Annotated in this window: 81 protein-coding genes and 1 rRNA gene; 56 read left to right on the top strand and 26 right to left on the bottom strand. The window is 50.1% G+C overall.

Features of this window, described 5'->3' with window-relative positions; all coding sequences use genetic code 11:
* The 8 genes from EVJ30_RS07425 to dnaA all read right to left on the bottom strand — a co-directional run.
* A 16S ribosomal RNA gene (locus EVJ30_RS07425) occupies positions 1–111 on the bottom strand; the annotation flags it as partial.
* 225 nt (positions 112–336) lie between these two features.
* The gene (locus EVJ30_RS07420; RefSeq protein ID WP_131457824.1) at positions 337–1,326 is read right to left on the bottom strand and encodes an HD-GYP domain-containing protein; all 990 of its coding nucleotides are present in this window, start codon (positions 1,324–1,326) and stop codon (positions 337–339) included.
* A gap of 61 nt (positions 1,327–1,387) precedes the next feature.
* The gene (gyrA, locus tag EVJ30_RS07415) at positions 1,388–3,973 is read right to left on the bottom strand and encodes a DNA gyrase subunit A (RefSeq protein WP_131468564.1); all 2,586 of its coding nucleotides are present in this window, start codon (positions 3,971–3,973) and stop codon (positions 1,388–1,390) included.
* Positions 3,974–3,995: 22 nt separating this feature from the next.
* Entirely contained in the window at positions 3,996–5,924 is a 1,929-nt protein-coding gene (gene gyrB, locus EVJ30_RS07410) for a DNA topoisomerase (ATP-hydrolyzing) subunit B (RefSeq protein WP_131457822.1), read from the bottom strand.
* 54 nt (positions 5,925–5,978) lie between these two features.
* Positions 5,979–7,097, bottom strand: a complete 1,119-nt coding sequence (gene recF, locus EVJ30_RS07405) for a DNA replication/repair protein RecF (protein WP_070329327.1) — start codon at positions 7,095–7,097, stop codon at positions 5,979–5,981.
* A gap of 1 nt (position 7,098) precedes the next feature.
* Positions 7,099–7,314 carry a S4 domain-containing protein YaaA gene (yaaA, locus tag EVJ30_RS07400; protein WP_070329328.1) on the bottom strand — a complete coding sequence of 72 codons (216 nt, stop codon included), beginning with the start codon at positions 7,312–7,314 and terminating at the stop codon, positions 7,099–7,101.
* A 134-nt stretch (positions 7,315–7,448) separates the two neighbouring features.
* A complete protein-coding gene (gene dnaN, locus EVJ30_RS07395) occupies positions 7,449–8,588 on the bottom strand; it encodes a DNA polymerase III subunit beta (RefSeq protein ID WP_070329329.1) in 1,140 nt (379 codons plus the stop codon).
* A gap of 197 nt (positions 8,589–8,785) precedes the next feature.
* Complete coding sequence (gene dnaA / locus EVJ30_RS07390) at positions 8,786–10,159, bottom strand: chromosomal replication initiator protein DnaA (protein WP_070329330.1); 1,374 nt, start codon at positions 10,157–10,159, stop codon at positions 8,786–8,788.
* 778 nt (positions 10,160–10,937) lie between these two features.
* Between dnaA and rpmH the strand changes: the two genes are divergently transcribed.
* The 4 genes from rpmH to EVJ30_RS07370 all read left to right on the top strand — a co-directional run bounded on the left by rpmH (position 10,938) and on the right by EVJ30_RS07370 (position 13,209).
* Positions 10,938–11,072 (top strand): 50S ribosomal protein L34, encoded by a 135-nt coding sequence (rpmH, locus tag EVJ30_RS07385; protein ID WP_083274156.1) that lies wholly within the window; start codon positions 10,938–10,940, stop codon positions 11,070–11,072.
* A gap of 157 nt (positions 11,073–11,229) precedes the next feature.
* A complete protein-coding gene (rnpA, locus tag EVJ30_RS07380) occupies positions 11,230–11,583 on the top strand; it encodes a ribonuclease P protein component (RefSeq protein ID WP_070329331.1) in 354 nt (117 codons plus the stop codon).
* A gap of 103 nt (positions 11,584–11,686) precedes the next feature.
* Entirely contained in the window at positions 11,687–12,547 is an 861-nt protein-coding gene (gene yidC, locus EVJ30_RS07375) for a membrane protein insertase YidC (protein ID WP_131457821.1), read from the top strand.
* A gap of 119 nt (positions 12,548–12,666) precedes the next feature.
* Positions 12,667–13,209, top strand: a complete 543-nt coding sequence (locus EVJ30_RS07370) for an HdeD family acid-resistance protein (RefSeq protein WP_131468562.1) — start codon at positions 12,667–12,669, stop codon at positions 13,207–13,209.
* Positions 13,210–13,227: 18 nt separating this feature from the next.
* On the opposite strand, the gene EVJ30_RS07365 is transcribed toward EVJ30_RS07370, so the two are convergent.
* The gene (locus EVJ30_RS07365; RefSeq protein WP_131457819.1) at positions 13,228–13,404 is read right to left on the bottom strand and encodes a nucleotidyltransferase domain-containing protein; all 177 of its coding nucleotides are present in this window, start codon (positions 13,402–13,404) and stop codon (positions 13,228–13,230) included.
* 170 nt (positions 13,405–13,574) lie between these two features.
* Between EVJ30_RS07365 and mnmE the strand changes: the two genes are divergently transcribed.
* The 5 genes from mnmE (at position 13,575) to EVJ30_RS07340 (ending at position 19,360) form a co-directional block, all read left to right on the top strand.
* A complete protein-coding gene (gene mnmE, locus EVJ30_RS07360; RefSeq protein WP_070329335.1) occupies positions 13,575–14,954 on the top strand; it encodes a tRNA uridine-5-carboxymethylaminomethyl(34) synthesis GTPase MnmE in 1,380 nt (459 codons plus the stop codon).
* 15 nt (positions 14,955–14,969) lie between these two features.
* Complete coding sequence (gene mnmG / locus EVJ30_RS07355) at positions 14,970–16,856, top strand: tRNA uridine-5-carboxymethylaminomethyl(34) synthesis enzyme MnmG (protein ID WP_131457818.1); 1,887 nt, start codon at positions 14,970–14,972, stop codon at positions 16,854–16,856.
* A gap of 4 nt (positions 16,857–16,860) precedes the next feature.
* Positions 16,861–17,577, top strand: coding sequence for a 16S rRNA (guanine(527)-N(7))-methyltransferase RsmG (rsmG, locus tag EVJ30_RS07350; protein WP_070329336.1), 717 nt, complete (start codon positions 16,861–16,863; stop codon positions 17,575–17,577).
* A gap of 79 nt (positions 17,578–17,656) precedes the next feature.
* Positions 17,657–18,535, top strand: a complete 879-nt coding sequence (gene noc, locus EVJ30_RS07345; RefSeq protein WP_070329337.1) for a nucleoid occlusion protein — start codon at positions 17,657–17,659, stop codon at positions 18,533–18,535.
* 42 nt (positions 18,536–18,577) lie between these two features.
* Positions 18,578–19,360 carry a ParB/RepB/Spo0J family partition protein gene (locus tag EVJ30_RS07340; RefSeq protein WP_131457817.1) on the top strand — a complete coding sequence of 261 codons (783 nt, stop codon included), beginning with the start codon at positions 18,578–18,580 and terminating at the stop codon, positions 19,358–19,360.
* Here EVJ30_RS07340 and yyaC read toward each other — a convergent pair.
* A complete protein-coding gene (yyaC, locus tag EVJ30_RS07335) occupies positions 19,333–19,959 on the bottom strand; it encodes a spore protease YyaC (protein WP_070329339.1) in 627 nt (208 codons plus the stop codon). The genes EVJ30_RS07340 and yyaC overlap by 28 nt on opposite strands.
* A gap of 170 nt (positions 19,960–20,129) precedes the next feature.
* Here yyaC and EVJ30_RS07330 point away from each other — a divergent pair, with 170 nt between their 5' ends.
* The 26 genes from EVJ30_RS07330 (at position 20,130) to EVJ30_RS07205 (ending at position 45,075) form a co-directional block, all read left to right on the top strand.
* Positions 20,130–21,068, top strand: a complete 939-nt coding sequence (locus tag EVJ30_RS07330; RefSeq protein ID WP_131468560.1) for a mechanosensitive ion channel family protein — start codon at positions 20,130–20,132, stop codon at positions 21,066–21,068.
* Positions 21,058–21,261, top strand: a complete 204-nt coding sequence (locus tag EVJ30_RS07325; RefSeq protein ID WP_016509068.1) for a DUF951 domain-containing protein — start codon at positions 21,058–21,060, stop codon at positions 21,259–21,261. Before EVJ30_RS07330 ends, EVJ30_RS07325 begins: the two co-directional genes overlap by 11 nt.
* 153 nt (positions 21,262–21,414) lie before the next feature.
* Positions 21,415–22,515 carry a redox-regulated ATPase YchF gene (gene ychF, locus EVJ30_RS07320; protein ID WP_131457814.1) on the top strand — a complete coding sequence of 367 codons (1,101 nt, stop codon included), beginning with the start codon at positions 21,415–21,417 and terminating at the stop codon, positions 22,513–22,515.
* 130 nt (positions 22,516–22,645) lie between these two features.
* Complete coding sequence (gene rpsF, locus EVJ30_RS07315) at positions 22,646–22,933, top strand: 30S ribosomal protein S6 (RefSeq protein WP_016509090.1); 288 nt, start codon at positions 22,646–22,648, stop codon at positions 22,931–22,933.
* Positions 22,934–22,970: 37 nt separating this feature from the next.
* Positions 22,971–23,498 carry a single-stranded DNA-binding protein gene (gene ssb / locus EVJ30_RS07310; protein ID WP_131468558.1) on the top strand — a complete coding sequence of 176 codons (528 nt, stop codon included), beginning with the start codon at positions 22,971–22,973 and terminating at the stop codon, positions 23,496–23,498.
* A 41-nt stretch (positions 23,499–23,539) separates the two neighbouring features.
* Positions 23,540–23,770 carry a 30S ribosomal protein S18 gene (rpsR, locus tag EVJ30_RS07305; protein ID WP_015880232.1) on the top strand — a complete coding sequence of 77 codons (231 nt, stop codon included), beginning with the start codon at positions 23,540–23,542 and terminating at the stop codon, positions 23,768–23,770.
* A 150-nt stretch (positions 23,771–23,920) separates the two neighbouring features.
* Positions 23,921–25,912 (top strand): DHH family phosphoesterase, encoded by a 1,992-nt coding sequence (locus EVJ30_RS07300; protein ID WP_131457813.1) that lies wholly within the window; start codon positions 23,921–23,923, stop codon positions 25,910–25,912.
* On the top strand, positions 25,909–26,352 hold the full coding sequence (rplI, locus tag EVJ30_RS07295) for a 50S ribosomal protein L9 (RefSeq protein WP_070329344.1): 444 nt from the start codon (positions 25,909–25,911) through the stop codon (positions 26,350–26,352). Before EVJ30_RS07300 ends, rplI begins: the two co-directional genes overlap by 4 nt.
* A 17-nt stretch (positions 26,353–26,369) precedes the next feature.
* The gene (dnaB, locus tag EVJ30_RS07290; protein WP_131457812.1) at positions 26,370–27,722 is read left to right on the top strand and encodes a replicative DNA helicase; all 1,353 of its coding nucleotides are present in this window, start codon (positions 26,370–26,372) and stop codon (positions 27,720–27,722) included.
* A gap of 173 nt (positions 27,723–27,895) precedes the next feature.
* Positions 27,896–29,185 (top strand): adenylosuccinate synthase, encoded by a 1,290-nt coding sequence (locus EVJ30_RS07285; RefSeq protein WP_070329346.1) that lies wholly within the window; start codon positions 27,896–27,898, stop codon positions 29,183–29,185.
* A 118-nt stretch (positions 29,186–29,303) separates the two neighbouring features.
* Positions 29,304–30,014, top strand: coding sequence for a response regulator YycF (gene yycF, locus EVJ30_RS07280; RefSeq protein WP_070329347.1), 711 nt, complete (start codon positions 29,304–29,306; stop codon positions 30,012–30,014).
* A gap of 3 nt (positions 30,015–30,017) precedes the next feature.
* Positions 30,018–31,859, top strand: coding sequence for a cell wall metabolism sensor histidine kinase WalK (walK, locus tag EVJ30_RS07275; protein WP_131457811.1), 1,842 nt, complete (start codon positions 30,018–30,020; stop codon positions 31,857–31,859).
* Entirely contained in the window at positions 31,859–33,244 is a 1,386-nt protein-coding gene (gene yycH / locus EVJ30_RS07270) for a two-component system activity regulator YycH (protein WP_131457810.1), read from the top strand. The genes walK and yycH overlap by 1 nt, the downstream gene beginning before the upstream one ends.
* Positions 33,231–34,055 carry a two-component system regulatory protein YycI gene (locus tag EVJ30_RS07265; RefSeq protein ID WP_131457809.1) on the top strand — a complete coding sequence of 275 codons (825 nt, stop codon included), beginning with the start codon at positions 33,231–33,233 and terminating at the stop codon, positions 34,053–34,055. The genes yycH and EVJ30_RS07265 overlap by 14 nt, the downstream gene beginning before the upstream one ends.
* 13 nt (positions 34,056–34,068) lie before the next feature.
* Entirely contained in the window at positions 34,069–34,860 is a 792-nt protein-coding gene (locus EVJ30_RS07260; protein WP_131457808.1) for an MBL fold metallo-hydrolase, read from the top strand.
* A gap of 49 nt (positions 34,861–34,909) precedes the next feature.
* Positions 34,910–36,178, top strand: a complete 1,269-nt coding sequence (locus tag EVJ30_RS07255; protein WP_131468556.1) for a S1C family serine protease — start codon at positions 34,910–34,912, stop codon at positions 36,176–36,178.
* Between the two features lie 37 nt (positions 36,179–36,215).
* Positions 36,216–36,377: a CxxH/CxxC protein gene (locus tag EVJ30_RS07250; protein WP_131468554.1), complete on the top strand. Its 162-nt coding sequence runs from the start codon at positions 36,216–36,218 to the stop codon at positions 36,375–36,377.
* Between the two features lie 83 nt (positions 36,378–36,460).
* Positions 36,461–36,940 carry a 23S rRNA (pseudouridine(1915)-N(3))-methyltransferase RlmH gene (gene rlmH, locus EVJ30_RS07245; RefSeq protein WP_016509065.1) on the top strand — a complete coding sequence of 160 codons (480 nt, stop codon included), beginning with the start codon at positions 36,461–36,463 and terminating at the stop codon, positions 36,938–36,940.
* Between the two features lie 104 nt (positions 36,941–37,044).
* The gene (locus tag EVJ30_RS07240; protein ID WP_131468552.1) at positions 37,045–37,902 is read left to right on the top strand and encodes a DMT family transporter; all 858 of its coding nucleotides are present in this window, start codon (positions 37,045–37,047) and stop codon (positions 37,900–37,902) included.
* A 146-nt stretch (positions 37,903–38,048) separates the two neighbouring features.
* A complete protein-coding gene (locus EVJ30_RS07235; protein WP_131468550.1) occupies positions 38,049–38,984 on the top strand; it encodes an aldo/keto reductase in 936 nt (311 codons plus the stop codon).
* 217 nt (positions 38,985–39,201) lie between these two features.
* On the top strand, positions 39,202–39,540 hold the full coding sequence (locus tag EVJ30_RS07230) for a hypothetical protein (protein WP_131457803.1): 339 nt from the start codon (positions 39,202–39,204) through the stop codon (positions 39,538–39,540).
* 240 nt (positions 39,541–39,780) lie between these two features.
* Positions 39,781–40,734, top strand: coding sequence for a hypothetical protein (locus tag EVJ30_RS07225; protein ID WP_131468548.1), 954 nt, complete (start codon positions 39,781–39,783; stop codon positions 40,732–40,734).
* A 241-nt stretch (positions 40,735–40,975) separates the two neighbouring features.
* Positions 40,976–41,221, top strand: coding sequence for an acyl carrier protein (locus tag EVJ30_RS07220; RefSeq protein WP_131457801.1), 246 nt, complete (start codon positions 40,976–40,978; stop codon positions 41,219–41,221).
* Positions 41,218–42,624 (top strand): AMP-binding protein, encoded by a 1,407-nt coding sequence (locus tag EVJ30_RS07215; protein ID WP_131457800.1) that lies wholly within the window; start codon positions 41,218–41,220, stop codon positions 42,622–42,624. The genes EVJ30_RS07220 and EVJ30_RS07215 overlap by 4 nt, the downstream gene beginning before the upstream one ends.
* 68 nt (positions 42,625–42,692) lie before the next feature.
* Positions 42,693–44,144 (top strand): MBOAT family O-acyltransferase, encoded by a 1,452-nt coding sequence (locus tag EVJ30_RS07210; protein ID WP_131468546.1) that lies wholly within the window; start codon positions 42,693–42,695, stop codon positions 44,142–44,144.
* 40 nt (positions 44,145–44,184) lie between these two features.
* On the top strand, positions 44,185–45,075 hold the full coding sequence (locus EVJ30_RS07205; RefSeq protein WP_236636036.1) for a hypothetical protein: 891 nt from the start codon (positions 44,185–44,187) through the stop codon (positions 45,073–45,075).
* Between the two features lie 252 nt (positions 45,076–45,327).
* Here EVJ30_RS07205 and EVJ30_RS07195 read toward each other — a convergent pair whose 3' ends face one another.
* Positions 45,328–45,525: a hypothetical protein gene (locus EVJ30_RS07195; protein WP_131457797.1), complete on the bottom strand. Its 198-nt coding sequence runs from the start codon at positions 45,523–45,525 to the stop codon at positions 45,328–45,330.
* Between the two features lies 1 nt (position 45,526).
* Complete coding sequence (locus EVJ30_RS07190) at positions 45,527–46,045, bottom strand: hypothetical protein (protein WP_236636033.1); 519 nt, start codon at positions 46,043–46,045, stop codon at positions 45,527–45,529.
* Positions 46,046–46,150: 105 nt separating this feature from the next.
* On the opposite strand from EVJ30_RS07190, the gene EVJ30_RS07185 reads away from it, so the two are divergent.
* Together EVJ30_RS07185 and EVJ30_RS07180 are read left to right on the top strand one after the other, a co-directional pair.
* A complete protein-coding gene (locus tag EVJ30_RS07185) occupies positions 46,151–46,621 on the top strand; it encodes a peptide-methionine (S)-S-oxide reductase (protein ID WP_131457796.1) in 471 nt (156 codons plus the stop codon).
* Positions 46,622–46,702: 81 nt separating this feature from the next.
* Positions 46,703–48,273 (top strand): IS3 family transposase gene (locus EVJ30_RS07180; RefSeq protein WP_131468544.1). Its coding sequence is split into 2 segments (ribosomal slippage): positions 46,703–47,342 and positions 47,342–48,273, totalling 1,572 coding nucleotides; the frame shifts between segments, so codons are not numbered across the junction.
* 70 nt (positions 48,274–48,343) lie between these two features.
* Here the strand turns inward: EVJ30_RS07180 and EVJ30_RS07175 are convergent.
* Both EVJ30_RS07175 and EVJ30_RS07170 read right to left on the bottom strand, forming a co-directional pair.
* Positions 48,344–48,586: a hypothetical protein gene (locus EVJ30_RS07175; protein WP_131457795.1), complete on the bottom strand. Its 243-nt coding sequence runs from the start codon at positions 48,584–48,586 to the stop codon at positions 48,344–48,346.
* Positions 48,587–48,604: 18 nt separating this feature from the next.
* Complete coding sequence (locus EVJ30_RS07170; RefSeq protein WP_016509106.1) at positions 48,605–49,237, bottom strand: HNH endonuclease family protein; 633 nt, start codon at positions 49,235–49,237, stop codon at positions 48,605–48,607.
* 255 nt (positions 49,238–49,492) lie between these two features.
* Here EVJ30_RS07170 and EVJ30_RS07165 point away from each other — a divergent pair, with 255 nt between their 5' ends.
* Positions 49,493–50,686: a DUF4317 domain-containing protein gene (locus EVJ30_RS07165; protein WP_131457794.1), complete on the top strand. Its 1,194-nt coding sequence runs from the start codon at positions 49,493–49,495 to the stop codon at positions 50,684–50,686.
* Positions 50,687–51,095: 409 nt separating this feature from the next.
* On the opposite strand, the gene EVJ30_RS07160 is transcribed toward EVJ30_RS07165, so the two are convergent.
* Positions 51,096–52,541: a DEAD/DEAH box helicase gene (locus EVJ30_RS07160; RefSeq protein WP_131468542.1), complete on the bottom strand. Its 1,446-nt coding sequence runs from the start codon at positions 52,539–52,541 to the stop codon at positions 51,096–51,098.
* 290 nt (positions 52,542–52,831) lie between these two features.
* Between EVJ30_RS07160 and EVJ30_RS07155 the strand changes: the two genes are divergently transcribed.
* Both EVJ30_RS07155 and EVJ30_RS07150 read left to right on the top strand, forming a co-directional pair.
* Positions 52,832–53,914, top strand: coding sequence for an alpha/beta hydrolase (locus EVJ30_RS07155; RefSeq protein WP_131468540.1), 1,083 nt, complete (start codon positions 52,832–52,834; stop codon positions 53,912–53,914).
* Entirely contained in the window at positions 53,911–56,688 is a 2,778-nt protein-coding gene (locus tag EVJ30_RS07150) for a glycoside hydrolase family 3 C-terminal domain-containing protein (RefSeq protein ID WP_131468538.1), read from the top strand. The genes EVJ30_RS07155 and EVJ30_RS07150 overlap by 4 nt, the downstream gene beginning before the upstream one ends.
* 89 nt (positions 56,689–56,777) lie before the next feature.
* Here EVJ30_RS07150 and hepT read toward each other — a convergent pair whose 3' ends face one another.
* On the bottom strand, positions 56,778–57,185 hold the full coding sequence (hepT, locus tag EVJ30_RS07145) for a type VII toxin-antitoxin system HepT family RNase toxin (RefSeq protein ID WP_131468536.1): 408 nt from the start codon (positions 57,183–57,185) through the stop codon (positions 56,778–56,780).
* Positions 57,178–57,585, bottom strand: a complete 408-nt coding sequence (gene mntA / locus EVJ30_RS07140) for a type VII toxin-antitoxin system MntA family adenylyltransferase antitoxin (RefSeq protein ID WP_131468534.1) — start codon at positions 57,583–57,585, stop codon at positions 57,178–57,180. The genes hepT and mntA overlap by 8 nt, the downstream gene beginning before the upstream one ends.
* A 129-nt stretch (positions 57,586–57,714) precedes the next feature.
* Here mntA and EVJ30_RS07135 point away from each other — a divergent pair, with 129 nt between their 5' ends.
* The 4 genes from EVJ30_RS07135 to EVJ30_RS07120 all read left to right on the top strand — a co-directional run bounded on the left by EVJ30_RS07135 (position 57,715) and on the right by EVJ30_RS07120 (position 61,653).
* Entirely contained in the window at positions 57,715–58,206 is a 492-nt protein-coding gene (locus tag EVJ30_RS07135; protein WP_131457789.1) for an LURP-one-related/scramblase family protein, read from the top strand.
* A gap of 13 nt (positions 58,207–58,219) precedes the next feature.
* Positions 58,220–58,759 (top strand): NUDIX hydrolase, encoded by a 540-nt coding sequence (locus tag EVJ30_RS07130; RefSeq protein WP_131468532.1) that lies wholly within the window; start codon positions 58,220–58,222, stop codon positions 58,757–58,759.
* Positions 58,734–59,042, top strand: a complete 309-nt coding sequence (locus EVJ30_RS07125; protein WP_131457787.1) for a DUF1349 domain-containing protein — start codon at positions 58,734–58,736, stop codon at positions 59,040–59,042. The genes EVJ30_RS07130 and EVJ30_RS07125 overlap by 26 nt, the downstream gene beginning before the upstream one ends.
* A gap of 220 nt (positions 59,043–59,262) precedes the next feature.
* The gene (locus EVJ30_RS07120) at positions 59,263–61,653 is read left to right on the top strand and encodes a carbohydrate binding domain-containing protein (RefSeq protein ID WP_201739065.1); all 2,391 of its coding nucleotides are present in this window, start codon (positions 59,263–59,265) and stop codon (positions 61,651–61,653) included.
* A 47-nt stretch (positions 61,654–61,700) separates the two neighbouring features.
* Here the strand turns inward: EVJ30_RS07120 and mprF are convergent, their stop codons facing one another.
* Positions 61,701–64,199 carry a bifunctional lysylphosphatidylglycerol flippase/synthetase MprF gene (gene mprF, locus EVJ30_RS07115; protein ID WP_236636030.1) on the bottom strand — a complete coding sequence of 833 codons (2,499 nt, stop codon included), beginning with the start codon at positions 64,197–64,199 and terminating at the stop codon, positions 61,701–61,703.
* Between the two features lie 259 nt (positions 64,200–64,458).
* Here mprF and EVJ30_RS07110 point away from each other — a divergent pair, with 259 nt between their 5' ends.
* On the top strand, positions 64,459–65,322 hold the full coding sequence (locus tag EVJ30_RS07110; protein ID WP_131457784.1) for a DegV family protein: 864 nt from the start codon (positions 64,459–64,461) through the stop codon (positions 65,320–65,322).
* Positions 65,323–65,369: 47 nt separating this feature from the next.
* Here the strand turns inward: EVJ30_RS07110 and EVJ30_RS07105 are convergent, their stop codons facing one another.
* Entirely contained in the window at positions 65,370–65,912 is a 543-nt protein-coding gene (locus EVJ30_RS07105) for a histidine phosphatase family protein (protein WP_131457783.1), read from the bottom strand.
* A gap of 112 nt (positions 65,913–66,024) precedes the next feature.
* Between EVJ30_RS07105 and EVJ30_RS07100 the strand changes: the two genes are divergently transcribed.
* Positions 66,025–68,904, top strand: a complete 2,880-nt coding sequence (locus tag EVJ30_RS07100) for a DEAD/DEAH box helicase (RefSeq protein WP_131468526.1) — start codon at positions 66,025–66,027, stop codon at positions 68,902–68,904.
* A 20-nt stretch (positions 68,905–68,924) separates the two neighbouring features.
* On the opposite strand, the gene EVJ30_RS07095 is transcribed toward EVJ30_RS07100, so the two are convergent.
* Positions 68,925–69,338, bottom strand: coding sequence for a (deoxy)nucleoside triphosphate pyrophosphohydrolase (locus EVJ30_RS07095; RefSeq protein WP_131468524.1), 414 nt, complete (start codon positions 69,336–69,338; stop codon positions 68,925–68,927).
* A 242-nt stretch (positions 69,339–69,580) separates the two neighbouring features.
* On the opposite strand from EVJ30_RS07095, the gene mqo reads away from it, so the two are divergent.
* Positions 69,581–71,080: a malate dehydrogenase (quinone) gene (gene mqo, locus EVJ30_RS07090; RefSeq protein WP_131468522.1), complete on the top strand. Its 1,500-nt coding sequence runs from the start codon at positions 69,581–69,583 to the stop codon at positions 71,078–71,080.
* 88 nt (positions 71,081–71,168) lie between these two features.
* Here mqo and EVJ30_RS07085 read toward each other — a convergent pair whose 3' ends face one another.
* The 3 genes from EVJ30_RS07085 to adhP all read right to left on the bottom strand — a co-directional run bounded on the left by EVJ30_RS07085 (position 71,169) and on the right by adhP (position 73,425).
* Positions 71,169–71,693, bottom strand: coding sequence for a CarD family transcriptional regulator (locus tag EVJ30_RS07085; protein ID WP_016510581.1), 525 nt, complete (start codon positions 71,691–71,693; stop codon positions 71,169–71,171).
* 104 nt (positions 71,694–71,797) lie between these two features.
* A complete protein-coding gene (locus EVJ30_RS07080; protein ID WP_070328004.1) occupies positions 71,798–72,232 on the bottom strand; it encodes a MarR family winged helix-turn-helix transcriptional regulator in 435 nt (144 codons plus the stop codon).
* Between the two features lie 161 nt (positions 72,233–72,393).
* On the bottom strand, positions 72,394–73,425 hold the full coding sequence (gene adhP / locus EVJ30_RS07075; protein ID WP_070328005.1) for an alcohol dehydrogenase AdhP: 1,032 nt from the start codon (positions 73,423–73,425) through the stop codon (positions 72,394–72,396).
* Positions 73,426–73,617: 192 nt separating this feature from the next.
* On the opposite strand from adhP, the gene EVJ30_RS07070 reads away from it, so the two are divergent.
* Complete coding sequence (locus tag EVJ30_RS07070) at positions 73,618–74,361, top strand: hypothetical protein (RefSeq protein WP_131457778.1); 744 nt, start codon at positions 73,618–73,620, stop codon at positions 74,359–74,361.
* 48 nt (positions 74,362–74,409) lie between these two features.
* On the opposite strand, the gene EVJ30_RS07065 is transcribed toward EVJ30_RS07070, so the two are convergent.
* Positions 74,410–76,194, bottom strand: a complete 1,785-nt coding sequence (locus EVJ30_RS07065) for an SLC13 family permease (RefSeq protein ID WP_131468520.1) — start codon at positions 76,192–76,194, stop codon at positions 74,410–74,412.
* Between the two features lie 190 nt (positions 76,195–76,384).
* On the opposite strand from EVJ30_RS07065, the gene EVJ30_RS07060 reads away from it, so the two are divergent.
* The 3 genes from EVJ30_RS07060 to EVJ30_RS07050 are packed head-to-tail and all read left to right on the top strand — an operon-like array spanning position 76,385 to position 78,627.
* A complete protein-coding gene (locus tag EVJ30_RS07060; protein ID WP_131457776.1) occupies positions 76,385–77,131 on the top strand; it encodes a methionine ABC transporter ATP-binding protein in 747 nt (248 codons plus the stop codon).
* Entirely contained in the window at positions 77,124–77,786 is a 663-nt protein-coding gene (locus EVJ30_RS07055; protein WP_071398721.1) for a methionine ABC transporter permease, read from the top strand. The genes EVJ30_RS07060 and EVJ30_RS07055 overlap by 8 nt, the downstream gene beginning before the upstream one ends.
* Positions 77,787–77,811: 25 nt before the next feature.
* The gene (locus EVJ30_RS07050; protein ID WP_131468518.1) at positions 77,812–78,627 is read left to right on the top strand and encodes a MetQ/NlpA family ABC transporter substrate-binding protein; all 816 of its coding nucleotides are present in this window, start codon (positions 77,812–77,814) and stop codon (positions 78,625–78,627) included.
* Positions 78,628–78,639: 12 nt separating this feature from the next.
* On the opposite strand, the gene EVJ30_RS07045 is transcribed toward EVJ30_RS07050, so the two are convergent.
* Entirely contained in the window at positions 78,640–79,041 is a 402-nt protein-coding gene (locus EVJ30_RS07045; RefSeq protein WP_161567367.1) for a DUF4304 domain-containing protein, read from the bottom strand.
* Between the two features lie 73 nt (positions 79,042–79,114).
* Positions 79,115–79,951, bottom strand: a complete 837-nt coding sequence (locus tag EVJ30_RS07040; RefSeq protein ID WP_131468514.1) for an aldo/keto reductase — start codon at positions 79,949–79,951, stop codon at positions 79,115–79,117.
* Between the two features lie 137 nt (positions 79,952–80,088).
* Between EVJ30_RS07040 and EVJ30_RS07035 the strand changes: the two genes are divergently transcribed.
* The 5 genes from EVJ30_RS07035 (at position 80,089) to EVJ30_RS07015 (ending at position 84,355) form a co-directional block, all read left to right on the top strand.
* The gene (locus EVJ30_RS07035; RefSeq protein ID WP_131468512.1) at positions 80,089–81,153 is read left to right on the top strand and encodes a FecCD family ABC transporter permease; all 1,065 of its coding nucleotides are present in this window, start codon (positions 80,089–80,091) and stop codon (positions 81,151–81,153) included.
* On the top strand, positions 81,150–82,151 hold the full coding sequence (locus EVJ30_RS07030; protein WP_131468510.1) for a FecCD family ABC transporter permease: 1,002 nt from the start codon (positions 81,150–81,152) through the stop codon (positions 82,149–82,151). The genes EVJ30_RS07035 and EVJ30_RS07030 overlap by 4 nt, the downstream gene beginning before the upstream one ends.
* Before the next feature lie 19 nt (positions 82,152–82,170).
* Positions 82,171–83,124, top strand: a complete 954-nt coding sequence (locus tag EVJ30_RS07025; protein WP_131441310.1) for an ABC transporter substrate-binding protein — start codon at positions 82,171–82,173, stop codon at positions 83,122–83,124.
* Between the two features lie 24 nt (positions 83,125–83,148).
* Complete coding sequence (locus tag EVJ30_RS07020; protein WP_131457772.1) at positions 83,149–83,853, top strand: hypothetical protein; 705 nt, start codon at positions 83,149–83,151, stop codon at positions 83,851–83,853.
* Between the two features lie 100 nt (positions 83,854–83,953).
* A complete protein-coding gene (locus EVJ30_RS07015) occupies positions 83,954–84,355 on the top strand; it encodes a hypothetical protein (protein WP_131457771.1) in 402 nt (133 codons plus the stop codon).
* Positions 84,356–84,655: the final 300 nt, after the last annotated feature.

Here is an 84,655-nt window from a genome sequence, read left to right as displayed (position 1 = left end):
TCATTCCGTCGACTTCCCCCCGAAGGGTTCCGTCGATTTCCTGCGCTCGACTTGCATGTATTAGGCACGCCGCCAGCGTTCGTCCTGAGCCAGGATCAAACTCTCCAAAGAATTTGATATAGCTCTTGAAAATGACGAAGCTTGCGCTTCAATCAAAACTTGTAAAACTTTTTTTGCCTCATCGTTCAGTTTTCAAAGTTCGTCTGCCGCTCTTAGCGACTCATTAATAATAGCATCTGTGATTATATTCGTCAACTATAAAAATAAAATATTTTGAAAGAATAATATCTAGCGTATTCTTTCGACGGCACTATATAGAAGGAACACGCTAGACGGTTACTGAAAAGCGACGATTCGAACCTCATCAAGTTGAGATAAATCGTATGTTTCTTGTGTTGGTTCAGAGATTACGACCGGTTGTTCCACGCTCGGCGTGTAGCATTGAATCGTTCCGCGCACACCGCTACTCAGTAAGACAGTCCGTCCTACTTCGTAAAAGCCAAGCAGTGTAGCTAAGAGCGTCAACGCTTCCCCATCGTATGCCTCATTTTGCCACATATAAAAATAAGCCTCTTCTGGTGTCAACGCTTCTCTGAACGTACGTGGGGCTGTCAATTGGCAGAATCGGTCGGCGACGATGAACAACGGTGATGCAGGATGAAGGGCTCGTTCTTCTAACCGACTCGGAAAACCTGACCCGTCTAAACGCTCATGATGTTCGGCAATCAATTTACCGACCCTGGCTCTAAGTGTCTGATCTTGCGGTAACATCGTAAGCGAGACGAGCGGGTGCTGATACAATAGCTCTCGTTCCATTTTTGTGAAATAGCGCATGTGGGACCATTTTCGTATTTTAGCGTAGCTCGCATCTGCGAAATAAGAAGCAACACCATAATCGAATTGAATGCGGTGTTCGTCTCCTCGGTATTTCGATAGCGTCTTGGCTACTAAAGCTCGATAAATCGCATGATGAATCACATGATTTTTTCGAAGTGGTTGATTCGTAAAGAACGTGACGACGGCCGATAGCGGATATTCACGTTTGAACAGTTGATGGACGAATTCAAGCGCTTCGTAAGGGTTGGGGGCAATCCGTTCTTCCCATTGATTGTAATGCCGTTCGTATTGGAGCACTTTTGCACATAGATCGATTTCCTCGTCGCGGGTAAGATGGCGACATTCGACCGGAGCAACATCAATGGCTCCTACCTTTAAAAAACGGAGCAAGCGTAAATGTTCGTTTGTCAGTTTCGTTCCTGCCTCTAACGAAGAAACTGACGTCAAAAGCGTCATCCCAACGTGAACGTTTGAAATGGCAAGTCGCATGCTCATCCCTCCTGATTATATGAAAAAAGGTCGAACGGAAGCACCGTTCAACCTTTTCGTCTTACTCAGTCTCTTCAGACGATGGGCCAACTTCGGGTGCTTCATCAACAAACCCATTCTCCACATCAACTGTCGATTCCTCTTCTAATTCATCTTCTAATTCATCTTTTTTCAGTTTAGCAATTGTCGCCAAGCGGTCGCCATCTTCGATATTCATGACTTTAACACCGCGCGTGCTACGCCCCATTTGCGAAATTGTTTGGGCATCGATTCGAATCGCGACACCGAGCTCGGTCATGAGCATGATGTCATCATCTTCATCGACTACGCGCATCCCGACGACAGTTCCGCGGTCTGTCTTGATTCCGATAATTCCAGAACCGCCTCGACCTTGTGTCCGGAATTGTTCCATCGCTGTGCGTTTGCCGTATCCTTTTTCCGTGATGATGAGCACGTCTTGTGTCGGGCGTACAATTTCCATCGAAACGACTCGATCATCATCCTTCTTCAATCGAATCGCACGTACACCGCGAGCCGTACGGCCCATCGAACGGACCTCACCTTCGAGCGGGAAGCGAATCGACATCCCGGCGTGTGTCACAATCAACATCTCGTCGTCGCTCTTCGCTAGACGTACAGTAACGAGCTCATCGCTATCGTTCAAGCTGATGGCACGCAATCCGTTTTTGTTGATGCGGGCATAGGCAGAAAGCGGTGACCGTTTGACAAGTCCGTGCTTCGTGATAAACACGAGTGACAATTGCTCATCAGCCACTTCTTCTTCTTCTGAACCTTCACCAGCGTCCTCAACGATGGCTTTGTCCGCCAAATAGCTATTAAAGTCGACCGGGATCATCGTTTCGACCTTCTCACCCTTATCGACTTGGAGTAAGTTGATAATCGGCATCCCTTTCGCGGTTCGGCTCATCTCAGGAATCTCATATCCTTTCAAGCGGAACACGCGACCGAAGTTCGTGAAGAACAAGATCGTATCGTGCGTTGAAGCAGATAAGAGGCGCAATACGAAGTCTTCGTCATTCGTACCCATTCCTTGTTTCCCTCGACCGCCGCGACGTTGTGTGCGATACGAGTCACTCGGAATCGATTTGATGTAGCCTTCGCTCGTCAGTGCGATCATCATGTCCCGAACCGGGATCAAATCCTCATCCTCAAGCTCGATGATGTCGGTACGAATCACCGTACGACGTGCATCGCCGTAACGCTCTTTGATTTCAGTCAACTCATTGCGAATGATTTCGAGAAGGAGTTCCTCATCCCCTAAAATCGCACGCAATTCTTCGATCAACGTACGGATCTCGCGATACTCGCCTTCGATCTTCTCGCGTTCAAGACCGGTCAACCGTTGGAGACGCATATCGAGAATGGCTTGTGTCTGCTCTGTTGATAGTCCGAAGCGAGCAATCAATTTCTCACGGGCCTCGTCACCGGTCCGCGTGCTGCGGATGATGGCGATGACTTCATCGAGGTGGTCGAGCGCGACACGGAGACCTTCGAGAATATGCGCACGCGCTTCTGCCTTATCGAGGTCGAACTGCGTCCGGCGCCGAACGACTTCTTTTTGGTGTTCGATGTAATAATAGATCGCTTGTTTCAAGTTGAGCGTTTTCGGACGTCCTCCGACGAGCGCGAGCATGTTCACCCCAAACGTCGTTTGCATCGGCGTCTGTTTATACAAGTTGTTCAAAATGACGCTTGCGTTCGCATCGCGGCGTACCTCGATGACGACGCGCATTCCGTTTCGGTCCGACTCGTCACGAAGGTCTGTGATGCCCTCGATTTTCTTGTCGCGAACTAGGTCAGCAATCTTTTCAACGAGACGGGCCTTGTTCACTTGATACGGAATTTCATGGATGAGGATGCGTTCACGGCCGTTCTTCAACACTTGGATCTCGGCTTTCGCGCGCATCGTGATCGATCCGCGACCTGTCTCATACGCCCGGCGAATACCGCTGCGTCCTAAAATCTCACCAGACGTCGGAAAGTCCGGACCCGGAATGTACTGCATGAGCTCTGAAATCGTGATGTCCGGATTGTGCGTGAGCGCAAGCACGCCATCGATTACTTCGTTCAAGTTATGTGGTGGTACGTTCGTCGCCATCCCGACCGCGATCCCGCTCGTACCATTGACGAGGAAGTTCGGGAAACGGGCCGGCATAACGACTGGTTCTTTCTCTTCACCATCAAAGTTTGCTTGATAGTCAATCGTGTTTTTACCAATATCGCGCACGAGTTCCATCGCGATTTTCGACATCCGGGCTTCCGTGTAACGCATTGCCGCTGCCGAGTCTCCATCGACGGACCCGAAGTTTCCGTGGCCATCAACGAGTTCGTAGCGATAACTGAAGTCTTGTGCCATCCGAACCATCGTCTCGTAAACAGCTGAATCACCGTGTGGGTGATACTTACCGATGACGTCCCCGACGACACGGGCAGACTTCTTATGGGGCTTGTCGGCACGAATCCCGAGCTCGTTCATCGCGTAAAGGATACGGCGGTGAACCGGCTTGAGACCATCTCGTACGTCCGGGAGGGCACGCGACACGATGACGCTCATCGCGTAGTCCATGAACGACGTCCGCATCTCTTGGCTAATATTTATATCCTTGATATTTTCTTGTTCTGCCATTCGTTATTGCCTACCCTTCTTTTTAAATATCGAGGTTTTTCACGTAGTGTGCGTGTGACTGGATAAAGTCACGGCGCGGCTCGACATTGTCGCCCATGAGCGTCTCAAAGACCTCATCTGCCTCGATGGCGTCTTGAAGGTCGACACGAAGCATCGAGCGAGACTCTGGATTCATCGTCGTGCTCCAAAGTTGTTCCGGGTCCATCTCACCGAGACCCTTGTAGCGCTGTACACTATAGCGCGCGTTCTCAGGAAGTCGTTTGATTGCTTCTTGGAGTTCGCGGTCGTTTTGGACGTAAACAATCTCTTTACCATGTTTTACACCGTAGAGTGGCGGCTGGGCGATGTAGACGTAGCCGCTCTCAATAAGTGGCCGCATGTAACGATAGAAGAACGTCAGCAACAGTGTCCGGATGTGGGCACCATCGACGTCGGCATCGGTCATGATGATCAACTTATGGTAACGCGCCTTGCCGAGATCGAATTCGTCGGCGATCCCGGTCCCAAGTGCCGTGATGATTGTCCGAACTTCTTGGTTGGCTAAGATTTTATCGAGTCTTGCTTTCTCGACGTTGATGATCTTACCTCGGATTGGCAAAATCGCTTGGAAATGACGGTCGCGTCCTGACTTGGCTGATCCACCGGCCGAGTCACCCTCGACGATGTACAGTTCAGATTTCGATGCGTCCTTCGATGAACAGTCGGCCAGCTTACCTGGCAACGAGCTGACTTCAAGGATGCCTTTACGACGTGTCATTTCACGGGCGCGTTTGGCCGCGAGGCGGGCACGGGCTGCCATGAGCCCTTTGTCGACGATGAGTCGGCCGACCGACGGGTTCTCAAGCAAGAACTGTTCGAACGTCTCGCTAAAGAGTGAATCTGTCACCGTACGGGCGTCAGCGTTACCGAGCTTCGTCTTCGTCTGTCCCTCGAACTGCGGTGACGGGTGTTTGACCGAGACGATCGCGGTCATCCCTTCACGCACGTCGTCGCCGGAAAGACTGCCATCAGCCTCTTTCATCAATCCAAAGCGTTTGGCGTAATCGTTGATCGCCCGTGTCAGTGCCGTTTTGAACCCGGTCTCGTGCGTCCCGCCTTCGTGTGTCGGAATGTTGTTTGTGAACGAGTAAATATTGCTAGAGAACCCTTCGTTGTACTGCAGCGCGATTTCTACTTCGATCCCGTCTTTCGTACCGTGTACATAAACCGGCTCATCGTGGATCGAAGACTTCGAACGGTTCAAATGCTCGACGTAAGACTTGATCCCGCCTTCGTAACAATAGTTTCGCTCAATCGTTTCGTCGCCCCGCTCATCTTTTGCGACGATGCGAAGTCCTTTGTTCAAGAAAGCAAGTTCACGCAAGCGCGTTGCTAGAAGATCAAAATCGTATTCGAGTGTTTCGTCGAAGATGTCTCCATCTGGGAAGAAACGAACCGTCGTACCGGTCGTGTCTGTCGTACCGACAATCTCGAGCTCACCTTGAGGGGCGCCGCGTTTGAACGCTTGATAGTAGACGTTACCGTTTCGGCGTACGAATACTTCGAGTTTCTTCGACAAGGCGTTAACGACGGACGCCCCGACTCCGTGCAAACCACCCGACACTTTATATCCACCGCCGCCAAATTTACCTCCGGCGTGGAGAACGGTGAAGATGACTTCAACGGCAGGACGTCCTGTCTTTTTCTGAATGTCAACCGGAATCCCCCGGCCATCATCTTCGACAACGACAGAGTTGCCTGGTTCGATCGTCACGGTAATCGTTTCACAATGACCGGCGAGCGCTTCATCAATCGAGTTGTCGACGACTTCCCACACTAAGTGGTGGAGCCCGCGCGAACCCGTCGAACCGATATACATCCCTGGGCGTTTACGAACGGCTTCTAACCCTTCAAGCACTTGAATCTGATCGGCACCGTAATCTTGCATTTGTTTTTCATTTTCGTTACTCATCGGTTTCATTCACCTACTATACATGAATTGGTGTTCATAAGGATTGGTCGTACGTTAGACAGATTCCGTCTCAACTTTACCTTGTTTCACGTGAAACAACTTGGCTTGTTGAATCGTTTCGTGAGCAATTCCATCGATATTGGTCGTCGTAATAATCGTTTGGACTTTCTGCCCCATCGTATCAAGCAGATGGGTTTGGCGATGATCATCTAATTCAGATAAGACGTCGTCTAACAACAGCAGCGGATACTCCCCGACCTCTTCGTGGATCAGTTCAATCTCCGCTAGTTTTAACGACAAGGCCGCCGTGCGTTGCTGGCCCTGTGAACCGAACGTTTGGACGTTCCGATCATTGACGTACAGTTCGAAGTCGTCGCGATGGGGACCGAACAAGGTCACACCTCTTCTTCGTTCGTTCTCTCTTATTTTATCAAACTTTTGCCGATACGTTTCAAACATCTGTTCTTTCGTGTGACGTTCTTTTTGAAACGTGTCCGAGACGTATTGAATCGTCAACGTTTCTAAGTTCCGAGTGATTCCTGCATGGATCGGTCCGGCCCATTTCTCGAGTTGATCGATAAAATGGTGGCGCCTGGAGACGATTTTGACGGCAAGCTCAATCAGTTGGTCGGTGAGCACTTCGAGCAATGTCTCGTCCCCACCTTTGATCGACAGTTGTTTTAAAAATGCATTCCGTTGCTTCAGTGTTTTCAAATACTGATTCAAGTCATGTAAGTAAATCGGACTGACTTGTCCGATTTCCATATCTAAAAAACGTCTTCTTCCTTGAGGGCTGCCTTTGACGATTGCAAGATCTTCTGGCGCGAACAAGACGACGTTGAACGCTCCGACGTAGTCACTGAGCCGTCGTTGCTCGAGGTGGTTCAGTTTCGCTTTTTTCCCTTTCGGAGAAAAGCTCAGCGACTGTACCGTTTCACCGGTACGTTTATGGATCCGACCCTCGACGATGGCCGTTTCCGCTTCCCACCCGATCAGTTCACGGTCTTGCGTCGTCCGATGCGACTTTGCGAGCGCAAGTACGTAAATCGATTCGAGCAGATTCGTTTTGCCTTGGGCGTTCTCACCGATGAGAACATTCGTCTGTTCTGAAAAATTTAGCTCAAGGGCTTCGTAGTTGCGGTAGTTTTGCAGTCGAATCGACAATAAGTGCACGTTAGTTCCCCTCGATTTGGAAGTCCCCGTAGCCCTCGACTTCAATCTTGTCTCCGTCGCGGAGTTTACGGCCGCGGCGTTGATCGACCTCGCCGTTCACTTTGATCTCAACGTCTTCCAAAAAGAATTTCGCTTGGCCTCCGCTTGAAATAATATCAGCTAATTTTAAAAATTGTCCGAGTGTTACATACTCGGTCGTAATCGACACTTTTTCCATGTCGTCACTTCCTTTCCTTCATACTTTTCACAAAAAATCGCCATACATATTAGTTTATCGAAAAACGTCGAATAAGGCAAAAATAGGGATGATAAGGTGAAACACCTCATCATCCCCGATTCGCTCCATCTTGATTACGATGTGCGGACTGGCAAAATCAACTGAAGGACACTATCTTGTTCGACCGGACGCAAAATGAACGGGCGCATCGAACCTGTGAATTGAACCTCGATTTCCGTCGCATCGAGCGCACGAAGCGCATCCATGACAAATTTCGAGTTGAACGAAATTTTGAGTTCTTCACCTTCGAGCGATAAGATGCTGACCCGCTCGGACACTTTCCCGACTTCAGGCGAGTGTGAAGAGACTTCGACCGTGTTCGCTTCTTCAGCCACGAACTTGATGACATTGTTGCGATCCGAACGTGCCAACAGCGATGCACGATCAATCGCCTGTAAGAAATCTTTCGCATTCAAACGAACTGCAGTCCGATATTCTTCTGGGATCAAGCGAGACGTATCTGGGTACGCTCCATCAAGAAGACGTGAAAAGAACGAAATGTTTTTCAGACGGAATAGAATCTGTTGGTCCGTCAAGACGATTTCAATCGGCAACTCTTCACGGTCGAGTAATTTCGCGAGCTCATTGAGCGAACGACCAGGTACGACGACGTTTTGGAACGTCAAATCGTCATCTGTTTCAAAACGGGCCCGGCGCAGTGCTAACCGATGGCTATCCGTCGCGACGCATGTCAAAAATCCTTTTTCAGCTGAGAAATTCACACCTGTCAGGACTGGCCGTGTCTCTTGCGACGAGACGGCAAAGCTTGTTTGGCGAATGATCGTCTTCAACAAATCGGCCGGAAGATAGAACCGGCGGTCGCTAGCTAGTTCAGGGAGACGTGGATACTCGTCTGGGTCGAGTCCGTTCAGATGGAACTCCGCTTGACCTGATTCGATACGCGTCATGAAGTTTGGTGAGACTTCGAGTGTGACTTCGTTCGTCGGAAGCTTCTTGACGATTTCACCAAGGAAACGGGCGTTCAAGACGACGCTACCGGCACGTTGGATTTGGATGAGTTCGATTCCACCCTCTTCGACCGGGATCAATCGTTCGATCGAAATTTCCGTATCACTTCCTGTGAGCGTCAATCCATCTGCATGGGCTTCAAGTTTTAATCCTGTCAAAATCGGGATCGTCGTTCTAGAAGCAACAGCTTTTGATACATCTTGTACGGCTTGCATGAATACATCGCGCTGAATCGTTAAGTGCATGTGGATAATTCCTCCTAAGTGAAATGAGTCATATAGTTTAATAATAATAGTATTATTTAAGTCATAATAGTAATAAGGGCTGTGGATAGTGGGGATAACTCACTTGAACAACTGGTGTTGAGCCAATCTGCCTGTGAATAACGTGTGGATAACTCGGCTTGTTTATCCACAGGATATCCACAAGAGGAATGAGACGGTTACGACAGCGCCTTCTTCAATGTTTTAATCGTCTCTTGCATCTCCGGATCATGCTTGAGTAACGTGCTAATCTTCTCATGAGCGTGGATAACTGTAGTGTGATCCCGCCCACCGAACTCTTCTCCGATTTTAGGGAGTGAGCTCTCGGTCATCTCGCGTGATAAATACATCGCGATCTGTCTCGGGAAAGCGAGCGTCTTCGTCCGTTTTTTCGCTTTGAGCTCATCGACCTCGATGTTAAAGTGATGACCGACGATCTCTTGGATGTCACGGATGACAATCTTCTTCGCCTCTTGCACCGGCATGATGTTGTGGAGCGCTTCGGCAGCGACATCAGGGTCAATCGGCCGGGCGACCAGCTTCGCATAGGCGACGACGCGGGTAAGTGCGCCTTCAAGCTCACGAATGTTCGTGTCGATTTGATTCGCGATGTAGAGCATGACGTCATTGGCGATATCAAGCCCTTCAGCTGTCGCTTTCTTCCGTAAAATCGCGATCCGCGTCTCGAGGTCAGGCGGCGTGATATCCGTGATCAGTCCCCATTCGAACCGAGATCGGAGACGATCTTCTAACGTCGGAATCTCTTTAGGCGGCCGATCGCTCGAGATGACGATTTGTTTTTGATCGTTATGGAGCGCATTGAACGTGTGGAAGAACTCTTCTTGCGTCTGTTCTTTCCCGGCCAAGAACTGAATGTCATCTATTAATAGAACATCGATGTTCCGGTAACGGTTACGGAACTCCTCTGTCTTATTGTCGCGGATTGAGTTAATGAACTCATTTGTAAACTTTTCCGACGAAACGTAGGCGATTCGTGCGCCTGGCTTCTGCCCTTTCACGTAATGACCGATCGCATGCATCAAGTGTGTCTTTCCAAGTCCGACTCCCCCATAGATGAAGAGCGGGTTGTAAGCTCTCGCAGGCGCTTCGGCCACAGCCAGTGAGGCAGCGTGGGCAAACCGGTTGCCCGAACCGATGACGAACGTTTCAAAGATATACTTATCGTTTAATTGACCGAGGTTCCCTTCCTCTTTTGATCGTACTGGAACCGGCTGCTCTCTCGTTTCTGTAGCGGCAATCGCTTCTTTTGATCCCTCGGCAGGAGCATACTTGTGCGCTTGCGACTCCTCGATAAAATGAATCTCAAGTCGATTGTTCGTCACTTCCTCAACCGTATCTTGCAGTAATGACAAGTACTGACGTTCGAGCCAAGTGACAATGAAACTAGCGGGTGCAGATACGACGAGTGTCGTTCCCATCAATGAAATTCCTTCCGTTGACTTCAACCACATGTCAAAGCTAGCTTTTGGTGTTCGTTCTTCTTCGTCGATTAGAGATAAAACATTTCTCCAAATCTCGCGAGCATTTTTCAATGAAAGACCTCCTTTACTCACATATTGGCGAAACTTATTCACATGATATACACATTCACTATTCTTATAGTAGAAACTAGGCTTATCCCCAGGAAACAAAAACTGTGGATAACGTTATCCACAAGGTGTTAACTATGGGGATAACAGTTATCCACAGGCTGTGTATATCTCGGAATTGATGAAATATCATCCACGAGTTGTGCACATTTAGTTTAGCAAAATAAAATAGACGTGGCAACGGTTTTTGACATTTATCCACAGATTTAAAAAACAATCCACAGGCACTTATCCACATGCTGTGGACAGTGTGGATAAGCTGTGGATATGTTGTGGATAAACTTAAAGTGAACGAGCCGTCATGAAAAAGTTATGCACAAAAGAGGGAGAAAGAAAATAACGTATTGTTTTTGTAAGAGAAGAAAGTGGAATTTTAAGAAACCACACGTTACAATTGTTGAAAAAGACGGAGTTATACACATATAAGTGTGGATAACTAGGTGGATATGTGGATAAAATGGCTTTATCAAGCTATTTGTAAAGGAATGACGGCTCAAATGTAAAGGTTGCGTCTCGTTTAGTCCCCTATTTTATCGATGTCTAGCCTGATCCGTCTAGCTGGGGAGATCAAGTCCATCGCTGCCAACTATTCGTGCCCGATTAGAAAACCTCTTGAAATGCCATTGACAATCGGTAGAACAGTTTATATAATCTTAAAGACTGCCTTAAATGAAACTATAACTTGCTAATAGAGCGTTAACCTTGAGGAGGTGCTTTAACCATGAAACCAACTTTTAATCCTAACAACCGTAAGCGTAAAAAAGTTCACGGATTCCGTTCGCGTATGGCGACTAAAAACGGCCGCAACATTCTTGCAGCTCGTCGTCGTAAAGGCCGCAAAGCCTTGACTGTCTAATAAAGATCAAAAGATTGCCCGGGGAACTGATCCTCGGGCAATCTTTTTTTATCGTCACAGAATCGAACGGAAAAAATTGATTCTCACTCGTTGAAATGAATGGGATATGATATGATGTTAGGTGACGATTTTTGAAGCGAAGGATGGAGTGAGAATTTTGAAAAAAGAATACCGCCTCCAAAAGAATGAAGAGTTCCAAGCGGTGTTTCGCGAAGGACGCTCCGTGGCTAATCGTCAGTTTGTCGTCTACACGCAGAAGGCGGATCAAGCGCATTTCCGGGTTGGACTTTCTGTCAGCAAAAAGTTAGGGAACGCAGTGGAACGAAACCGAATGAAACGATTGATGCGTGAATCGCTTCGCTTGCTCGAACCGAACGTAGCTCCGCATAATTATGTCATCATCGCTCGTAAACCGGCGACGTCGCTCTCGCAAGATGAAGTGACGGAAAGCTTGAAGCATGTCTTCAAACGAGCTAAAGTTTGGCAACAGAGACAAGTCGATCGATCATAACAATCCGAGCTCGTTCTTTCATATATAACGCGAACTAATTAGGATTGACCGATAGACGTGTGACGCAACTAAAAGAATCGATACAGAAAGCGTAGGAGGAATTATGAGCAAAAACCTGAAATTAGGATTATTGGCCGTCATGACTGGTGTCATCTTGTTGATGGCCGGATGTGTCGATCCATCGACAATCCAAGGAGAGCCGATCACGGCTGAAACGGAAGGCTTCTGGTCTCAATACTTTGTATGGCCACTAGCATGGTTGTTAAAAGAAGCGGCTTATTTAATCGGCGGCACTTGGCAGTACGGGTATTCGATCATCATTGCGACGATCATCGTCCGCCTCTTGATCTTACCGCTCATGATCAAGCAGACGAAGAGTATGGGTGCGATGCAAGTGTTGCAGCCGGAAATGCTCAAGCTTCGTGAGAAGTATAGCTCGAAAGACCAAGAGACACAGCGTAAACTGCAAGAAGAAATGATGAAGATGTATCAAGACTACCAAATCAACCCGCTCGCAGGGTGTTTGCCAATCTTGATTCAAATGCCGATCTTGTTCGCATTCTATGATGCGATTCGTCGGACACCTGAAATCTTTGAAGCAAGTTTCCTTTGGTTCGACCTTGGTGCGCCGGATCCGACGTTCATCTTGCCGATCCTTGCTGCGATCTTGACGTATGCCCAACAAAAAATCTCAATGGCGGGGCAAGAACAAAACCCGCAGTTGAAGATGATGCTTTATATCTTCCCGGTCATGATCTTCGTCATGTCGATCACCCTCCCGGCAGCCCTCTCGATGTACTGGGTCGTCGGTTACATCATCTCAATCATTGTGACGATGGCGATCATGTTGCCGATGCGTGAGAAGATGAAAGTTCAAGCTGAGGCGAAAATCGCTGCGAAAGAAGCAGAGCGTGCGGTACTCGCAGAAGAAGAAAAACAGAACAAAAAGAAAAAACGCAAATAAACGTTGAGGCTGTGGATAAATGATCCACAGCCTTTTTTTGTGACAAGAGAAGTATTGTGGATAAAATGCGGGAATAGGATTAAGGACCAATTATCTGAATCAAGAAGGGAGCATTCCTAATGGAGACGCTGATCAAACGGCTTGAGCGTTCGACGTTAGTCCAAGCCGGTATTTATTTGTTGATCGGGTTACTGATTTTATTTAATCCGCGCTTTTTCTTTGACGTCATCGTTTATCTCGTCGCCGGTTATTTTGCTGTGCTCGGTCTTTGGGTGTTGTTCCAAGGTCTTCGCCAACGAAAAGATGGGTTGCCGCCATCCTTCTTTATGGGGATCGTCTATATCTTGATTGCCTTGATCGTCTTTTTCTTCGCTGAAACGTTAGCCAGCCTCTTGCCGCTCTTCATCGGTTTCTTGTTCTTGTTTGGCGGGCTCATCCGGCTCATTCAAGCCGTTGGTTTTCGCAAGACGATTGCGAGTCGGTGGATGTTCTTTCTATTGAGCAGCTTGTTGTGGATCGGGATCGGGCTACTCATGCTGGCGAACCCGTTCGACAGCTTGCTCGTCTTGTTTCAATTGTTCGGCGGCTTTTTAATTGCCGTCGGTCTCATCGAATTAGTACTCTATTTCACGCTTCGGTCTGCAAGACGCCAGCACGGATGAACGAAGAGCCGCCTGATTTCACAGGCGGCTCTTTTCGCATTGGAGCCAATCCGGGGCGACCATGACATAAAGGTCGACGTCCGAATGCTCATCGCCTTCCCCGCGTCCAAACGATCCTTTAAGAAAAATCGCTTGAACGGCTTCGTCTTGCTGTAACACGTCCGTCAGTTTAGAAATGGCCTCAAGTTGTCTCATTCCGTCGTGCCTCCTTTGGAAATATATTCCGCTATTGTACAAAAGTAAAAACTGAAAAAGCAACTTGTAACGTAAAGGTCGGACCCTTTCGTTCGAGCTAAATATCGTGTATAGTAGGTGCGTTATGCATATGATAGATAAAGATGTTTGAAGTATGGGAGGGGAAGATTATGCTAGAGTTTGACACGATTACAGCCATTTCGACGCCGATGGGTGAAGGGGCAATCGGAATCGTCCGTTTGTCCGGTGACAAGGCTGTCGAGACGACGGCGAACGTGTTCGCGGGCAAAGACTTGACGGAAGTGGACTCGCACACGATTCATTACGGAAAACTGAAACGGCCTGGCACAGACGAGGTCATCGATGAAGTGATGGTCAGCGTCATGCGGGCGCCGAAGACGTTCACGCGAGAAGACGTCGTCGAAATCAACTGTCACGGAGGAATCGTCGCGGTCAATCGTGTCCTCGAGCTGATCCTCGAACAACCGAACATTCGATTGGCAGAACCAGGCGAGTTCACGAAGCGCGCCTTTTTGAATGGCCGCATCGACTTGTCACAAGCGGAAGCGGTCATGGATTTGATTCGGGCGAAGACCGACCGCGCCATGACCGTGGCGATGTCACAGATGGAAGGTCGTTTGTCGCGGCTCGTCCGCGATTTGCGTCAACTGTTGCTTGAAACGATCGCAGCCGTCGAGGTCAATATCGATTACCCAGAGTACGATGCTGAAGAGATGACGCAAGCGATCGTTGAAGAGAAGGCGGGCGAAGTGAAACGTGTGCTCGAACAACTGCTCGAAACGGCTCGCCAAGGAAAGATTTTGCGCGAAGGTCTCGCGACAGCGATCATCGGACGGCCGAACGTCGGCAAGTCCTCGCTGTTGAACACGCTCGTCCAGGAAACGAAGGCGATCGTCACGGAAATCGCGGGAACGACGCGCGACACGATCGAAGAGTACGTGAACGTCAAAGGCGTTCCGCTCAAGCTGATCGATACGGCCGGGATTCGCGAGACGGAAGACATCGTCGAACGGATCGGTGTCGAAAAATCGCGGAAGGCGCTTGCGGGCGCCGATCTCATCTTGCTCGTCTTGAACGGTCATGAGGGCTTGACGGTCGAAGATGAGGCGCTATTCGAGGCGATTGCCGGCATGAATGCGATCATCATCATCAACAAGACAGACTTGCCACAAAACATGGATTCTTCTAAGCTAGAGAAATTAGCGGCAGGGCGCCCGATTGTGGCTACATCGCTATTATTGGAAGAAGGGATCGATGCGCTTGAAAAGGCGATTTCGAACTTGTTCTTCGCCAAAGGCGTCGAGTCGCAAGATATGACATATATCTCGAACGCACGACACATTCAACTCATTAAACGAACGATCGAGCAAATCGATGAAGCGCTCGGTAGCGCCGGCATGAACATGCCGATTGACATGGTCCAAATCGATTTACGTCGGGCGTGGGATACGCTCGGGGAAATCAATGGGGACACGGTCCAGGAAAGTTTAATTGATCAACTGTTTTCACAGTTTTGTCTTGGGAAATAAGAAGGAGGAAACACTATGGCTTACACGGCAGGCGAGTTTGACGTCATCGTCATCGGAGCCGGTCACGCGGGGATCGAAGCGGCACTTGCATCGGCGCGCATGGGCGCGAAGACAGCGATGCTCACGATGAACCCGGACATGGTCGGGTTTATGTATTGCAATCCGTCGATCGGAGGTCCCGCTAAAGGGATCGTCGTTCGTGAAATCGATGCCCTCGGAGGCGAGATGGCGAAAGCGATTGACGCGACATATATTCAAATGAAAATGCTCAACACATCAAAAGGTCCAGCGGTGCGTGCGTTACGGGCGCAAGCGGACAAATTCCAATATCAAAATCACATGAAGAAAGTGCTTGAAGACGAGCCGAACCTGTTGCTTCGTCAAGCACTCGTCGAGCGACTCATCGTCGAAGACGGGCAAGTACGTGGTGTCATCACGAACACAGGCTCGGAGTATCGGGCGAACGCGGTCATCGTCACGACCGGTACGTTCATGCGCGGACAGATCATCATCGGAGAACTGTCTTATGAGAGCGGTCCGAACAACCAAATGCCTTCTGTCGAGCTGTCGAAGCATCTCGAAGAGCTCGGGCTTGAACTTGTTCGTTTCAAGACGGGTACGCCGCCGCGAATCGACGGGAAGACGATCGATTATTCAAAAACGGAGATTCAGCCGGGGGACGAGAACCCGTCGCTCTTCTCTTACACGTCGACCGACCTCAATCCGATCGAACAGATCCCGTGCTGGCTCACGTATACGAGCGAGCGGACGCACCAGTTGATTGACGAGAACTTGCATCGTTCGCCGATGTATTCGGGCGCGATCAAAGGGACAGGGCCACGCTACTGTCCGTCGATCGAAGATAAAGTCGTTCGTTTCAACGACAAGCCGCGTCATCAAATCTTCCTCGAGCCAGAAGGCCGCGACACGGAAGAAATCTACGTCCAAGGTTTCTCGACGAGCATGCCGGAAGACGTCCAGCACCAGATGCTCCGGACGATCCCGGGTCTTGAAAACTCAGAGATGATGCGCCCCGGTTACGCGATCGAATACGACGCGGTTGTACCGACGCAACTGTGGCCGACACTCGAGACGAAGGCGGTCAGCGGTCTGTTCACGGCTGGGCAGATCAACGGGACGAGCGGATATGAGGAGGCAGCCGGGCAAGGTATCATGGCCGGTATGAACGCCGCCTGCAAAGTGCTCGGGAAAGACCCGGTCATCTTGGATCGGTCGCAAGCGTATATCGGTGTCTTGATCGACGACCTCGTGACGAAAGGGACGAACGAGCCGTACCGTCTGCTGACGTCACGTGCCGAATATCGCTTGCTCCTTCGCCACGATAACGCCGATCTTCGCCTCAGCGACATCGGACACGAAGTCGGTTTGTTGTCGGCTGAGCGCCATGCAAATCTTGAAGACAAACGTACAGCCATCGCTGCGGAAGTGAAGCGGCTCCAGTCGCTCGTGATCAAACCGTCGGCTGAAGTGAATGCGATTTTGGAAGAAGTCGGGGCGAACCCGCTCAAAGAAGCAGCACATGCCAACATCTTGTTGAAGCGGCCCGAAGTGACGTACGCGACGCTGACGCGGTTTGCACCGGCTCTGGTCGAAGTGCCGTTCGAAGTGGCTGAACAAGTCGAGATTCAAGTGAAATATGAAGGCTACATCTCGAAACAGCTCGAGCAAGTCGAAAAAATGCGTCGTATGGAAGAGAAGCGCATCCCTGAGAAGCTCGACTATGACGCGATCAGTGGTCTTGCGACGGAAGCACAACAGAAATTGAAACAAGTTCGTCCGCTCTCGATTGGACAAGCGTCACGTATTTCCGGGGTGAACCCGGCCGACGTATCGATTCTTCTTGTCTATATCGAGCAGGGACAATACGCAACGGTGGAGTGAGACGATGAATCAATCCCAATTTATTGAAGCCTTACAGGCAGAAGGGTTCGAACTGAGCGAGAAACAACTCGCCCAGTTCGAACGGTATTTCGAGATGCTCGTCGAATGGAACGAGAAGATGAATTTGACGGCGATCACGGATAAAGAAGAAGTCTATTTGAAGCATTTCTATGATTCGCTGAGCGCTGCGTTTCATTTCGACTTCACGGCCGTCGAGACGGTATGTGACGTCGGCGCCGGGGCAGGATTCCCGAGCTTACCGCTCAAAATCTTGTTCCCGCACTTACATGTAACGATTGTCGATTCGCTCAACAAGCGCATCACGTTCTTGAACGAACTCGCCCTCGCTCTCGAGCTAGATGGCGTCGCGTTCCACCATGGACGCGCCGAAGAGTTCGGGAAAAATAAAAAATTCCGTGAGCAATTTGATGTCGTGACGGCCCGTGCCGTCGCGCGGATGACGGTGCTCGCCGAGTACTGTCTACCGCTCGCAAAAGTCGGCGGAACGTTCGTGGCGCTCAAAGCCGCGAAAGTTTCCGACGAACTTGTGGACGCGAAGAATGCCTTGGCGGTGCTCGGTGGGAAAGTAAAAGCGACACACCAGTTCCTATTGCCAGGAGAGATGAGTGAGCGTAATATCGTAATTGTAGATAAATTACGTAAAACGCCCGGGAAATATCCGCGTAAAGCGGGAACGCCGGCGAAAGAGCCGCTAATCTGAGTATTCTTGTTTCACGTGAAACTAAAAGCAGATTCCAGTGGTGGAATCTGCTTATTTTTTACATAAAGGGGTGCCGACGTTGAAGAAAACATTTGCTAAACTGTTCGGAAGTCGTCAAGAAGTGGCCGTCACGGAAATGACGCAAGTTAAACCGAACGACACGGTCCAAGAAATCGCTTTAGCATTACTTCTTCCAAACCGTTATCAACCGCGTAAAGTATTTGAACCGGCTAAGATTGAAGAGTTGGCCGTCACGATCGAAGAGCACGGATTGCTTCAGCCGATCGTCGTTCGTAAGGCGGAAGGGGACCGCTATGAGATCATCGCTGGGGAGCGTCGTTTTCGCGCGGTCAAATCGTTAGGATGGTCCGTCATTCCGGCCATCGTCCGTGACATGGATGACGATACAACGGCCGCCTTGGCGCTCATCGAAAACTTACAACGCGAACAGCTTAGCCCGATTGAAGAAGCGGAAGCGTATGACCGATTGTTGTCGATGAAACAGTTGACGCAAGACGCGCTCGCGAAGAGCCTCGGTAAGAGCCAGTCGACAATCGCGAACAAGCTACGCCTCTTGAAGCTGCCGAACGACGTCAAACAATGTTTACGTGACCGTCAAATCAACGAACGACATGCCCGGGCGCTCTTGCCGCTCAAAGAAGAGTTGCTGCAAATTCAAGTACTCACGGAGATCCTTGAAGAAGACTATAACGTCAAAGAGACGGAACAACGTGTCGCGTTCCTGACGACGCCGATTGAGGAAGAAAAACGGAAACCGAAGAAGCAACGCCGGCGGACGAAAAGTTTTGCCCGAGACACTCGAATCGCGATCAACACGATCCGTGACTCGATTGATCTGATCGGGAAAACCGGTATCGAAGTTCAAACCGAAGAAGTCGATGAAGAAGAGTTTGTTGAAATTCGAATCCGAATCCCAAAAGCGCGGCCACAAAAGTGAGCTCGTGCTTTTTTTATAATTCATGAACAAGGAGGCGTCACGATGGAAAAGTTAGCGCTCAAATTTATCCGTCCCAACCCGAACCAACCAAGGAAGCAATTCGAAGCCGAGAAGCTAGAAGAGCTGCGACAATCGATTGAACGGTACGGTGTCTTGCAGCCCATCGTCGTCCGTAAGGCGAGCGGCTATTATGAGATCATCGCTGGCGAGCGGCGCTATCAGGCGGCGATGCTTGCCGGAAAGGAAGATATTCCGGCGCTCATCGTGACGGCCGACTCGGATCGGGTCATGGAGCTCGCGCTCATCGAGAACATCCAACGGGCTGATTTGAACGCGATCGAAGAAGCGCTCGCCTATGAGCAACTCATGCAGACGTTAGGGCTGACGCAACAACAGCTCGCCGAACGTGTCGGGAAGAGCCGGAGCCATGTGACGAATAGCCTCCGGCTCCTGAGACTGCCGAGCGCGGTCCAACACGCGGTCATGGTCGGGGAACTGACGATGGGTCATGCCCGTGCCATTACCGGCATGAAGTCGGAGGCGGCGATGGAACAAATCGCGCGACGTGTCATTGCTGAGCAGTGGACGGTCCGCCGGCTCGAGCGCCATTTGCAAAAAGAGCGCACAGAAAAAAAGACGCTCAAACGCTCAGACGCCGACGTCGAAGCCGTCGAGGCCGTGCTTGCGGAACGTCTTCAAATGGATGTCTCGATTCGGTCACGTCGAAAAGGCGGCGTCCTCGAGTTGAAATATTTTTCGCAGGAAGACTTGGAACATTTGTTGACGCTGTTGTCACCTCAAGATTTTGATTCGTCACGTGATTGACGAAGTCTTGTGAACGCAGCCTCTTCATGGTGGATGTTTCCGATTCGCGAATCGAATTCGACGAATCCGGCGGTGACGAAGCGCGCCAGTTCGTAAACGAGGTGGAGACGCGTGTTTTGTAGAATCATCATCTCCATGAAGCCGCTCACGTTGACGACCGCCTTGATGTTGTATTCGCCGACCGAGGGGAGTTCTTTTTGAACGCCAGCGCCCGGTGCGAGCGGGCCTTCCGAGAAGAAGACGTAACCGACGCTCGATAAGCGGCCGAGGCAGGCATCGATGGCGATGATGAGCGGACGGTGAAAGCGTGTCTGAATCTCATGGAGCGTTTCTACTAGGTTTAATGCGTGGACCGGTTTCGTGAGTGTTCCGTAGACGTGCAAGTTCCGAACCATTTTTTCCTCGAGAAACGTACCGACGAGGGGACCGAGCGAATCTCCGGTCGAACGGTCGGATCCGATGCAGACGAGAACGATCGGACGGTGTGTCTCGCTCGCCAACTGTTCGTGAAGCTGGTCAGCAAAAAGTTTGGATCCACTCCGTTCAGTATGTTCGATGAAGAAAGAGTATGGTTTATGAGGTTTTAGGCGAAACGGCATGAATCTCATCCTCTCTTCTAAGCTGTTTGTGATCTAGTTGCATTTGCGGAAGGATATCGTATTAACCCATTCCCGGAACAAGGAAACTTATAACGTCCGGATGTAGGGTTTGAGAAAAGTAATCAATTATGGTTTGATGGGTTAGAATATATGACTTTAGAGGTGACAACATGGCTTCACAGAATACAGAAACAGATTTAAGTACGGTGGCCGACGAGACGATTAATAACGTCAACCGCTTCGTCGCGTATTTTCAAGACACAGAGATGTGGATCGCCCTTGGGATTAAGCTGACCGGGGTCGTGCTCATCATCGTGGCGTTGTATGCGGCGACAAGAATATTGACGTCGATGGTCCAGCGCGTGTTCACGTTACGTAAAATCCATGAAGATAACATCGTGGCGCAACGGCAAAATGAAACGCTTTTGAAACTGGCGCAAAACACGATCCGTTATGTGATCGGGCTCATTATGATTTTGACCGTACTCGGTCAATTCGGGGTCAATATCGCTGGTTTGATCGCATCGGCCGGGGTCGCGGGTCTCGCCATCTCGTTCGGTGCCCAAAACTTGGTCAAAGACGTCATCACAGGCGCGTTCATTATTTTTGAGAACCAGTACAAGAACGGGGACTACGTGAACTTGAACCAACAAGTCGACGGGACCGTCATCGAAGTCGGCATCCGGACGACGAAACTTAAAGGATTGAACGGACAAGTGACGATCATTCCGAACGGTCAAATCATGCAAGTGACGAACTACTCGCTTGAGAACAGCGTCGCTGTCGTCGATATCGGGGTCGCTTATGAGGAAGAGATAGAAGGGGTCGAAAAAGCGCTGAAAGAAATCGCGAAAGCGGTCGAGGCAAAGTATCACGATCTGTTCATCGAACCGATCACACTCGCCGGCGTGCAGTCGCTCGGACCGTCGGAAGTCGTGTACCGTCTCATGGCCGAAGTGCCGCCGACGCAACATTTCGCGGCAGGCCGGATTTTGCATAAAGAGTTGAAGGCCGGACTTGATGAGCGCGGGATTGAAATTCCATATCCACGCACGGTCATGATGCCTCCAACCACTTCGACTAAAGGAGCGCCCGAAAATGCAGGCTAAATCGTATGAGTTAAACGATTTTGTAGAGATGAAGAAACCGCATGCTTGTCAGACGAACCGTTGGCAAGTCACACGGGTCGGGATGGACATCCGAATCAAATGTCAAGGCTGCGGAGCGAGCGTCTTAATGCCGCGACGTGACTTTGACAAACGTTTGAAAAAAGTGCTTAAACAAGAGAACGCCGCTGAATAAGTGGCGTTCTTCTCTATGTTGCAACCGTGAGTTGCGGTTTAATCGAGGACTATCTATAATTGTGAAGGATGTGACGGTGTGGTGTACTGAACGTACCCACTCCACAGACGGATCAACATTTCCCGGGAAACACCGGATGAGGAGGAAATATAAGTGGGATTAACAGCAGGAATCGTCGGGTTACCGAACGTCGGGAAATCGACATTATTTAACGCCATCACGCAAGCAGGTGTAGAAGCGGCCAACTATCCGTTTGCTACAATCGACCCGAACGTCGGAGTCGTCGAAGTACCGGACGCGCGTTTGGACCGGTTGACGGAACTCGTCAAACCGAAGAAGACGGTACCGACAGCGTTCGAATTTACAGATATCGCTGGAATCGTCAAAGGAGCATCAAAAGGAGAAGGTCTCGGGAACAAGTTCCTAGCCAACATCCGTGAAGTGGACGCGATTTGCCAAGTCGTCCGTTGTTTTGAAGATGACAACATCACCCACGTCGCCGGTAAAGTGTCGCCGATCGATGACATCACGACAATCAACCTCGAGCTCATCTTGGCGGACCTCGAACTTGTCGACAAGCGCATCACGCGCGTTCAAAAAATGGTGAAGTCAAAAGATAAAGGGGCCGCCCAAGAACTTGAAGCACTCGAGATCGTTCAAGCGGTCCTCGAATCAGAGCGCCCGGCCCGTGTAGCCGAATTGACGGAAGACCAACTCGCGATCGTCAAACACTTCCAACTGTTGACGATGAAACCGATGCTTTACGTCGCGAACGTGAGCGAAGACGAAGTCGCGGACTCGGACAACAACAAGTACGTGCAAGCCGTGCGTGAACACGCCGCGACGGAAGATGCGAAAGTGATCGTCATCTGTGCGCGCATCGAGGAAGAAATCTCTGAGCTTGAGCCAGAAGAGCGCCTTGAGTTCTTACAAGACCTCGGGATTGAAGAGTCTGGCCTCGATCAGCTGATCCATGCCGCGTACTCGACGCTAGGTCTCGCCACATACTTCACGGCAGGTGAGAAAGAAGTCCGTGCTTGGACGTTCAAACAAGGGATGAAGGCTCCTCAGTGTGCCGGCGTCATCCATTCGGACTTTGAGCGCGGATTCATCCGGGCCGAAGTCGTCTCGTACGAAGACTTGTCGGCTGCCGGCAACATGGCACTCGTCAAAGAGCAAGGCAAGTTGCGTTCAGAAGGTAAAGAATATGTGTTCGAAGATGGCGACGTAGTCACGTTCCGCTTCAATGTTTAAGACATTTCCTTGAAACGTATTGTAAAATGCAAATAAGTTTGATAGTATATTATGACGTGAGTAAAACAATTGTTTGCTCCTTGCTCCTGCAACCGGTAGGAGCCGCTAGTCCAAGAGGAGGTGAAAGATAATGCGTAAATATGAACTACTTTACATTATCCGTCCATCAGTTGATGAGGAAGCTAAAAAAGCGTTGGTTGAACGTTTTAACAACGTCATCACTGAAAACGGAGGTACTGTTGAAAAAACAACAGATATGGGTAAACGTCGTTTCGCTTACGAGATCAACAAAATGCGCGAAGGATACTATGTTCTTCTTAGCATCACTGCTGAACCTAAAGCGATCCAAGAAACAGAGCGTCTCATGAAGATCTCTGATGACGTTGTCCGTCAAATGACAACTAAAGATGAGCGTTGATTCTTGACGCTTCATATTGTGAAAGGGGAGCTTTGAGATGATTAACCGAGTTGTGTTAGTTGGTCGATTGACACGCGATCCAGAAATGCGTTATACGCAGAGCGGAATCGCCGTAACTCGCTTCACTCTCGCTTGCGATCGTCCATTTACTGGACAAGATGGGAAGCGTGAGGCGGACTTTATTGATTGTGTCGTTTGGCGCAAACAAGCAGAGAACGTGGCGCAATATTTGAAAAAAGGCAGCATGGCCGGCGTAGACGGTCGCCTTCAAATCAGTAGTTACGAGGGTCAAGATGGCCAACGTCGTTACCGGGTAGAAGTCGTAGCAGATAGCGTACGCTTCCTTGAACCACGCGGTGCCTCAGCGCAACGTGATACAGCACCAGCGGGAGATGTTTTCGGTGGTGGTGAGTCAAGTGGATCAGGATGGGGCGCAGCCGCTTCTTCGACTTCATCTCAGTCCTCAAACCAATCTTCAAACCAATCTTCAAACAAAGGTTTTGAAGCAGATCCGTTCTCGGGTGGCGGCAAAATCGACTTATCGGATGACGATCTACCATTTTGATCGCGTCGATTCGAAACTAAACTAATAAAGGAGGTCTTCACATGGCACGTCGTCCAGGAGGTCGTCGTCGTCGTAAAGTATGTTTCTTTACGTCGAACAACATCACTCATATCGATTATAAAGACGTAGAATTACTCAAGCGCTTCGTTTCAGAGCGTGGGAAAATTCTTCCACGTCGTGTGACCGGTACTTCAGCGAAATACCAACGTCCACTTACTGTCGCTATCAAGCGTTCACGTCAAATGGCTTTGCTTCCATACGTTGCAGAGTAATGTTTGACACACGGCTTATCCTTTGGGGTAAGTCGTTTTTTTGTTTTCTGTCTCCACGTAGGAGTGTAAGTGAAACCGGCAGATATGGTATGATAGAGCAGAAACCATTTAGACATCATGAGTGCTAGGCACTCATTTTAGGAGGCACACATGCACAGTGGTGAAGCAATAACATCAGTGAAGAACCAATACGCACGTTACGCGATTCCGTATGTGATTGGAATGCTCGTTTCGTTAGGATTGGCGTTCTACAGCATTGTGGCGGCAATCACCCTGTTCGTGGGCACGCTGATCTTCTTCACGTATCAGCAAGTGACGATCCGGCGAGAACGCAAAGCGTGGGAACGTTACGTCCACTCGCTCTCACATCGGATTGAGGATGTCGGCAAAGAAGCGCTCACGAGTATGCCGATCGGGATTCTAATATTCGATGAGACCCGGCGCATCAGTTGGTTCAATGAACAGTCCCGACTCATCTTTGAACTTGAGATGGAACTGGGCATCTCGATCGACTCGATTCATTCGGCCTTTACGGAGTTGATCGAGGAGGAAGAGGACGAGGCGACGATTGAAGTCGGGGACCGTGTATACCGTGTCCTGTACAATAAGGAATATCAAACGCTGTACTTGTTCGATATGACGGACGAGGCGGAGATTGAACAGAAGTACTCTGAAACGCAGACAGTGATCGGCGTCCTCTACTTAGACAACTACGATGAGATGTCGACTGCGGTCGATGAACAGGTCCGCAGCGAAATCAACCGCCGTGTGACCGTTCTCTTGAACCAGTGGGCGCAAAAATATCACATTTATATGCGTCGGACGGCTGCCGACCGGTTTTTCCTCGTCATGAACGAACGAACGCTCTCGGAACTCGAGACCAATCGCTTCTCGATTCTTGATGAGGTCCGGGAAGCGACGAAGGAACATAAAATTCCGCTCACGCTCTCGATTGGAATCGGCTGCGGCGAGACGACGCTGACCGAACTCGGCAACTTGTCCCAATCGAGCCTCGATTTAGGGCTCGGGCGCGGTGGTGACCAAGTCGTCGTCAAACGTCATAACGGAAAAGTCCGCTTCTTCGGCGGCAAGACGAATCCGACCGAGAAACGGACGCGGGTACGTGCCCGCGTCATCTCGAACTCGATGCGTGATTTGATTCGAGAGTCGAGCCGTGTCCTCATCATGGGACATAAAAACCCGGACATGGATTCGCTCGGCGCATCGATTGGAATCATGAAGCTCGCTGAGTTTGTCGGTCGTGAGGCGTACGTCGTCATCCCGGCCGGCGAGACGAGTGTCGGGATTCAACGGCTCGTCCACGAAGTCGAGAATGATGAAGACTTGTACAGCCACTTTTTGACGGAGTTTGAGGCGCAACCGCTCATCGATGACCAGACACTTCTCGTCATCGTCGACACGCATCGTCCCTCACTCGTCATCTCACGGGATCTTTTAGACAGGGCCGAACGAGTCGTCGTCATCGACCATCATCGTCGCGGCGAAGAGTTTATCGAGGACCCGGTGCTCGTCTACATGGAACCTTACGCGTCGTCGACGTGTGAACTCGTGACAGAGTTGATTGAATATCAAGCGGGTACCCGCAAACTGTCGATTTTAGAGGCGACGTCGCTCCTTGCCGGAATCATGGTCGATACGAAAGGGTTCACGCTCCGGACCGGGTCGCGGACGTTTGATGCCGCTTCATTCCTCCGGATTCAAGGAGCGGACACCGTGCTCGTCCAACATTTCATGCGGCAAGATCTCGATTCTTATATCGAACAGTCGCATATTTTAGAGAATACCGACATTTATGCAGGCGGTATGGCAATCGCGGTCGCTTCAGACGACGAGGCCCATCATCAAGTGTTGATCGCCCAATCGGCGGACCAACTCCTGAACATGGAAGGCGTCAAGGCGTCGTTCGTCATCGCCATCTTGCCAGACGGTCGGACCGGGATCAGTGCCCGTTCGCTCGGCGACGTCAACGTTCAAGTCATCATGGAGATGCTCGACGGAGGCGGCCACTTGACGAACGCGGCCACGCAGTTGAACGTGGGTCGCGACGAGGCGAAACAGCTGTTAAAAGAAGCGATCGATCATTACACGACAGATGAAAACGAGGGAGAGGAATCGGAATGAAAGTCATTTTAAAAGTAGATGTTAAAGGTCAAGGACAGGCAGGGGACGTGAAAAACGTCGCCGATGCTTACGCAAAAAACGTACTCTTCAAGCAAAATTTGGCAGTCGAGGCGACACCAGGCAACTTGAAGGCGTTTCAAGCGAAAGAACGCCGTGCCGAGGAAGCAGCCGAAGAAGAGCTGAAAGCCGCACAACAGTTGAAAGACAAGCTTGAAAAAGAGACGATCGTCGTCAAGACGAAATCAGGCGAAGGTGGCCGTGTCTTCGGCTCGGTAACGAGTAAACAGATCGGTGAAGCGCTCAAAGGGATGGGTTACAAGATCGATAAGCGTAAAATCGAACTTGAACATCCGATCAAAGCGCTCGGTTTCACAAAAGTGCCCGTGAAGTTGCATCATGACGTCACGGCACTGTTAAACGTACATGTTCAAGAAGCTTGAAGGCGAGGTAGAAACGAATGAGTGATGCGATTCAAGTCAATACTCCGCCACATAGCGTTGAGGCGGAACAAGCCGTCCTTGGGGCAGTTATTCTCGATTCTGACCGGCTGATCACGGCCTCGGAACGAGTCGACCCGGACGACTTTTATCGTGTCAGCCATCAACGGATCTTCGAAGCGATGCTGAAGATCAACGACCGCGGGGAACTCGTCGACTTGGTCACGCTCAGTTCGGAGCTCCAATCACAAGGAATCCTCGATGAGATCGGTGGATTGAACTACTTGGCCGAAATCGCCGAGGCGGTTCCTGCCATCGGGAACATCGGGTACTATTTGAACGTCGTCGATCAAAAGGCGGCGCTCCGGCGTCTCATCCGGACGGCGACGAATATCGTCTCGGACGGATACGAGCGTCAAGACGAAGTCGATGCGGTCCTATCTGATGCCGAGCGAAACATTTTAAAAGTTTCGCAGCGGAAAGGCCAATCGAGTTTCCATTCGATCGGTTCGGTTTTGTCGGATGCCTATTCGACGATCGAGAAGCTGCATCAATCGAGCGGTGAGATCACCGGGATCGCGACCGGCTTTAGTGACCTCGACAAGATGACGGCCGGGTTCCAGCGTAACGACCTCATCATCGTGGCTGCCCGTCCTTCTGTCGGGAAGACGGCCTTCGCCCTCAACATCTCGCAAAACGTCGCCGTCCGTACGGGCGAAAACGTCGCCATCTTTAGTCTTGAGATGGGTGCCGAACAACTCGTCATGCGGATGCTCTGTGCGGAAGGCAATATCGACGCGCAGCGTCTGCGGACCGGGCGACTCGAGTCTGAGGACTGGGGACGGCTATCGCTCGCGATGTCGTCGTTATCACAGGCCGGTATCTTTATCGATGATACACCAGGTCTTCGCGTCAACGAGATTCGGGCCAAATGCCGCCGCTTGAAGCAAGAGTACGGTCTCGGCATGATCATGATCGACTACTTGCAGCTCATTGTCGGGAACGGCAAGCCGGGCGAGAACCGGCAACAAGAAGTCTCTGAGATCTCGCGTACGCTCAAAGCGATCGCCCGGGAACTCCAAGTACCGGTCATTGCCTTGTCGCAGCTCTCGCGTGGCGTAGAGAGCCGTCAAGACAAACGGCCGATGATGTCGGATATCCGGGAATCCGGAGCAATCGAGCAAGATGCCGATATCGTCGCCTTCTTGTACCGGGACGACTATTACGATAAAGAGAGTGAAGACGCCAACACGATCGAGATCATCATCGCCAAACAGCGTAACGGTCCGACCGGCACGGTCAAACTCTCGTTCCGGAAAGAGTACAACAAGTTCGTCAACATGGAGACGCAAGCCTTCGCACCACCGATGTGAGATCGGTGGTGTTTTTTTGTAGAATCGGGAAAATAGTAATTGAATGCGAGTCAATAACGAACGAAAGGTTAATACATAAAATTATCGTTCGGTATTAGGTTGACTTTCTGAAGTGTCAAGTGTACACTTACCAATGGTTTGAACAGAACGTTTATCTACAAGGAGGATTCATTATGTCATCAGTAGTCGTAGTGGGAACGCAGTGGGGCGATGAAGGAAAAGGGAAGATCACCGATTTCTTGTCTAAACAAGCCGACGTCGTCGCGCGTTATCAAGGGGGAGACAACGCTGGTCATACGATCGTCTTCAATGATACGAAGTATAAACTTCACTTGATTCCATCGGGGATCTTCTATTCGGACAAGACATGTGTCATCGGGAACGGGATGGTCGTCAACCCGAAGTCGCTTATTACAGAGCTTGCATACTTACATGAGCGCGGCGTGAGCACGGACAACCTCCGCATCTCAAACCGGGCCCACGTCATCTTGCCGTATCACCAGCTTCAAGACAAGCTTGAAGAAGATGCGAAAGGTGACGCGAAAGTCGGGACGACGCTCAAAGGGATCGGCCCTTGTTACATGGACAAAGCGGCACGGATCGGGATCCGGATCGCTGACCTACTCGACAAGGAAGTGTTCGCCGAGAAACTGAAGACGGTCCTCGCAATTAAAAACCGGATGTTCGTCAAGATGTATGAAGTCGACGCGGTCGAGTTCGATGATATCTTTGAAGAATACTATGCGTACGGCCAACAGTTTGCCAAGTACGTGTGTGATACATCGGTCGTGTTGAACGATGCGCTCGACGAAGAACAGAAAATCCTATTCGAAGGCGCGCAAGGTGTGCTGTTAGACATCGATCACGGGACGTACCCGTTCGTCACATCGTCGAACGCGGCGTCAGGCGGGGTATCGAGCGGTGCCGGAATCGGACCTTCGAAGATTGACCACGTCGTCGGCGTCTGTAAAGCGTACACGTCGCGCGTCGGAGACGGCCCGTTCCCAACCCAGCTCGATGACGAGATCGGTCACATGATCCGTGAAGTCGGTAAGGAGTACGGTACGACGACAGGACGTCCGCGCCGTGTCGGTTGGTTCGACTCGGTCGTCGTCCGCCACTCGCGTCGTGTCAGCGGCATCACTGACCTATGCCTCAACTCGATCGACGTGTTGACAGGTCTTGAGACGCTTAAAATTTGTACGGCGTACGAGTACGAAGGCAAGCTCCTCGATGAGTACCCACCTAACTTCCGCGTCCTCGAGAAGTGTGAGCCGGTGTTTGAAGAGCTCCCAGGCTGGACGGAAGACATCACAGGGGTCCGCAAGTTCGAAGACTTGCCGGTGAACGCACAGCGCTATGTCAAGCGCATCGAAGCGTTGACGGGCATCGAACTGTTGACGTTCTCGGTCGGACCGGCGCGTGAACAGACAGTCATCTTGCGTGACATCTACGAAGCATAAGACTAAGAGCCCTCGCGGCTCTTTTTTCATTTCCGTGGAAATGGACCACGCTTTCTAACCCATTGAAAAAGAGTTACAATAAGACGTGTACGTTTAACGATAGAGGAGGACTCACTGAATGGATCGTACGATTTTAGTGGTAGATGACGAACAACCAATCGCTGATATATTGAAGTTTAAACTTGAAAAAGAGGGCTATGTCGTCCACGTCGCTTATGACGGGGAAGAGGCACTCGTGAAAGTCGAGGAGGTCAAGCCTGATTTGATCTTGCTTGACATCATGCTCCCGCTCAAAGACGGCATGGAAGTGTGTCGTGAAGTGCGTAAGAAGTATGATATGCCGATCATCATGTTGACGGCGAAAGACTCGGAGATCGACAAAGTACTCGGTCTCGAACTCGGCGCTGACGACTACGTCACGAAGCCGTTCAGCTCACGCGAGCTCTTAGCCCGCGTCAAAGCGAACATGCGTCGTCACGCGACGGCACCGGCTGTCGAAGCGAAAGGCGCCAACGCGAACGATATCGTGATCGGTGACTTGACGATTCATCCGGATTCATACATGGTCACGAAACGCGAAGAGAAGATCGAACTGACGCACCGTGAATTTGAGCTCATCCATTACCTGGCCCAAAACATCGGCCAAGTGATGACGCGCGAGCATTTGCTTCAGACGGTGTGGGGTTACGACTACTTCGGAGACGTGCGTACGGTCGACGTGACGGTCCGCCGTTTGCGGGAGAAGGTCGAAGACAGCCCGAGTACACCGACGTATATTATTACGCGCCGCGGTGTCGGGTACTATTTAAAAGCGGGAGAAGAAGACTAAACGATGAAACGGACGAACTTCTTTAAATCTATCCAGTGGAAGCTCGTCGTCATCTATGCGCTGCTCATCCTTGTTGCGATGCAAGTCATCGGAGTGTACTTCGTACGCTCCCTCGAACGACAATACATCAACAACTTCTCGCAGTCGCTCGTCGATCGGGCCAACCTTCTGAGCTACAACGTCAGTGAAGGGATCGCATCGAACGGCGGTGACTCGACTACTGATCAGCAGTTGAACCAGGTACTGGATCAACTGCTGTCTGAGTTTACGGAGAGCACGACGCTAGCTGACGACATTCGCGAAGTCCAAATTATCGACACGAACAGTGTCGTCCGGGCGACTTCGAACCAAAACAACCAAAGCCTCGTCGGACAACGGACGGCGAGTTCATTCATTCAAAAATCGTTCGCGACAAGCGGTGCGCAAGAGACGCTCGTCTATGAGGACTCGAACGAGCGGATGCGCGTCGTCGCCGTCCCGATCAAATCTGAGGTCGATGGGACGACGACCGGGATGATCTATATCGAGGCGTCGATGCAATCGATATACAACCAGATGGAGCAAGTGACGAGGATCCTTGCGACCGGTACGCTCATCGCCTTGATTATCACGTCCATCCTCGGAATTTTGCTGTCACGGACGATCACGCGGCCGATTGCGGACATGCGTCGTCAAGCCGTCGAGATGAGAAAAGGAAACTTCTCGCGGAAAGTTAAAGTCTATTCTGACGATGAGGTCGGTCAACTCGCCTACGCCTTTAACGAATTGACCGATGAACTGATGGAAGCGAACGCGACGACCGAGGCGGAACGACGGCGCTTGACGAGCGTGTTAGAGAACATGTCGGACGGTGTCGTCGCGACCGACCGCTCGCTCCGGGTCATCCTCATGAACGATCAGGCCCGCGATATGATTGGCGTCGCCGAAGAAGAGGCGATGGGAGCGAATCTGCAGAGCCTGCTCGAGTTTGATGATGAGATCGTCATCCCGGAAGACGGGACGATGCCGACGAAATTAATCGATCTGAGCACGGACGAAGAACTGTTCCTCGTCCGCGCCTACTTCTCACCAATTCAAAAACATAGCGGTCCGATCACCGGACTCATCGTCGTCTTGCACGACGTGACCGAGCAAGAGCAAGTCGAACAAGACCGCCGTGAGTTCGTCGCCAACGTCAGCCACGAGCTGCGGACGCCGCTCACGACGATGCGGAGCTATCTCGAAGTGCTCGCCGAAGGCGCGTACAAAGATGATGAGCTCGCACCGCGGTTCCTTGAGACGACTCAAAACGAGACCGAACGGATGATTCGTCTCGTCAACGACTTACTCCAGCTCTCGAAGATGGACAGTAAAGAGTATACGATGCAAAAAGTGAAGTTTGACTTCATCCAATTCTTCAACGATATAATCGAGCGCCATGAGATGACGAAAGGCGAAACGATCCAGTTCCGCCGGAAACTCATGAAGCGTCGCGTCTACGTGCACGCCGATCAAGATAAGATGACGCAAGTCATCGACAACATCATCACGAACGCGGTCAAGTTCTCTCCAGAAGGTGGGACGATCACGTTCCGGACGATGCTGCGGGCGAAACGGCTCGTCATCGGTATCAAAGATGAAGGTGTCGGGATTCCGAAGTCGAATTTGAAGAAAATCTTTGAACGCTTTTACCGGGTCGACAAGGCCCGAGCGCGAAATATCGGCGGGACCGGACTCGGTCTGTCGATTGCCAAGGAAGTCGTTTCAGCCCACGGTGGCGACATTTGGGCGGAGAGCGAGTTTGGACGTGGGACGACGATTTACTTCACCATCCCGTTCGATACGATCGTGGAGGTGAATGACTGATGGGACGACCTCGCTTCTTGGCGAAGCCAGAACTAGTGAAATCGCTCGTCTTGCTTACCTTGATCGTCACGTCGATCGTCCAAACGGTCATCCTTTGGGATTACCATCCGAAGTATCAATCGGTTCAATCCGAGACCCAAGTGGCGACGGTGGATGAGTCGCTGCAACGTCAGGCGAGGCAAATTATCGTGCCAACCCAGACGGTCGTCCACGAGAACAACGCTGTCTTTGCGACGAAGAACACGCCGAAGCAAATCGCTCGGGTCATTCGCGACGCGTTCGAGGCGAACGAGTTTAAACCGCTCGCCGTCAAAAACGTACCGAGCTTGTATGCCGGTGTCAACGAGGCAGTTGAACTGATTTTACCGGAACCATACTATGCAGACACACTCAGTTACATTCTGCCCGGATCTTACAGCCTGTCAGGGAAAGTACCGCAACGGGCGCTCATCTTCATGGACGACAACGTCTGGAAAGTCCGGGCGATCATGAGCGATCAGTCGTTGTGGGAAGGTCGGCTCTCTAAAGCCGGACAAGGGGACGTCAACAGTTTGTTCTTAAAAGATTCGAACCGCGCGATGCAACGTGTCACGTACACGGATGAGCGGGTCAACTATATCCCGGTCGTCGGGCCTGAGATGAACGAGCTGTTCGCTTATGACGTCTCACAAATCCAAATCTCGGCACGCCTTGATTGGATGCGCGATACGTTCTTCCCCGGGGACCCGAACGTTCAAGAAGTCGATCCGGCGAGTTCGGTCGGCGCACTCACGAACGGGATCAGCGTCGCCGAGTATGACGCGACGTTGAACGCGAGCCGCTACCGTAACTTGTCACGCAATAGCACCGAGCGCGAGTCGGCGATCGGGCTTGATACGATCGTCGACTTCGTCAACTTTCATGGCGGCTGGGTCGATGAGACGTCAGAGAGTCAAGGGCTGTCCCTTCGTTTCGATGCGATCACACCAGCGAACAAAGGCTTTGAGACGACCGTGTTTCGGTTTCACGTGAAAGGGCACCCTGTCTTTAGCCAACGTGATGCGTTTATCAACAACGATGCGATCGACTTATCCACACTGCGCGTTGAAAATGACGGGGCACAAGTCCGGTCCATCACGCGTCACCATCTCGAGATCGATCGGTTGATCTCGGTCGGGACGACACAGCTTGCGGACGGGCAAGACGTCATCGATACGCTCGTCAACGCAGACCGGTTCGAAAACGTGACCGAGATTCGTCCCGGTTATGAGATCGAATACAATGAAGACGCGAGCCGTTACGTCACGTTCTCCCCGAACTGGTTCGTCCGTGAAGCTGGGAGATGGATCCCGTACGATAAGCCGGAAGATTGGACAGAGAGGATGATGTACCGTGGATTGGAGTAAAGCGAAAACGATTCTAATCCTCGCCTTCCTCGCGCTGAACATCTACCTGTTGTTCCAGCTCTTGACGGAAACGTGGGCGACCGAGGTCGTGACGAGCGACAACACATCAATCGCCCAAATCTTAGACCAACGTGACGTCGACGCATCGAAATTGCCGCGGATGGGACGGGATATCGGTTATTTGACCGGCTCGTCTGAGCAGATGTCGGCGTCGATGATTACGAAAAATCGTGAAGTACAACTAGCGACGACGCTCGACAACATGCAGCTTGAAGTTGAGCTCAAACAAGCTGTCCCGCTCGACGAGAACGACTTGCGGACGACGGCGACGACGTTCGTCACCGAGTACGTGCCGTTCGGGTCAGAGTACGCCTACTGGCGGTTTGACCAAGAGACGCGCCAACTCGCATTCGTTCAGACGTATGAAAAAAATAAGATTTTCTCGAACCCGGAAATCGAGGCGGGTACGGAGACATATATCGGTCCGTCCCTATTATTGCTCCAATTGAACGAAAACTACGAAGTGACCGACTACAAGCAGCGCCATTTGACGAACTTGTCGTCGAAATCGCAAGACGACCTAGTCTTGACAGCGAGTGAGGCGATCTCACAACTCGCGGCCCGGAAGTACTTCCAGCCGAACCAAGAGATGCGCGCCATCAACACCGGGTTTTATAGCTTACCGCTCGACAGTTCCGGCAGCTTGGTCATCATGCCGCCGCTCTGGTCGATCGCCATCGACGACAACGTGTATTTCGTCAATGCGATCGATGGGACGGTCGAACGGGTTGAATTTAATTTAGAAGACTGAAAGGAGTGATCGAGTGACTTTACGCTACAGTGTGCTCGCGAGCGGTTCGACCGGCAACGCGCTCTATATTGAGACGGACCGGGCGAAATTGCTCGTCGACGCCGGATTGACCGGCAAGGCGATGCAGCAACGCGTCACAGACATCGGCCAGTCGTTCGAGGGTATCGACGCACTGCTCGTCACACATGAGCACTCCGACCATATTAAAGGAGTCGGGATCCTCGCCCGGAAGTACAACTTGCCGATCTACGCGAACACGAAGACGTGGGCAGCGATGGAAGACAAAATCGGCAAGATCGACCCGGCCTTGAAGTTTCATTTCGAAGTCGGTGACGTCAAACAGTTCGGGGACATCGAGATCGAGTCGTTCAACGTTAGCCACGATGCGGCCGACCCGATGTTTTATCAGTTCGCCCATGACGGCAAGCGGTTGGCCCACATCACCGACACCGGGTACGTCTCGGACCGGATGAAAGGGCTCATCCGCGGCGCGGACGACTTCATCTTTGAGTCGAACCACGACGTCTCGATGCTGCAGATGGGACGGTACCCGTGGAGCGTCAAACGGCGTATCCTCGGGGACTATGGCCACGTCTCGAACGAAGACGCCGCCATCGCCATGAGCGAGGTCATCGGTGACCGGACGAAACGGATCTTTTTGGCCCACCTCAGTAAAGACAACAATATGAAAGAACTCGCGCAGATGAGCGTCGCACAGACGCTCGGCATGCGTGACGTCGATCTCGGACGCATCAAACTGCATGACACCGACCCATTAATCCCATGTCCGCTCGTTTCTTTATAAGCGAACTTGGGAAAAGACAGGTAACACTGTCCTGAAGGGGGGGCGCGTCGTGAACGAAGAGAGACACCATGAGTATGAACCTCAAGACGTCGAACCTTTAGAGCACGAAGCAGCATCAATGAACGATTCACCATCGACTTATCCATCCCGAAGCGAGTGGCGTCCGAAGCAAGAGGAACACGTGCGCCATAAGCCACGGCTGAATGTAAAACCGTTATTACTCGGAGGGGTTGGCGGATTCTTAGGAGCGGCGTTATTCTTTTTCGCGATGATGCTCTGGGATTCGCCGACCTCTCGTTTTGTTACAAACGAACTGGTCCGTACCGAGCAAGCCGTCACCGTCACGGAGTCGGACATCACGGCCGCCGTCACGGGCGCGAAGACGTCCGTCGTCAGCATCACGAACATCCAGCGCGCCTTCACCTCGGACTCGCAATGGGAGGCCGGTGCGGGCTCTGGTGTCGTGTATAAAGTCGACGGGGACACGGCGTACATCGTCACGAACTTCCACGTCATCGAGGAAGCGGACGAGATCAACGTCGCTTTCGCCGATGGGCAAGTCGCCCCGGCCACGATTTTAGGAGAAGACCCGCTCAACGACTTGGCGGTCGCCTCCGTGAAACTGCCGGAGAATATCGACGTCAATCCGATTGTGCTCGGCGATTCGACGGTGCTACAGGCCGGCGAGACCGTGATGGCGATTGGCAACCCGCTCGGCGTCTTTTCAAACTCGGTCACGCGTGGTATCGTCAGTGGTGTCGAACGGACCGTGCCGGTCGATACGAACGCGGACGGTCTCATGGATTATAACGCCGAAGTCATCCAGACCGACGCCGCCATCAATCCCGGCAACTCGGGCGGGGCACTCATCAACATCCGCGGTGAGCTCGTCGGCATCAACTCGATGAAGATCGCCGAAGCGAGCGTCGAAGGGGTCGGCTTCTCGATCCCGGTCAACGTGGCGCTACCGGTCATCGACATGCTCGAGCGTGACGGACGGGTGACACGGGCTCAGCTCGGCGTCACGATCCAAGAAGTCATCGCCGTCCCGGGCAACGTCCGGGAAGAATACGGCATCAGTTTTGACAAAGAGGACGGGGTGTTCATCGAAGCGATCACACCCGGTAGTCCGGCCGAACAAGCAGGGCTTCGCGTCGGGGACGTCATCACGAAGATCGGCGACCGTGAGATTAAACGCTACGTCGATTTACGTGATGCTTTGTACCGAGACGCCGCGGTCGGGGATAACATCGTCATCGAATATACACGGCGAGGCAAGGCAGAAACGACCGAGGCCACATTAACAGAAGCAACGTAAAGGAGCGGCGACGCTTCTTTTTTAAGGAGGAAAATTTGTGGAAAAAAAAGTATGCAAGGAACATGTTGAAATCGCTTTAGACATCATTGTCGATGAGACCGGGGAGTACCCGTTGCTCGAAGAACTATCGTCAAGTGGACAAGTGAAATGTGAGTTCTGTGATGCCGATGCAACATATGTTGTGTCAAGCAAAAAATGATTGTCAACATGTGGATTTGTGGATAACTCTGTGGATAACCCTATGGATAACTCCGAAAAAACTGTGGAAAAAGGAAGAATTGGATGAATATTTCAATTATCACGGTCGGCAAATTAAAAGAAAAATATTTGAAACTAGGAATTGCGGAGTATACGAAGCGCCTGTCGGCATACGCGAAAGTGCATGAAATCGAGGTTGCGGACGAGAAAGCGCCCGAACATTTGAGTGAAGCTGACATGTTTCTAGTAAAACAAAAAGAAGGCGAGCGGATTTTGGCGAAAATCAGTCCGGACACGCACGTCATCGCTCTCGCCATCGACGCCAAGCAGCGGACGAGTGAAGAGTTCGCCCGTGAGCTCGACAAGTTGGCGACGTACGGCAAGAGCAAAATCGCCTTCGTCATTGGTGGGTCGCTCGGCTTATCCGACGACGTCATGAAACGGTCGGACGATACGATCTCATTTTCGAAAATGACGTTTCCGCATCAATTGATGAAGCTCGTCTTGTGTGAGCAGATTTATCGGGCGTATCGGATCAATCGGAATGAACCGTACCATAAATAAATGAGAATTTAGTCGTAAACTGCACCAAAATCAAGTTATAAATTTTTGATTAAAAGGTATAGTTACCTCCACATAGATTAAATGAGGAATGTGGAGGTAATAATATGCTTAATAAGGGCCTGGTGTTAGTGGCTTTATCGGCAATTTTATGGGGTATCTCCGGTGGACTTGGCAGTTTTTTAATGGAGAAAGGTTGGGACCCTTTGGTCGTTTCTTTTTACAGAGGAACTGTAGGATTAATATGTCTTCTAATTTGGTTTGCATTTCGACCAGTCCGGTTAAACAAACGCTTATGCCTTTGGGCCGTCGTAGCAGGCATTGGGATAGTAGGAAACTTTGTTTTTTACTTTGTTAGCATCTCAGAATCAAGCGTCGCCGTAGCGGCGGCCTTGATGTACACGGCACCTATCTTTGTTCTCCTTATCTCGTTTATATTTCATCTGGAAAAACCGTCTCTCTTCAAATTCATAGCAATCGCTTTCGTGATGGTTGGTGTCGTCTTGCTGACGGAAGTTTACAATGTCGGCTCTGATCAGGTTACAACGATTGGACTTCTAGCGGGCCTAGGCGCCGGACTATCATATGCGTTGTTTATTTTTGGTTTTAAATATGCTTCAAAGCATGGAGAACCACAAGGGATTTTGGCAATCGCTTTTCTTACGTTTACGTTCATCATGTTGTTCTTCACAGATTTGAATGAAGCAGTATCCGTCATTTACTCACCAGACTGGTTCTGGATGATTCTATTAGGGATCTTTGGTGCGGGTTTATCCTTCTTTTTATACGTAGTAGGTTTGGAGAAAACGTCGCCAACTTCAGCTTCTGTTATTGCCATGGTCGAGCCAGTCACTGCGTCCTCTTTTGGATTTTTTCTCCTCAGTGAAACACTCAACGTTGTTCAACTATGTGGAATGGCGATCATATTGATAACTGTGACCGTCTTAAGCGTGAAGAAAGGCTAAAGTGAATTCATAGACATCGTAGCCGTCGCTAGGAGTTATCTGAAGTAATTATGTGTATTGAAACACCAAGGATCAGTCACTATAATAAATTGAAAACCCTCATTTGATGATAACTCTTTCTAGACAGAAAGGTTGGAAGGTTAAAAATGAAAAAACGACCATTGGGACATTCAGGGATTGAAGTATCGGAGATCGGCTTTGGAGCATGGCAGTTAGGTAATGAAAAAGACTGGGGCAAGATGACGGATGAAGAAGCTATCCATTTAGTGGAACAAGCAATGGATGAAGATTGCACGTTTTTTGATACAGCACCAAACTATGGAGCCGGGAAAAGTGAAGAGTTGATCGGAAAAGCCGTTAGAGGAAAACGAGATCAAGTCGTCATTAGTAGTAAGGGCGGCCATCATTCAAATGGAGAGCTGAACTTTGAACCAGAGCAGTTACGGTTATCTGTCGAAAGTAGTTTACGCAGATTACAGACCGATTATTTAGACTGCCTCTTACTACATAATCCTCCGTTCTCAACGCTAACTAGTGAATCTCCGCAGTTTGAGTTACTAGAACAGCTAAAAGCTGAAGGGAAAATTAAAGCGTATGGGGCTTCGGTTGATACGGGAAAAGAAGTGACCGAATTAATCAAGCATACCGACAGTCAGGTGATTGAGGTCATGTTCAATATGTTTCATCAGGAACCAGCCGAGTCAATCAAGCTGGCATGCCAACAAGGCGTCGGAATCATTGCCAAGATTCCACTCGATTCAGGTTGGCTAACTGGAAAGTATGATCGTCATAGTAAATTTAGCGGGATTCGGGACAGATGGAGTGAAGAAGAAATTCAGAGAAGAGCTCGATTGGTAGAAAAAGTTCGTCTCATTCTTGGAGAAGAGCGCTCGATGGTACAAGCGGCACTCCAATATGTTCTCTCTTTCGAAGAAGTGTCTACCACCATTCCTGGGGCGAGAAATATTGCACAACTGCAACACAATATTTCTGCATCAGAAGGTGAGCTGTCGATGAAGGTGTTAAATGAGCTCCATAAACTATGGGAAGAAGAAATAAGCGGTTCGAAGCTACCGTGGTAATTGAAGAAGGTCGGCGGATCAATCGGAACGAGCAGTATCATAAGTGATCACATAAAAAAATGATTGAAGCGTCAGAGCCACTCACTGGTTTTGACGCTTTTTGCAGGCGAATCTTCTCTGCTGCCGAATGGTAGTCTTGTTGAAGGGAAACTTGAGGAAAAGATACCTACTCTAATTAAAACTCTCATGCATTGAATATCTAAAAGGAGACTTAACTTTGAAAAAAACAGTTTTAATCAATGTATCTTTTTTGGTGGAAGTAGAAGAAACTGAAGGACATAAAGATTTTGGGATGATTGATTTGATTACGAATGAGCTGTGTCATAACCAAACAATCAGAATAGGTACGAATGAAATGAATGTGAAATGGGAAAGTTGCTCCACGGTTGTCTTAGATCCAGTTTCACTGAATTGTGGACAATGCTCAACTTGTGGACGTTGGATAACAGACAGAGAAAAAAGTAATCCATTGTTACAGTTGTGTAATGGAGCAACTTTCGAAGGAAAACTGCTGTGTGATGACTGTTTACCAGAAGATCACAGGTGGTCTTTTTAAAAGTGAAGCATTATTCCACATCATAAGCCGGTTCGTCTAATTAGTGGAACTTACAAACAAGCAGAGTTAGTTTATTAAGTCTCCTGCAGACAGCGACGAGAGAATAGTTCTAGTCGCTTTTTTTTTGTGAGTCTAATCTTAAAAAGGATTGTTGATATTTAGTTTCGGATTTACAATATAGATAAAAATAATCATAAAATGGTAATTTTTATAAAAATATTAGTAGAGGAGCTTTTCATAATGGAATCGAAAAGAGAGCGAACTGGCAGACGAACATCATTTTTTCAAACCTATTTGATTCCAATTACAATCGCATCGTCTGTAGTTGTATCCGGCACAGTCGGGTACTTTGTCAGTCAATTCAATATGAATAGGAATGCGGACGGATCTATCGCTCAAGCGGAGATGCAATCACGCGTCGACGATATGCAAGAAGAGTCTGTCACAACTATTGAAAGAGAAGTCCCAAAAATTATTCATGATTTAAAGGAATACGATAAAGATTTAGCTCAGCTTGTCCAACAAGTAGATTGGTTAGAGCAAAATATGGTCCCTGTCCGTAACGTATTAGAACATATCAATTCAGCGACGCTTGTCATCTCAGGAGTCAACAGTGTGGTGAGTAGTCCGGTGTTAGGTAAGATGAGTTCTTATTTAAGTTCTGCCAACAGCACGTTAAATGAAGTGGACGCCGTATTATTTCGATTAGAACACTTATCGAGTATCAAACAAGAGATGGGTCAGACACGTGAACGGGTCAGTCAATTGTATGAGACCTATCAAACTGAGAAAGATCCAGCATTGTTATTAGAGATGGAGCACGAATTGGATACAGAACTGGTGTATCACATTGAAGACGTTCGAACCTCAACGATTGAAGCGAGGGAAGCCCTAGAATCCTCTACAGATGTCATTGTAGCGGCGAACTATACAATCTCTGCGTATCAAAAGGTCAAAAATACAGGTGGGAAAGCCATTGAGACACTACAATTTTGGAAAGAAGAAAAGAATGAGAATAAAATTGATCAAGATGAATTCGATCGAATTGAAAAAGAGCTTGCGGATTCAAGAGAACGCCTAAAAGATCTTCCTGAAGAAATGGCCGAGCGATCAAAAGAAACGATTTCCTCTATCAATGAAGTGAAGACGGAACTTCAAGTTGTGAGACTGGCTGAAGTGATTCAAGCAGATTAAAGTTGCTAGCAGACTGTTAAGTTAAAACGTGACACTGATTGCAATCCATTCTAATCTAAAAGTCTTGTATTGAGTACCGGCTACCGAAACAAGGTGGCCGGTTTTTCTTGATGCACAGCCTGAATTATCCCATGCCATATTGCCGTAAAAAATGCGATGTGATAGAATCACTTAGCAAATGATTATCATTATCAATCGAAAAATACGAACACTATATATGAAATGGAGAAGGATTGATCCAATGAACAACATCGAACTCTATAAAACGGCATTTATAAACGGACTTGATGTCGAGCCAGACGCATCATTCGAACAAATGGAGCTCGGTGTCACAAAAGAGTGGGACTCGATTGGCCATATGACGTTGATTGCGGAGCTCGAGGACGCGTTTGACGTCTATATCGATTCGGATTTAATCACAGATTTCAATACGTATCAATCCGGCATCGACCTATTGACACGACTGGGCGTGGACTTCGGACAATGAAGCGCTTTGACTCGATTGAGCAGTATGGAGAACGCACCGCCATCTATGCGGATCGGGCGTACTCCTACGCAGAGATGATGGAGGCGGCCGATTCAATCGCGGATGAGGTCGGTGATCGAACGCTTGTCTTTTGTTTGTGCGCCAACAATAAAGAGTCAATTTTCGGCTATGTCGGCTTTCTCCGCGGCCGCATCGTGCCGCTCCTGTTAGATGCAGCGATTCATCCGGACCAGCTGCAGAAATTAATTGACCGCTATCAGCCGACGTACATTTGGGCGGATCGGGACCATGATCTATTAGCGCAGGAAATGGATTACGCATACGCATACGGTGACTATGCACTGTTTGTCTGTCCACACGCGATTGAGCACGAACTTCATGCCGAGCTCGCGCTCCTCTTGACGACATCCGGTAGCACGGGAAGCCCGAAGCTGGTTCGGCTCAGTTACGCCAACCTCTTTAACAACGCCGAATCAATCGTGTCGTATCTAGACATTGGAGAAAACGACCGTCCCATCACGACGCTTCCGATGAATTACTCATACGGTCTCTCCATCATCAACAGTCACCTCGTGTCTGGGGCGACGATCATTGTGACAGATGCGTCCATCATGCAGAAGGAATTTTGGCAGTTATGTCGTGACCAGAACGTCACGACGTTTGGCGGCGTCCCGTTCTTATACGAGATGCTCGACCGTCTCAAGTTTGAGACGATGGAGCTGCCGAGTTTGACGAAACTGACACAAGCCGGGGGAAAATTGAAGCCTGCTTTAGCCACTAAATTTGCGGAAGTGTGCGAACGAAAAGGTATTCAGTTTTTCATGATGTATGGTCAAACGGAAGCGACGGCACGCATGTCGTATTTGCCGCCGGACCGGAATCGTGAGAAGGCAGGCAGTATTGGCATCGCCATCCCTGGTGGGGAATTAACATTGCGCAATGAAACAGGTGAGACGATTACTTCACCGCACGTCGTCGGCGAATTGATTTATCGAGGCGCCAACGTATCGTTCGGTTATGCCAATGCGTTGTCTGATCTCACGAGCGGAGATGAGAACGAGGGTGTCCTGCATACAGGAGATTTGGCTTATGTCGATGAAGACGGGTATTTCTTCATCGTCGGACGCATCAAACGCATGATCAAGATGCATGGAAATCGGATTAGCCTCGATGAAGTGGAAGACCTCTTACAAGCGAACGGTCATGAGTGTATTTGTACGGGAGCAGATGATGAACTGTACGTATATACGCTACGTGACGATGCTCTCGGCGTGAAACAAGTCATTAAAGACACGATGCATACAAGAGGAGTCACGATTCTACGAATCGACTCCATTCCCCGGAACGAATCCGGAAAAATTCTCTATTCCGCGTTACCGAAACGAGAGCTCATCACCACCTGAACAAACAAGCTGGTGCAAGAGAAGCCTCTGTTGAAAGCAGCATAAGTTTAGAATAATCAGGTGAAGATATGACGTTTATTTCAATTGAGTTTTTACTCTTTCTAGCCATTTTGGTGGCGATGTACTATACGGTGCCGCATCGCTTTCGATGGATACTGTTGTTAGCGGCCAGTTACTTATTTTACGCGACGGTAAGCATCCAATTCATCCCGTTGTTGCTCGTGAGCACGGTCTTTACGTATGTCACGGGAATCCTCATTGAACGACAAGACGGCAAGCGACAGAAAAAGCGCCTCATGCTCGTGGGCGTCACGACTCTAGTTTTGTTCCTCGGTTGGTTCAAATACTTTAATTTCGTGAACGACTCGCTGCGCACGGTGGCCGCATCGATGGGCTGGAACTATGACATCCCGTATCGAGACATCGTCTTGCCGTTAGCGATTTCATTTTATACGTTTCAGGCGATCAGTTATCTCGTCGATCTGTACCGCGGGAAATTGAAGGCCGAGCGTCATTATGGCTACTTTTCGATTTACTTCGCCTTTTTCCCGCAGTTGGTGGCGGGGCCGATTGAGCGGGCCAAGAAGCTACTGCCTCAATTCAAGGCGGAACAACGGTTCGACTATGAACATGTCAGCTATGGGATGAAGCGAATCGCGTGGGGCTTCTTTAAAAAGACGCTCATCGCCGACCGATTGGCCCCGATAGTCGCAAGTGTGTTCAGTCAGCCGGATCCGACCGGTTCGGAGATTGTGCTCGGGACGATGTTATTTTCGATTCAATTGTATGCCGATTTTTCAGCATGCAGCGACATCGCCATCGGTAGCGCGAGGCTATTCGGCATCAAGTTGACGGAGAACTTCCGACAACCTCACTTCGCGGTGTCCATCGCCGATTTTTGGAACAGATGGCACATCTCGCTCTCGACGTGGCTAAGGGATTATATATTCATCCCGTTATGCAAAGGGAAAAAGAAGCGATATCAGATTTATGTCGCTATCATCATCACGTTTTTGGTGAGCGGCATCTGGCATGGGGCCGCTTGGAGTTTCGTCTTATGGGGGCTGATTCATGGTCTGTACCGCGTGTTCGGGGATGCGACGAAACATCAGCGGGAACAGATGGCATCCTTCATTCGACTCGACCGGACGCCTGAGCTTCATAAATGGTTGAAGATCGCGGTCACGTTCCAGTTAGTTTGTTTCTCACGCGTCTTCTTCGTGTCCGACTCGGTCGCGCAAGCGTTTCATCATGCCCGTCTGTATGTGACGCCTTCGTCATGGGCGCCGCTGGAGCTGGTGAACGCACTTGAAGTATTCTCGTTGCTCGATTTGATTGTGTTTCTTTTCTTCTTTACGACCGTCCACGTGTTTCAGTACATCGAACGGACGAAGGGATCGGCATGGGACTGGCTGGCCGAGCGTTCGGCCTTTACGAACGTGGCGATTCAACTGTTCGTAATTGTGTCGGTGATTGTGTTCGGTGTTTCGAGTGAAGGATTTATTTACGGTGGTTTCTAAAAAGGGCCAATTGAAAGGATTTGCTATGAGAAGTATATGGATGAAAATTGCGGTGGTGTTGATCACTGTTGTCCTCTTGTTGATCCCGCTCAACAACTTTGTCAAAGAGTCGTGGGCATATAATAACAACCGCGGCGTGTTGGCGTTTCAAGAAGACCCATTTCCTTTGGATATCATCAACTTGGGAACGTCTCACGCGATGTTCGGCTATGCGTTCAAACCGCTCGGCCTGTCGCATCTCGATTTGGCGCTGCCGAGCCAAACGATTGAATACGATTTTAAAATGTTGAAGCAATACGACGAGCATCTTCGTCCGGGCGGGGTCGTCATCGTCTCGCTCTCGCAGATCACGTTCAGCAACGTGGAAATCGGACGAAAAGAAAACTATTATCAAGTGTTGGATCAGGAAGACATCGAACCCGTCAGTACGTTTGATTACTACACGTACACGTCAATCCCTGCGTTGAACAGCGGGAGCGTCTATACGGCGCTGTCACGAGAGATTCGTGATTTTAGATGGGAGTCTCACAAACCGTGGGTGAACAACGGCAAAAATTATTCGGAACGGAAATACGAGATGGTCGAAGCACAGTATAAACAGGCTGTGGAGAATCGTGACATCGAACAAAATATGAAACAACTACAAGAAATCATCGATTATTGTGAACAGCAAGGGTACAACGTCGTATTGGCGATGGAGCCTGTGCATGAGTCGTATCATGCATACTTTGACGAAGACGTGATGGAGCGTCATGTGTTTCAACATTTAGAGGCACTCGACCTAGACATACCGTTCTTAAACTATATGGGTGATCAGCGATTTGTCAGCAATAAAGATTATTTCCATAATCCGGATCATTTAAACGGGGACGGGCGGAAACTGCTGTCCTCGCTAGTCTATGAAGATTTAAAGCGACTCGGTTATCTATAAGCAGTCTAAAAAGGAAATCTACATCGTTGTGTAGATTTCCTTTTTGTTTGGCTTCACATTATGCATGGATTTCACTCATCAACGCATGTGTGTTGTCCTCAGAATCTTCAAAGAAGACCATCCATGTTTCGAGATGTTCGACTTATAAATACAAAACGGAGCTGGATTTTGCGAAGTCATTGATATTCAACGGGTTCGTCGCATGCGTTGAGCCGCGAACAGTCCTAGTGCCAGGACGATCGTGAGGCCGATCTACGTGAACACGTAGATGAGCGGCGACAAGGTTGTTCCAAGGATGACCTCATCTTGCAACACGACGACCGAATCTGCTTGAGCGATTATGTCTGGCTCATAGTTGAGTGTTCGGATGAAGCCAATCCCGAACGTACCGACGAAGTATAGGAGGTGGAGTGCGGTCGAGAAAAGGATGGCGCGTTTCGTGATGTTCAATTCAATCTCCCTTTCCGTGTTTCGCTTGCTGACTTTGTGAAAGTTTTTCTTTCATTTGCGCATGTAATTTGGTGACGGTCCCATCCGGATGTGGGGAAATCGAGACTTGGACGTGGACCGGGAACATGGTCCATAGATCGGTCGGATAGTACGAACCGTCACGAGGCACCCGATGACCTTGGATCGTGAATGATTCGTCTTTGTCATCGAGGTATAATACAAGTGGGACCGACATGCCCGTGCCTTGTTCGAAGCGGTCTCCTTCTTGGATGTACTCTTGAATGAGCGCCCAAACATAGACCTCATTTTTCGTTGTATTCGTGTCGAGGATTTTATACGTCGTCCATACGTCGCCGCCGAAGTTTGGCTCCATCACTTCTGTCGTCAAATAGCGTTCGATCTCATTTTGATCAACGGAAATGGATTGGCTCATCGAGACGAATGATTCTCCTGTTGCCGTGTGATAGACGCCTGAGACGAGCGTGATCGTACAAAATGTGGTCAACATGAGTTTTTTCAAAGGAGGTCCCCCGTATCTGTGCACTGATCAAAGATTTGCTTTTATCGTAGTGTATTTATTACGAATTGTGGGATTTATTTACTAAAATTTAAAGGGGATGATCGGATGCAAACAATCTACATAGCAGGTGGCTGTCTCTGGGGCGTCCAGGCGTTCATCAAGACGCTACCTGGTGTCATTGAAACGGAAGCTGGACGTGCGAACGGGACGACGAACACACTTGATGGGGACTATGATGGCTACGCCGAATGCGTTAAAACAACGTTTGACCCAGAAGTCGTTACGATCGATGAATTGATGGATTACTTGTTTGAGATCATCGACCCGTATAGCGTCAATCGTCAAGGCGAGGACGTTGGGGAGAAGTATCGGACCGGTGTCTATAGCGAGGATCTTCGGCATGTGGATGCGGCCCGTGCGTTTATCCACAGACGGCGTGATGTCGACCGGATTGCGCTCGAGGTGTTGCCGCTCACGAACTACGTACGGAGTGCGGACGAGCATCAAGACCGGTTAGAACGCTGTCCGGACGATTATTGCCATATCCCGCAAACGTTGCTCCACAAATACAAATAAGAGCCGACACAGTGATATGCTCCCCAATAGGTAGACAGATGAAATAACAAATCTGTTTATCTGATTGGGGAGTGTTTTTTTATGGCGAGAAGTCGACATTCGATTGAACAAAAACTGAGTGCACTGCGTATGATGGAAGAAGAAAAATATACTTGGAAGGAAATTATGGAGGCTCATGACGTCTCTTGGGATACCCTCCGGGTATGGAAAGCCAAATTCGATACCGGTGGGATCGATGCGTTGAAGGAATCGAAGACATGGAGAGCTTACACCCGGGAACAGAAGGTCGCGGCCGTCCGTGATTATATCGACGGTCTCTCCAAAATGGAAACCCTCTCCAAACACCACATTAGTAGTTCGTCTGTTCTTCACAGATGGATTAAGCAGTATACTAGTCATAGCGAGTTAACAGATTCGAGAAAAGGGATGGATCGAGCTATGGCAAAAGGGAGAAAGACCACATTCGAGGAACGGATTGAAATCGTCAGGTACTGCCTGGAGAACGGACGGAACTATCAACGGACCGCCGAGATATTCGCCGTGTCTTACCAGCAGGTCTATGGCTGGACGAAAAAATATGATACCGACGGTGTGCACGGACTCGAGGACGGGCGCGGACGGACGAAGCAAGAAGAGGAACTGACCAACGAGGAAAAGCTGGAACGTCGCATCCAACAGATCGAGCGTGAGAACGAGCGCCTGCGGGCCGAGAACCTGTTCCTAAAAAAGTTAGAGGAGATCGAGAGGAGAGGTTGATCAGCCAGATCCGGCTACAGCTGCGATACACAGCCATCGAGGAATTGTCGACAACCGACACGTTCTCGGTCGTGCTCCTTTGTGAGATCGCGCAGGTCTCACGGGCCGCCTATTATAAATGGTTGAAGCGTACCGTCTCGGTACGCGAAGAGGAGAACTCGAGCTTATTAGAGGACATCCGGCTTCTCTACGACCAGGTGAACGGAACCTATGGCTATCGACGGATCACCATGACGGTCAACCGAAGACGACGCGAGCATGGCCTGCCGGCATACAATGAGAAGCGTATCTATCGTCTCATGCGTATCCATGAGATCCGTTCGGTCATCCGCCAGAAGCGAAAACGGTACAAAAAATCGTCACCGCAACATGTGGCCGAGAACTTGATGAACCGAGAATTCAGTGCGTCCCGACCGGACGAGAAATGGTGTACCGACGTCACCGAGTTCAAATATGGTGCCGGGAAGAAGGCATATCTGAGCGCGATCATCGACCTGTACGACGGCTCGATCGTCGCCTATCGTATCGGTAGGTCCAACAACAACGGGCTCGTCTTCCATACGATGATGCCAGCCATCGCGGGGCTCCGTACAGGAGCGGGTCCGATGATCCATAGTGACCGAGGGTTCCAATATACCTCGAGAGGGTTCAAACGCATGGTAGAAGACGCGGGACTGACCCACAGCATGTCCCGAGTCGGACGTTGTATCGACAACGCCCCGATCGAGAGTTTTTGGGGTACCTTGAAAGTGGAGATGTACTACTTGCGTGAGTTCCAGGCCTATAGCGAACTCACAACGGCCATCGAGAACTACATATCGTTCTACAACCACGATCGTTTCCAGAAACGACTAAACGGCTTGAGCCCTGTCGAATACAGGTCTCAAGCCGCCTAGGCTGGTTTTTATTATTTGCCCTGTCTACTTGACGGGGAGCAGTTCACAGCGTTGTGTCGGCTCTGTTTCGTTAATCGCGTGTGAGTACGTTGACGAGCAACTGATGCACGACGTCATGGTCACGTACGTCGTGTAGCTTATAGTCTTTCCCGGGCAATGTATACCACTCAGCCGCCCCGACGTAAGTGATGGCGAGTTCGAGCGTGCCGTCTTCTTGGCACGTCGTCTTCAGTTCGAGCTCTCCGCTAATGACGCCGACTTCTTCAGTCATAACGCCATGTGAGGCTTTGAATGTAGAGGAATGTTGATGCATAGCGGACTCCTTTCTGAATCAGTAAATGCAAGCGTTGATGGCGGTTTGAAGGGCCGCTTTCTCTGATGACTGAAGGCTCAGTCCCCAACGGCTCTTTGTCTCGACCCACATCTTCGCATAAGCGCAGCGTGCCCCGGTCCGTGTCGGCTGCCATGTTGACGGATCTTGGTCACCTTTTGAGCGGTTCGAGCTGGCTGAGACGGCAATCAGTTGTGGGCCAGTTAAATCGTTGGCGAAACTTTGGCGTTTCGTCGTCGTCCAACTGTTCGCGCCTGAACGCCATGCTTCAGCCAAAGGTACGACGTGGTCGACGTCGAGGCTAGATGGCGACGTGAATGTGACTCCATCGTAGTAACTGTACCATGACCCTGACGTGACCGGGCAGTCGCCGACGTATGAGTCCGCGTCGCGTTTCAAGACGATTTGACGGGTGTCACAACCGTTGCCTTGACCGCTCCAATGCGGGAACAAGTCACGGCTATAACCGGTCATCGCACCTTCAGTCTTGACCGTCAACGCGTTCAGCTTTGTGAGGGCGCTCGATTTCGACGGGATACCAGGTGGGAGCGCCGAAGCGGTCGGAGTGGTTAAGTGGAGCGACGTGACGATTAAAACGATGGCGAACAAAGAACTGATGCATTTTTTCAACATGTTTGTGCCTCCTATTATGTATGACGACTGAACGACTCACATCTATAATTTCTGGATGCACATCGAATATACACGGCAGAGTCAGCTGAAAGATTGAAATTTACGAAAATGAATCAAAAGATTAGAGAAGTTGAGGTCAGGGACATGAGACATGACATCAGACGTCCCGGCTTTAGAACTACTGACATACGCGTGAGCAACAACTATTGGTATAATGAAGTCGGTTTGTAGTCAAGAACGAAGGAGTTGGAACAGATGAATCAAAAAGACATCGCGGCAATCCGAAAGCATTTCAAGTTGAATGCGGAAGCGGTCAAAATCGCTGAAATTTATAATATTTACATCCGGCAAGACAGCAACGAGATCTTCCACGAAGAGATGCGGTCGTTCCCGTTTTTGGAGCAAGAGCACCAAGAGCTATTTTTGACGAGTTTTAAGAAAGTACTCGGCGGCAAGCTCGACGAGAAGCTGTTTGAAGTGAAGTTCGAGCACCCGGAAGCGGGTCAGACCGACCATACGCAGACATTGTTGTACAAAGGACTGCAGACAGAAGACTTAGAGGACTGGGCCGCCTCGATGCAGAAAATCGCGTTGAAGATGGTCCAAGACGCCCCGTTCGAGAAAGATGTCGTCGTCACGTTCATTCGTTTCCAATACAATAAACCGACGCGGCGTCATTCCGAAGAGACGGAAATCGATATGCGCGACGAGGTGTACACGTCACGGTTCATCCTCGGCAGCATCAACCAGACCGAACTGCCGAAACAGTCGCTCGTGTTCGACTTTATCGAGCGTGAGTACAAATCGAACGTCTTCATCAATCCTGTCATCAAACTCGACGCACCCGTCGGCGGCTTCTTGTTCCCGTGTTTCACGGACAACGCGGCCGACGTCAACCATGTCCTGTATGCGGCCCAGAAGGCGCATCAACCGGACTTCGGTTTTATCGAGCACGTGTTGAATGGCACAGAAATCGTGACGGCGGTTGAAGAGAAAGCGATGTTCGAAGAAGTCGTCAAAGCCGTCATCGGGGAAGAAGTCAACTTGGCGACGCTCGCCACCGTCTATGAAGAGATCAATTATTTGATCGTCGCGGAAGAAGAGCGTGAGGACGAGGACGAGACGGTCCCGATGCTTGACGCACGAGCGGTCGAGGTCGTGTTGAAAGCGAGTGGCGTCGAGGACGTGACGACGGAGAAAGTCGAGCAGGCGTTCAAACAAGTCGTCGATGATACGCAATACGAGATGAAGGCGAGCAGCGTCGTCCCGAAGTATACGTCGAAGTCGATTAAAATCAACACGAAAGTCGCAAATATCACGATCAGCCCGCAAGATTTGAAATACGTGAAGCAAGTGAACGTGAAAGGCAAACGATGTCTGTTAATCGAATTAGAAGAGGACACGGAAATCGAAGGATTCAAGTTGATCTCGGAAGAACTGTTCGACTAATTCATCTCGGCTGGACGAAATCCGTTGCACCCGACAGAGCTGATTGAGCATGTGCTCGCAGCGATTGTTCTCTTTACGATGTTATGTATTTCACGGGAAATGGTGAACGGTGATTCGCACGCTAGCTGTGCTCTGTATGCAAGGTAGAAGTGACCGGATATCGTGCGCGAAACAATACAGAGTTGAAATTTTTAGAGTGAGAGATGAAGGCTCAGGCGACATTGCCTGAGCCTTTTTTTGACAATCAGGTGAGGAAGGTTGAATTCAAGACGTGTTATCGGTATGATTCTGTTGAAAGCGTTCTCTCGAAACCGTTATTTTTTTACTGTTTTTCGAAAGCGCTTTCGATAACGTGGTCAAAACATAAAAAAAGGCTCGGAGAGATCAAACTCTCCGAGCCCTGGATTGGTTATTTATGTGCTTTACTCACTTTTAGCTTTTTGCCTTTGATCGGTGTCGACTCCATCGCCTGAAGGACGAGTGAGCCTTTCCCGTTCAAGATGTCGACGTACGTCATCTGATCGGTGATCGTGATGATGCCGATGTCTTCGACTGTCACACCTGGGATTTTGGCGATCGTACCGACGAAGTCGATGGCACGAAGTTTTTTCTTCTTCCCGCCGCTAAAGTGAAGCTTCAGGATGTCTTGGTTGATGCGGGCCGTCTTGTTGTTACGGACGACGCGTCGACCGCTCAACTTCTCTTCGAACGCCGCTTTGCCGCGAGCGACTTGTGCTTCGGTCGGGGCGTCCATCGTCGGGATCTCGAACTTGATGAACGCTTCGATGGCGCGAACGAATTTACCTTCATAAGGAGTCGCGAGCGTGAGGGCTTTCCCTTTGTTACCGGCGCGGCCTGTCCGTCCGGTCCGGTGCACGTAGCTCTCTTTTTCCATCGGGACGTCATAGTTGATGACGAGATTGACGTTATCGATATCGATGCCGCGTGCCGCGACGTCTGTCGCGACGAGATAACGGAAGTTGCCCGTCTTGAACCCTTCCATGACGGCGAACCGGTCTTCTTGCTCGAGTCCACCGTGGAGCCGTTCACAAGAATAGCCGGCCTTATCGAGCTCGCCATACACGGTGTCGACATGTTCTTTCGTCCGGCAGAAGATGAGACAGCTGTCAGGATTTTCGACGACAGTGATGTTTTGTAACACCGACAACTTGTCTTCATTGCGGACTTCGATCAAGCCGTGCTCGATCGTCGAGGCCGTGACGCCAGCAGACTCGATCGAGATGCGGGTCGGCTCGTTCATGTGTTGTTTGCACAGACGCTCGATGTCATTCGGGAACGTGGCCGAGAACACCATCGTGACGCGATCAGTCGGTAGCTTTTGAATGATGGCTTCAACGTCGGCGAGGAAGCCGCGGTTCAACATCTCGTCCGCCTCATCGATGATCAAGTACTTGATTTGGTCCAAGACGAGCGTTTCACGTTCGATATGGTCCATGACGCGTCCCGGTGTCCCGACGACGATATGCGTCTTCTGTTTCAAGTCTTCACGTTGTTTCGAGAACGGTTCTTTCCCGTAGACGGCAGTCGCCTTGATTCGTTTGAAGCGGCCGATGTTCGTCATGTCTTCCCGGACTTGGACGGCGAGCTCGCGTGTCGGTGTGAGAATTAACACTTGTGGTTTGTTTTCTTCCCACTCGATCATTTCAGTGATAGGAATGCCGAATGCGGCCGTCTTGCCGCTCCCGGTCTGTGCTTTAACGACTAGATCTTGGTGCTCGAGTGCGAGCGGGATGACTTTCTGTTGCACTTCTGTCGGTGCCACGTACTTCATGATACCGAGTGCGCGTTGGATGTCTTCACTTAAGCGGTAGTCCGCAAAGTTTGGTTGATTCATATGTTTACCTCGTTTTCGTGTAAGAAACTTCTGTTGTAGAAATTTTCATTAGCAATTTGGATTACGTCTCATTATACACGAAAGGGAGCGGTTCGTCGTTCATCCGTGAAATCGAGCGAGTACGAAGGGGGGAAGGTCGACCTGACTTCTACCGTCTAACGCTGGTTGCGTCAACACTTCACCGATGACACGACCGAATTTGAATCCGTGTCTGAACAAGTAAGATTTAAGTCAACGGATAAAGCTGTCATCAGCAAGGTAGCGGTGATTGAGAAAGGAGCATTCAGTTCATGTCGACTCAAAGTAACCCGTACGAACGGTTAGTTGACGAGTTAAGTGCAGTACATATTCGAGAGACGATCGATGGCGTCGAGACGACGATCAAACCGATTCCGGACTCAAATGAACAAGGCGATCTCGACCCACGCGTGTTGGCGAACACCAATCAACACGTAACAGGCGAGGAGGCACCGGCACCGTTTGACCTTGAGGCCGTCCGCGCGAGCATGGGCTGGCCGAACCGTGACGTGACGACACGTCCGATTACGACGGAATCAATCTCGATTCCAAGTCTTGAAGGCGACATCCCGGCCCGACTCTATCGGCCCGAGTCAGACGAGCCGTTACCGGCCGTCCTGTTCTTCCATGGCGGCGGCTTCTTTGGCGGGACACTCGATACGGTCGAGAACCCGTGCAAAGCGCTCGCTGAGAAAGCGAACGCGGTCGTCGTCTCGGTCGACTATCGGCTCGCGCCGGAGCATCCGTTCCCGGCTGGCTTGCATGATTGCTTTCAAGCGGTCAAATGGGTATACGACCAGGCCGATGAGCTCGGGGTGTTGCGAGACATTATCGCCGTCGCGGGCGATAGCGCCGGGGGAAATTTGGCGACCGGCTGCTGTTTACTCGATCGTGCGCAACAGACGAGCATGATCAGCTTCCAGGCACTCATCTATCCGGTCGTCAATTTAGGTTCGGTTCCGACAGATGATTACGCATGGGACATCGCACAATACGATATCCGACATCATCACGACTTGGTTCGCGGGATGGTGCTAGCGCTCAGCGATTCGGATTCGATGTTCAACAACATTTATTTACAAGGTGCGACCGACGTGACGCATCCGCTCGTATCGCCCTTGTTGGCGGACGACTTGAAGAACCTCCCACCCGCGCTTATCGTGACGGCGGAGTACGATTATTTGCGCTTAGAAGGCGAGGCGTACGCGAGGAAACTCGCACGCGACGGTGTGCGAACGCGGCTGATCCAATACCGCGGGATGGATCATGCCTTTATGGACAAGCTCGGTGACTATCCGCAAGCGGAAGACTGTATGACTGAAATCGCAAATGCAATGAAGGAGATGACACGATGAAACATTACACATTGAACTGGGATACGTATAAACAACTGGCGCGAACGGCGGTCGCCGAAGGGGCTGTCCTCTTAAAGAACGAACAGACGCTGCCGATCCAGGCGGGGACGACCGTGTCCGTGTTCGGTCGCAGCCAATTCAACTACTATAAGAGCGGGACCGGCTCAGGAGGGATGGTCAACGTCTCCCACGTGACGAGTCCGCTCGAGGCGCTCCAAGCGAGTGAAGGCATCCAGCTGAACGAGTCGCTCCTTCAGACGTATGAGGCGTGGGTCGAAGAAAACCCGTTCGACAAAGGTGTCGGCTGGGCCGGCGAACCGTGGTCACAGCCGGAGATGGCCGTCACGGACGCGCTCGTCGCGGAAGCGGCAGCCAAGTCGGATATGGCGCTCATCATGATCGGGCGTACGGCGGGTGAGGACCGTGACAACACGGCCGACCCGGGCAGCTACTTGTTGACCGAGATCGAGAACGAGTTGATCGAGAAAGTGTCGAAGGCGTTTACGAAGACGGCCGTCGTCTTGAACGTCGGCAACATCATCGATATGAAGTGGGCGACGGACTATGAGCCGAGCGCGATTCTTTACGCATGGCAAGGGGGATTAGAAGGTGGGACGGGACTCGTCGATGTACTCACAGGCAAAGTCAGCCCGTCCGGCAAGTTGACAGACACGATCGCCCGGTCGATTGACGACTATCCGTCGACGAAAAACTTCGGTCACGCCGACAAAGGAATTTATCAAGAAGATATTTATGTCGGCTATCGCTATTTCGAGACGTTCGCGAAAGACGAGGTGCTCTATCCATTCGGTTTCGGGTTGTCGTATACACGTTTCAGCACGGAAGTCGTTGAAACGAGCGAACAGAACGGTTTGATTACGATCAACGTCGCGGTGACGAACACCGGGGCAGTTGACGGGAAAGAAGTCGTCCAGTTGTATGTCGAGAAGCCGCAAGGCGTCCTCGGTAACCCGGCGCGCGCCCTCGTCGCGTTCGATAAGACAGGTCTGCTTGCACCAGGAGAGCGGCAAACGCTCGAATTCTCCGTCCCGGTCACGGAATTTGCGAGCTATGACGATCGTGGCGTCACCGGACACGCGTCGAGCTTTGTCTTAGAAGCGGGGACGTACCGGATTCACGCTGGGACGGACGTCCGTTCAGCTGTCGCGGTCTTCGACTATGAGCTCGCCGAACTACAAGTCGTCGAGACGCTCAGCGAGAACATGGCGCCGGTCACACCGTTCGACCGCATCAAGCCGGTCGCAAGCAGCCAAGGATATGAAGTCAGCTATGAAGAAACACCGCTGCGCCAGGTTGACGTCGAGGCACGTTATCTCGCCGAACGTCCGATGCAGCGCCATCAGACAAGCGACAACGGCTTGAAGCTGACGGACGTCTATCACGGGAAAGCCGAGCTTGAGACGTTCCTCGACCAGTTGACGGATGAGGACCTCGCCTGTATCGTCCGCGGACAAGGCATGAACTCGCCTCGCGTGACACCAGGGACGGCCGCCGCGTTCGGCGGCGTGTCGGACCGTTTGAACGAGCTCGACATTCCGGCCGCTTGTTGCGCGGACGGTCCGTCTGGTATCCGGATGGACATCGGCACGAAGGCGTTCGCGTTGCCGAACGGGACGCTGTTAGCGTCAAGCTTCAACGTGGCGTTGATCGAAGACCTGTTCGAGATGACGGGACTCGAGATGCGGAAAAACCGCGTCGACACGTTGCTCGGACCAGGAATGAACATCCATCGTAATCCGCTCAACGGACGGAACTTCGAGTACTTCTCGGAAGATCCGCACGTGACGGGCAAGATGGCGATCGCCCAGTTGAACGGGATGCACCGCGTCGGCGTGACCGGTACGCTCAAACACTTCAGCGCCAACAACCAAGAAGCGCACCGCCACGACATCGACTCGGTCGTCTCGGAACGGGCGTTACGCGAGATTTATTTGAAAGGGTTCGAGATGGCGGTCAAAGAAGGCAAGGCGACGTCGATCATGACGACGTACGGTGCCGTCAACGGCGTCTGGACGGCCGGGCTATATGATCAGAACACACGTGTCCTTCGCGACGAGTGGGGCTTTGAAGGCATCGTCATGACCGATTGGTGGGCGAAAGTGAACCACCATGAAGATGAGCCGGCGAACCGTCAGAACACGGCGGCGATGGTCCAGTCGCAGAACGACTTGTACATGGTCGTCGACCGTCCGGATACGAACTCGTTCGACGACAATACGGGAGCGGCACTCGCTGCCGGTACGTTGACGCGGGCGGAACTGTTGCGGAGTGCGGCGAACATTTGCCGCTTCGTCTTGCAGTCTCCGGCGATGGAGCGTCTGCTCGGGCTTCATGACGGTTCAGTCGAAGTGATCGGACTCGACGAAGAAGAAGGACAAACGATCGATTTCGATGTGACGTATCAGCATCTTGCGAACGGAGAGAGCGTCAGCTTGATCGACGCGGACACATCGACGGGGAACACACACGTCTTCGCCGTATCGGTCGATGAGACGGGCACGTACGACGTGACGATCACGGCCCGTTCGGAAGCAGGAGAGCTCGCTCAAATGCCTGTGACGCTATTTGCGAACAACATCCCGGGTCCGACGTTCACGTTTAACGGAACGGGCGGGGAATGGGTGACGCAGACGAAGCAACTGTTCTTCTTGAACCAACACAACTACTTGCAGCTCTACTTCACACTCGGCGGTCTCGACGTGAAAGACATCACGTTCACGCTCGCTGACTCGTTCAGTATGAAGAACGGATAATTGAAAAACGCCGTCTCGAAAAGAGGCGGCGTTTTAATATGCTTTTAGGGATTTCCACGTCGATTCATGGCACTGAAGAGCCGTGGTTGTCACACATCCAGTTGGAGAACGATTTTTGTGAACGTCTTAAAATCATCGATGTGCTTTTCGAGAATCGCTTCAAGAATATCGAGTTGGAGTGCTTGATAGTCATGGACGGCGATATTACGGAATCCGACCATGTTCACGAGCGTCTTCGCTAGGGCGCTGTCAATGATGCCTGCCTCCTCGAGCATGATGAACCCGTCCCGGCTCGCTTTGGGCACGCCCAATTTCTTTTGGCTGACTAGGTACATCGCGATATCGATACTCGCTTCACACGCACGTTGGATATTGAGAATGATGCTGTCTTGCTTCGTGAAATCGTGTAGGTGATCTGGATTATCGTCATACACGTCATGGATTCGCTGAAGACAGCGTTCGATTGTCGTCACTTTGTTCAACACAACATCATTCATCGAATACACTTCCTCTAGCTTTGATTTCTTTCAAGACGATGTCTCGTTGTTCGTTCAATTCGGCATACATCCGATATGCTTTAATGCGTTGCCGTACCCATTCATTTTCGTCTCGAATTAGGAGAGGGATGCCCTCTGAGAATATCTGCATGGCAAAGACGGTATCGACTTCACGGATATCGACGAGGTCGACATCTCGTCCACATAGAAGTGCTAATTCGCTGGCCAAGTTGAAGCGTTCATATGGTGAGAGTCGCTTCTGACTAAAGTATGCTAAATCGACATCACTATCCTCACGATCTTTTCCTTTGGCGAATGACCCGAACAACAAGATGAAATCCGCGTCTGTTTCACGTTGAAGCGTTTCAATGATCATTTGTCTTACTTTTTCAGAAATCATACTCTCACCTCCTCATTTCATTATACGCTCTCTAGTATCGGCCTGAACATTTATTCAATCAGAAAAAATGAATCATAATCGGATAAAGAGTCGTATAGAGGATAACACGGAAAAAATGGAGGGATGATAATGAACACGCTTTACATGAAACAGAAAGTCTTCAGCTTGCGCGGACGGTTCACGATCAAGGACGCGGATGAAAACGATATGTATTTCGTCGAAGGGAGCTTTATGAAGCTGCCGAAGTCGTTCACCATCTCGGACAAGGATGGGCGCGAGATCACGACCATTACGAAAAAGACGTTCAGCTTCTTACCGAAGTTTTACGTCGACGTCGAGGGCGAAGAGACGATGACGATCTCAAAAGAGTTCACCTTCTTCAAACCGCGTTATACGATTGACGCAGCAGGGATTGAAATCGGTGGCGACTGGTGGGATATGGACTTCGAGGTGACACAGAACGGGCAAGTCATCGGCAGCGTCCAGAAGAAATGGTTGTCATGGGGCGACACGTATGAGATTCAAGTGATCGATGAGACGATGGAGCACATGCTCATCTCGATCGTCGTCGCCATCGATTGTGTGAAATCAGATCAAGCGGCAGCGAGTGCGGCCACATAAAGGGGATTGAACGATGGAGTTTTGGGACGTCTATAACGTTGACCGAGAAAAAACAGGGTGGACGTGGCAGCGGGGCAATCGTCTCGAGAATGGCGATTACCATCTTGTCATCCACGTCTGTATCTTTAACAAGCAAGGACAGATGTTGATTCAGCAGCGTCAGCCGTTCAAAGACGGCTGGTCGAACATGTGGGACATAACGGTCGGCGGCAGTGCCACGGTCGGCGACACGAGCCAACAGGCGGCGATGCGCGAGCTTGAAGAAGAGATCGGTCTGACACTAGACTTAACAGACACGCGACCACATTTGACGATCAACTTTGACGAAGGGTTCGACGACATCTATCTTGTCGAAATGGATGTCGATTTGAATAAGTTGACGCTTCAAGAATCAGAAGTGCAGGCGGTGCAGTGGGCGGATGAGGCGACGATTCTTAACATGATTCGAGCGGGTGAGTTCATCCCGTACCACGAACCGATGATTCCATTGTTGTTCGCGATGCGAGGCCAATGGGGAGGAATCAATCATGTGGCAGCAGTACACGTGGATTAACGAGCCGAGAGCAACAGATGTACGGGAGAGACTTACCTTCGAGACAGAAGCGGACACCGATTTTTGGCGCAACACCCACTACGGTTTCAACCGGATGACGGCGCACGCCTTGTTGACAGATGTGTCGACCGAACAGTTCACGTGTCGCGCGACTGTAGAGATGAAGCCGAGCTATACATACGATCAGGCTGGCATTTTGTTGTATGTGAATGACGACCATTGGCTCAAGACGTCGATCGAATACATTCAGGATTTTCAGTCACATTTTCAGATTGGACAGTGAGGAAAACTTAAGCATCGACCTGATTTATGGGTTGGTGCTTTTTTATGTGTCATTTTCATTTCACTTCAAGAAAATGGTTGAATCTAGGTAGGTGAAAAAATTATAATAGACATAACGAAAGCGCTTTCGGAAAACGCTTTCAATGTTCGTGCGTTGTTAGAGGAGAGGCAGGTACGACTGGAGTGTGTCTGCCTTCATTTATGTCAAAGGAGGAATTTTGATGAAGAAATGGGTAGCACTTGCTCTCGGTACCGGACTTGTCTTGTCAGCCGCACAAGGCGCATCTGCCGAAAAGCCAGAGAAAAAAGACAATACGAAATGGAAGCTCGTCTGGGCGGATGAGTTCAGTAAGAAAGAGATCGACCAGACAAAATGGAATTTCGATACGGGGAACTGGTTACTCGGCAAGGATGGGAATCCAGTGGCACCAGGATGGGGAAACAATGAGAAGCAATTTTATACGGACAAAAACAAAAACGCTTTCGTAAAAGACGGCAAGCTCGTCATTCGGGCTCAAAAAGAGCAGACGACGGACGAACTTGGGACGTATGACTATACATCGGCGAAGTTGACGACGAAAGGGAAGTTCAATCAAACGTACGGCCGTTACGAGATGCGGGCCAAACTTCCAATCGGCAAAGGGCTATGGCCGGCGTTTTGGATGCTTCCGGAAGATGACCGTTACGGTGGTTGGGCCGCTTCGGGTGAAATCGACATCATGGAATCGTGGGGCAGTCAACCAGACAAAGTCGCTGGGACGATTCATTACGGTGAGACGTGGCCAAACAACAAGTATACGGGCAAAGACTATCACTTTGCAGAAGGTAACGGCATCGACAAATGGCATACATATGCCGTCGAGTGGGAGCCGGGCGAGTTGCGTTGGTATGTCGATGGAAAACTGTATCAGACCCAAAACGATTGGTACGCCAAAGGTTTGAACCAAGCGACGAAGTTCAGCTACCCGGCGCCGTTCGACCAAAACTTCTACTTGATCATGAACTTGGCCGTCGGCGGTTGGTTTGACGGGGACGTCGATGCGACGACACCGTTCCCGGCCGAGATGGAGGTCGATTACGTCCGTGTGTTCGATTTACAGAACCGCGACTACCGCAAGGCGGTCGAACCGGTGTACACGGACGAAGAAATCGTATTGCCGGACGGAGCGAAACAACCGTCTGAAGACGGAAACCTCGTCTACGACCAAGATTACACGGAGCCGATCACGACCGTGACGAACGGTTCGCAAGCGCTCGATCCGACGTACTGGAACTATGTGGCCTTGCCAGACTTTGGCGGCGTCGGGACGGTTGATGTCATCGAACAAGCAGGCTCACGCTTTGCCGACATCTCGATCACTCAAGCCGGCAGTCAGCCATATTCGCACCAATTGATTCAAAACGTCTCGCTCGGTAAAGGCGGACACTATAAAGTGACGTTCGACGCGAGTGCCGATTCGGCCCGTTCGATCGCCGTGAAAGTCGGCGGCGGACCAGACCGCGGCTACGCGAAATACTCGGATGAAGGTTCATTCGATTTGACGACAGACGTACAGACATATTCGATGACGTTTGATATGGCGGAAGACACGGATCTCGCGGCACGTCTCGAGTTCAATGTCGGACTCAGCACGGCCGGCGTTCAAATCGGGAACGTCCGTGTCGAACAGACCGAGCGTGCAGCGCTCGACCCGAACGCTACGAAACCAGCGCTCGGCGACGGGAACTTGGTCTACAACGGAACGTTTGACCAAGGCGCGATGGACCGCTTGACATACTGGCAGTTCGACCCGGGCGCAACGAAAGGGACGGCTACAGTTGACGAGAAGTTGCGTCACTTCAAGTTCGTGACGAACCCGAAAAAGGGCGAACCGGCAACGCTCGTCCAAAACGGGATTCAACTGACGGAAGGTCATGACTACGTGTTGCGCTTTAAAGCGAGAGCGGAACGCATCAAAGCACTTCAAGTCGGTTTGAATGGAGCCGACGGCAACACGTATCTCCCGCTTCAAGACGTCGCGTTGACGCGCGAGTTTGAAACGATCGAGATCCCGTTCACGATGGGACAAGCGACAGACCTGTTGAGCCAGCTCCAGTTCGTGCTCGGCTCGGCGAAAGGCTCGATTGAGCTTGACGACGTCAAACTGTTCGACGTGACACCGATCGCGATCGACCCGTCTCCGCTGAAGAACGGATCGTTCACGGACGGGTTGACACATTGGGGCTCTTACGTGCACTTCGATGCGCAAGCCGCGGTTGAAGCGGTGAACGAAGCCGCTCAAATCTCGATCGGGCAAGAAGGACAGGAACCTTGGAGCGTCTTGCTTGAGCAAGGCGGTCTTGAACTGCACCAGGGACAGACGTACGTCGTCCGTTTCGATGCTTCTTCGACAGTCGCGCGCAACATGGAAGTGACGGTCGAGAACGCGGCGTATACGCGTTACTTGAGCCAAATCGTTCAAGTCGGACCTGAGACGAAAACGTATGAGTTTGAGCTCACGATGGGTCAAACCGATATGACAGGATTGAAATTCTTGCTCGGACGCACGGACGGTTCGCCGCTCGGTGCGCACGATGTGACGATCGATAATGTCAGTGTGACAACGAAATAATGCAAACAAGGAGCGTCTCGACATTTTCGAGGCGCTCCTTTCGCGTGTCATTGAACGTTTTTTCGACTGATGAGCCGGGCCGTGCGCAACAAGGAAGGCAGGAGCGTCCGTCGTTGCCGGAACGCCAAGTAGCGGCCTTCCCATGTCGGTTTGAACTTGTTCTTAAATTGCCTTAACCCACTGAACGGATAAATGTAGCTGATGTTCTCGAAGATGTCCGCCGCGATCCGCTCGGGCCAGTAAGCGAACGTATGCTCACCGACCGATGCGAGTGGGGCGACTCCGAGCCCGACATCGGCATACCCATTCTCCCGCGCCCACTCGATTACGTGAAGAATCAGTACTTCGATTGAGCCGGGCGGGGCGTCACAACACGAGCGCATCAAGTCAATCGATACGGTACCATGCCCGCGCAGCAGCGTGATGAAGGCGACAATTTGTCCATCGACGTCCTTCAGCAGCGCCATCGGATAATGGGATAGGGACTGCTCGTTGAAAAATCCGAGCGAGAAGCCTTTCTCACTGCGATTACCGATCCATTCTTCGGAAATATCTTTTAACGAGGTGATGATCGCCTCGTTCGGTCGCGTGATCACGTCCACGGTAAAGCCTTTTTTTATGAACTGGTTGTTTAGGGAGCGCATGTTCGCACGCTTTTTACCTGTCAGTGAGAACGTATCGACATTGATCGTCGCCTCTTCGCCGAGCTTGAAAAACGTGAAGCCAGCGTCATGCAGGCGCGGCATCCAGTTCGGTGTGGCTTGATAGAACAACGGGACATAGCCGAGATGATCGGTCGCCTCAATGAACTGAATCAACAGCTCGGAGGCGGCACTCGTCTCACCTTGTATGTCTCCTAAAACGATTGCGTGATTACCAGATAACGCGAACAACAGGCAGGCGTTGTCATCAGGCCCATAATAGACGCGCTTGTCATTCATGTAAGCCAAATCAAACGTGTGTGATGTCGCATGCGTCGTCTGGAACCGTTCAAAGCGCACCGGTTCGAACGCCTCACCAAGACGGGGACGCTTCAGACGGTTAAACAAGACGAACAGGACACTCAATAGCAGGCCTGATATCATGACAGCGCTCACGCTTAACAGGGCAGCTTGATCCGGTTCAAAGAAAATCGTGTCGCTTTGACTGAATGACTGGAGCAAAATTGCATGTGTCCCGACATATAGACTGACGTACAACACGTTTCGGAAGAAGCGGCTGATGGTCAGGATCGAGCGATACCGGGTGTGCTGGTTTCGGGTCAGCCAAACGAACAAGGCAAATCCGACCACGACCAACGCTTCGAACAAATTGAACCCGCGTGCGAATATACCAAGCGTCGCGAAGAAGAACGACACAGCCGTGATCCACAGCACCCGTTTCGTGCGGATATACATGCCGTAGGTGCTCACTAACGTCAGGAGTCCGGCAACGAACAGACAAAGCGTCCCGACCCATTGCATCCAAGGGGCTGTCACATAAAGCGGGGCCACACTCGGGAGCAGCGTTTGAAACCAGAGGACGAGACTCGTCATCAAAGCGATCAGACTGCCGGCGAGCCGACCGGTCTTGGCGAGTGTCCGCAACACGGTGCGCCAGACGACCGTCCCGATTTCATACGATGAGCCGATGATCGGTTTGTATTCGATTTGTTTGACGACCTGGTCCCCGAAGGCGATCGCGGCTAAAAACAAACCAATCATGAACGGGACGATGAAGTAGACGAACCGATAGACGATCAAGGATGACAAGACAATCTCTTGATCGATGCCGAGCTGCGTCATCCCGACCAAATACAATAGATCAAACGAGCCGGCTCCGCCTGGGACGAGTGAAACGACCCCGACGATTGTGGCGACGATGAATACGCCCAGCATACTAGCAATCGGGGCGTCCCCGCCGAGGAGATACAAGGCGTACAAGGCGACGAGTCCTGCTGTCACCCATTCCGTGAATGATGTGGCGATGTAGCCGAGTAACGTCGACCAGCTCAAGTTCGATCGTTTGCGGGTCATATAGATGTAAAGTGGCAAGACGGCTAGCGTTGCCAGCAATATGGGCCAAATCCACTGCTTCGTCGATATCAGCGTTGTGGCCGGAAATAGGCCGGATAGGACCCCGATCGACAGTAGAGACAGTCCGCTGATCAGCGTCGGTGTCATCCAACCGATAGCCCGGAGCAGTCGCAATGTATCCGTGTACGGACGATACAGCGAGGTCCTGAGTGCGATGCCGATGACGCCGCCGAACCCGAGCATGCCGTTCATCGAGTTGGTGATCCAAGCCGCACGAAGCAACTTGTGGAACGGGATATGAACGTTCAATGAGCGGAGTAAAAAGTAGTCGTATCCGGTCATCGTCAGGACAGCGAGCAAGCCGAGAAGAATCAAGCTGGATTGTTCGAATCCTGTCAGTTTTTCTAACGCCGAGAAGGCGGCTGCGAGCGATAAGTTTTGTAGTTCTTGCCCGCTCTGATAAAGAATCAGGCCAATCAATAGGAATGGAACCAACCATTTCAGCTGCTTCCAAGAAAGTCGTTTTTGCATCATGTTTTCTCCTTACGGCTACGAGCTTAGTGTTAGCAGTATATGCTGTTTTGCTTGTCAGGAATAGTTAATCCTGTAGTGTATACGACCCGAATTCGCACATCGATTCAAAAACATGAACAAGTCGCACATTGAGCCTAGTAAAAAAACATCAAACCCCCTATATTTGGTACACTAAAGGTGTCCTATCTTGACGTCTTGATCGGCGTAGTGAACTAGGACGATTCCCGTCACCTTAGGAGACATTTTGGAGGAAATTATGATTAAATTACTAGCCGACTCAACTTGCGATTTATCAGACGACATTTTAGTAAAATATGATATCGGTGTAGCTCCACTCATCATCACGATGAACAATAAATCGTATGAAGACCGCGTCGATATTCAGCCCGATGAGTTTTACGGAATGTTGGAAGCGCTACCGGAATTTCCGACGACGGCGATGCCGAGCCCGGCGACATTTTTGAAACTGATGGAAGATGCCGTCACGGCCGGCCATCACGAAATTTTATGTATCTGCATGTCGAGTGGGACGAGTGGTTCGTATCAATCGGCCGTGCTCGGCAAAGAATATTTTGAAGAGGCGCATCCGGATTCGACGGTGAAGATTCATATTGTTGATTCCCGTTCGATGAGCCACGGCAGTGGTTGGTTACTTATGAAGAGCGCGCAGATGCGTGAAGCGGGTGCGACGTTCGAGGAACTCGTCGACTTCAATGAGGCGTATAAGATAAAAGTGAAGCACTTCTTGTCGGTCGACGACTTGGATCATTTGATCAAGAGTGGCCGCATCTCGAACGCGAGCGCGATCATCGGCAAGCTGTTGATGGTCAAGCCGATCATGAGCATGAAGAACGGGAAAGGTGCCATCGTCGCCAAAGAACGCGGAACTCGGAAAGTGCTCAAGCACTACACGGACGAGTTCATTAAACGCTACGACAAGGACATCACGAACTTCATCATCATCGGTTATACGTCGGACCAGAAAATCGCTGAGAACTTGAAAGTGAAAATCCAAGCCGAATCGGACTTCGAAGGTGAGATCTATCTGATGCAGATGGGTGTCTCGGTCGGCACGCACGTCGGCCTAGGTGCGATCTCGATGTTCTTTGTGGAAAAGTGAAGCAGTGAAGCCGTCTCGTGATGAGACGGCTTTTTCTGTGGATAACGTTATCCACAGGTCGGGTCCGACCAGACGCGTTTGACTGAAAAAAAGTTATCCACAATTTTCAACTGATAGACGTCCGGATTACTAAGATTCCGCCACGTCTCGAAATCAAACTGGTTATCCACATGTTGTAATAAGAGCGCGAGCAGATTGCCGTGCGTCACGAGAATCGTCGGACCGTTTATTTGAGTGACGACGTCCAAAATCCGAGCAGTTGCGTCTAGGCCCGATTCAGCTTCGGGTAACTTGAACGAAGGGTCGTCGAACGAGTGGCGGAGTAGGTCGAACCAATCAGCCCTCGGTTCGAGCGAGAGGATGCGCTCACGAAGCTTCGGTTCCTGTTCAATCGTTAAGTTCCGCTCGTTAGCGACAGGTGTGATTGAAGCGACGGCCCGAGTGTAATCGCTTGAGATGATGCGCTCGATCGGGATGTCTTGAAAGAAAGCAGAAAGGTCGAGCGCTTGCTGTTCACCGGTTTCCGTGAGCGGAGCGTCCGGCTCTTGACCGGTGGCCGAGCAATGACGGACGAGATAGATGGTTGGCATGGTGGATTCTCCTTGATCATTTTTGATGAGAAGATAATAATGAAATATATGTAAAACGATTTCATGTAATAGGAATTATTTCAATTTATTATAATTCAAGCTGGAGGATCAAATGAGCCATTTTACAGACCAATTAAAAAATTCATTGGAAAAAGGGTTTCTTGATAAGAATCATCATCATATCAGCCCATTTAAACCAGAGCTACTCGTCAATGAGAAGAGCAAGCGGCAAGACGTCTTAACTTCTTTGACGGATGAGTTAAAAGTATGTCGGTCCTTTTTATTTTCTGTCGCATTCATCACCGAATCGGGGTTAGCGACACTAAAATCGACGCTCTTCGACTTACATGAAAAAGGAATTCGCGGAAAAATCATGACCTCGACGTATCAATTCTTCAACCAACCAAAAGTCTTTAAAGAACTACTTAAGCTTCAAAACGTTGAGGTCCGCATCGCCGAAGTTGAGGCGTTTCATTCAAAAGGTTACATTTTTCAGCATAATGAATACTACTCATTAATTGTTGGAAGTTCCAATCTGACGTCTGGAGCGTTAAAAACGAATTATGAATGGAATGTAAAATTGACATCTCATGAGAATGGGGAAATTGTTGAACACTTTTTACTACAATTTGAGGACATGTGGAATGAGTCGATTCAGCTGACGGCAGAATGGATTACGGCGTATGAACGAGTCTATCGTCCGATCTTCGGTGATCGGGTTGCCGAGTTTCCAAGTCGGTATGATGTGAATCGAATCGAAGACGCGTTACGAGTAGAGCCGAATTCGATGCAGCTCGCTGCCTTAAACGGAATCGAAGCAGTTCGTGCCCAAGGAAATCAGCGTGCCCTCGTCGTTTCCGCTACAGGTACAGGAAAAACATATTTAGCCGCTTTTGATGTACGCCGTTATCATCCGAATAGAATGCTGTTCGTCGTTCACCGAGAGCAAATTCTTCAAAAAGCAAAAGCAGATTTTCAAAGAGTAATTGGCGGGAAAGACGAAGACTTTGGTATCCTTTCGGGTTCAAGCCGAGCAACGAATGCTAAATATATGTTCGCAACGATTCAAACGATTTCAAAACAAGAGACGTTGAATCAATTTGACCCGGATACGTTTGACTATATTTTGATTGATGAAAGTCATCGCGCCGGTGCGAATACGTATCAACGAATGATTGAGTATTTTACACCGCGATTTTTACTTGGTATGACGGCAACTCCTGAGCGTTCGGACGGATATGACTTGTTTAAACTGTTTGACTACAACATTGCGTATGAAATCCGATTACAAGAAGCGCTTGAAGAAGATATGCTGTGCCCGTTTCATTATTTTGGGGTGACAGACCTTGCGGTGAGTGGAAATCAAGTTGAAATGGATATGTTTAATCAACTCGTTTCATTAGAGCGAGTTACACGAATTGTGGAAAAAATTGATTACTACGGATTTTCTGGAGAACGTTTGTGCGGATTGATGTTTTGTAGTTCAAAACGAGAGGCAAAACGATTATCTGAAGAATTGAATCGGCGTGGATTTAGAACTTGTGCATTAACTGGAGATGATTCACAAGAGAAACGGCGACTTGAAGTTGCGAATCTTGAAGAAGGGCGCTTAGATTATATTCTGACAGTTGATATCTTCAACGAAGGAATTGATATTCCAAGCATTAACCAAGTCGTTATGCTTCGTCAGACAGAGTCGAGTATTGTTTTTGTTCAACAGTTAGGACGAGGATTGCGCAAACATGACTCGAAACGGTATGTCACAGTAATCGATTTCATCGCAAACTATAAAAATAACTATTTAATTCCGGTTGCTTTATCGGATGACCATTCTCAAAATAAAGATTCGATTCGACGGAAAGTGATTGATCGTAGTTATATGTCTGGAACATCGACAATCAATTTTGAAGCAATTGCAAAAGAACGTATTTATGAATCGATTAACCAAGCAAGATTAACGGATTTAAAAGTATTGAAGGAAGCTTATCAAAACCTAAAAAACCGTTTGGGCCGTACACCAATGCTTCTTGATTTCATCGAAAATCATTCGATGGATCCAATTGTCGTGGGAACGAAAAGGGGGCACTATGGAGAACTGTTAAATACAGTAGAGCGTGATCTTCCGAATCTTCCACATTCTCATTCGCAAGTGTTATTGATGGTGACTCAAGAGTTATTATCAGGGAAACGAGTTCATGAAGTTTTGTTGTTACAAGCACTGCTACACCGGAAGACAGTGACAAGACAAAAGTTTATGAACTTGCTACTTGAACAAGGCGTTCGTTGTGACGAAGCAACGCTGCAATCTTTAGAGAATGTATTATCGTTAGGCTTTTTCAAAGATGCAGATCAATTGAAATACGGAAGTCACCCGCTCATTACATTGGACAATGAAGCGTATCAGTTGTCTTCGCACTTACAGTCGCTATTAACAAATGAATGGTTCTACCGCTTGTTTAACGACGTGTTACAGTCTTCGCTCGCAAGAAGTGAGCGTTACGATCAAACTAAACCTTTGACAAGACTTGAGAAATATACGAGAAAAGATGCGTGCCGGCTTTTGAACTGGGATAAAGAAGAGCAATCAACGATATACGGCTACAAAGTTAAGCATCAAACGTGTCCGATTTTTGTAACGTATCATAAAGGTGAAGACGTGGAAGCAAGTGTGAACTATGGAGATACATTTATCAATCCTGAAGTATTCCATTGGTTTACGAGAAGTCGCAGAACAACTAAGTCAGAAGAAGTTATTAAAATTGTGAATTCGAAACAGCGAAACATCGACGTTCATCTGTTTGTGAAAAAAGACGACGATGAAGGTGGAGATTTCTACTACTTAGGAGAAGTGACCCCGGATCTGGAATCAGTTCAAGATACGACAATGCTGAATCAAGATGGACAGGAATTGTCTGTAGTAACGATGAATTTACTTTTACAGGAAAGCGTCGATCAACAAATCTACGACTACCTTCATGAACAAACGCATTGAAAAAAGCCGAGCCGTGTTTTTTACACGTTCTCGGCTTTCGTCGTTTGATTGATGACGTCATTTACGGCAGGGATATCTGCTGGCGCCCAGACGAGGGAATGTAAGTTTTCTCGTTTCAACCAGATCAAGGCGTCATGTTCCGTTGCAACCGGAGTGCCTGACTTCAATTCAGCACGCAGTGAGATCAATTGAATGATAAACGTCTCATATTCATGAACGTGTTCATTAATCACTTCATGCGCTGTGATTTCACAGTTTAACTCTTCAAGAATTTCTCGCTCAAGTGCTTCTTGTAGCTTTTCACCGGCTTCGACTTTCCCACCAGGAAACTCCCACATATTTGAGATGAGCATATCGGTTGAGCGAAGCGCGCACAAAATCTCTTGCTGATCATTTTCGATTACAGCTGCGACAACTTTTACTTTTTTCTTCATACTTCTGACCTCGCTCTGTTCGTTTAGTTGCCTTCATCATACCATTCGAAACAAAGTGTGACGTCGGCGATTTCCGAAGTGTAAACCCGATAAAAAGTTTCACGGATGTTTTCCGTACTTAACCCTTATCTTTCATCACAAAAGCGTTATAATCAGTATAACGATTACAAAGAAACGATCGGCGAATGGGGATTTACTGAGGCGTTTCATACACAAATTCAGGGGAGAAGGATGGGGTTTTCATGAGCAGTGTCCAAAAGAGAACAGACGTCATTTTGATTGGTGCGGGAATTATGAGCGCGACGCTCGGGTCGCTCTTTAAAGAGCTCATACCAGAGTGGGAAGTCAAAGTGTTTGAGAAGCTCGCAAGCGCAGGGGAAGAGAGCTCGAACGAGTGGAATAACGCAGGAACGGGGCATGCCGCCCTCTGCGAGTTGAACTATACGACCGAGAATTCGGACGGCACGCTCGACATCTCAAAAGCGATCAACGTCAACGAGCAGTTCCAAATCTCGCGCCAGTTTTGGGCGCATTTGGTGAACAAAGGATTGATTCAACAACCGGAAGACTTTATCCGCTCGATCCCACATATGAGCATGGTCCAAGGGGAGAAAGATATCCGCTTCTTGAAGAAACGTTTGGAAGCGCTAACAAATAATCCGTTGTTCGAAGGCATGGTCTTATCGGACAATCCGGAGCAGTTGCGCGAATGGATGCCGATCGTCATGGAAGGTCGCACGATCGATGAGCCGATCGCCGCGACGAAAATTGACTCAGGGACGGACGTCAACTTTGGTGCGCTCACGCGGGTGCTGTTTGACCATTTGACAAATCATGACGTCGAGGTCAACTACAAGCATAGCGTCGAGGACGTGACACGGCTGCCAGACGGGCTATGGGAAGTGAAAGTGAAGGACATCGAGGCGAATACGATCGAGACGCATACGGCGCCGTTCCTCTTTATCGGCGGCGGTGGCGGCAGCTTGGCGCTGTTGCAAAAGACGGGTATCCCCGAGTCGAAGCATATCGGCGGATTCCCGGTGAGCGGATTGTTCCTCGTCTGTAAAAACCGTGACGTCATCGAGCAGCACCACGCCAAAGTATACGGCAAGGCGAAAGTCGGCGCGCCGCCGATGTCGGTGCCGCATCTTGATACACGTTACATCGATGGACGGAAAGAGCTCTTGTTCGGACCGTTCGCCGGCTTTACGCCGAAGTTCTTGAAGACGGGCTCGAACCTCGACCTCATTCAATCGGTCAAACCGTACAACGTCGTAACGATGCTCGCGGCCGGGGCGAAAGAGATGCCGCTCACGAAATATTTGATCGAGCAAGTGCTCTTGTCGCACGACAAGCGGATGGACGAGCTCCGTGAGTTCATCCCGACCGCAAAAAACGAGGATTGGGAAATCGTCGTCGCCGGTCAACGAGTGCAAGTCATTAAAGACACGCCAGCAGGCAAAGGCACGCTCCAATTCGGGACAGAGGTCGTCAGTGCGGAAGACGGTTCGGTCGCGGCACTCCTCGGTGCATCACCCGGTGCGTCGACTGCCGTCCACGTCATGTTGAAAGTGCTCGAGCAGTGCTTCCCTGAGCAGTTGCCGGAATGGGAACCGAAAATCAAGGCGATGGTGCCATCATACGGCATCTCGCTCTCAGACCATCCTGAGCTGTTCAAGACGATCCACGAATCGACGGCAATGGCGCTCGGTTTGAAAGAAAAGGGTGTCGTACACAATTGAATCAGTTGAAGCGAGAATGCGAAAATATTCTCGCTTTTTCTTTTAAATTTTGACATAAAAAAAGACCTCTTCATATAGAAGGGTCCAATCAAGTGGCGGCAACAGGTTCAGCGCTCAAATAAGCGGCAATCTGTTGATCGATGACTTCTTCCGACAAATGAAGCGCGAGTGAAAGTTCTTTCACAAGAATCGTTTTAGCGTTTTCTAAAATCTTACGATCCTGTTCATATAACTTTTTGTTCAACGAGACTGCTTCGGTTTGTCTCCGAGCAAGCGTGTTGATGACTTGAGCGATATCGTGACGGTTGCCCGAATGAACGACATGCAAGAATTCGCGGTTCCGGTTATTCGGATGGGGATTCCATTCGACACCAGGAGAGCGGAACGATTCGAGGATCTCTTTTGCTTCTTTAGCTTCCAAGAGTGTCAACATCATGACTTTGTCACTATCGACCGGAATACTGATCTGTAGCTTCTGCGCGTTGTTGATTGGATGGAGCGTATAGTACGACTTCGTCTCACCTGCGACCGTCATATCGGAAATTTCGTCAATGCGACAAACTCCGTGGGTCGAATAGATGATTAAATCATCAATTTTGAACAAATCGATCACCTCTTCCTAATATCCATTATAGAGGTAATTGATGTAAATTGTCAACCCGGTTGACATTGAAGGCCGCACAGACGGAAAAAACCTCTTCTTATGATGAGAAGAGATCAGAGTTTCCAGTCGGTTTGGAGCAACGTCTGCAATTGATTAAACGCATCGTCGCCAAGTGTCGTGGCAATTTTTTGTTCGAGATCGGCTTTTAGCGCCTCGTTTTGTTCATAACAGCGGATACCGAGGTCGGTCAGCTGAATGCATTTGTCTTTTCGGCTCGTCGGGTGGTCGGTCACCGTGACGAGCTCTTTTGTCTTCAAGTTCTTGATCAGTTTATGGATCGCCTGGCGTGACACATGGACGTTCCGTGTCACTTCGGAGATGGTCGGATTCTTTCGGTAGATGCGGGCGAGGATGTACCATTCCGAGTTGGAGATGTAAATATCATGTTGTTCGTTCCATGCCCGTTCGCTAATGCGTCGGATTTGATCGTGGCGCTCACCGAGCAGATCCAAAAGGTGCGTTGGCGTAAGTTGTTCGTATGGAGTCAAATTGGTCACTCCTATTCTGTTTTGTCGTTCCTAACTATACAAAAGCGGATAGGGCGCGTCAATGCGCTAGTATCTCAATTTCAACTGAACAGATGATCATGTCATACGATGACCCGGTTTAGACGCTAGTAAAAAAACGAGACCAAATGGCCTCGTTTTTTTTACTGGCATTCTTTATTTTTGAAATCGATGACCATTCGTCCTTGAATTTTACCTTGTTCCATCTCTTCGAAAATATCTTGGACTTCGTGGAGGCAACGTTTCTGGACGACCGGTACGACCTTTCCTTCGGCCCCGAATTGGAAAGCCTCTTCTAAGTCTTTACGTGTACCGACGAGTGATCCGACGACTTCGATGCCATCGAGGACGAGACGTGGGATATTCAAATCCATTGTTTCAGACGGAAGTCCGACCGCGACAACTTTTCCACACGCTCTTACAGCGTCGACCGCAGAGTTGAAGGCTACTTTTGAAACGGCCGTGACGACCGCAGCATGTGCGCCCCCGAGTTGCTCTTGGATGATTTTGTCCGCAGCGCCCTCTGTCACTGGATTGATGATCATATCGGCGCCACTGTCTTTAGCGAGTTTGAGTTTGTCATCATTGATGTCGACTGCGACGACGTACGCATTGAACACGTGTTTGGCGTACTGAATTGCCAGGTTACCAAGACCACCGCATCCATAGATAACAACGATTTGACCTGGCTTCACGTCAGCCACTTTAATGGCTTTATACGTCGTGACACCGGCACACGTGATACTCGAAGCTTGTGCCGGATCGAGTCCGTCTGGTACTTTGACAGTGAAATCGGCCATTACGATACTTTGCTCGGCCATCCCGCCATCAACGCTATATCCAGCGTTTTGTACGTGGCGGCAGAACGTTTCGCGTCCGGTCGTACAGTACTCACAACGCCCGCAGGCATGATACATCCAGGCGATACTGACGCGGTCTCCGACTTTCAAACTCGTTACGTCGTCAGCAATTTTTGAAACGATCCCGATGCCTTCGTGTCCGAGTACGCGGCCTTGGACATCACCGAAATCTCCCGCGGCAACGTGTAGGTCCGTGTGACATACGCCACAATACTCGACGTCGACAAGCGCCTCTCCAGAATTTAGTGGGCGCAACTCCTTTTCAACCACTTCGATATTCGCTTTGTTAGATGAATTGACTACGACTGCTTTCACTTTATCCCACGCTCCCCATCCTAATTATAGGTAATTAAAGATATGTAATTACCAAACTGATAAGAAAAGAATAGCATAAAAAAGGGAATGAAAACGCTTAACTAACGGCGGAATCTTGTCGCTTTCATGAACTTTTTTCACATATAGATTTCGGGAAACAGTATGAGACAGAACACGAAAGGGGGATGAATCGTGCCGACACGCACCGACCTGTTTCAAGCCTATAAACAGAAAATCATTGAGCTTCCTGATATGGACGAAACGACGTTGAAGAGCGAGATGTTCCTTCTCGAGGAAGACCCGAAGAAGCAATTGACCATTTATTATGCCCCGTTCGAATACATCAATCCGAATGCTAAAATCGTCATTGCTGGCATCACGCCGGGTCTCTATCAAATGCGACAGTCGTTCGAGGCGATCCGCGACTTGGCTGACGCCTCGGATGAAGCAGCGCTCCAGGCCGTCAAACAGCGCGGCAGCTTCTCAGGGCCGATTCGGAAGAACTTGGTGACGATGCTCGACGACTTGGACTTGCATCACCATCTCCAGATCGAATCGACGCTCGACTTGTTCGGTGAGGCGAACCATCTCGTGCAGAACACCGCTGTGTTGCCTTATCCGGTCTTCTACAAAGGCAAGAACTATAACGGTTCGAGTCCGGACATGTTAAGAACGGAGCTGTTCCGTTCATACGTCGAGGGAAGTTTCGCCGACGAGATGGCCGTCCTCGAAGATGCGCTCATTTTACCGATGGGTGTCAACGTGCGTCGGGCCGTCGAGACGCTCGTCGCTCGAGGACTCGTCGCACCAGAACGTGTCGTGAGCGGGTTTCCGCATCCGTCAGGCGGAAACGGACACCGACATCGTATCTTCGCTGAGAACCGTGACGCGATGCGGTCTCATATCGCCGACCATTTCAAGCGTCACCCGATTTGAGTGCACAAAAGGCAGAAAGCGCGATCGCGCTTTCTGCCTTTTCGAACGTTACATATATAGCACATAAATCATCATAACCGAGACAACAAGGAAGAGGAGGCTCATGACTCCTCCGGCCTTCATATAGTCCGCGTTGCGGTAACCACCCGGTCCCATGATGAAGGCGTTGACTTGATGGGTCGGTAAAATGAACGAGTTCGAAGCCGATACCGCGACAAGTAGCGCGAGACCGATCGGATCGATGTTGAACGTATCGGCCATCATCAGAACGAGCGGGACGAGCAAGACGGTCGCTGCCACGTTTGACATGAAGAGTGAGAAGAACATCGTGATGATCCCGATGATGAATAGAATTGCGAGCGTGCTCCACCCGCCAACGAGATTGACGATGGCGTCCGCCGTATAAGCGGCAGCGCCACTCTTTTCAAAGGCTATACCGAGCGGGATGAGCCCGGCTAGTAAGAACACGGTCTTCCAGTCAATGGCTGGGTAAATCTCATCTTTCGGGATGACACCGAGTAAAATCATCAGCAGGGCTCCCGTAAAGAAGCTGAGCGACAGTGGAAAACCGAGAAAGACGAGACCGAGGGCGACGATGATTGAAAACAAGGCTGGTTTTTTCTTGTTTTGCTGTGGTGCGAGTTCGGGTGCTTTCACATCGCTTAAAATCGCGACTTCGCGACCGTTCCGCAAATTGATCAAATCTTTCCAGCTGCCGTAGACGACGAGTTGCATGCCGGCTTCGAACGGGACGTTTTCCAGTTTTGTCTGCGTACCGTCGCTTCCGACGATGGCAAGCGGCTCAAGTCGGAAATTTTTTCTGAAGCCAATATCGCGGAGCGTCTTCCCGATGAACGGCGACGTCGGCGGGATGATGATCTCAGCGAATCCGCTCTCATCTTCATTTTCAAGCGAGGCGAAGTATTCGAGTTCAGGTTTGACGGTCAGTTCATAATCGGCCGCGAAGCGACTGATCGCCTCGTCCGTTCCGAGGATGGCGAGCGTCTGCCCGATGGCGAGGTGTGTCTTGCGCCAAGGGCCATAGACGTGGCTCCCACCTTCACGAAGTGCGAGAATGTTGATCCCATACGTCGACCAAATGTCGAGTTGTTCAATCGTTTGTCCGGCAAGGCGAGCGTTGACGTCTAGCTCATGGATGTCGGTCGTCAAATGGTGTGTTTCTTCCATGAAAGAAGCGCTCGTCGTCTGCGTTTCCCCCGACGCTTTCGGCAAGACGAGGCCGCCCGCGAAGTAGAAGTAGAGGATGCCGGTCGCGAGCAAAACGAGACCGATTGGTGTGACAGCGAACAAGTTTAAAGCGTCAAACCCGGACTCGGTCAACAAGTCGTTCAAGATGATGAGCGGACCCGAAGCGACCATCGTCAGTGTGCCCCCGAGAATGGCGGCGAACCCCATCGGCATGATCAGCTTGGAAGCCGGGATGTTGGCATTTTTACTGATCCGCTTTAAGGCTGGTAAGAATAAGGCGGCCGCGCCGATGTTTTGCATGAACGCCGAGATGAGTCCTACGGTTGTCGATGTCGTTGCCATGACGTTCTTCTCTTTGACCCCGACTCGTTTCGTGATAAATTCTGCGACGACGGCCATGATGCCGGAACGTTCGATACCGTAACCGATCAACATAACCCCGATGACAGAAATGACAGCGTTTGACGCGAATCCAGAAAATGCCTCATTAGCCGTGATGACACCGGTCCATGGCAAGATGACCATGATCAAGACGGCGACGAGGTCGGTCCGGAGTTTATCAGTGACGAATAAGATGATCGCTAGCGCCAAGACAGCGAAGGTCAATAGTATTTCGGTAGTCATTCACATACCCCCTGTGGTATTTATTAATTTTATTATAAGTGTCTAGAAGGCTTAAAGTGAAGTAAAACGTACTTCAAGCTCAAACCGAACCATTTTGATGAGCCGCCTCAACTGACAATTGCTCTTTAGTTCGCTAAAATGAAGAACGGTTATCATCCACTTTTTCAGTATGAAAGAAAGGGGACGGTCTATGATCACGTTAACGAATGTAAGCAAACAGTTTGGTCGTGACGAGGCGGTCCGTGACGTCTCGCTCCAGATTGAACGAGGCGAGATGTATGGCATCATCGGTGCGAGCGGTGCCGGCAAGTCGACGCTGCTGCGCCTGATGAACTTGCTCGAGACGCCGGACGCAGGGACGGTCACGGTCGATGGGAACGAACTGACGAGTCTATCGAGCCGGCAACTCCGCGAACAGCGACACGTCATCGGGATGATCTTTCAACAGTTCAACCTCGTCGGCAACAAGACGGTATATGACAACGTGGTCGCCCCGCTTAAACTGGCACGACGACCGCAGGCGAAGCACGAGGAACGGGTGCTCGAATGCCTCCGCTTTGTCGGACTCGAGTCGTTTAAGGACAAGTACCCGGCCCAGCTGAGCGGCGGGCAAAAGCAACGCGTCGCCATCGCCCGGGCGCTCGCGAACGAACCGCACGTCTTGTTGTGTGACGAGCCGACTTCGTCGCTCGACCCGAACACGACGGCCGAAATCCTCGGCGTGCTGAAGTCGATCAACGAGGCGCTCGGTGTCACGATCGTCATCGTCACCCACGAGATGGACGTCATCAAGCAAGTGTGTGACCGCGTGACCGTCATGGCGGATGGATCGGTGTATGAGACGCTCGATCTCGTCCCGCGTGGTGTCCCGGAAATCGACAATAATCCGGCTTGGTTCGTCAACGAGTTGCGAAAGGCGGGTGAGCCGAATGCCTGACGTGCTCGTTCAATATCAGACCGAGATTTGGCGCTCGATCGGTGAGACGTTCATCATGGTCGGCGTCTCGATCCTCGCCGCCGTCCTCGTCGGCTTACCGCTCGGAACGTGGCTCTACTTGTCTCGGAAAGGGCAGTTGCTCGAGAATCGGGCCGTCTTCTCGGTGCTCAACTTGGTCGTCAACATCGTCCGCTCGTTCCCGTTCCTGCTCCTCGTCGTGTTTTTGATTCCATTTACGCGGCTCATCATCGGAACGGCGCTTGGGACGGCGGCAGCGACCGTGCCACTCGCGATCATCGCCATCGCCCACTACTCTCGTCTCGTCGAACAGTCGCTCCTAGACGTCCCGCGCGGCGTCGTCGAGGCGGCCGTATCGATGGGGGCGTCGATCAAAGACGTCATCTTCAAATTCTTATACGTCGAGGCCCGGTCCGGACTCGTCCTCGGGCTGACGACGTCGATCATCAGCTTCATCTCGTACTCGACCATCATGGGGGTGGTCGGGGGCGGCGGCATCGGCGACTTCGCCATCCGCTACGGCTATCAACAGTTCAAGACGGAGCTTATGCTGTATATGATCTTCATCATGCTCGTCTTCGTCCAGCTGATTCAGTTCACCGGTACGACGGTGGCCCGGGTCATCGATAAACGCTAATCACCTACAGAAAGAAGGAAAATCAATGAAAAAATTAATGGCACTCTTCGCCTCACTCACACTCGTCCTCGCGGCGTGTGGAACTGACAACGAAACAACGACGGAAGCACCGACGAACGAGCCGCAGACGCTCAAAGTCGCCTCGCTCATCCCGCCGATGACCGACATGCTCGAGATCGCGAAAGACCAGCTCGCGGAAGACAACATCGAACTCGAAATCGTCGTCCTCGGCGACAACGTGCAACCGAACACGGCGCTCGCGGCGAAAGAAGTCGATGCGAACTTCTTCCAGCACGTCCCGTATATGGAAGAGTTCAACCGCAGCAATGACGCCAACCTCGTTCCGATTGAACCGATCTATTTCGCCAACTACGGCGTCTACTCGAAAGAGTACGACAACATCGACGACATCCCAGAAGGCGCGACGATCGCGATCGCGAACGACGTCTCGAACATCGACCGCTCACTTTCGCTGCTCGCGCAGCACGACGTGATCAAACTTGGGGAGAAGACCGGTTCGTACTACACGCAAGCGGACATCACGGACAACCCGAAAAACCTTAAGTTTGAAGAAGTCGACCTTCTCATGCTCGCGCGTGCCTATGACGACGTCGACGCGGTCCTCATGACGCCGGCGTACGCGGCACCGCTCAACCTTACACCGAAGAGCGACGCGCTCTTGACGGAAGGGGTCGAGAACGACTTCGCCATCACGCTCATCGCCCGTGAAGACAACAAGGACGATGAAGCGATCCAGAAACTCGGTGAAGCGCTCACGAGCGACGAAGTCCGTGCGTTCTTAGAAGAGAATTACGACGAAACGGCGATCCCGGCGTTTTAATTAATTTTGCGCTCAAAGTGAAATGTGTTGTTCAAATGAATCAATGACTTGTTGCGCCACGCGTATATAGTCTTGTTCCAACTGAGCTGATTCGTAAGAGAACCAAATACCGTCTTCATATGGAGAATGACTGCCTAGTCTTCGTCGCGCGTCGACGTCGACATCGTGGGCGGTCATTTTTTGTGGGCTGATTTGTTCTCCCCAAGGTGTCAGAAAAACAGTGGCTGGAGCTTGAGCCAACACGACAGTGAACGAGCCACCATGACGATTGAATTGAAAGGTGACTAAATCCATTTGGTCTGATTGAACGCGCCGAAAGTGAGGAAACGAGCCTTTGAATTGATGCGACCGTAAATAAGGAACTACCTCTCGTTTCAGGATGACAATCATGTTTTTTCGTTGTTGTGATAGCATAAGATTCTCCTTTGAGTGGTTTAGTTCGAATATATAGAAAAACAGGATTGAGCGCACGCTCAATCCTGTTTTGTTAAAACTCTTCATACTCTCTCGGGTCTTGGTTGTCGATGCGGCCATCCGGTTTCGTCAACGCATTGATGGTCTCCATCTCGTCCTCGGTCAACTCGAAGTTGAAGACGTCGAGATTTTCTTGTTGGTGTAGCTCGCTCGACGAACGCGGGAGCGGGATGACGCCAAGCTGGATGTGCCAACGCAGGATGACCTGCGACACGGTCTTACCTTTTTGGTTGGCGAGCTCGGTGATTGTCTCGTCATGAATGACTGTCCGGGCCCGGCTGAGCGGACTCCACGCCTCAGTGACGATATCTCGCTCTTTGTCGGCTTGACGTTGCTCGACTTGGGAGAAGTAGGGATGGAGCTCGATTTGGTTGATGACCGGTGTCTCACCCGTCTCTTCGATCAAGCGATCGAGATGCTCAGGCATGAAGTTCGAGGCGCCGATCGAGCGGATCCATCCGTTCTTTTTCGCTTGGATGAGCGCGCGCCATGCCTCGACGTATTTATCTTGCTTCGGGTTCGGCCAGTGGAGTAAAAATAAGTCCCAATAGTCGAGGTTGGCCCGGTAGAGCGACTCTTGAATCATATTGAGGGCCTCATCATAATCGAAATATTGACCACGCAGTTTCGACGTCAAAAATAACTGCTCACGCGGGATGCCGGACTGCCGGACTGCTTCCCCGAGCGCGCCTTCGTTATCGTAGCGAATCGCTGAGTCGATGAGACGATAACCGTTACGGATCGCGCTAGTGATGGCGTCGACACCGGCCTCACCTCGTAAGAAGACAGTGCCGAGTCCGATAGCCGGAATCTCGTAACCGTCGTGTAGTTTGATGGTCGGAATGTTCATAAAATGCCTCCTCATTCAAAATCCGTTCTCTTGTCCGCTATTCCACTTTCCCGGGGAATGAAACGTTTGAACTGTATTAAAAACTATTTTTATACAAAATAGCCTTGACTGATTGAGGCAGGTAAAGAATAATACTTATGTTGATAATGATTATCATTATCTATGAAAAGAAGCGGAAAGGAATTGACGTGCGACTCATTCAAGCAAAATCAAATTTAATTAAATTTACGTATTGGATACTTTTTGGCTTATGTTCAATCGTGATTGTGTCAAGTTACTCAATTACAGTCGGGGCAGCCACAATCCCTATCTCTGCTATTCAAGACGCCATTTTTCATTATGATTCATCTAATGCCCAACACGTTGTGATTTGGGATTTGCGTTTGCCAAGAGTGTTTGCGGCTATACTCGTTGGAGCATCCTTTGCCGTAGCTGGAGCCATCATGCAAGGAGTGACACGAAATAGCTTAGCGGATCCGGGTATTCTTGGGATTAACGCAGGCGCTGCATTCGCATTGGCGATTTCATTCGTATTTTTCCCGAACATCTCGTTTACGCTGTTAATGTTTATTACGTTCATCGGAGCTGTAATAAGTATGGGTTTAACGTTCGGTGTGACGAGCTTATACGGTCAAGTTACCGCACTGCGTCTCGTGTTGGCTGGTTCGGCAGTCTCGGCCTTATTTTTTGCTTTAAGTGAAGCAGTCACCATCTATTTTAAAGTGTCGCAAGATGTGGCATTTTGGTATGCCGGAGGACTCATCGGTGTTTCGTTCGAACAATTAAAAGTCGTGGCACCATGGATTGTCGCCATGTTGATGTTTGCGATTCTATTCAGTCGCAAAGTTACGACGTTAAGTCTTGGTGAAGATGTGGCGATTGGTTTAGGAGAAGATGTTAAGAAATCGAAATTTATACTAGCGTTAGTCGTCCTACTGTTAGCCGGTGCCTCGGTCTCGATGGTCGGTCCAATCGGCTTTATCGGTTTAGTAGTTCCTCATATGGTTCGCGGGATTGTCGGAGTTGACTATCGATACATCATTCCTTGTTCGGCTATATACGGTGCTTTGTTATTGCTTATCTCTGACCTGTTGGCCCGAACCATCAATCCACCTTATGAAATCCCAGTGGGTGCAATTTTAGCTTTGATTGGGGTCCCGTTCTTCCTACACATCGCGAGAAAAGCGAGGCGTGAACTATGAGAAAGCCATATATTGCTTGGACCGGTATGCTCATTGTGAGTTGGTGGATGGTCGCACTGTATAGCATCAATTCAGGGTTCATATCCCTTACTCCACAAGAAGTGTTAGACACCCTCTTCGGTCAAGGGACAAGTCAACAGACAATGATCTTGTTCGATTTGAGGTTGCCGCGAATTTTCTTGGCTTCATTCATCGGCTTCGGACTTGCTATTTCAGGGGCTACTTTACAAGCGACGATGCGAAACAGCTTAGCTGAACCAGGTATATTAGGCATCAATGGCGGGGCAGGGCTATTCGTCGTATTATTCGTCACTTTGTTGCCGACCACTTCAAACGAGTGGATTCAAGCGGTCAGCTTACCGGTGGTCGCGCTAATCGGTGGGGTGCTAACCGCCTTCATCATTTATGTGTTAGCTTACAATCGGAACGAAGGAACACCGCCGATTCGGTTAATTCTAGTTGGAATCGGTGTGGCGTCTGGAATGAGTGCGTTAATGATCGTATTGACACTTGCGTTGAATCCTTTTCAGTACCAATTCACAAAACTTTGGTTGGCCGGCAGTATTTGGGGTGCTTCTTGGGAAAAAGTTGCTTCACTGCTCCCTTGGCTCTTGATCGGTGGAGGGCTCTTAATGTACCGCAGCCGCTATTTAGATGTGTTGACGTTTAAAGAAGACATGGCTGTCGGCTTAGGGGTGAAAGTGGAACAGACCCGGCTGTGGTTGAGCTGGATTGCGGTAGCGGTTGCTAGCGCTTGTGTGGCCGTCGGTGGCGGCATTAGCTTTGTCGGTTTGATCGCACCTCACTTGACGAAGCAACTGATCGGGACAAAGCATCGGTATGTTATTCCGATTTCAGGTCTAGTGGGAGCACTGCTCGTTTTGACAGCTGACACAATCGGACGCCTTATTTTACAGCCTAGTGAGATACCGGCGGGAATTGTTATCGCAATCATCGGAGCCCCTTACTTTTTACATTTGCTCGCTAAAAAAATATAAACAGAAAGCAGGATGAGATATGAAACATTTATGGCTTGCCACAATGGCGGCACTCCTTTTAGTGATCGGTGTTGGATGTGCCCAGTCAGAGACTGAGACGAAAACAGCGACGACTGAAAAACGAACGATTGAACATGCCGGAGGGACGACAGAACTTTCATCAGATGTTGAGAAGGTAGTCGTTCTTGTCCCTGGATGGGAAGATTATTTGTTGTCACTCGGCATTACGCCGGTCGGTGTCACGAATGGTTTTGAGCAAATTGGCGATGGGGTCTTGCCTTATCTACAAGAAGATTTGAAAGATGCCCAGCGTGTCGGTGACCCATATCAAGGGAATTTTGAAGCGATTATGGCGACAGAACCAGACGTTATCATCGGGGATGTCTGGTTGAAAGAATCTTATGACCAATTGAACGCGATTGCGCCGACCATATTGATTGGTTCGGAAGAGGGAGACGTGGACCCGAAAGAGTGGGAGACGAACTTTTTGAAAGTAGCAGAAGTGTTCGGTAAAGAAACAGAAGCGGAAAATATCATCCAACAGACAAATGATCGTGCGGAAGAGTTATCTGCGCAATTTGAAACTGAACTAGGGGATGAAAAAGTTGCATTCCTTCGCGTGCGCCCGAAAGATCGAGGTCTTAACATTTATGCGAAAACAGATCATCCGTTGAACACGTTGATGTATGAGAATCTGAAATTAAATGCCGCGAACATGGTACCAGCGGATGGTGGATCGAGTGAATTATCTTTCGAAAAAGTGCCTGAAATTGACGCTGACCATTTATTTTTCCAAGTCGACAATAACGGGAAAGCTCACATGGAAGAGATTAAAAACAGTAACCTTTGGCAATCCGTCCCGGCCGTTCAAAAAAATCAAGTTCATCCTGACGACTATTGGGTATACATGGCCTGGGGACCTAAAGGACGAAATTTGATCATGGATCAACTTGAAGGACATCTACTGAAATAAGCCGCACAGAAAGGAGGAGTCATGATGACTGATGAAATGCATCGCTATTTAAAAGACGAATATGGAATTGTGATCGATTCGACGTCATCACTAGACTTTTCTTACGATGAGTTGCTGACGGATGCAAGTGTGGTCTCTTCCCTTCTACGGCATCAACAACAGCAAATGGAAAACTGTCATCCGGTCGTGGCAGGGACACTGTTTGCCAAACGCTATTCGGTTTTGTTCATGGGGTTACTCGACGCATTCAACCGATTCGATTGTCTAGTAATTCCACGTCTTAATAGCGGCGGGATTCGGTGCATCGAGGATGGTTGTATGGAATTTGTTATTCATAAATATGACGTGTTTTCGTCTCAAGACGGACACGACACGAACGAAGCCTGGGTTCGCTGGCTTACCAGTCACCTTACTCCTTTGCTAACAAAAGTTTCAGACGAAACAAAAGCAAAATTGTCTCACATGTATAGCCTGATTTCACATAATCTATTTCAAATCGATTTACAGATGGAGCAATCAGAGCCTGAACATGCAGACGAATATCGTCAGAACCTGCATACGCTGATCGATGACGGAGTGAAAAGCGCAAATCCGTTGAATATGACGTTCAAGCTAATCGATAATGGAACTGAGAGCTATTATGTGCGCAAACATTGTTGCTTGGCGTACGTGAAACAAAATCGTGATCGTTCCTCATGTTGCGGAACGTGTCCGTTGTTGCATAATTGATTTGTTGAAACCGCTCGTGCGTTGCCGAGCGGTTTTTAAATGCGTTCATTTCGATTGAAGAATTATTATTTTTTGAGATAATATGAGTGAGGTGATTGGGATGAAGTTGTGGTGGACAATCGGTTTGATAGTGGCGGTTGCGTTACTTTACGTGAATGACGCTTGGTACGGGGGTGCGGCGACATTTGGTGTGCCGATCGGTTGGATGATTTCGATATTGATTTTAGTGAAGCTCACGTATCCGAGACGTAAAGTATGGTCCGCATTTGTGAGTGTGTTTTTAGTCGGCACTACGACCGTACTTTCGATTCCGACTTACTCGGTCGCTGCCGCGGAACAAGAATTGTCCACAACGCACGGGAGCGTCACTTATACGGAAAGTGTGCGAACGAACGGGGACGAATGGAATCCGTTCGTTTCAACTGTCGCGTATGTATTTGAAACGGAGACGGGGGAGTCGATCCTGTTCATCCCGGACACTGGGAAGTCGTTTGAACTATAAAAAAACTCGTCCCCACGTGGGAGGGCACTGAAAAACTTCAAATGATTTTAAGCAGATGAGCGTCGTCCCGGATGGGATGACGCTCATCTGCTTTCATTGCCCTTCGAGCCGCCCTGTCCGGCACGCCGCTTTCCTGGGGGCGGTCAGCGAGCCGCATCGCGACGATGTCGCTGCTGGGTCTCGCCTTGCCCGCTGTTCCCCCGGGAGTCGGCGTGCCCTCGGGGCGACGCTGTACGTCCTTGCCGTTTCGGACTAAACTGGCTATAACTACACATCCTGGAGGCGATCCCGATGATGCCA

This window comes from Exiguobacterium sp. SH5S13 (assembly GCF_004337085.1).
Lineage (GTDB): Bacteria > Bacillota > Bacilli > Exiguobacteriales > Exiguobacteriaceae > Exiguobacterium > Exiguobacterium aurantiacum_A.
Note: the sequence above shows the minus strand (reverse complement) of the source record. Positions and strands in the feature narration are given on the sequence as shown.

Bases quoted from the DNA above. Each gene is read 5' to 3' on its own strand.
- EVJ30_RS07060 (WP_131457776.1), top strand. From the start codon at position 76,385: ATGATCACGTTAACGAATGTAAGCAAACAGTTTGGTCGTGACGAGGCG.
- EVJ30_RS07285 (WP_070329346.1), top strand. From the start codon at position 27,896: ATGTCATCAGTAGTCGTAGTGGGAACGCAGTGGGGCGATGAAGGAAAA.
- EVJ30_RS07040 (WP_131468514.1), bottom strand. From the start codon at position 79,951: ATGAACATTCCGACCATCAAACTACACGACGGTTACGAGATTCCGGCT.
- EVJ30_RS07095 (WP_131468524.1), bottom strand. From the start codon at position 69,338: ATGAAGAAAAAAGTAAAAGTTGTCGCAGCTGTAATCGAAAATGATCAG.
- hepT (WP_131468536.1), bottom strand. From the start codon at position 57,185: ATGAATGATGTTGTGTTGAACAAAGTGACGACAATCGAACGCTGTCTT.
- mnmG (WP_131457818.1), top strand. From the start codon at position 14,970: ATGGCTTACACGGCAGGCGAGTTTGACGTCATCGTCATCGGAGCCGGT.
- EVJ30_RS07165 (WP_131457794.1), top strand. From the start codon at position 49,493: ATGAATCAAAAAGACATCGCGGCAATCCGAAAGCATTTCAAGTTGAAT.
- EVJ30_RS07240 (WP_131468552.1), top strand. From the start codon at position 37,045: ATGCTTAATAAGGGCCTGGTGTTAGTGGCTTTATCGGCAATTTTATGG.
- EVJ30_RS07105 (WP_131457783.1), bottom strand. From the start codon at position 65,912: ATGCCAACCATCTATCTCGTCCGTCATTGCTCGGCCACCGGTCAAGAG.
- yidC (WP_131457821.1), top strand. From the start codon at position 11,687: ATGAGCAAAAACCTGAAATTAGGATTATTGGCCGTCATGACTGGTGTC.
- EVJ30_RS07160 (WP_131468542.1), bottom strand. From the start codon at position 52,541: ATGAATCAACCAAACTTTGCGGACTACCGCTTAAGTGAAGACATCCAA.
- rpsR (WP_015880232.1), top strand. From the start codon at position 23,540: ATGGCACGTCGTCCAGGAGGTCGTCGTCGTCGTAAAGTATGTTTCTTT.
- EVJ30_RS07340 (WP_131457817.1), top strand. From the start codon at position 18,578: ATGGAAAAGTTAGCGCTCAAATTTATCCGTCCCAACCCGAACCAACCA.
- EVJ30_RS07365 (WP_131457819.1), bottom strand. From the start codon at position 13,404: ATGAGACAACTTGAGGCCATTTCTAAACTGACGGACGTGTTACAGCAA.
- EVJ30_RS07220 (WP_131457801.1), top strand. From the start codon at position 40,976: ATGAACAACATCGAACTCTATAAAACGGCATTTATAAACGGACTTGAT.
- yycH (WP_131457810.1), top strand. From the start codon at position 31,859: ATGGGACGACCTCGCTTCTTGGCGAAGCCAGAACTAGTGAAATCGCTC.
- ssb (WP_131468558.1), top strand. From the start codon at position 22,971: ATGATTAACCGAGTTGTGTTAGTTGGTCGATTGACACGCGATCCAGAA.
- EVJ30_RS07100 (WP_131468526.1), top strand. From the start codon at position 66,025: ATGAGCCATTTTACAGACCAATTAAAAAATTCATTGGAAAAAGGGTTT.
- EVJ30_RS07325 (WP_016509068.1), top strand. From the start codon at position 21,058: ATGCAGGCTAAATCGTATGAGTTAAACGATTTTGTAGAGATGAAGAAA.
- mntA (WP_131468534.1), bottom strand. From the start codon at position 57,585: ATGATTTCTGAAAAAGTAAGACAAATGATCATTGAAACGCTTCAACGT.
- EVJ30_RS07120 (WP_201739065.1), top strand. From the start codon at position 59,263: ATGAAGAAATGGGTAGCACTTGCTCTCGGTACCGGACTTGTCTTGTCA.
- EVJ30_RS07235 (WP_131468550.1), top strand. From the start codon at position 38,049: ATGAAAAAACGACCATTGGGACATTCAGGGATTGAAGTATCGGAGATC.
- EVJ30_RS07065 (WP_131468520.1), bottom strand. From the start codon at position 76,194: ATGACTACCGAAATACTATTGACCTTCGCTGTCTTGGCGCTAGCGATC.
- EVJ30_RS07370 (WP_131468562.1), top strand. From the start codon at position 12,667: ATGGAGACGCTGATCAAACGGCTTGAGCGTTCGACGTTAGTCCAAGCC.
- rlmH (WP_016509065.1), top strand. From the start codon at position 36,461: ATGAATATTTCAATTATCACGGTCGGCAAATTAAAAGAAAAATATTTG.
- EVJ30_RS07030 (WP_131468510.1), top strand. From the start codon at position 81,150: ATGAGAAAGCCATATATTGCTTGGACCGGTATGCTCATTGTGAGTTGG.
- EVJ30_RS07330 (WP_131468560.1), top strand. From the start codon at position 20,130: ATGGCTTCACAGAATACAGAAACAGATTTAAGTACGGTGGCCGACGAG.
- yaaA (WP_070329328.1), bottom strand. From the start codon at position 7,314: ATGGAAAAAGTGTCGATTACGACCGAGTATGTAACACTCGGACAATTT.
- EVJ30_RS07210 (WP_131468546.1), top strand. From the start codon at position 42,693: ATGACGTTTATTTCAATTGAGTTTTTACTCTTTCTAGCCATTTTGGTG.
- EVJ30_RS07015 (WP_131457771.1), top strand. From the start codon at position 83,954: ATGAAGTTGTGGTGGACAATCGGTTTGATAGTGGCGGTTGCGTTACTT.
- dnaB (WP_131457812.1), top strand. From the start codon at position 26,370: ATGAGTGATGCGATTCAAGTCAATACTCCGCCACATAGCGTTGAGGCG.
- rplI (WP_070329344.1), top strand. From the start codon at position 25,909: ATGAAAGTCATTTTAAAAGTAGATGTTAAAGGTCAAGGACAGGCAGGG.
- EVJ30_RS07300 (WP_131457813.1), top strand. From the start codon at position 23,921: ATGCACAGTGGTGAAGCAATAACATCAGTGAAGAACCAATACGCACGT.
- EVJ30_RS07150 (WP_131468538.1), top strand. From the start codon at position 53,911: ATGAAACATTACACATTGAACTGGGATACGTATAAACAACTGGCGCGA.
- EVJ30_RS07110 (WP_131457784.1), top strand. From the start codon at position 64,459: ATGATTAAATTACTAGCCGACTCAACTTGCGATTTATCAGACGACATT.
- mprF (WP_236636030.1), bottom strand. From the start codon at position 64,199: ATGCAAAAACGACTTTCTTGGAAGCAGCTGAAATGGTTGGTTCCATTC.
- gyrA (WP_131468564.1), bottom strand. From the start codon at position 3,973: ATGGCAGAACAAGAAAATATCAAGGATATAAATATTAGCCAAGAGATG.
- EVJ30_RS07215 (WP_131457800.1), top strand. From the start codon at position 41,218: ATGAAGCGCTTTGACTCGATTGAGCAGTATGGAGAACGCACCGCCATC.
- rpmH (WP_083274156.1), top strand. From the start codon at position 10,938: ATGAAACCAACTTTTAATCCTAACAACCGTAAGCGTAAAAAAGTTCAC.
- EVJ30_RS07125 (WP_131457787.1), top strand. From the start codon at position 58,734: ATGTGGCAGCAGTACACGTGGATTAACGAGCCGAGAGCAACAGATGTA.
- rpsF (WP_016509090.1), top strand. From the start codon at position 22,646: ATGCGTAAATATGAACTACTTTACATTATCCGTCCATCAGTTGATGAG.
- EVJ30_RS07055 (WP_071398721.1), top strand. From the start codon at position 77,124: ATGCCTGACGTGCTCGTTCAATATCAGACCGAGATTTGGCGCTCGATC.
- EVJ30_RS07045 (WP_161567367.1), bottom strand. From the start codon at position 79,041: ATGCTATCACAACAACGAAAAAACATGATTGTCATCCTGAAACGAGAG.
- EVJ30_RS07185 (WP_131457796.1), top strand. From the start codon at position 46,151: ATGCAAACAATCTACATAGCAGGTGGCTGTCTCTGGGGCGTCCAGGCG.
- EVJ30_RS07170 (WP_016509106.1), bottom strand. From the start codon at position 49,237: ATGTTGAAAAAATGCATCAGTTCTTTGTTCGCCATCGTTTTAATCGTC.
- EVJ30_RS07035 (WP_131468512.1), top strand. From the start codon at position 80,089: ATGTTGATAATGATTATCATTATCTATGAAAAGAAGCGGAAAGGAATT.
- EVJ30_RS07155 (WP_131468540.1), top strand. From the start codon at position 52,832: ATGTCGACTCAAAGTAACCCGTACGAACGGTTAGTTGACGAGTTAAGT.
- EVJ30_RS07205 (WP_236636036.1), top strand. From the start codon at position 44,185: ATGAAAATTGCGGTGGTGTTGATCACTGTTGTCCTCTTGTTGATCCCG.
- EVJ30_RS07225 (WP_131468548.1), top strand. From the start codon at position 39,781: ATGGAATCGAAAAGAGAGCGAACTGGCAGACGAACATCATTTTTTCAA.
- rsmG (WP_070329336.1), top strand. From the start codon at position 16,861: ATGAATCAATCCCAATTTATTGAAGCCTTACAGGCAGAAGGGTTCGAA.
- dnaN (WP_070329329.1), bottom strand. From the start codon at position 8,588: ATGCACTTAACGATTCAGCGCGATGTATTCATGCAAGCCGTACAAGAT.
- walK (WP_131457811.1), top strand. From the start codon at position 30,018: ATGAAACGGACGAACTTCTTTAAATCTATCCAGTGGAAGCTCGTCGTC.
- mnmE (WP_070329335.1), top strand. From the start codon at position 13,575: ATGCTAGAGTTTGACACGATTACAGCCATTTCGACGCCGATGGGTGAA.
- EVJ30_RS07130 (WP_131468532.1), top strand. From the start codon at position 58,220: ATGGAGTTTTGGGACGTCTATAACGTTGACCGAGAAAAAACAGGGTGG.
- yyaC (WP_070329339.1), bottom strand. From the start codon at position 19,959: ATGCCGTTTCGCCTAAAACCTCATAAACCATACTCTTTCTTCATCGAA.
- mqo (WP_131468522.1), top strand. From the start codon at position 69,581: ATGAGCAGTGTCCAAAAGAGAACAGACGTCATTTTGATTGGTGCGGGA.
- EVJ30_RS07420 (WP_131457824.1), bottom strand. From the start codon at position 1,326: ATGCGACTTGCCATTTCAAACGTTCACGTTGGGATGACGCTTTTGACG.
- gyrB (WP_131457822.1), bottom strand. From the start codon at position 5,924: ATGAGTAACGAAAATGAAAAACAAATGCAAGATTACGGTGCCGATCAG.
- EVJ30_RS07175 (WP_131457795.1), bottom strand. From the start codon at position 48,586: ATGCATCAACATTCCTCTACATTCAAAGCCTCACATGGCGTTATGACT.
- EVJ30_RS07050 (WP_131468518.1), top strand. From the start codon at position 77,812: ATGAAAAAATTAATGGCACTCTTCGCCTCACTCACACTCGTCCTCGCG.
- yycF (WP_070329347.1), top strand. From the start codon at position 29,304: ATGGATCGTACGATTTTAGTGGTAGATGACGAACAACCAATCGCTGAT.
- EVJ30_RS07025 (WP_131441310.1), top strand. From the start codon at position 82,171: ATGAAACATTTATGGCTTGCCACAATGGCGGCACTCCTTTTAGTGATC.
- EVJ30_RS07020 (WP_131457772.1), top strand. From the start codon at position 83,149: ATGACTGATGAAATGCATCGCTATTTAAAAGACGAATATGGAATTGTG.
- EVJ30_RS07135 (WP_131457789.1), top strand. From the start codon at position 57,715: ATGAACACGCTTTACATGAAACAGAAAGTCTTCAGCTTGCGCGGACGG.